This window comes from Veillonella sp. (genome assembly GCF_041333735.1).
Lineage (GTDB): Bacteria > Bacillota > Negativicutes > Veillonellales > Veillonellaceae > Veillonella.
This window is the reverse complement of the sequence record NZ_JBGKFB010000001.1, coordinates 173,015-288,357: the sequence shown is the minus strand read 5'-3', so window position 1 is coordinate 288,357 and position 115,343 is coordinate 173,015. Positions and strand designations below refer to the sequence as shown.

General features: G+C 39.8%; 75 protein-coding genes, 6 tRNA genes, 3 rRNA genes and 1 riboswitch (2 of these 85 running past the window's edge). Of the genes, 71 read left to right on the top strand and 13 right to left on the bottom strand.

The features are described 5' to 3' along the window. From ACDF53_RS01230 to ACDF53_RS01220, 3 genes are all read left to right on the top strand, one after another. Window positions 1-6,472: the 3' portion of an ESPR-type extended signal peptide-containing protein gene (locus tag ACDF53_RS01230; RefSeq protein ID WP_370815240.1), read on the top strand. The gene continues 3,455 nt to the left of window position 1, outside the view; 6,472 of the gene's 9,927 nt are visible here — the last part of the coding sequence; its start codon lies beyond the left edge, outside the window; the stop codon is at window positions 6,470-6,472. A 553-nt stretch (window positions 6,473-7,025) separates the two neighbouring features. After that, a complete protein-coding gene (locus ACDF53_RS01225; RefSeq protein WP_370815239.1) occupies window positions 7,026-27,482 on the top strand; it encodes an ESPR-type extended signal peptide-containing protein in 20,457 nt (6,818 codons plus the stop codon). A 336-nt stretch (window positions 27,483-27,818) separates the two neighbouring features. Further along, complete coding sequence (locus ACDF53_RS01220; protein WP_227721539.1) at window positions 27,819-29,228, top strand: MATE family efflux transporter; 1,410 nt, start codon at window positions 27,819-27,821, stop codon at window positions 29,226-29,228. A gap of 230 nt (window positions 29,229-29,458) precedes the next feature. Here ACDF53_RS01220 and ACDF53_RS01215 read toward each other — a convergent pair whose 3' ends face one another. Then, window positions 29,459-30,166 carry a glutamine amidotransferase gene (locus ACDF53_RS01215; RefSeq protein WP_227721538.1) on the bottom strand — a complete coding sequence of 236 codons (708 nt, stop codon included), beginning with the start codon at window positions 30,164-30,166 and terminating at the stop codon, window positions 29,459-29,461. 261 nt (window positions 30,167-30,427) lie between these two features. On the opposite strand from ACDF53_RS01215, the gene ACDF53_RS01210 reads away from it, so the two are divergent. From ACDF53_RS01210 to ACDF53_RS01195, 4 genes are all read left to right on the top strand, one after another. Beyond that, window positions 30,428-31,123 (top strand): aquaporin, encoded by a 696-nt coding sequence (locus tag ACDF53_RS01210; RefSeq protein WP_370815238.1) that lies wholly within the window; start codon window positions 30,428-30,430, stop codon window positions 31,121-31,123. A 197-nt stretch (window positions 31,124-31,320) separates the two neighbouring features. Next, window positions 31,321-32,340 carry an OmpA family protein gene (locus ACDF53_RS01205; protein ID WP_227721536.1) on the top strand — a complete coding sequence of 340 codons (1,020 nt, stop codon included), beginning with the start codon at window positions 31,321-31,323 and terminating at the stop codon, window positions 32,338-32,340. A 191-nt stretch (window positions 32,341-32,531) separates the two neighbouring features. Continuing rightward, on the top strand, window positions 32,532-33,653 hold the full coding sequence (locus ACDF53_RS01200) for an AI-2E family transporter (RefSeq protein ID WP_316120583.1): 1,122 nt from the start codon (window positions 32,532-32,534) through the stop codon (window positions 33,651-33,653). A 134-nt stretch (window positions 33,654-33,787) separates the two neighbouring features. Further along, entirely contained in the window at window positions 33,788-34,444 is a 657-nt protein-coding gene (locus tag ACDF53_RS01195; RefSeq protein WP_370815237.1) for a peptidase, read from the top strand. Between the two features lie 200 nt (window positions 34,445-34,644). Here the strand turns inward: ACDF53_RS01195 and ACDF53_RS01190 are convergent, their stop codons facing one another. Both ACDF53_RS01190 and sstT read right to left on the bottom strand, forming a co-directional pair. Continuing rightward, window positions 34,645-36,162, bottom strand: coding sequence for an NAD(P)/FAD-dependent oxidoreductase (locus ACDF53_RS01190; protein WP_370815236.1), 1,518 nt, complete (start codon window positions 36,160-36,162; stop codon window positions 34,645-34,647). 250 nt (window positions 36,163-36,412) lie between these two features. Beyond that, window positions 36,413-37,633 carry a serine/threonine transporter SstT gene (gene sstT / locus ACDF53_RS01185; RefSeq protein ID WP_370815235.1) on the bottom strand — a complete coding sequence of 407 codons (1,221 nt, stop codon included), beginning with the start codon at window positions 37,631-37,633 and terminating at the stop codon, window positions 36,413-36,415. A 343-nt stretch (window positions 37,634-37,976) separates the two neighbouring features. On the opposite strand from sstT, the gene ACDF53_RS01180 reads away from it, so the two are divergent. After that, window positions 37,977-38,723 (top strand): ubiquinone/menaquinone biosynthesis methyltransferase, encoded by a 747-nt coding sequence (locus ACDF53_RS01180; RefSeq protein ID WP_005388035.1) that lies wholly within the window; start codon window positions 37,977-37,979, stop codon window positions 38,721-38,723. On the opposite strand, the gene ACDF53_RS01175 is transcribed toward ACDF53_RS01180, so the two are convergent. Further along, the gene (locus ACDF53_RS01175) at window positions 38,704-39,435 is read right to left on the bottom strand and encodes an SIMPL domain-containing protein (RefSeq protein ID WP_370815234.1); all 732 of its coding nucleotides are present in this window, start codon (window positions 39,433-39,435) and stop codon (window positions 38,704-38,706) included. The two genes, ACDF53_RS01180 and ACDF53_RS01175, sit on opposite strands and share 20 nt — an antisense overlap. A gap of 562 nt (window positions 39,436-39,997) precedes the next feature. Here ACDF53_RS01175 and ACDF53_RS01170 point away from each other — a divergent pair. The 7 genes from ACDF53_RS01170 to ACDF53_RS01140 all read left to right on the top strand — a co-directional run bounded on the left by ACDF53_RS01170 (window position 39,998) and on the right by ACDF53_RS01140 (window position 47,223). After that, window positions 39,998-41,560 (top strand): 16S ribosomal RNA (locus ACDF53_RS01170). Between the two features lie 113 nt (window positions 41,561-41,673). Then, a tRNA-Ile gene (locus tag ACDF53_RS01165) sits at window positions 41,674-41,750 on the top strand. A 129-nt stretch (window positions 41,751-41,879) separates the two neighbouring features. Then, window positions 41,880-41,955, top strand: a tRNA-Ala gene (locus ACDF53_RS01160). Between the two features lie 396 nt (window positions 41,956-42,351). After that, window positions 42,352-45,286, top strand: a 23S ribosomal RNA gene (locus ACDF53_RS01155). 76 nt (window positions 45,287-45,362) lie between these two features. Beyond that, window positions 45,363-45,479 (top strand): 5S ribosomal RNA (gene rrf, locus ACDF53_RS01150). The 16S, 23S and 5S rRNA genes sit together here with 2 tRNA genes alongside, the layout of an rRNA operon. A gap of 1,479 nt (window positions 45,480-46,958) precedes the next feature. Continuing rightward, window positions 46,959-47,034: transfer RNA gene (locus ACDF53_RS01145), tRNA-Trp, on the top strand. Window positions 47,035-47,146: 112 nt separating this feature from the next. Next, a tRNA-Arg gene (locus ACDF53_RS01140) sits at window positions 47,147-47,223 on the top strand. Between the two features lie 141 nt (window positions 47,224-47,364). Here ACDF53_RS01140 and ACDF53_RS01135 read toward each other — a convergent pair. Next, on the bottom strand, window positions 47,365-47,808 hold the full coding sequence (locus ACDF53_RS01135; protein WP_005385689.1) for a hypothetical protein: 444 nt from the start codon (window positions 47,806-47,808) through the stop codon (window positions 47,365-47,367). A 12-nt stretch (window positions 47,809-47,820) separates the two neighbouring features. Then, complete coding sequence (locus tag ACDF53_RS01130) at window positions 47,821-48,096, bottom strand: helix-turn-helix domain-containing protein (RefSeq protein WP_370815233.1); 276 nt, start codon at window positions 48,094-48,096, stop codon at window positions 47,821-47,823. A 141-nt stretch (window positions 48,097-48,237) separates the two neighbouring features. Continuing rightward, window positions 48,238-48,410: riboswitch (cobalamin riboswitch) on the top strand. Between the two features lie 377 nt (window positions 48,411-48,787). Here ACDF53_RS01130 and ACDF53_RS01125 point away from each other — a divergent pair. The 6 genes from ACDF53_RS01125 to ACDF53_RS01100 all read left to right on the top strand — a co-directional run bounded on the left by ACDF53_RS01125 (window position 48,788) and on the right by ACDF53_RS01100 (window position 56,233). Then, window positions 48,788-48,872, top strand: a tRNA-Leu gene (locus ACDF53_RS01125). A 106-nt stretch (window positions 48,873-48,978) separates the two neighbouring features. Further along, window positions 48,979-52,275, top strand: a complete 3,297-nt coding sequence (mfd, locus tag ACDF53_RS01120) for a transcription-repair coupling factor (protein ID WP_370815232.1) — start codon at window positions 48,979-48,981, stop codon at window positions 52,273-52,275. Continuing rightward, window positions 52,272-53,879, top strand: coding sequence for a polysaccharide biosynthesis C-terminal domain-containing protein (locus ACDF53_RS01115; RefSeq protein ID WP_370815231.1), 1,608 nt, complete (start codon window positions 52,272-52,274; stop codon window positions 53,877-53,879). The genes mfd and ACDF53_RS01115 overlap by 4 nt, the downstream gene beginning before the upstream one ends. Further along, window positions 53,863-54,645, top strand: a complete 783-nt coding sequence (mazG, locus tag ACDF53_RS01110; RefSeq protein ID WP_295868163.1) for a nucleoside triphosphate pyrophosphohydrolase — start codon at window positions 53,863-53,865, stop codon at window positions 54,643-54,645. Before ACDF53_RS01115 ends, mazG begins: the two co-directional genes overlap by 17 nt. 51 nt (window positions 54,646-54,696) lie before the next feature. Beyond that, window positions 54,697-54,996 (top strand): HU family DNA-binding protein, encoded by a 300-nt coding sequence (locus ACDF53_RS01105; RefSeq protein ID WP_005385694.1) that lies wholly within the window; start codon window positions 54,697-54,699, stop codon window positions 54,994-54,996. A gap of 82 nt (window positions 54,997-55,078) precedes the next feature. Beyond that, window positions 55,079-56,233, top strand: coding sequence for a glycosyltransferase (locus ACDF53_RS01100; protein WP_303931833.1), 1,155 nt, complete (start codon window positions 55,079-55,081; stop codon window positions 56,231-56,233). Window positions 56,234-56,394: 161 nt separating this feature from the next. On the opposite strand, the gene ACDF53_RS01095 is transcribed toward ACDF53_RS01100, so the two are convergent. Further along, window positions 56,395-56,715, bottom strand: coding sequence for a hypothetical protein (locus ACDF53_RS01095; protein ID WP_296005796.1), 321 nt, complete (start codon window positions 56,713-56,715; stop codon window positions 56,395-56,397). Between the two features lie 112 nt (window positions 56,716-56,827). Here ACDF53_RS01095 and ACDF53_RS01090 point away from each other — a divergent pair, with 112 nt between their 5' ends. From ACDF53_RS01090 to ACDF53_RS01070, 5 genes are all read left to right on the top strand, one after another. Further along, entirely contained in the window at window positions 56,828-58,834 is a 2,007-nt protein-coding gene (locus ACDF53_RS01090) for an ABC-F family ATP-binding cassette domain-containing protein (RefSeq protein WP_370815230.1), read from the top strand. Between the two features lie 132 nt (window positions 58,835-58,966). After that, a complete protein-coding gene (locus tag ACDF53_RS01085; RefSeq protein WP_295793843.1) occupies window positions 58,967-60,436 on the top strand; it encodes a [FeFe] hydrogenase, group A in 1,470 nt (489 codons plus the stop codon). 335 nt (window positions 60,437-60,771) lie between these two features. Then, the gene (locus ACDF53_RS01080) at window positions 60,772-61,401 is read left to right on the top strand and encodes a DUF47 domain-containing protein (protein ID WP_105089528.1); all 630 of its coding nucleotides are present in this window, start codon (window positions 60,772-60,774) and stop codon (window positions 61,399-61,401) included. Next, window positions 61,394-62,392, top strand: a complete 999-nt coding sequence (locus ACDF53_RS01075; RefSeq protein ID WP_370815229.1) for an anion permease — start codon at window positions 61,394-61,396, stop codon at window positions 62,390-62,392. Before ACDF53_RS01080 ends, ACDF53_RS01075 begins: the two co-directional genes overlap by 8 nt. A gap of 432 nt (window positions 62,393-62,824) precedes the next feature. Further along, on the top strand, window positions 62,825-62,998 hold the full coding sequence (locus tag ACDF53_RS01070) for a hypothetical protein (protein WP_199176261.1): 174 nt from the start codon (window positions 62,825-62,827) through the stop codon (window positions 62,996-62,998). A gap of 192 nt (window positions 62,999-63,190) precedes the next feature. Here the strand turns inward: ACDF53_RS01070 and ACDF53_RS01065 are convergent, their stop codons facing one another. The 3 genes from ACDF53_RS01065 to ACDF53_RS01055 are packed head-to-tail and all read right to left on the bottom strand — an operon-like array spanning window position 63,191 to window position 65,996. Next, complete coding sequence (locus tag ACDF53_RS01065; protein ID WP_370815228.1) at window positions 63,191-64,195, bottom strand: ABC transporter substrate-binding protein; 1,005 nt, start codon at window positions 64,193-64,195, stop codon at window positions 63,191-63,193. Between the two features lie 20 nt (window positions 64,196-64,215). Further along, window positions 64,216-64,962: an ABC transporter ATP-binding protein gene (locus ACDF53_RS01060; RefSeq protein WP_370815227.1), complete on the bottom strand. Its 747-nt coding sequence runs from the start codon at window positions 64,960-64,962 to the stop codon at window positions 64,216-64,218. A 26-nt stretch (window positions 64,963-64,988) separates the two neighbouring features. Further along, window positions 64,989-65,996, bottom strand: coding sequence for a FecCD family ABC transporter permease (locus ACDF53_RS01055; RefSeq protein WP_370815226.1), 1,008 nt, complete (start codon window positions 65,994-65,996; stop codon window positions 64,989-64,991). Window positions 65,997-66,193: 197 nt separating this feature from the next. Between ACDF53_RS01055 and ACDF53_RS01050 the strand changes: the two genes are divergently transcribed. The 17 genes from ACDF53_RS01050 (at window position 66,194) to ACDF53_RS00970 (ending at window position 86,336) form a co-directional block, all read left to right on the top strand. Continuing rightward, complete coding sequence (locus ACDF53_RS01050; RefSeq protein ID WP_295780459.1) at window positions 66,194-66,658, top strand: PTS sugar transporter subunit IIA; 465 nt, start codon at window positions 66,194-66,196, stop codon at window positions 66,656-66,658. Between the two features lie 12 nt (window positions 66,659-66,670). Beyond that, window positions 66,671-66,946: a PTS sugar transporter subunit IIB gene (locus ACDF53_RS01045; RefSeq protein ID WP_005385725.1), complete on the top strand. Its 276-nt coding sequence runs from the start codon at window positions 66,671-66,673 to the stop codon at window positions 66,944-66,946. A 31-nt stretch (window positions 66,947-66,977) separates the two neighbouring features. Then, window positions 66,978-68,345: a PTS ascorbate transporter subunit IIC gene (locus ACDF53_RS01040; protein ID WP_105089523.1), complete on the top strand. Its 1,368-nt coding sequence runs from the start codon at window positions 66,978-66,980 to the stop codon at window positions 68,343-68,345. Continuing rightward, complete coding sequence (locus tag ACDF53_RS01035) at window positions 68,345-68,740, top strand: YbaN family protein (protein WP_370815225.1); 396 nt, start codon at window positions 68,345-68,347, stop codon at window positions 68,738-68,740. The genes ACDF53_RS01040 and ACDF53_RS01035 overlap by 1 nt, the downstream gene beginning before the upstream one ends. A gap of 191 nt (window positions 68,741-68,931) precedes the next feature. Next, window positions 68,932-69,822: a helix-turn-helix domain-containing protein gene (locus ACDF53_RS01030; RefSeq protein WP_370815224.1), complete on the top strand. Its 891-nt coding sequence runs from the start codon at window positions 68,932-68,934 to the stop codon at window positions 69,820-69,822. Between the two features lie 181 nt (window positions 69,823-70,003). Next, window positions 70,004-75,088 (top strand): TonB-dependent receptor domain-containing protein, encoded by a 5,085-nt coding sequence (locus ACDF53_RS01025; protein WP_370815223.1) that lies wholly within the window; start codon window positions 70,004-70,006, stop codon window positions 75,086-75,088. Window positions 75,089-75,123: 35 nt separating this feature from the next. Next, window positions 75,124-75,741, top strand: a complete 618-nt coding sequence (locus tag ACDF53_RS01020) for a MotA/TolQ/ExbB proton channel family protein (protein WP_295780467.1) — start codon at window positions 75,124-75,126, stop codon at window positions 75,739-75,741. Between the two features lie 2 nt (window positions 75,742-75,743). Then, window positions 75,744-76,151 carry an ExbD/TolR family protein gene (locus tag ACDF53_RS01015; RefSeq protein WP_370815222.1) on the top strand — a complete coding sequence of 136 codons (408 nt, stop codon included), beginning with the start codon at window positions 75,744-75,746 and terminating at the stop codon, window positions 76,149-76,151. A gap of 2 nt (window positions 76,152-76,153) precedes the next feature. Continuing rightward, a complete protein-coding gene (locus ACDF53_RS01010; protein WP_370815221.1) occupies window positions 76,154-76,948 on the top strand; it encodes an energy transducer TonB in 795 nt (264 codons plus the stop codon). 45 nt (window positions 76,949-76,993) lie between these two features. Continuing rightward, on the top strand, window positions 76,994-77,512 hold the full coding sequence (locus tag ACDF53_RS01005; protein ID WP_370815220.1) for a flavodoxin family protein: 519 nt from the start codon (window positions 76,994-76,996) through the stop codon (window positions 77,510-77,512). Window positions 77,513-77,532: 20 nt separating this feature from the next. Beyond that, complete coding sequence (gene hutW / locus ACDF53_RS01000) at window positions 77,533-79,173, top strand: heme anaerobic degradation radical SAM methyltransferase ChuW/HutW (RefSeq protein ID WP_370815219.1); 1,641 nt, start codon at window positions 77,533-77,535, stop codon at window positions 79,171-79,173. 282 nt (window positions 79,174-79,455) lie between these two features. Beyond that, the gene (locus tag ACDF53_RS00995) at window positions 79,456-80,478 is read left to right on the top strand and encodes a carbohydrate kinase family protein (RefSeq protein WP_370815218.1); all 1,023 of its coding nucleotides are present in this window, start codon (window positions 79,456-79,458) and stop codon (window positions 80,476-80,478) included. Window positions 80,479-80,484: 6 nt separating this feature from the next. Next, the gene (locus tag ACDF53_RS00990; protein WP_370815217.1) at window positions 80,485-81,846 is read left to right on the top strand and encodes a TrkH family potassium uptake protein; all 1,362 of its coding nucleotides are present in this window, start codon (window positions 80,485-80,487) and stop codon (window positions 81,844-81,846) included. A gap of 33 nt (window positions 81,847-81,879) precedes the next feature. Then, the gene (locus tag ACDF53_RS00985; RefSeq protein ID WP_296008802.1) at window positions 81,880-82,530 is read left to right on the top strand and encodes a TrkA family potassium uptake protein; all 651 of its coding nucleotides are present in this window, start codon (window positions 81,880-81,882) and stop codon (window positions 82,528-82,530) included. A 113-nt stretch (window positions 82,531-82,643) separates the two neighbouring features. Then, window positions 82,644-83,450, top strand: a complete 807-nt coding sequence (locus ACDF53_RS00980) for a DUF4116 domain-containing protein (protein WP_370815216.1) — start codon at window positions 82,644-82,646, stop codon at window positions 83,448-83,450. A gap of 12 nt (window positions 83,451-83,462) precedes the next feature. Further along, window positions 83,463-84,563 carry an AAA family ATPase gene (locus ACDF53_RS00975; RefSeq protein WP_346661158.1) on the top strand — a complete coding sequence of 367 codons (1,101 nt, stop codon included), beginning with the start codon at window positions 83,463-83,465 and terminating at the stop codon, window positions 84,561-84,563. Window positions 84,564-84,692: 129 nt separating this feature from the next. Further along, window positions 84,693-86,336: a VWA-like domain-containing protein gene (locus ACDF53_RS00970; RefSeq protein WP_370816180.1), complete on the top strand. Its 1,644-nt coding sequence runs from the start codon at window positions 84,693-84,695 to the stop codon at window positions 86,334-86,336. A 124-nt stretch (window positions 86,337-86,460) separates the two neighbouring features. Here ACDF53_RS00970 and ACDF53_RS00965 read toward each other — a convergent pair whose 3' ends face one another. Next, window positions 86,461-87,138, bottom strand: a complete 678-nt coding sequence (locus tag ACDF53_RS00965; protein WP_105094049.1) for a metal-dependent hydrolase — start codon at window positions 87,136-87,138, stop codon at window positions 86,461-86,463. 108 nt (window positions 87,139-87,246) lie between these two features. Here ACDF53_RS00965 and moaC point away from each other — a divergent pair, with 108 nt between their 5' ends. The 10 genes from moaC to ACDF53_RS00915 all read left to right on the top strand — a co-directional run bounded on the left by moaC (window position 87,247) and on the right by ACDF53_RS00915 (window position 96,614). Beyond that, a complete protein-coding gene (moaC, locus tag ACDF53_RS00960; RefSeq protein ID WP_370815215.1) occupies window positions 87,247-87,759 on the top strand; it encodes a cyclic pyranopterin monophosphate synthase MoaC in 513 nt (170 codons plus the stop codon). A gap of 28 nt (window positions 87,760-87,787) precedes the next feature. After that, on the top strand, window positions 87,788-88,273 hold the full coding sequence (gene trmL / locus ACDF53_RS00955) for a tRNA (uridine(34)/cytosine(34)/5-carboxymethylaminomethyluridine(34)-2'-O)-methyltransferase TrmL (protein WP_005385766.1): 486 nt from the start codon (window positions 87,788-87,790) through the stop codon (window positions 88,271-88,273). A gap of 104 nt (window positions 88,274-88,377) precedes the next feature. Then, window positions 88,378-88,746, top strand: a complete 369-nt coding sequence (locus ACDF53_RS00950; protein WP_105089509.1) for a YlbF family regulator — start codon at window positions 88,378-88,380, stop codon at window positions 88,744-88,746. Next, a complete protein-coding gene (murB, locus tag ACDF53_RS00945) occupies window positions 88,718-89,650 on the top strand; it encodes a UDP-N-acetylmuramate dehydrogenase (protein WP_370815214.1) in 933 nt (310 codons plus the stop codon). Before ACDF53_RS00950 ends, murB begins: the two co-directional genes overlap by 29 nt. 247 nt (window positions 89,651-89,897) lie before the next feature. Then, window positions 89,898-91,709: a translational GTPase TypA gene (gene typA / locus ACDF53_RS00940; RefSeq protein ID WP_370815213.1), complete on the top strand. Its 1,812-nt coding sequence runs from the start codon at window positions 89,898-89,900 to the stop codon at window positions 91,707-91,709. A gap of 261 nt (window positions 91,710-91,970) precedes the next feature. Then, entirely contained in the window at window positions 91,971-92,690 is a 720-nt protein-coding gene (locus tag ACDF53_RS00935) for a DUF4198 domain-containing protein (protein ID WP_370815212.1), read from the top strand. A gap of 130 nt (window positions 92,691-92,820) precedes the next feature. Beyond that, window positions 92,821-95,067: an autotransporter outer membrane beta-barrel domain-containing protein gene (locus ACDF53_RS00930; protein WP_370815211.1), complete on the top strand. Its 2,247-nt coding sequence runs from the start codon at window positions 92,821-92,823 to the stop codon at window positions 95,065-95,067. A gap of 213 nt (window positions 95,068-95,280) precedes the next feature. After that, window positions 95,281-95,916, top strand: coding sequence for a flavodoxin family protein (locus tag ACDF53_RS00925; RefSeq protein WP_370815210.1), 636 nt, complete (start codon window positions 95,281-95,283; stop codon window positions 95,914-95,916). Between the two features lie 36 nt (window positions 95,917-95,952). Further along, entirely contained in the window at window positions 95,953-96,411 is a 459-nt protein-coding gene (locus tag ACDF53_RS00920) for a low molecular weight protein-tyrosine-phosphatase (protein ID WP_370816179.1), read from the top strand. A 128-nt stretch (window positions 96,412-96,539) separates the two neighbouring features. Continuing rightward, window positions 96,540-96,614: transfer RNA gene (locus ACDF53_RS00915), tRNA-Arg, on the top strand. A gap of 40 nt (window positions 96,615-96,654) precedes the next feature. On the opposite strand, the gene ACDF53_RS00910 is transcribed toward ACDF53_RS00915, so the two are convergent. Continuing rightward, window positions 96,655-97,068: a hypothetical protein gene (locus ACDF53_RS00910; protein WP_370815209.1), complete on the bottom strand. Its 414-nt coding sequence runs from the start codon at window positions 97,066-97,068 to the stop codon at window positions 96,655-96,657. A gap of 109 nt (window positions 97,069-97,177) precedes the next feature. Between ACDF53_RS00910 and ACDF53_RS00905 the strand changes: the two genes are divergently transcribed. The 5 genes from ACDF53_RS00905 (at window position 97,178) to tnpA (ending at window position 101,096) form a co-directional block, all read left to right on the top strand. Next, a complete protein-coding gene (locus tag ACDF53_RS00905) occupies window positions 97,178-98,029 on the top strand; it encodes a hypothetical protein (protein ID WP_370815208.1) in 852 nt (283 codons plus the stop codon). 107 nt (window positions 98,030-98,136) lie between these two features. Continuing rightward, on the top strand, window positions 98,137-98,922 hold the full coding sequence (locus tag ACDF53_RS00900; RefSeq protein ID WP_370815207.1) for a LemA family protein: 786 nt from the start codon (window positions 98,137-98,139) through the stop codon (window positions 98,920-98,922). Window positions 98,923-99,305: 383 nt separating this feature from the next. Then, window positions 99,306-100,121, top strand: a complete 816-nt coding sequence (locus tag ACDF53_RS00895) for a class I SAM-dependent methyltransferase (protein ID WP_370815206.1) — start codon at window positions 99,306-99,308, stop codon at window positions 100,119-100,121. A gap of 9 nt (window positions 100,122-100,130) precedes the next feature. Further along, the gene (locus ACDF53_RS00890) at window positions 100,131-100,460 is read left to right on the top strand and encodes a nitrous oxide-stimulated promoter family protein (protein ID WP_296008883.1); all 330 of its coding nucleotides are present in this window, start codon (window positions 100,131-100,133) and stop codon (window positions 100,458-100,460) included. A 174-nt stretch (window positions 100,461-100,634) separates the two neighbouring features. Next, window positions 100,635-101,096: an IS200/IS605 family transposase gene (tnpA, locus tag ACDF53_RS00885; protein WP_005380067.1), complete on the top strand. Its 462-nt coding sequence runs from the start codon at window positions 100,635-100,637 to the stop codon at window positions 101,094-101,096. 170 nt (window positions 101,097-101,266) lie between these two features. Here the strand turns inward: tnpA and ACDF53_RS00880 are convergent, their stop codons facing one another. Further along, window positions 101,267-101,545: a glutaredoxin gene (locus tag ACDF53_RS00880; protein ID WP_295780646.1), complete on the bottom strand. Its 279-nt coding sequence runs from the start codon at window positions 101,543-101,545 to the stop codon at window positions 101,267-101,269. 193 nt (window positions 101,546-101,738) lie between these two features. Here ACDF53_RS00880 and ilvB point away from each other — a divergent pair, with 193 nt between their 5' ends. From ilvB to dcuC, 13 genes are all read left to right on the top strand, one after another. Beyond that, the gene (gene ilvB, locus ACDF53_RS00875) at window positions 101,739-103,466 is read left to right on the top strand and encodes a biosynthetic-type acetolactate synthase large subunit (RefSeq protein ID WP_370815205.1); all 1,728 of its coding nucleotides are present in this window, start codon (window positions 101,739-101,741) and stop codon (window positions 103,464-103,466) included. A gap of 8 nt (window positions 103,467-103,474) precedes the next feature. Beyond that, the gene (ilvN, locus tag ACDF53_RS00870) at window positions 103,475-103,987 is read left to right on the top strand and encodes an acetolactate synthase small subunit (RefSeq protein WP_060924047.1); all 513 of its coding nucleotides are present in this window, start codon (window positions 103,475-103,477) and stop codon (window positions 103,985-103,987) included. Between the two features lie 163 nt (window positions 103,988-104,150). Continuing rightward, window positions 104,151-104,738 carry a carbonic anhydrase gene (locus ACDF53_RS00865; RefSeq protein ID WP_295826067.1) on the top strand — a complete coding sequence of 196 codons (588 nt, stop codon included), beginning with the start codon at window positions 104,151-104,153 and terminating at the stop codon, window positions 104,736-104,738. A 31-nt stretch (window positions 104,739-104,769) separates the two neighbouring features. After that, complete coding sequence (locus ACDF53_RS00860; RefSeq protein ID WP_370815204.1) at window positions 104,770-105,234, top strand: hypothetical protein; 465 nt, start codon at window positions 104,770-104,772, stop codon at window positions 105,232-105,234. Window positions 105,235-105,320: 86 nt separating this feature from the next. Continuing rightward, a complete protein-coding gene (locus tag ACDF53_RS00855) occupies window positions 105,321-106,643 on the top strand; it encodes a fibronectin type III domain-containing protein (RefSeq protein ID WP_370815203.1) in 1,323 nt (440 codons plus the stop codon). A gap of 369 nt (window positions 106,644-107,012) precedes the next feature. After that, window positions 107,013-108,209: a M20 family metallopeptidase gene (locus ACDF53_RS00850; RefSeq protein WP_370815202.1), complete on the top strand. Its 1,197-nt coding sequence runs from the start codon at window positions 107,013-107,015 to the stop codon at window positions 108,207-108,209. 9 nt (window positions 108,210-108,218) lie between these two features. Continuing rightward, window positions 108,219-109,229, top strand: a complete 1,011-nt coding sequence (gene argF, locus ACDF53_RS00845; RefSeq protein ID WP_370815201.1) for an ornithine carbamoyltransferase — start codon at window positions 108,219-108,221, stop codon at window positions 109,227-109,229. Between the two features lie 110 nt (window positions 109,230-109,339). Beyond that, on the top strand, window positions 109,340-110,290 hold the full coding sequence (argC, locus tag ACDF53_RS00840; protein WP_370815200.1) for an N-acetyl-gamma-glutamyl-phosphate reductase: 951 nt from the start codon (window positions 109,340-109,342) through the stop codon (window positions 110,288-110,290). A gap of 10 nt (window positions 110,291-110,300) precedes the next feature. Next, window positions 110,301-111,158 carry an acetylglutamate kinase gene (gene argB, locus ACDF53_RS00835; protein WP_303884757.1) on the top strand — a complete coding sequence of 286 codons (858 nt, stop codon included), beginning with the start codon at window positions 110,301-110,303 and terminating at the stop codon, window positions 111,156-111,158. A 90-nt stretch (window positions 111,159-111,248) separates the two neighbouring features. Then, window positions 111,249-112,436, top strand: coding sequence for an aspartate aminotransferase family protein (locus tag ACDF53_RS00830; protein WP_295825365.1), 1,188 nt, complete (start codon window positions 111,249-111,251; stop codon window positions 112,434-112,436). A gap of 138 nt (window positions 112,437-112,574) precedes the next feature. Further along, window positions 112,575-112,757 (top strand): hypothetical protein, encoded by a 183-nt coding sequence (locus tag ACDF53_RS00825; protein ID WP_005385822.1) that lies wholly within the window; start codon window positions 112,575-112,577, stop codon window positions 112,755-112,757. 95 nt (window positions 112,758-112,852) lie between these two features. Next, the gene (locus ACDF53_RS00820; RefSeq protein WP_370815199.1) at window positions 112,853-114,031 is read left to right on the top strand and encodes a M20 family metallopeptidase; all 1,179 of its coding nucleotides are present in this window, start codon (window positions 112,853-112,855) and stop codon (window positions 114,029-114,031) included. A gap of 214 nt (window positions 114,032-114,245) precedes the next feature. After that, window positions 114,246-115,343: the 5' portion of a C4-dicarboxylate transporter DcuC gene (gene dcuC / locus ACDF53_RS00815; RefSeq protein WP_370815198.1), read on the top strand. Its footprint extends 258 nt past the window's final position; 1,098 of the gene's 1,356 nt are visible here — the first part of the coding sequence; its start codon is at window positions 114,246-114,248; its stop codon lies off the right edge, out of view.

The window sequence follows — 115,343 nt, the reverse complement described above, 5'->3', positions numbered from 1 at the left end:
AACGCAAGGTTCTTTGTCTACTGATGGCAATGGTAATATTACAAATACGGCAGGTGTAGCTACAACAGATGATGTAAAAACTGCAGTTAATACAGCTATTACAAAAGCTGTAGATAATGCTACTGGTACTCAAAAACTTGATATTTCTGCAGGTGGTACAGATAGCTCCGTTAACCTTAAAACTCAAAAATTAACGGTAGCAGGTACAGGTGCTGCGACAGCGTCTTTGAATGGTCAAACGATTACTGTTGATGTAGCACAAGGTACATTTACTAATAAGTCTGATGGTACAACCAGTGCTACAGCTGGTGTGGCTAAAGCTGCGGATGTAGCATCAGCAATTAATAATGCTAATACAGCATTAAGTCAAAAAATTACTGATGCAACTACCTCGTTGGGCACATTAGGTAATAATACATTTACATTAAAAGCAGATTCTACAGATACAACAGCGCAAGCACTCAATAAATCTGGTAGCTTAGCGTTCAAAGTAGCGGGTGATGGCGATTTAGTATCTACTAGCGCTACTACAGATACTGTAAAAGTAACTGTCAAAAAAGGTGAATTAAGTAATGCTGCAGATGGCTCTCTAAATGTAACTGATAGCGGTGTAGTAACTGCAGATAACATGAAAACTGTTGTGAATGATGCTATCACTAAAGCTGTCACATCTGCTAAAGATGGATCTGCATGGAACATTTCTACTAATGGTGGTACAGCTACAAAAGTGTCTGGTGGTAATACGGTTGATCTCATTAATGGTGACAACATCGAGATTACACAAGATGGTACAGATGGTAAGAAGATTACGGTTAAGACGAAAAAAGACCTTACTGTAGACTCTGTGACTGCAGGCAATACTGTAATTAATACATCTGGATTAACTAATGGTACAACTGCTATTACTGGAACTGGTATTACAACAGATAAGGTAACAGTAGGTGGCTTATCTATTGACAAAACTGCAGGTATTAATGCTGGTAATAAGGCGATTACTAATGTAGGCACAGGTATCGTGGCGAATAGCAATGCAGATAATAGTAATGTTGCTAACATTGGCGATGTTAAGACTATTGCTAATGATGCTGTAGCTAATTTATCTACAAATCTTGGTGTTACAGATGGCACGAATAATGGTACTGTTAACTTAAAGACTGAAAAATTAAAAGTTGTTGGCACAGGTGCTGCCAAAGCAACTGTGAATGGTCAAACGATTACCGTTGATGTAGCCAAAGGTACATTAGCAGCTAATGCGGCAACTGGGGCCTTAACAGGTACTGCTGGTGTGGTTGATGCTAATGATATGGCAACTGCTGTTAACACAGCGATTACTAAAGCAGTAGATAATGCGACAGGTACCCAAGCTCTTAAAATTGGTGGTGACACTACAGCTACTGGTTCTGTTAACCTTAAGAGTGATACATTATCTGTAAAAGGTGATAATAAATTTATTACAACAGCAGCGTCTGGCAATGACATTACCTTAACGGTTAACGAACAAGCAATCAAAACAGCAGCAAAAGATGCGGCAAGTTTCAAAGTAAAAGCTAATAGCGAAGCTGAACAAGAAGTAAAGGGTGGCGAAACTGTTGTATTTAACGATGGTGACAATATCGAGATTACCCAAACTGGTAAGACCTTTAAAATTGCTACATCTAAAAATGTAACATTTGATACGGCAACTATCGGTGGAAATACAACTATTGGATCCACTGGTATTACAACAAATAAAGTAACAGTAGGTGGTATCTCTATTGATGGCACTAACGGCATTAATGCAGGTAGTAAACAAATCACTAACGTAGCAAGTGGTGGTACTACAGCTACGAATGCTGCGAATATTGGTGATATCAATGCGGCTATTTCTAGTTTGACTACTAACCTAGGTAAAAATACGACAATTGCTTATAAAGCAAATAATGCGGGCGGTCAAACAGTATCCTTGGCAGATGGATTTAATTTCACTAATGGTACATTAACAACTGCAGAAGTAGGCGCTAGTGGCGTTGTGAAGTTTAATGTAACGCAAGGGGCATTATCTACGGATACCAATGGTACTGTATCTGCTGGTACAGCCGGTGTAGCAACAACTGCTGATGTAGCAAGTGCTGTGAATAGTGCGGTTAGCACAGCGGTGAATAATGCAACAGGCAATCAAAAACTTGATATTTCCACAGGTGGCACAGATAGTTCCGTTAACCTTAAAACTCAAAAATTAACAGTAGCAGGTACAGGTGCTGCGACAGCAACTGTGAATGGTCAAACGATTACTGTTGATGTAGCACAAGGTACATTTACTAATAAGTCTGATGGTACAACCAGTGCTACAGCTGGTGTGGCTAAAGCTGCGGATGTAGCATCAGCAATTAATAATGCTAATACAGCATTAAGTCAAAAAATTACTGATGCAACTACCTCGTTGGGCACATTAGGTAATAATACATTTACATTAAAAGCAGATTCTACAGATACAACAGCGCAAGCACTCAATAAATCTGGTGGCTTAGCGTTCAAAGTAGCGGGTGATGGCGATTTAGTATCTACTAGCGCTACTACAGATACTGTAAAAGTAACTGTCAAAAAAGGTGAATTAAGTAATGCTGCAGATGGCTCTCTAAATGTAACTGATAGCGGTGTAGTAACTGCAGATAACATGAAAACTGTTGTGAATGATGCTATCACTAAAGCTGTCACATCTGCTAAAGATGGATCTGCCTGGAACATTTCTACTAATGGTGGTACCGCTACAAAAGTATCTGGTGGTAATACGGTTGATCTCATTAATGGTGACAACATCGAGATTACACAAGATGGTACAGATGGTAAAAAAATCACTGTTAAAACGAAAAAAGATCTTACATTAGATTCTGTAACTGCAGCTAATACTGTAAAAGTAGGCTCTGGTACTAACCTTATTACCTTAGATGGTACAACTGGCGCAGTAAGTGGTAATACATTTACAGCTGGTAATGCCTCTATGAATACAACTGGATTCCGTGTAACAGGGGGCCCATCTGTTACTACTGCTGGTATTGATGCAGGCGGTAAACAAATTACTAATATGATAAGCGGTGGCACAGTTGCTACTAATGCCGCTACTATTGGTGATGTGAATACTAAGGTTACAACTGCTATTAATGATTTAACAACTAATTTAACTAAGAATACCAATATTGCTTACACAGCAAATACTGCTACTCCTGGTCAAACTGTGTCCTTAAAAGATGGATTTAACTTTACTAATGGTACATTAACAACTGCAGAAGTAGCAGCTAATGGTATTGTGAAGTTCAATGTAACGCAAGGTTCTTTGTCTACTGATAGCAATGGTAATATCACAAATACCGCAGGTGTAGCTACAACCGACGATGTAAAAAATGCAGTTAATACAGCTATTACAAAAGCGGTAGATAATGCTACTGGTACTCAAAAACTTGATATTTCTGCAGGTGGTACAGATAGCTCCGTTAACCTTAAAACTCAAAAATTAACAGTAGCAGGTACAGGTGCTGCGACTGCGTCTTTGAATGGTCAAACGATTACTGTTGATGTAGCACAAGGTACATTTACTAATAAGTCCGATGGTACAACTAGTGCTACAGCTGGTGTAGCTAAGGCGAGCGATGTAGCGGCTGCTATTAATAATGCAAACACCGTATTAAATCAAAAAATTAGTGATGCAACTACCTCGTTGGGCACATTAGGTAATAATACATTTACATTAAAAGCAGATTCTACAGATACAACAGCACAAGCACTCAATAAATCTGGTGGTTTAGCGTTCAAAGTAGCGGGTGATGGCGATTTAGTATCTACTAGCGCTACTACAGATACTGTAAAAGTAACTGTCAAAAAAGGTGAATTAAGTAATGCTGCAGATGGCTCTCTAAATGTAACTGATAGCGGTGTAGTAACTGCAGATAACATGAAAACTGTTGTGAATGATGCGATTACTAAAGCTGTGACATCTGCTAAAGATGGTTCTGCATGGAATATTTCTACTAATGGTGGTACAGCTACAAAAGTATCTGGTGGTAATACGGTTGATCTCATTAATGGTGACAACATCGAGATTACACAAGATGGTACAGATGGTAAGAAGATTACGGTTAAGACGAAAAAAGATCTTACATTAGATTCTGTAACTGCAGCCAATACTGTAAAAGTAGGCTCTGGTACTAACCTTATTACCTTAGATGGTGCAACAGGTGGAGTGAGTGGTAATACATTCACAGCGGGGAATGCATCTATGAATACGACTGGATTCCGTTTAACAGGTGGTCCATCTATGACTACAACAGGTATTGATGCAGGTAATAAAGTAATTACCAATGTTGCAAGTGGCGGTACTACAGCTACGAATGCTGCGAATATTGGCGATGTAGATAATAAAGTTACTAGTGCGATTAATGATTTGACTACTAACTTGACTAAGAATACAAGTATTAGTTACACAGCAAACAACGATACTCCAGTTAAAACTGTATCCTTAAAAGACGGTTTTAAATTCACTGATGGTACATTAACAACTGCAGAAGTAGCAGCTAATGGCGTTGTGAAGTTTAATGTAACACGAGGGTCTTTGTCTACTGATGGCAATGGTAATATTACAAATACAGCAGGTGTAGCTACAACAGATGATGTAAAAAATGCTGTTAATACTGCGATTAATACGGCTGTTACTAAAGCGACAGGTGCTCAAGTACTTAATATTACAGATGGCAATAATAATGGTTCTATTAATCTTAAAAATGACGCGTTGAAGGTTGTAGGTACAGATGGTGTTACTACTGAAGTGAGTGGTAAAACTATTACTGTGGGTCTAGATACAGCCACAAAGGATAAGATTAATAATGCTAGTGTAGCAACGAATAAAAATATTTCTCTTGCTGCAGATACAGGCACTGCGTCTAGCCAATCCTTGAAAAATGGTGATGTATCCTTTGCTGTGAAAGGTGCTACTGGGGATTACATCTCTACCAACATGAATGGTAGTACTGTAGAGATTTCCACTAAACGTGCAACCATCAATAGTAATGCCGCTACAGGTGAAGCTTCCGTAACTGGAAATGATGGCCTTGCAACTGCAAAAAATGTAGCCGATGCTATTAATGCGGCGACTGCAAAAGCAGTATCTCAATCTGCATGGAAGCTTGCTGCAGATGGTACGACCGGTACAGAAACGATTTCCGGTGGTGACACTGTTAACTTCAAAGCTGGATCCAATATGGAAGTATCTCGTACTGGCAAGGATATTACCTATAAGACAAAAGACAATGTTGCTTTCACAACGGTAACAGCTGGTACAGGCGCTAATGAGGTTAAATTAGACGGCAATACTGGCACGGTAACTGCTAAGGATATCACTGCTACGGGCGATGTAACTGCTAAAAATGTAACTACATCTGGTAATGTGACTGCAGCAGGTACTGTGAAAGGTGACACTGTTCAAGGTAATACTGTGAAAGCTGGTAATATAACAATTACAGGTGGTACAACAAATACCATTACTGGTCTATCCAATACAACATGGACTCCAGCAGGTGGTATTCAAGCTGATCGTGCAGCTACTGAAGGTCAATTGCAACAAGCAATTAATCAAGTAAATAATACTGTTGGTAATACAGCGTTAACTTTCAAAGGGGATACGAATCCTGCACAATCTATGACGTTGCAAAGTAATACATTTGCTATCACTGGCGATACGATGATTAAGACTACAACAAATACTAATGGTATTGGTTTAGCTCTCGATACATCAAAAGTTAATATTGCCTATGCTGCTAATGGTGTAAATGGTCAAACAACAAGCCTTACAAGTGGATTTAATTTCACTGATGGTAATCATACAAAAGCAACTGTAGGAGCTAGTGGAGTGGTGAAATACGATGCTAAAACATCGACTATTTCCGTCGCAAATGGTCATGCTACAGCTAGTGGTAATGATCTTGCAACTGCAGACAATGTTGCTGATGCTATCAATCAAATGACTCAAAATAATGCGGGTAATACAACGCAACTTCGTCAAGAAATTAGCAAGGTTGCTACGGAAACGCAACGTGTAGGTGCTCATGCGGCTGCGATGGCAGCGTTAAAACCAATTCAATATGATCCATTAGAGCCAACTCAAGTTATGGCGGGTGTAGGCAATTATCATGGGGAAACGGCAGCGGCTCTTGGCCTAGCTCATTATACTAATGAAAATACTATGTTTAATGTAGGTGTTTCTCTTGGTGGTAACCATAATATGGTAAATGCTGGTGTGACTCATAAATTTGGTTCTAGCCCAGAAAAGAAAAATATTCCTGATCGTTATAAAGCAGGCCCTATTAGTTCCATTTATGTAATGCAAGATGAAATGACTCAATTGCGTACAGAAAATGAATCTTACAAGGCTAAGCTTGATCAACAACAATCTGAAATTGATGCATTAAAAGCTGCGGTTGATAAATTATTAGCTGCAAAAGCATAATTTTAGATGTATATATCGTTACATATTTGTATATATTCATGTATGAATATGTATATGGTGAAAGCCACCACTCTTTATGAGTGGTGGCTTTTTTATTACTAAGTTTATCTAAAAGTTAAAAGTTATATAATTTTCATAAAAATAATGATTTTAATTGCGTGAAATATAAAATTATATTTACATAAGTTTGTATGAGATAAAAAATACACATACTAAAATTAAATCATTTTACTTTCATAAATTTCTTGAGATAATGTTTATACATTAATATTAATAAAAAATGTGTATTTATTAGCTTGAAATGCATTAGATGAAGATGGCAACCCATATATTACCTATACTTATACATTCTTCGAAAAAGATTGATTAGCTATTAAATATTCTGATTTTTAATGCGATTTCTTGAATGGAAATAGTAAACTGTGATAAAATTATGAAATATAGTCGAAAATAATAATTGAAATAAATTCGACAAAATACGATTATTGTAACTTAGTATTTGTGATAGATAATATATAGTTTTTTGAGAGTTAATTGGTAAAAAGGAAAGACAATGAATAAGATTTTTAAAGTAATTTGGTCTAAGTCGAAACAGTGCTACATCGTAGTATCTGAAATCGCAAAGAACAAAACTGGGAAAAAGAAAATTGTAGTGGCCGGGATATTTGCGGCTTTGGCGATGGTTAATGGTGGACAAGCAACATTTGCAGCATGGCCAGCAGGTGGCGAAGGAGCTCAAAGTGCATTTTGGATGGGGCGTTCATCCAGTGCAACAGGTCAAAATGCTCAAGCTATAGGTGTGGCTGCTAATGCTTCTAGTGCTAAATCCGTTGCTATAGGTTCTGATAGTTTTGCACAAGGTGTTCCAAGTGGTGGCGAAGCTAATGCAGCAACAGCAGTTGGTGCACATTCTAATGCTACAGGACCGGGTGCATCTGCTTTTGGTTTTAAAGCTATAGCTAATGCTGGAAATGCTACCGCAATTGGTACTGATGCTAATGTTTCTGGTCAGTATAGTGTAGGGGTTGGCTGGAAAAGTAAAGTCACTGTTGATAACTCTATTGCGATTGGTGAACAAGCCAAGGCACTCAAAGAGGGATCTTCGGTAATGGGCCCAGATGCACGTGGCTATGGTAATGGTTCTTTGTCTCTTGGCTACCAAGCACTGGCTGGTGCGAACACTTATACTGGAGCTGTTAATAATGGGGCCCCATTTGATGATAAGGCGGCTACGATTAATGCGTATAATAAATGGGGCGATGCCGCTATAGGTTTACGTGCTGTAGCAACTGGTGGTAATGCGACCGCACTCGGGCGTAGTGCATCTGCAACAGCTGCAAATGCAATTGCTATTGGTGGTGGTAATGGTGATTCTGCTATCGATAACACTGAAAAAACAGAGGCTACTGGTGAGAAATCAACTGCGATTGGGTATAATGCAAAAGCAAAAAATACCAATGATATAGCTATTGGTATGACAGCTAATGCGTCTGATGGAAATGCTATTGCTATCGGTAGAAATGTGACATCTGCTGGTGGGGCTAGTACATCAATAGGTTATTACTCTAGTGTTACAGGTAATCAATCCATTGGCATCGGCTCTCAGATTTCTAACTCTGCACAAAAAGCTACAGCTATTGGTTATAAAGTTACAGCGAGTGGTTCGGGGGCTATTGGTATTGGCTCAGGTACAGATGGCGGTAGTAATGTAATAGCATCTGGATCAGATGCTATTGCTTTAGGTACATCAACACTTGCAGATTCTGAAAAAGCTATTGCCATTGGTGCAAATTCAAAAGGTACTGCTATTGGTGCCACTGCATTAGGTCGTTCTTCGGCGGCAACTGGTGCATCGGCTACAGCATTGGGGTCTCTAGCCAGTGCTACAGGTACAACAGCTACTGCTGTGGGTATGCAAGCATCTGCATCTGGAAATGAGTCTCTAGCTATTGGTACAACCGCAAGTGCAACTAGTGGCAGAGCGTTAGCTGTTGGTACGAATGCCAAAGCTACAGGTGAAAATTCCGTAGCTGTTGGTAGTGGTGCGGGAAACTCTGGGCCACGAGGATTTGCAAGTAGCATAAATTCATCGAGGTCCGTTGTTAATACGCTTAAGACTATTAATTATGCCACTACTGCAGAGGGGGATAATGCAGTTGCCTTAGGTTTTTATGCAAATGCTAAGAATAGTGGGGTCGCTGTAGGTCAGAATGCCTTAGCTGCAACTGGTGGTGTAGCAATTGGTAAAGGTGTTTTTGAAGATACAAATAATAATCTTGCAGGTGGGGTTGTAATAGGCCAAGATTCTGCATCAACAGGTATTTACTCATTAGCTATGGGACGAAATGCTTTTGCTACTGGATCTACTTCTATGGCTATGGGCTATGAGGCAAGTGCAAACGGTAACTTTGCTGTTGCGATGGGCCGAAATGTAACTGCTACGGGGACATCTACCGCCATTGGTCATCATGCGACTGCATCTAATGGTGGTTTGGCTATCGGCAGTCAAGAAAATGATGCATCTAACGATAAAACGACTGCCTCTGCAAAAGGTGCTGTAGCTATTGGTAAGAATACTACGGCTAGTTCTGAAGATACCGTGGCTATTGGTACTAATGCCCAGTCAGATAAGAAAGGTGCTGTTGCGTTAGGTAGTGGTTCTACGACTGCAACATCGGCTACAAATATACCTTCTGCTACAATAAATGGTATTACCTATAATTTTGCTGGCGCTACAAACAATCCTAATATGCAAGTTTCTGTAGGCAACGCTAGTGCAACACGACAAATTAAAAATGTCGCAGCTGGTGAAGTATCTGCTACAAGTACAGATGCAATTAATGGCTCCCAATTATATGCTGTAGCCAGCGCGATTAAGCCTATAAAGTATGTATCTATTAATTCTACAGCAACAGGTGCTGGTAGTAATGTTGATAATGATGGAGCACAAGGGGGCAATTCTATTGCCATAGGTCCATCTAGCACAGTTACAAAACAAAATGGTATTGCTATCGGTAGTGGTGCTCAATCCTTAAGTGAAGATAGCGTTGTTATTGGTAGAAATGCAAAAGCAGAAACTAAGACTGGTGCGGGCTTAACAACTACAAGTCGTGCAATTGTTATAGGATCAAATTCTCGTGTAGCAGCCGATATAACACAAGGGGTTGCCATTGGTAGTGGTCTTTCTCCAGATGAAGGTGCTGTTGTTACAGGTGATCAATCCATTGCTATTGGTGGCAATGTAAAGGTTGATGGCCATTCTGCGATTGCCATTGGTGGCGATGATGCCAGAAAAGCTGCAAATCAGCTAGTCTCCTATACTAATAAGAATGATGCTGAGGTTACTGGTACCTTACAAACTGCAATTCAAGATCTAACAGGCTATAATTTGACAGACTATAAAGGCACCACAGCAGCTCATGCTGGTGTCGCCTATGGTACAAGTGCTCTTGCCGGTAATGCAGGTGTTGCAATTGGTACTGCAGCTAACAGTATGGCTCGTATGAATGATAAAGGCCAAGTTGTTAATAATAACCCTGTTACTAATGCTGTGGCCATTGGTACTGCGGCTCGTGCTAACTTTGATAACTCTGTAGCTATCGGTGGTGGTTCTAATACGGACCATTATGCAACAAAACAAGTGAATGCAATTATTGATGGTGTAGAAGTTAAATGGTCTGGCGGTGAAAACATTTCTCCTGGTGACGTTGTTTCCTTTGGTGCTAAAGGTTTCGAACGTCAGCTTAAAAATGTGGCGCCAGGTGAGGTTTCTCAAACAAGTACAGATGCAGTTAATGGTTCTCAAATCTACTCCTTGGCACGTAAAGTAACTAATATTATGAACGGTGGTTCTGGTTCTGTGGTTAATGTAAATGCTACAGGGGAACCGCTTTCAAAAGTATCAACGATTGAGAATGGTACTAAGGTTGAAAAATACTACCGTACAGTAGATGTCAAAGATGACGGTACATTAGTAACTGGTGCTGTTGCACAGACCCCAGCATCATTAGCACTGGTGAATGTTGCTCAAACTGATACGAATAAGCAAACACAAACTCCTCGAATATTAGGAAATGTGGCTAATGGTGTGAAGGATAATGATGCAGTTAATGTATCTCAATTAAATGCAGCAAAGGTAAAATACTTCTCTGTAAATTCTTCTGATGCAGGCAATATAAATAATGATGGTGCTACAGGTACAGATGCTATAGCAATTGGACCTAGTGCAGTATCTAATGCTGTTGGATCGGTGGCTCTTGGTAAAGATGCTAAAGCCAATGGTGACTTTACTGTTGCTCTTGGTGGTGGTAATTGGCAATTTAAGGGCGCTCAGGCTAATGGTGTTGGGACTACCGCCTTGGGCTCTAGTACAAAGACTAAAGTGGGTACAAATTATCAAACAGCCATAGGTTTTGGTGCTTCAACGGAAGCTGAAAGTGCTCTTGCCATTGGGTATAATGCAGCTGCGTCAGCACAAAATGCTATCGCATTAGGTAGAAGTGCATCTACAGCTGGACAAGATGCAGTTGCTTTAGGAAGTTCGTCACAGGCTAAGGGCGATTCAGGCCTAGCAATAGGTAATGGGGCACAGGCTAATAGTAATAGTGTAATATCTTTGGGGTACCAAGCAAATAATGGTGCTTCAAATAATGCTAATGGTGTTGCCATTGGCTGGGCTGCCGGAATGCAGTCCAATGGTCTTAATAATGTTGGTGTTGGTACAAATGCAGGGCGACAAGTAATTGGTAATAATAATACTAGCTTAGGCAATGGTGCTGGTAATATTGCTAATACTAAAATCTATACTAGTGAGTCTATTATGCTTGGTACTGGTGCCAAAGTTGTCGGCAGCAGTGCTACTAAATCGATTGATAATGTTATTGCTATTGGTAAAAATACTAACGGTAGTGCCTCATCTGCTATCGCAGTGGGGATTAATGCAGGTTCCTCTGCTGAGAATGGTGTAGCAATAGGTCCTAATTCCAATACTTCTGCGTACAATGGTATTGCATTAGGTTCCTTCTCTGAAGCTAGTACTGCAGCTGGTGTACAAGGATACAATGTTAATACAAATCGCACAGATAAATATGCCGGATTAACTGATATTGCTTTAACAAGTAAACTTGGTGCAGTATCCGTAGGCAATAGTACGATGACGCGTCAGATAACCGGTGTTGCAGCTGGCACTAATGACACAGATGCCGTTAACATTGCTCAATTAAAAAGCGTTAACTTAGCTTTTACAGGCAATACTGGCAGTGGAGATGTCAATCTTGCTAATAGCAAATTGTCCATTAATGGCGATAATACTTATATCAAGACAGCTGCAAATGGTAAGCAATTAACTATTTCTCCTAATGTACAAAACATAACTTTAAATAATGGTAGAGCCTCTGCTTCAACTGGATTAGCTGATGCTAGTAATGTAGCCCAAGCAATTAATAACGTTGTTTCTGGAGTTCAGTTGGATATCATTGCCAATAAAGGAACTAAAACGGGCTCAGTAAATCTTAGTAACCAAAAGCTTACCGTAACAGGTGGAAATGGTATTCGCACAGATATCTATTCGAATACGAGTGGACAAAATCTTGTAATAGGCCTTGAACCAGAGCTTGTTAATGCGACAACTAAAGGTATTGGTTTAACTGGAGATACGGGATCCACAGGCCTCAAGTATCTAAAAGACGGCGATGCAACTTTTAAAGTGGCTGGTGATGGTAATCTAGTTACTACTGTAGGCTCTGTCGCTGGAGTAAAAGTATCTGTTGATTCCACTAAAGTAAAAGATTTAGCTGTAGAAGCAGTAACCGTAAGTAAAGCTAATACTGTAGATAATCCTATCACTGTAACTTCAACGACAGGAAATAATTCTAAAGATTATGCAATTGGCATCGATACTACAAAACTTGCAGCTAAAACGAATTTAGCCTATACAGCCAATGGTGCTACAGCAAAAACTGTGTCTTTAGCTAAAGGTCTTAATTTTGTTAATGGTACTAATACTGTGGCAACAGTAGATTCTGATGGCAAGGTATCTTTTGATTTAAATCAAGCTACAAAAGATTCTATTAATAAATCTGCTACAGCAGTAGGCCGTACTATTACGCTTAACGCAGATAGTGGTACAGGTTCTAGTCAGTCTTTAAGCAATGGTAATGTGTCCTTTGCGGTGAGTGGTGCCACTGGTGACTATATCTCTACTACAATGGATGGTAGTGCTGTAAAAGTATCTACAAAACGTGCCACAATTGATAGTGATGCCAATACTGGTGCTGCTTTCGTAACAGGTGCTGATGGTTTAGCTACTGCTAAGAATGTAGCTAGTGCTATTAACTCTGCTGTTAATGGCTTGTCTCAAAACTTAAACATCAGCGATGGCACAAATAATAGTTCTGTAGCTCTTAAAAATCAAAAATTAACAGTAACAGGTACAGGTGCAGCGAAAGCCACTGTTAGTGGGCAAACGATTACTATTGACGTAGCAGAAGGTACATTAACACCTAATACAACGAATGGTACTGTAACGGGTACTACCGGTGTAGCTAAAGCCACAGAGGTTGCTGCTGCAATTAACAATACAAATACTGTATTAGGTAATAAGATTACAAAAAATACACAAGATATTGCTACGAATACGTCGAATATCACTGCAAACAAAAATCAAATTACTACTAACACAACAAATATTGCAACAAATACAGCAAACATTGCTCATACTATTGCGTTAGCCGATGATAAAGGCACATCTACGACTGCTAAGTCCTTAAAGGATGGTAATGTATCTTTCAACATCAAAGGGGATAACAAGTTTATCTCGACAGCTGCATCTGGCAATGATGTAACCTTGACTGTTAATGAACAAGCTATTAAGGATGCTGCTAAGGATGCTTCTTCTTTCAAAGTAAAAGCGAATGCTCATGCTGAAGAAGCGGTAAAAGGTGGCGATACAATTGCCTTTAATAATGGAGATAACATTGAAATCAGCCAAACTGGTAAGGCTTTCACCATCGGAACGGCTAAGAATATAACTGTTGATTCCGTAACTGCAGGTAATACTGTTATCAATACGTCTGGTTTAACAAATGGTACAACTGCTATTACAGGCACAGGTATTACAACAGATAAAGTAACTGTAGGTGGTATCTCTATTGATAAAACTGCTGGTATTAATGCTGGTGGTAAGGTTATTTCTAATGTAGCTAGCGGTACGGTAAATAATAATGCTACCGATGATTCTAATGCAGCCAATATTGGGGATGTGAAACAAGCGGTTGCTAACTTGTCTCAAAATCTCAATATTACTGATGGTACAAATAACGGCACTGTGGACCTTAAAAACCAAAAACTTAACGTGGCTGGTGCTAACGGTGTAACAGCAACTGTAAATAATCAAACGATTACGGTTGGTTTAGATGCTGACACTGTCAACGCTACAACGAAGGGTATTGGCCTCACTGCTGATACTGGTTCTACAGGTAATAAATACCTTAAAGACGGTGATGTATCCTTTGCAGTAACGGGCGATGGTAACCTTGTAAGCACGTCTGCTACGGCAGCAGGTGTGAAAGTTGCTGTTGATACCGCTAAGGTGAAGGATTTAGCTGTTTCTGCTGTAACAGTAAGTAAGGATACGCAAGCTGACAATCCGATTACGGTAACCCCAACAGCGGGTACTAATTCTAAGGATTATGCAATAGGTATCGATACCACAAAACTCGCTGCTAAAACTGATTTAACATATCGTGCTAATAGTGCGGCAGATGCTAATGCAAAGAAAGTATCTTTATCTAAAGGTCTTGATTTTGTAGATGGTGGCTCTACTGTTGCTACAGTTGATAATGATGGTAAAGTATCCTTTGATCTTAATACAGCAACCAAGACTCAAATCAATACTAATACTGCAGATATAGCAACAAATAAAGGCAATATTGTAACGAATACGGCAGACATTGCTACGAATAAAGGTAATATCACCAAAAATACAGCAGCTATTGCAACTAATGCAACAGCGATTGCTAGAAATATTACCTTGGGTGCCGATACTGGCACTGCGTCTAGCCAATCTTTAAGCAAGGCTGATGTGGCGTTTAATGTGAAAGGCGCTACAGGTGACTTTGTATCTACGAATATGAATGGTAATACTGTAGAGATTTCCACTACTCGTGCTACGATTAATAGTAATGCTACAACAGGTGAAGCTTCTGTAACTGGTGCAGATGGCTTGGCAACAGCTAAGAATGTATCTGATGCTATTAATAAAGCTGCTGAGGCTGCTAAAGCAGGTGCAGCTTGGAGTATTACAACTAATTCCAGCACAACTGATAAAACAGCAGTAAAAGGTGGCGACACTGTGGATCTTGTTAATGGCGATAATATCGAGATTACACAAGATGGTACAGATAAAAAGAAAATCACTGTTGCCACTAAGAAGGATATTACCGTTGACTCTGTAACAGCTAATAATAAAGTAACTGTAGGATCTGGTGCTAATGCAATTACATTAAATGGTGCAGATGGTTCTGTAACTGGTAAAGCATTCACAGGCACTACTTTCACTGGTACATCTTTCATAGCAGGCAATACGGTTATCAATACAAATGGTTTAACAAATGGTACAACAGCCATTACAGGTACTGGTGTTACAACAGATACACTTACTGTTGGTGGTATTTCTATTGATAAAACAGATGGTATCAATGCTGGTGGCAAGGTTATTTCTAACGTTGCTAGTGGTGGTACTACTGTGACTAATGCAGCTAATATTGGTGATATCCAAACGGCTGTGGGCAATCAAAACTTGAAATTTGCAGGTAATACTAACACTGCCGCTGGCGTGGTGAACATTAAAGATGATACGTTCAATATCATTGGTGATGGTAAATATGTATCTACTGATGCGAATGGCAAGAATTTGACTGTGAAAGTATCTGAGGCAGAGGTTAAAAAATCGGCTGTAGCTGCTGTAACGGTAAGTACAGATACAACTGATGCTAATAACCCATTGACGGTAACACCGACAACTAGTGCGGATGGTACAACTAAGGATTACAAGGTAACTATCGATGGTACTAAGATTGCGAACAAGACAAACTTGTCCTATAAAGCAAATGATGGTACAGCAAAACAAGTTTCCTTGGCAGATGGCTTGAACTTCAAGAATGGTACATTAACAACTGCTTCTATTGATGATGCAGGCATTGTAAAATACGACGTGAATACAGCTGCTATCACTGCTGGCACAGATGGTACTGTAACAGGTCCAACTACAGATGGGGTTGCAACAGCACAAAACGTAGCTGATGCGATTAACGCAGCTAAAAAAGCATCTAAAACTGAAATTACAGCTAATACAGGTGAAGCAGCTAACGCAACAACAGGTAATGTAACCCTTACATCTACTACAGCAGCTGATGGTCATACAATCTATGACGTAAAACTCAATGACAAAGTGACCCTTGGTACAGGCGCTAATGCAGTAACAATCGACGGTACAGCGGGGAAAGCCACTATTGGTTCCTCTGTTGTAGATGGTGTAAATAACACAATTACAACTGGTGGTACAAACTCTATTAAGGTAGATGGTGCAACTGGTACAGTGACTGGTTTGACTAATAAAGATTGGACTCCTGGCGTAACTAAAGCCGTAACAGGTCGTGCTGCTACAGAAGATCAATTACAAAAGGTAGCAGATGCTGCATCTAGCCAAACTTGGAACATTACAGCAGATAAAGCAGGTACAACTGGCGCACAAACAGGCACTAAGAAAAATGCTACTGTTGGTAAGGATGAGACTGTTGAATTAGTTGCAGGTGATAACCTTACAATCAACCAAGATGAACGTAAGTTTACCTATTCTTTGAATAAAGCCCTTGCTGGTTTAACAAGCGTATCTGTTGGTGATGGTACAACTGAAACAATCAAACTCGATGGTGCTACAGGTAAAGTGACTGCTAAGAATGCGGTTATTGGTGGCGTAACTGTTGATGGTGATAACAGCCATGTAACTGGTTTATCTAACACAACATGGAATGGTACGGCTACAACTGGTCGTGCAGCTACTGAAGATCAATTGAAAGCTGTTGCGGATACTGCTAAAGCCACAACTGATGCAGTTAACTTGAAATTCTCTGGCGATACTAATACATCTGCTGGTGTAGTCAATCTTAAAGATGATACATTCAACATCGTTGGCGATGGTAAATATGTAACTACCGATGCAAATGGTAAAGATTTAACTGTAAAAGTATCTGAAGCAGAGGTTAAAAAATCTGCTGTAGCAGCTGTAACAGTAAGCACTGATACTACTGATGCTAATAATCCTATTTCCGTAACACCGACAACTAGTGCGGATGGTACGACTAAGGATTATAAGGTAACGATTGATGGTACTAAGATTGCAAATAAGACAAACTTGTCCTATAAAGCAAACGATGGTACAGCAAAACAAGTTTCCTTGGCAGATGGTTTAAACTTCAAGAATGGTACATTAACAACTGCTTCTATCGATGATGCAGGCGTTGTAAAATACGACGTGAATACAGCTGCTATCACAGTTGGCACAGATGGTACTGTAACAGGTCCAACTACAGATGGGGTTGTAACAGCACAAAACGTAGCTGATGCGATTAACGCAGCTAAAAAAGCAGCTAAAACTGAAATTACTGCTAATACAAGTGAAGCAGCTAATGCTACAACAGGTAATGTAACTCTTACATCTACCACTGCTGCTGATGGTCATACAATCTATGACGTAAAACTCAATGATAAAGTGACACTTGGTTCTGGTGCTAATGCAGTGACTATCGATGGTACAGCTGGTAAAGCCACTGTTGGTACTGCTGTTGTAGATGGTGTAAATAACACCATCACTACAGGTGGTGCAAACACTATTACAGTAGATGGTGCTGCAGGTACTGTTACTGGTTTGACTAATAAAGATTGGACTCCTGGTGTAACTAAAGCCGTAACAGGCCGTGCTGCTACAGAAGATCAATTACAAAAGGTAGCAGATGCTGCATCTAGCCAAACTTGGAACATTACAGCAGATAAAGCTGGTACAACTGGTGCACAAACAGGCACTAAGAAAAATGCTACTGTTGGTAAGGATCAAACTGTTGAATTAGTTGCAGGTGATAACTTTACAATCAACCAAGATGAACGTAAGTTTACATATTCCTTGAATAAAGACCTTGCTGGTTTGACAAGCGTATCTGTTGGTGATGGTACAACTGAAACTATCAAACTCGATGGCGCTACAGGTAAAGTGACTGCTAAGAATGCGGTTATTGGTGGCGTAACTGTTGATGGAGATAACAGCCATGTAACAGGTTTATCCAATACAACATGGAATGGTACTGCTACAACTGGTCGTGCAGCAACAGAAGATCAACTGAAAGCTGTAGCAGATACTGCTAAAGCGACAACTGATGCAGTTAACTTGAAATTCTCTGGCGATACTAATACATCTGCTGGCGTAGTAAATCTTAAAGACGATACGTTCAATATCGTTGGCGATGGTAAATATGTAACTACTGACGCAAACGGTAAAGATTTAACTGTAAAAGTATCTGAAGCAGAGGTTAAAAAATCTGCTGTAGCGGCTGTAACAGTAAGCACAGATATAACTGATGCTAACAATCCAATTTCTGTAACACCGACAACAAGTGCGGATGGTACGACTAAGGATTACAAGGTAACAATCGATGGTACTAAGATTGCGAATAAGACAAACTTGTCTTACAAAGCAAATGATGGTACCGCAAAACAAGTTTCCTTGGCAGATGGCTTGAACTTCAAGAATGGTACATTAACAACTGCCTCTATCGATGATGCAGGGGTTGTGAAATACGACATAAATACAGCTGCTATCACAGCTGGTGCAGATGGTACTGTAACTGGTCCAACTACAGATGGTGTAGCGACAGCACAAAACGTAGCTGATGCGATTAACGTAGCTAAAAAAGCATCTAAAACTGAAATTACTGCCAATACTGGTGAAGCAGCTAACGCAACAACAGGTAATGTAACCCTTACATCTACTACAGCTGCTGATGGTCATACAATCTATGATGTAAAACTCAATGACAAAGTGACCCTTGGTACTGGTAATAACGCTGTAACAATTGATGGTACAGCAGGTAAAGCTACAATTGGTTCCTCCGTTGTGGATGGTGTGAATAACACAATTACAACTGGTGGTGCTAATGCCGTTGCCTTAGATGGTGCTGCAGGCACTGTAAAAACTGGTACTGTAACCGTAACTGGTGGTACTACAAACGATATTACAGGCTTGTCTAATACAACTGTAAATAGTGTAGACTTTGCAACAAAAGGGCGTGCCGCTACTGAAGAACAATTAAAAGCAGTAGGGGAACAAACATGGCAAATCACTGCTGACAAAGAAGCTACAACTTCTGGTAACCAAACAGGTACTAAGAAAGATGCTAAGGTTGGTAAAGACGACAAAGTTCAATTGATTGCTGGTGAAAACCTCACAGTGAACCAAAACGAACGAGACTTCACATACTCCTTGAATAAAGACCTAGTGAAGATGAACTCTGCAACCTTCGAAGCAACAGGTGGTAAAACAACTGTTATTACAGGCGATAGCATTGCGCAAACTGATGGTACTAAGACAAATAGATCCACAGCCGCTGGTAATACAGTAGCTGATGGTGGTAAATCTACAGCAACTACAGCTGATGGTACGACTGTAACTAATGGTGCTGACTCCACTGCAACAACTGCAGCAGGTACAACAGTAACCAATGCTAACGGTAATACTAATTACGCAGCTGATGGTGTACGTATCAATACAACAGGTAAGAATCCTGTATCCCTGACTGATGCTGGTTTAGATAATGGAAATAATGTTATTAAAAATGTAGCAAGTGGTCATGTAAATAATGATGATACAGATAACACAAATGCAGCTAATATTGCAGATGTAAAAAAAGCAACTACTACAGTAACGGCTAACAATGGTGAAGCAGCGAATGCTACAACAGGTAATGTAACCCTTACATCTACTACGGCTGCTGATGGTCATACAATCTATGATGTAAAACTCAATGACAAAGTGACCCTTGGTACTGGTACTAATGCTGTAACAATTGATGGTACAACTGGTAAAGCTACAATTGGTTCCTCCGTTGTGGATGGTGTGAATAACACAATTACAACTGGTGGTGTTAATGCAGTTGCCTTAGATGGTGCAGCTGGCACTGTAAAAACTGGTACAGTAACCGTAACTGGTGGTACTACAAACGATATTACTGGGTTGTCTAACACAACTGTAAATAGTGCAGACTTTGCAACAAAAGGCCGTGCCGCTACTGAAGAACAATTGAAACAAGTAGGGGAACAAACATGGCAAATTACTGCAGACAAAGATGCTACTACATCTGGTAACCAAACAGGTACTAAGAAGGATGCTAAGGTTGGTAAAGACGACAAAGTTCAATTGATCGCAGGTGAAAACCTCACAGTGAACCAAAACGAACGAGACTTCACATACTCCTTGAATAAAGACCTTATGAAGATGAACTCTGCAACCTTTGAAGCAACAGGTGGTAAAACAACTGTTATTACAGGCGATAGTATCGTTCAAACAGCTGGTACACAAACGAATACATCTACAGCAGTTGGCAACACTGTAGCAGATGGTACTAAGTCCACAGAAACGACTGCAGCGGGTCAAGTGATTAAAGATGGTGCTAAAACTAATACATCTACTGTTGATGAAAATACATTAGTTGATGGTGCTAAATCTAATAAAATTACTGTAGATAGCAATGTAATCAATGATGGCAATGGTAATGCAAACACATCCAATGCTACATCTAATACAATTACTGATGGTACTAATACAAGTACAGTTACTGCTGGTAAGGCACAAATTGGTACAGTTGGTATCGATGGTGTAGCAAGCAAGCTTACTACAGGTGGTGCTAATGCTGTTGTGATTAATGGTGCAGATGGTACTGTTAAGACGGGTACAGTAACACTAACTGGTGGCACTACTAACGATATCACTGGATTGTCTAACACAGCTGTAAATAGTGCAGACTTTGCAACAAAAGGCCGTGCCGCTACTGAAGAACAATTGAAACAAGTAGGGGAACAAACATGGCAAATTACTGCAGACAAAGATGCTACTACATCTGGTAATCAAACAGGTACTAAGAAGGATGCTAAGGTTGGTAAAGACGACAAAGTTCAATTGATCGCAGGTGAAAACCTCACAGTGAACCAAAACGAACGAGACTTCACATTCTCCTTGAATAAAGACCTTGTGAAGCTGAACTCTGCAACCTTTGAAGTCACAGGCGGTAAAACAACTGTTATTACAGGCGATAGCATTACTCAAACAGATGGTACTAAGACAAATACATCTACAGCCGCTAGTAACACAGTAGCTGATGGTGGTAAATCTACAGCAACTACAGCTGATGGTACGACTGTAACTAACGCTAACGGTAATACTAAATATGCCGCTGATGGTGTACGTATTAATACAACAGGTAAAAATCCTGTATCCTTGACTGATGCTGGTTTAGATAATGGCAATAATGTCATCAAAAATGTAGCAAGTGGTCATGTAAATAATGATGATACAGATAACACAAATGCAGCTAATATTGCAGATGTTAAAAAGGCTACTACTACAGTAACTGCTAACAATGGTGAAGCAGCGAATGCTACAACAGGTAATGTAACCCTTACATCTACTACGGCTACTGACGGTCATACAATCTATGACGTAAAACTCAACGACAAAGTGACTCTTGGTACTGGTGCTAATGCAGTAACAATTGATGGTACAGCAGGTAAAGCTACAATTGGTTCCTCCGTTGTAGATGGTGTGAATAACACAATTACAACTGGTGGTGCTAATGCAGTTGTCTTAGATGGTGCAGCAGGTACTGTAAAAACTGGTACTGTAACCGTAACTGGTGGTACTACAAACGATATTACAGGCTTGTCCAACACAACTGTAACTAGTGCAGACTTTGCAACAAAAGGCCGTGCCGCTACTGAAGAACAATTAAAAGCAGTAGGGGAACAAACATGGCAAATCACTGCAGATAAAGATGCTACTACATCTGGTAACCAAATAGGTACTAAGAAAGATGCTAAGGTTGGTAAAGACGACAAAGTTCAATTGATCGCTGGTGAAAACCTCACAGTAAACCAAAACGAACGAGACTTTACATACTCCTTGAATAAAGACCTTGTGAAGATGAACTCTGCAACCTTCGAAGCAACAGGTGGTAAAACAACTGTTATTACAGGCAATAGCATCTCTCAAACAGATGGTACTAAGACGAATACATCTACAGCGGCTGGTAATACAGTAGCTGATGGTACTAAGTCCACAGAAACAACTGCAGCTGGGCAAGTGATTAAAGACGGTGCTAAATCCAATAAATCGACGGTAGATAGTAATGTAATTGATGATGGCAATGGCAATGTAAATACATCCAATGCGACATCTAATACAATTACCGATGGTACAAATACAAGTGCAATCACTGCTGGCAAAGCTATAATTGGCTCTTCTGTTGTAGATGGTGTAAATAATACAATTACTACAGGTGGTGCTAATGCTGTTGCCTTAGATGGTGTAGCAGGTACTGTAAAAACTGGTACTGTAACCGTAACTGGTGGTACTACAAATGATATTACAGGCTTGTCTAATACAACTGTAAATAGTGCAGACTTTGCAACAAAAGGCCGTGCCGCTACGGAAGAACAATTGAAAGCAGTAGGGGAACAAACATGGCAAATTACTGCAGACAAAGATGCTACTACATCTGGTAACCAAACAGGTACTAAGAAGGATGCTAAGGTTGGTAAAGACGACAAAGTTCAATTGATCGCTGGTGAAAACCTCACAGTGAACCAAAACGAACGAGATTTCACATACTCCTTGAATAAAGATCTTGTGAAGATGAACTCTGCAACCTTCGAAGCTACAGGCGGTAAAACAACTGTTATTAAAGGCGATAGCATCGTTCAAACAGATGGTACTAAGACAAATATATCTACAGCGGCTGGTAATACAGTAGCTGATGGTACTAAGTCCACAGAAACAACTGCAGCTGGTTACGTAATTAAAGATGGTGCTAAATCCAATAAATCAACGGTAGATAGTAATGTAATTGATGATGGCAATGGCAATGTAAATACATCCAATGCTACATCTAATACTATTGCTAATGGTACTGATTCCACTGCAACAACTGCAGCAGGTACAACAGTAACTAATGCTAACGGTAATACTAAATATGCTGCTGATGGTGTACGTATCAATACAACAGGTAAAAACCCTGTATCCTTAACAGATGCTGGTTTGGATAATGGCAATAATGTCATCAAAAATGTAGCAAGTGGTCATGTAAATAATGATGATACAGACAACACAAATGCAGCTAATATTGCAGATGTTAAAAAGGCTACTACTACAGTAACTGCTAACAATGGTGAAGCAGCTAATGCTACAACAGGTAATGTAACCCTTACATCTACTACGGCTACTGACGGTCATATAATCTATGACGTAAAACTCAACGACAAAGTGACTCTTGGTACTGGTGCTAATGCAGTAACAATTGATGGTACAGCAGGTAAAGCTACTATTGGTTCCTCCGTTGTAGATGGTGTGAACAACACAATTACAACTGGTGGTGCTAATGCAGTTGTCTTAGATGGTGCAGCTGGCAGTGTGAAAACTGGCACAGTAACCGTAACTGGTGGTACAACCAATGACATTACAGGCTTGTCTAACACAACTGTAACTAGTGCAGACTTTGCAACAAAAGGCCGTGCCGCTACTGAAGAACAATTAAAAGCAGTAGGGGAACAAACATGGCAAATTACTGCAGATAAAGATGCTACTACATCTGGTAACCAAACAGGTACTAAGAAAGATGCTAAGGTTGGTAAAGACGACAAAGTTCAATTGATCGCTGGTGAAAACCTTACAGTGAACCAAAACGAACGAGATTTCACATACTCCTTGAATAAAGATCTTGTGAAGATGAACTCTGCAACCTTCGAAGCAACAGGCGGTAAAACGACTGTTATTACAGGCGATAGCATTGCACAAACTGATGGTACTAAGACTAATACATCTACAGCGGCTGGTAATACAGTAGCTGATGGTGGTAAATCTACAGCAACTACAGCTGATGGTACAACAGTAACCAATGCTAATGGTAATACTAATTACGCAGCTGATGGTGTACGTATCAATACAACAGGTAAAAACCCTGTATCCCTGACTGATGCTGGTTTGGATAATGGCAATAATGTCATTAAAAATGTAGCAAGTGGCCATGTAAATAATGATGATACAGATAACACAAATGCAGCTAACATCGCAGATGTTAAAAAGGCTACTACTACAGTAACTGCTAACAATGGTGAAGCAGCAAATGCTACAACAGGTAATGTAACCCTTACATCTACAACGGCAGCTGATGGTCATACTATCTATGACGTAAAACTCAACGATACAGTGACCCTTGGTACTGGTGCTAACGCTGTAACAATTGATGGTACAGCAGGTAAAGCTACTATTGGTTCCTCCGTTGTAGATGGTGTGAACAACACAATTACAACTGGTGGTGCTAATGCAGTTGTCTTAGATGGTGCAGCTGGTACTGTAAAAACTGGTACTGTAACGGTAACTGGTGGTACTACAAACGATATTACTGGCTTGTCTAACACAACTGTAACTAGTGCAGACTTTGCAACAAAAGGCCGTGCCGCTACGGAAGAACAATTGAAACAAGTAGGGGAACAAACATGGCAAATCACTGCTGACAAAGATGCTACAACTTCTGGTAACCAAACAGGTACTAAGAAGGATGCTAAGGTTGGTAAAGACGACAAAGTTCAATTGATTGCAGGTGAAAACCTCACAGTGAACCAAAACGAACGAGACTTCACATACTCCTTGAATAAAGACCTTGTGAAGATGAACTCTGCAACCTTCGAAGCAACAGGTGGTAAAACGACTGTTATTACAGGCAGTAGCATTGCTCAAACAGATGGCACTAAGACTAATACATCTACAGCGGCTGGTAATACAGTAGCTGATGGTACTAAGTCCACAGAAACAACTGCAGCTGGTCAAGTGATTAAAGATGGTGCTAAGACTAATACATCTACAGTTGATGAAAACACATTAGTTGATGGTGCAAAATCTAATAAGACTACTGTAGATAGTAATGTAATTGATGATGGCAATGGCAATGTAAATACATCTAATGCGACATCCAATACAATTACCGATGGTACAAACACTACCGAAGCGACTGCTAGCACTGTAACTGTTAAAGATAATGCTGGTAACAGCACAGTTATCACTAAAGATACGCTTACAACAGGTACTGGCGCTAATAAGGTGACTGTTGATGGTACTGCTGGTAAGGTAACAGCAGGTTCTGCAGTGGTAGATGGTGTGAATAACACAATCACTACAGGTGGTGCTAACACTGTTAAATTAGATGGTGCTGCTGGTACTGTTACTGGTTTAACAAATACAGCATGGACACCAGGTGTTACAAAAGCTATGTCTGGTCGAGCTGCAACAGAAGATCAATTACAACAAGTATCTGATGCAGTAGGTGCTGGTTGGAATATAAACTCTGGTACAGTGGCTGGTTCCACTGGTGAAGCTAATGGCTCAGCTAAGACTAAGATCTCTAGTGGTGAAGAGGTTCAATTACAAGCTGGCAATAACCTCATTATTGACCAAAATGGTAAAACATTATCATATTCCTTGAATAAAAATCTTAAAGATATGGAATCTGCTATATTCAATGCCACTGGTGGAAAAACAACTGTTATCAAAGGCGATAGTATCGTTCAAACTGATGGTGGTAAAACGAATACATCTAACGCGGCTGGTAACACTGTTGTAGATGGTACAAAATCCACAGCCACTACGGCAGCGGGTACTACAATCACTGATGGTGCTAAAACGAATACAAGCACAGCAGATAAAAATGTGATTAATGATGGTGCAGGCAATACAAACACATCGAATGCAACATCTAATACGATTGCAGATCCAAATGGTAATACGAATACTGCAACAGCAACTAATAACACATTGGCAGATAATGCGGGTAACTCTAATGTGTCTAATGCTACAAGCAATAGCTTGACAGATAATGCAGGTAATTCTAATGTATCTAATGCGACTAGCAATACATTGAAAAATGCGGCTGGTGATGAAACTAAGGTAGACGCTAAAGGTGCAACTGTTAAAGATGCAGCAGGTAATACAACAAATGTTGCTGCTACTGGTGCAACTGTAACAAATGCAGCAGGCGATACTACTAAGGTTGAAGCGACTGGTACAACTGTGGCGGATGCTGCTGGCAACAAGGCTACTTTCACTAAGGATGGTGTAACAATTACAAAACCTGGTAAAGATACAGTGTCCTTAACGGGTAATGGTCTTGATAATGGCAATAATAAGATTGTTAATGTAGCTGATGGTACAAATGATACAGATGCTGTTAATGTACGCCAATTAGATGCTAAGACTAAGGCGGCAACGACTGAGTTGACTGCTAATGGTGGTGAAAGCGCCGATAATACGACAGGTAATATTGTGTTGACTAAAACCACTGCTCCAGATGGACATATCATTTACGATAACAAGTTGAATGATAAGATTACCTTAGGTGCAGCTGATCCAACAAAAGCGATTACTGTAGATGGTACAAATGGCACGATCAAAGCCGGTAAAGATGGTAATGCTGTAGCTATTAATGGTACAGATGGCACAATTAAAGCTGGTGATGGTACAAATGCTGTTGCTATTGATGGCGTTAATGGTTCTGTGAAAGTAGCAGATAAAATTGCCCTTAATGGTAAGGATGGTAAGGCCGCTATTGGTACAGTAGGTATTGATGGCAAAGATGGCATCATTACTACAGGTGGTAATAATCCTGTTGCTGTAAATGGTAAAGATGGTGTTGTAACAGGTTTAACCAATAAAACATGGGATCCGAATAACATTACTTCTGGCCGTGCAGCCACTGAAGATCAAGTACAATCTGCTGTAGCTAATGCAGGCTGGGATGCTACTGTTGGTACAGAAGGTTCTGGTGTAAATAGCACACCAAGTGCAATACCAGAAAAAATTAGACCAAATGAAACGCTTACTTTCAAAGCAGGCAATAATATGATGGTTAGCCATGCAGGTAAAACAATTAGCTATGCTGTAAATCCAGATCTGACAGATATGAAATCTGCTACATTTAAAGATGCAGCTGGTAACACAACTGTAATAAATGGTAATGGCATAACAATTACACCTGGTAGTGCAAATCCGAATAACCCTAATGCAGGTCCTGTATCCTTGACTAAGGATGGCCTCAATAATGGTAATAATCAAATTAAAGGTGTAGCACCTGGTTCTGATGATACAGATGCTGTGAATATTGGTCAGTTGAAAGCATCCAATGCAAAAATGGGTGATGCCATTGGTCAAGTCGCAGGTGAAGTACAACGTGTAGGTGCGCATGCAGCAGCGATGGCAGCGTTGAAACCAATTCAATATGATCCATTAGAGCCAACTCAAATTATGGCAGGCGTAGGCAACTACCGTGGTGAAACTGCAGCAGCACTTGGTCTTGCGCATTACACTAACGAAGATACTATGTTCAACGTAGGTGTTTCTGTTGGTGGCAACCATAATATGGTGAATGCTGGCGTAACCCATAAATTTGGTTCTAGCCCAGAAAAGAAAAACATTCCTGACCGTTACAAAGCAGGCCCTATTAGCTCTGTATATGTAATGCAAGATGAGGTATCTAGCCTCAAGAAGGAAAATGCTGAACAAAAATATGTTATTGCTGATCAAGCAGCTCGTCTAAATACATTGGAAGCCGAAAATGAACGTCAACGTCAAGAATTGGCTGAAACAAAACAAGGTTTAGATGATTTGCGCGCAGCAGTGGACAAATTGTTAGCAGCTAAAGGTTAATCAGTATAGAGTAAGATAATCGATACTGAGTAATCTAACACTCTAGTCTTTAAAGCTTTATTTGAAATACCTCCTTTGTTTTAGTGAGATACAATTTCAATATCTGTTGTTTTGAAGAACTGGAGTTGTAAAAAGAAACCCCTTACTTATCACGTTTATACCCTGATGGGTATAAGTGGATAGGTAAGGGGTTCTTTTGCTATTTTGATATAGATTATTAAATAAAAACATAATATATGAATGACTTTTCATGTATTGTTGTGATATAATACAGAAGATATTAGGAGATAAGAATTTTGCTCCACCTTGTACGATCTTGCATGAATAGGAGTTACTATGTTAGACCGCATACAACGATGGCTTTCTGTTGATACTATGCTGCCTGCTACAGAACGATTGGGGCCTATAGGAACCACTAAGCAGCTGTATGGTCGTTATTTAAAAATAGCTTGGCCCGCTACATTACAAGGCTTGATGTTACAGTTTATGACTGCCATAGACTTAGCGATGGTTGGTGCTTTAGGGGCATCCGCACTTGCTTCAGTAGGTATCATGGGACAGCCAGAGATGGTAATGCTCATATTCTGTCGAGCCTTATCCATTGCAGTCACAGCGATTATAGCTCGACGGCATGGCGAGGGTGAAGTGGATGGTATGAATGCTGTTCTTAAGCAGTCCATCCTGTTGAACTTCTTGATTTATGCACCTTTATTGGCCATATGTTTCTTTAATTTAGAGCATATTTTACGCTTTACCGGTGCTGAAGATGGCTATATTGAGACCGCTGTTTGGTATGGACGTTTTATTGTTATTAGTCTTATATTCCAGTCCTTTAGTCAGATTGTAGGGGCTGCTCTTATTGGGTATGGCAATACAAAGGTCATTTTTAAATCGAATGTGGTAGGGAATATTCTAAACACCATCATGAATTTTTTCCTAATTTATGGCATAGGGTTCTTCCCTGAGCTTGGCGTCATGGGCGCTGGTGTATCTACAATGATTAGTAGTGCTGTCATTGCTCTATTATTACTGCGTACGATTTCTCAACATACGACTACAGGTTTAACCTTGCGCCATCCTTCAAAATGGAAGTTCGAACGATCCGTGTTACATACTATGTTCCACGTAGGTGGTAGTTCACTAGGGGAACAATTCTTTGAACGGTTTGGTATGTATACTTACACTATGATTGTCGCATCGTTAGGGGCGGTTCCACTAGCTGCTCATTATGTATGTATGAATTTGATGGATATATTCTACTACTTCGCTATGGGTCTTGGCTTTGCTGGTGCGTCCCATACGGGTCAGAGTTTAGGTCATAAACGGCCGGATATTGCAAAAACCTATGGGAAAATTGGTGCCCGTATAGGTCTCGTTGTAGGCCTTGTCAGTGCATTGATTTTTATTGGCCCTGGGGATCTCTTAGTACAATTGTATACACGTGAAAGTGAAGTAGTTATGTTAGCGGGGGCTTTAATGGGCATTATGGCTATTGCTGCATTCCCACAAGCGCTGCAACAAGTATACTCTGGTGTACTAAAAGGGGCAGGGGACACCTATTACATTATGAAATACTCCCTTGTTAGTGTAGCCATAATACGACCTATAATTACTTACCTATTGTGTATCACCTTTGGTTTAGGATTATTAGGGGCATGGTTATCTTTATGTTTTGACCAGTCACTTCGTTTATGTTGTTCTTACGTACGATTTATTCGTGGGGCGTGGCAGCATAAAATTGTTTAAAATATCAATATTTGTATATGAGTATCATTCTTATATTGAAAAAATTAAAATAATTTATGAAAGGTTTATGAAAAAACTTCTTGCCTATTCAATTTGTTTAATGTACAATACCAAATGTGGAAAAAATGACACATTGGGGAATGTGTTATATGACCAGAACATCTTATGTAAGGGATATATATAAGAACGAAATAAGAACCGCCTTAGTATTACTAAGGCGGTTCTTATTTTTATAAATGATTTTGTTCAAGCCAAGCGATACAAGCGGCTTTACCGGCAGCAGGCAACTCTTGACGGAGACGTTTTGCATCTTCTCTTAGTTTAGGAATGTCGATACCTGCATTAGAAAGCTCTGCACAATGGCCTACAAGCCAACTTTCAATTACAGCAGGATCAGCCTCCATATGGAATTGAAGTGCTAGGATATGAGTGTCTACGGAGAATGCTTGATTTGGACATAGCTCTGTTTTAGCAAGACGCACTGCACCTTTAGGAATTTCGAATTCATCACCATGCCAGTGAAGGACAGGTACATTACCAAGCAATGCTAGAGGGGAGGAAGCCCCTTCAGGTGTATATTCTAGTGGTCCAAAGCCAATTTCTTTTTTGCCATGTTTCATAGGCCCTACGTGACCGCCCATAATACGGGATATGAGTTGGGCACCTAAACAGATGCCTAGTAATGGTTTTTGGCTATTTATACGATCTGTAATAAATTTGATTTCATCTGTTAAGAAAGGATAGAGCTCTTCATCGTACGCGCCAATAGGGGCACCGCAAACGATGATTAAATCAGCCTCTGTCGCATCATAGTGTTCGAAATTGGCAAGGGGGGCCTCAATGTATGTTAGTTCAAACCCTCGATCAATAAGGACTGACTCTAAAATACCGGCATTTTCAAAGTTAATATGACGTACAATATAAGCTGTTTTACTCATGGTTTCTCCTATATAAGTACTATTTACAATAGAAATCTCTACAAAATATGCATCACTAGTATAACACATTCTATAGAATTTATTGTGTGATGAAAATCATGATATTAACATCTCATTATAGAAAAACATTTTGTAAAATTATATCGAAAAAAGTCGTTGACATAATTTATAAAATGTTTATACTAATGAGAGTAACATGAATAACCCTAAGAGAGGGATCATGCCTTTTTAGTTCATAAAGGTATTGTAAGGAGAAAGAACATGAACAAGTATATTGCTGAATTTATTGGCACAATGATTTTGGTATTCTTTGGTACTGGCACTGCTGTTGTAACAGGCGGTTTTACTGGTGGTCTAGGTTTAGGTTACTTGGGCGTTGTAGCCATTGCATTGGCTTTCGGTTTGACAATCGTTGCTGGCGCATATGCAATCGGTTACGTATCTGGTTGCCATGTAAACCCTGCAGTATCCATTGGTGTATGGCTTTCTGGCCGTATGTCCGTTAAGGATTTTGCTGGTTATGTAGTAGCTCAAGTTATTGGTGCTTTTGCAGGTACAGGTTTATTGAGTGTAGTCGTAAATGGTTCTGAAACACTTTCTGGTTTTGGTGCTGATGGCTATGGTACATTGAGTGCTGTGGGCCTTTCTATGGGCGGTGCATTTGTAGTGGAAACATTCCTTACATTTGTATTTGTACTTGTAATTCTTGGTGTAACAGCTAGTGAAAAAACATCTGCTCTTGCAGGTCTTGTAATTGGTGCTACATTGACAATGGTTCACTTGATCGGTATTCCATTGACTGGTACATCCGTAAACCCAGCTCGTGCATTAGCTCCAGCTGTATTCACAGGTGGTGAAGCATTGGCTCAAGTATGGCTCTTCATCGTTGCTCCTTTAGTAGGTGGTGCGATTGCAGCTGTATTCCATCGTGCATGGTTCTCTGTGAAAGATAATTAATTTAAATATAACGCCTACGAGTGTAGGCGTTTTCTTTTTTGAATATAAAACATATAACATCCGCATATAGATAAAATTCGAATTTTTCATAATAAATTCATAAAAATATTGAAATTTATCGAAAAATTATGTAAAATGAAAATATATTATTGCCAAAGGCCTGTGTATTGTTTAGGCTGTTATTGGAGGGAATTATAATGAACAAAAAATTATTAGCTTTATTGGCAGTTGCTGCTGTAGGCGTATCCGTAGCTGGCGCAACTCCACAAACTCAATTTAACAAAGGTGAATTCCAAGTTGATCTTGGTGCAGCTAGTGTTGAAGCAAAAATGGATAGTGGCAAAGATGCTCACAAATGGAACTTCGATGGTGGTTTGACTTATGGTTGGTCTAACAAAACTGGCATTCAATATGGTTACCATGGCTTGAATTCTAAACATCATGATACTGATATGCATGAATTGAACTTAGTTCGTTCTTTGAACAAAAATGTTGCAGTATATGGTGGTTATGCTCGTATTCATAATCATGATGCTGGTGGTACTAACAACATTGCGCAAGCAGGTGTGATTGGTAAAGCTAACCTTGGCTCTAAAGTAGAAGTTTATGGTAAAGCTGGTTTAGGTACTAAGAAAACTACAGTTTTAGAGGCTGGCTTAGGCTATAAAGTAAGAGAAAACTTAGATATCAATGCTGGTTACCGTTATATCAACACTCAAGCAACTGAAGACAAAAATATCTCTTTCCAAGGTCCAGTAGTTGGCTTGTCCTACCGTTTCGGTGGTCAAAAATCCGAAGCTCCTGTATACACTCCAGCTCCGGCTCCTGTATACACTCCAACTCCTGTAGTAGAAGCTCCTGTATACAAAACTCCTAAATTGGATTACTATGTAGAATCCATCTACTTCGATTCCGACCAAGATGTAGCTCGTGCAGACCAATATCCAAACTTAACAGCTGCTGTAAATGCTGCTAACCAATACTCTCAAGACCAAGTTAAATTGTTGGGTAATGCTGATACTGACGCAACTCCTCAATACAACGTTGGCTTGTCTGAACGCCGCGTACAATATGTAGCTCAATACTTAGTAAACAACGGCGTATCTGCTGATCGTTTAATCGGTATTGCTAATGGCGACACTAAACCAGTTGCAACTAACTCCACTGCAGCAGGTAAAGCTGAAAACCGTCGTGTAGACGTTTACATTCATCGCTAATCTTCAATCTAATTTAGATTAGACATACAATATAGTCCACCTTCTATCATGCTCTCGTGTTCATCGGGGGACCGAGCATGTGATAAGGTGGACTTTTGTGTTATACTAAGCTTGCATACGATCGTAGGTCATACAATGTTCATTAAGTTTTGGTAATGTATGCGTTGTGAGTATAGTAAAGTAGGTTATATATGAAAAGATTTAAGTATTATAAACCGCTCATAGGGGCCATAATATTGGCGGGTGTTATGATTATGATGGCACTGCGTATCAGCGATATTGCTAATGCTATTGATGCCGTCGTTACAGCTTTTGTTCCGCTTATAGTAGGTGCTTGTATCGCATTTGTGCTAGATATTCTAGTGGTGCGTTATGAACGCTGGCTGTGGCCCAAGAGTAAAACAGGTTGGAAAAATAAAATTAGACGACCTTTAAGCCTCATTTTATCCTTTGTCACAATCAGTGCTATCGTTTATTTTATTGCTCGCATGGCGATTCCACAATTGATTCACTCCATGTCGATCATCGTGGCTTCTTCACCGCAGTTGTATACAGACTTCCAATCTTGGATGCAACACCTTACATCAACTATTCCGATGGCATCCAATCAAACACTTATGGATACCTTGAGTGGTGAAAGTGTTGTGAAGTATACGCGCGAGTGGGGCACAAAGGGTGGTACATACCTTGTGAATGCGATGGGAACAGCCTTATCTTGGACTTTAAATATAGGACTTGGTTTGATTTTTGCCATCTATATGTTGCTCGATAAAGAGCGCCTTATGATGCAAGGCAAACGTATTTTAAGAGCCTATGCATCTGATGAGTGGGTTAACCGTGTTAGTTATGTCACACGTGTTGCTGTTCAAACGTTCAGTAACTTCTTTGTAGGCCAGTTCATAGATGCCTTGATTTTAGGTATTATGGTTGGTATTTCATTATGGGCATTCAATATTGAATATGCCACTACAATTGCTTGTGTTATCGGCCTTACTGCATTAATTCCATTGCTAGGCATTTATGTGGGTGGCGTGATAGGTGCAGTTATCTTACTCACTGTAAGCCCTATGGATGCGTTGATCTATGTGATTATCTTAGAAGTGCTTCATCAAATTGAAAGTAACTTTATTTATCCTAAGATTGTAGGTAATTCCGTTGGCTTACCTGGTTTGTGGGTGTTTGCAGCAGTTATCGTTGGCGGTAGTTTAATGGGCGTTACTGGCATGTTGATTGGCGTACCTTTAGTGGCTACATGCTACAAATTGCTCATGACTGATGTAGACGATCGACTTGCATCAAATGAAGGTTTATAGTATATTGTCTAAATAATATATCTATTTATGTATGTTTTGTGTGCTGTTGTATATAGCACGAACTTATAGTAATTCTAGTATACGGATGACTTTTACTATTGGTGAAAGCATTGTATATAGTAGGAGGATATGTAATGAATAAAAAGTTAATTTCTATGGCATTAACAGGTGTATTGGCGGTTGGCGTATTGTCCGTTGCTACACCAAGTGTAGCTGATGCGCGTAAAACAAAACCAGAAACAAGTACTGATATTTCTGTACAACGTGCACCAGGCGAATCCATGGTTATGACTATGAGTAAAATTGGTACTATTTTCCAAAATCGTTATCCTAATGCAGCACTTCATTCTGTAGAGCTTAACTCTAATGATTTGAATTATGGTTACAAAGTAGTAGGCTATAGTAAATATCGTCAATACAAAATGAAAATCGACGTAATCACTGGTAATACTTCCGATATGGAAGAAGGCGGCAAACCCAAAAAAGTTATCGGTGAAATCTTCAATAAAGATAAAGTCATTGAAGCGTCTCAAGCTGAGCGCGTTGCAAAACAACAACTTGGTGCTGATGCAGTTGTAAAAGGTTGGAAAATCGAAGCTCATGAAGGTAAGATTCTATACTATATGACAATGCATCAAGACGGCAAAAAGACTGTAGTTACTGTAGATGCTGAAACAGGTGCTTATGTAGGTCAAACTAAATCTAGTAAATTACCTCCTGAACCAGATCAAGGCTTCGATGGTCGCAGAACAAATATTATTTGGGATAATACAATTGATATGGGTCGTTAATCTATTTATAGACAATCTAAAAAGAGCTGAAGATAAAATCTTCAGCTCTTTATTATTTATATTATAGCTATATATAATGAACGAGTATCTATATAGGTATTGTGCTTTTCCTATATTCGACATGATAAAAGGACTGTGTTTATACACAGTCCTTTTTGTCGTTATTACATTGTTATTACGTAGTTATTATGTAGTTAGTATTACCAGCGGTGTTCGTAGTATACTTGTGTCCACATAATTACCTCTACAAGAGAAGGGTGTGGACTCATAGTTTCACCTACAGTGATAACGGATTTAGGATCCATATCACGAGTAATACCTTTTTCACGTAATCGTTTTGTACGTTCAGAAGCGATTTCTTCATTGATAGCTGTCAATGGTGTTACACCGCTATTCATAAGGTTTACGTAAGGTTGGAATAAGATAGAGGCTTGGGGGCCTGTTACGTGCATACCAAGGATATGATTTGTATCTTTGTCGACTACGATTTTTACAAAGCCATCATTTACATCACCAGGATTAATACCCATTGCATAGCCTTTAGCTGTGGAGGAGTAGTAGTTTTTACCTACGCCTACATTGTAACCAGCTTTAATAGCTTCTGCTTCAGTAAGACCTACGCTACCGATTTCAGGGTAGGAGAAGGTAACCTTTGGCAATGTATCATAGCGTGCCCAACGGAAATCTTCTTCGTTTTTGGCAAAATATAGATTATGGGCGATAATATCTGCTTCATAGTTTGCGCGATGACGGAATGCGGGCTCGCCGTTTACATCACCTAATGCATAGATACCATCTACAGATGTTTCAAGGAATTCATTTGTTTTGATCCAGCCTTTTGGTAATGTTTCAATACCTGTATTTTCGAGGTGTAATTCTTCAACAGCAGGACGGATGCCGGCAGCTACGAGAATTTCTTCAACCTTTGTTTCTGTAATTTCACCTGTAGTACGATCTTTTGTGACTACTACCTTGAGGCCATCTTCTTGACGGATTTCAACAGTGTCTTGGTTCAATATAACATTGATGCCACGAGCACGATAGTTTTGGAGAAGATGTTCAGACATCTCTTCGTCTTCCTTAGGTACAAGACGTACATTATGTTGGATGATGGTAACTTCAGTACCAGCAGCATCAAAAACGTGACCGAATTCTACACCGATAGGGCCAGCACCGAGTACTGCAAGGGATTTATACGGTTGTTTAGGGAATTTATCGCCAAAGAGGCTTTCACTAGAAAGGTAGCCCGCCTCTTGAAGACCTGGTACATTCGGAATATTACTATAACCGCCCGTGCCAAGAACAATAGTAGGGGCCGTAATTTCTACAGTACCAGAACCATCGTTAAGATGGATATTCATAACCTTATCGGATACAAAGCTAGCTGCGCCGCGATATACGTCTACGTTATCGAAAGCGTTGTAATAATCGTAGATGCCTGCGGATTCGTCAATCTTAAACCATGTACGTTTAGAAACAGTGTCCCAGTCCATTGTAGCATCGCTAACATTAATACCGATTTTTTTGAATTCTTCTACTTCTTGGATCGCATTAGCTGCTGTAACCATAACCTTTGTAGGAATACAACCGCGAGTTAAGCAGGTGCCACCAAATTTACCTTTTTCTATGATAGCTACTTTTTTACCCGCTTTGATAGCAGCATCAGCTACGATGGTTGCACCACCTGTGCCAACTACAATAATATCGTATTGTTTCATGTTGATTCCTTTCTATTTATATCTATTAATAGTTATTATCATTAACTCTATTATAACATTATATTGAAGAAAATCAATATAGATGATTGTGTTCAATATAAACAATTATGATTAATATAAATATCTATATTGTTTGTTAGAGCATGTTCTTTATATTATACACTGAGTAGTACTGAAAGTAGTATAGTAAGGCTGATTTTTTATCTATTGAACACAAAAAAAGACGGTCCCGAAGGACCGCCTATAGGTGTTAATCCCAGTTTTCGTGATAGCCACGTTTTGCATAATCTGCAGTAGCTGTGAAGAGAATATCTGTACTGGAGTTAAGTGCTGTTTCAGTGGAGTCTTGTAAAACACCGATGATGAAACCTACACCTACAACTTGCATTGCAATATCATTGGAGATACCGAATAGAGAACAAGCTAGAGGAATTAGAAGTAGGGACCCACCAGCAACGCCAGAAGCGCCACAAGCACCGATTGTAGCAATGATAGATAAAAGGATTGCTGTAGGGACATCTACAACGATACCAAGTGTATGTGCAGCAGCTAATGTCATGATTGTAATTGTGATCGCTGCACCACCCATGTTGATAGTAGCACCCAATGGAATGGATACGGAATACATATCAGGGTTAAGTTTTAAACGTTTTGCTAAATCAAGGTTAACAGGAATGTTTGCTGCAGAGCTACGAGTAAAGAACGCATAGATAGCAGATTCACGCAAACATTTAAATACCAATGGATATGGATTGCGACGAAGGTATACAAAAGATAGAAGTGGATTTACTACTAATGCTACGAAAATCATAGAACCAAGTAGTAATACGAGTAATTGGAAGTAGCCGATTAAAGCTTCAATACCATTAGTAGCGATAGAGTCAGCTACGAGACCCATAATACCTAGAGGAGCAAAGCGGATAATCCAACCTACTACAGTTGTAATAGCTTGAGCGATAGACTCCATTACTTCCTTAGTATTCATTGGGGCATGGCGTAAAGCACCGCCAATGATAAGTGCCCAACCTAAAATGCCGATATAGTTAGCGGTCATTAAGGCTTTCACAGGGTTATCAACAATATTTTTTAAAAGTGTTTTCATTACCTCTACGATACCTTGTGGTGGAGCTGCATCGGCTGCACTAGCTGCAAGGTGTAATGTAGTAGGGAACATAAAACTTACGACTACAGCAAGTGCTGCAGAAAGGAATGTACCTAATAAATATAATGTGATTACAGAGCCCATCCCTGTTTTTTGGCCAGAACGGTGTTTACTGATGGCTGCAATTACAAGAAAGAATACGAGGATTGGTGCAATCCCTTTTAAAGCACCAACAAAGAGAACGCCTAATAAAGCAAGTTCATTTGCCACATCTGGCACGTATAGAGCTGTCAAAATACCAATAATCAAACCTATGATAATTTGTTGGATTAGACTGACTCTATTGATTGTTTTTACAAATCGATTCATAGTACACTCCAATACTTAATAAAAACTAATAAAAGACCATGGAAAAGATATCTTTTCGTCATGGACATATGTCATTATACAACGAACACAGGATGGTGGCAATAGATAATATCATAGTCATTTATATATAGTTAAATTAGATCTACTGTGATTGATAACGATGTTTATTTTGTAATATACTAATTTTAACAGTAGTGAATATATGGTTTTAACTAAATATGTGCTTATTACATAATTACTATATATAGTATATATAATAGGATTCTTTTGATAGGGGGCATAGTATGATATACTATGCGAGTAAAGAGTTTGAATATAGTTCTTGATTAGTGAAAGGACCATAATGAATACTAAAGAATTTAAAACGTATGCCGATAAAGAGCAATTTGTACAAGGTGTTTTTTCTAATATTGCAAAAAACTATGATTTAATGAATACAGTCTTAAGCTTTGGACAAGATTATTTTTGGCGCAAATTCTCTGTAAAAGCAATGAATATTGGTCCTCACCAACGTGTGCTTGATGTAGCATGTGGTACCTGTGTGTTTACAAAGGAAGCGTTACGTCAAGAACCAACATTAAAAGTAGAGGCTTTGGACTTTAATAGTGAGATGCTTGATCAAGGTCGTGTACGCATTGAAGATGCTGGTTTAATAGATCAAGTTAATCTTGTTCAAGGTGATGCGATGGCATTACCATATGCAGATAACACATTTGATGCTGCTATGAGCGGATTTGCAATGCGTAATGTGCCAGATATTAAACAAGTGTTATCTGAAATGCAACGTGTTGTAAAGCCAGGTGGAAAAGTAGTTGTGTTAGAACTCGCAAAGCCAAGCATGTTTGGTTTTAAACAGTTATATAATTTCTACTTCTCCTATATATTACCTATTATAGGTAAGTTAAGTAAGGATAATTCCTCTTATGCATGGTTGCCAGAATCCTTACGCAGATATCCTCATCAAAGCGAGATTCTTGAAATCTGGAAATCTTTAGGATATGAAAATGCCACCTATCATGAATTGACAGGCGGCATTGTAGCGGTCCACGAAGGTGTGGTACCAGAAAATTCTATTGTAAATAATAAGTAATATTAGCGTCTTGAGAAACTACTAATGATCCTTTTTCAACAGGAGTAGCAGTTTCGAGAGACGCTTTTAACATTACGGCGTTACGATAGTAACCAGAGTCCATAGAGCTTGTTTGAGGTGTACTGATAGAAACTGTTTTTACAGGTCCTAATGTACGGCCAAGGGCTGCAGCGATAACCTCAGCTTTATGACGACCGTCTTGAATTGCTTCTGTAGTTAATGAATCAGATAGTTGTTGAGATACATCATTTTGGAAAGAAAGGTTGTTGATATCATTAGCCCCAGCGCTAACAGCAGCATCAACGGCTTTTCCTACATTATCAAGATTATTGATTTTTACAGTTACACGATTAGACACATTATAACCTGTATTGATTCGTTTGCCTTCTTGGTAATCACTAGTAGGGTTAATAGAAATATTAGAGGTATAAATATCTTTTTTATCGATACCTAATTGACCTAACTTACTGATTAAATCACTCATAATGCGATCATTGTTAGATTTTGCAGCATTGATGTTTGTGTTTTCGCTAGTAATACCAAGTGTTAAGATCGCATAGTTAGGTGCTACTGAACGAGAGGCTTGTCCTGTAATTTGAATTTCAGAAGAATCAAAAGTACCTTGTGGTGCAGCAAAAGCTGCAGTAGCCATAGTTGCACATACAGCAACAATAGCAACTGTTTTAGATAATAAACGTTTGGATAATTTCATACTCAATCTCCTTACACTATTATAGTATTATTTATAAATACTATAATATAGAACTACTTCGTAATATAGAATCACATCAGAATATAGAAGTGAATAAGCGGAAAAGTCTATATTACAGCTACATTATACATAATTGGTTGTATAAAATCAATCTTTTGATTTTGGAATGTAAAATGAAGCTGTAATGAAAGTTGTGTGAAATTGAGAATTAGGGGTTGCCATTATATTTTGGTTATACTATAATATGCATACAGTCGTTCGAGCGACTGTTTCTTAATGAGTGTAGTAATGCACTTAGAGGTTCAAAAGAACTTCAAAAAAGATTATAAAATGTGTTGACATGAAAATGTTCACATGTTATTATAATCAAGTCGTCAGATGGCGCTTCACTGAAGCATGAAACTGATAACAGATCTTTGAAAACTGAACAATGATAGGTAATCAATCATATGATTGAACATATGCCAGAGTGCGGGTTTTGACAAAGTCAAAACCAACCATAATTCAAAGTTACTTAAATGTAACGACAACAAATAATGAGCTATTCAAATAGCTTCAAGATATCTTGGAGAGTTTGATCCTGGCTCAGGACGAACGCTGGCGGCGTGCTTAACACATGCAAGTCGAACGAAGAGCGATGGAAGCTTGCTTCTATCAATCTTAGTGGCGAACGGGTGAGTAACGCGTAATCAACCTGCCCTTCAGAGGGGGACAACAGTTGGAAACGACTGCTAATACCGCATACGATCCAATCTCGGCATCGAGGATGGATGAAAGGTGGCCTCTATTTATAAGCTATCACTGAAGGAGGGGATTGCGTCTGATTAGCTAGTTGGAGGGGTAACGGCCCACCAAGGCGATGATCAGTAGCCGGTCTGAGAGGATGAACGGCCACATTGGGACTGAGACACGGCCCAGACTCCTACGGGAGGCAGCAGTGGGGAATCTTCCGCAATGGACGAAAGTCTGACGGAGCAACGCCGCGTGAGTGATGACGGCCTTCGGGTTGTAAAGCTCTGTTAATCGGGACGAAAGGCCTTCTTGCGAATAGTTAGGAGGATTGACGGTACCGGAATAGAAAGCCACGGCTAACTACGTGCCAGCAGCCGCGGTAATACGTAGGTGGCAAGCGTTGTCCGGAATTATTGGGCGTAAAGCGCGCGCAGGCGGATTGGTCAGTCTGTCTTAAAAGTTCGGGGCTTAACCCCGTGATGGGATGGAAACTGCCAATCTAGAGTATCGGAGAGGAAAGTGGAATTCCTAGTGTAGCGGTGAAATGCGTAGATATTAGGAAGAACACCAGTGGCGAAGGCGACTTTCTGGACGAAAACTGACGCTGAGGCGCGAAAGCCAGGGGAGCGAACGGGATTAGATACCCCGGTAGTCCTGGCCGTAAACGATGGGTACTAGGTGTAGGAGGTATCGACCCCTTCTGTGCCGGAGTTAACGCAATAAGTACCCCGCCTGGGGAGTACGACCGCAAGGTTGAAACTCAAAGGAATTGACGGGGGCCCGCACAAGCGGTGGAGTATGTGGTTTAATTCGACGCAACGCGAAGAACCTTACCAGGTCTTGACATTGATGGACAGAACTAGAGATAGTTCCTCTTCTTCGGAAGCCAGAAAACAGGTGGTGCACGGTTGTCGTCAGCTCGTGTCGTGAGATGTTGGGTTAAGTCCCGCAACGAGCGCAACCCCTATCTTATGTTGCCAGCACTTCGGGTGGGAACTCATGAGAGACTGCCGCAGACAATGCGGAGGAAGGCGGGGATGACGTCAAATCATCATGCCCCTTATGACCTGGGCTACACACGTACTACAATGGGAGTTAATAGACGGAAGCAATACCGCGAGGTGGAGCAAACCCGAGAAACACTCTCTCAGTTCGGATCGTAGGCTGCAACTCGCCTACGTGAAGTCGGAATCGCTAGTAATCGCAGGTCAGCATACTGCGGTGAATACGTTCCCGGGCCTTGTACACACCGCCCGTCACACCACGAAAGTCGGAAGTGCCCAAAGCCGGTGGGGTAACCTTCGGGAGCCAGCCGTCTAAGGTAAAGTCGATGATTGGGGTGAAGTCGTAACAAGGTAGCCGTATCGGAAGGTGCGGCTGGATCACCTCCTTTCTAGGGAGACATACACCGAGCCAAGAGCTTGGATGTCACTTAGGTCGACACTTTGGCACCTAACATTGTTCGGTTTTGAGAGATCTGTAAAAAGACTCTCAATCTACAGATATGGGCCTATAGCTCAGCTGGTTAGAGCGCACGCCTGATAAGCGTGAGGTCGGTGGTTCGAGTCCACCTAGGCCCACCAGTTGGCTCATATAACTTGAAATACACTTTGTGTAGAGTACAGACACTAAGAGCTAATTTAATAGGTAATACTTATAAAAGATAACGGATTCTTCGGAATGGATTATCGAGACGTAAGTTGACCGATTATGGGGGCGTAGCTCAGTTGGGAGAGCACCTGCCTTGCAAGCAGGGGGTCAGGAGTTCGAATCTCCTCGTCTCCACCATTTAGTATTTGACAGCTAGTCTGTTATGTACTAAAATAACAAAGCTATCAATGATAGCAACATATGACGTATGAATCGTAAGATTTATGTCAGATTATTGTTCTTTGAAAACTGCATAGAAGATAATTATTATATTTGTAAGGTCATCTCTTAGAATTTCTAAGTAGGTTGACCCGAGCACATAGGAAATAATTCTCTGACTTAATGGTGACGTACATGAAAATGTACGGCTACAAAAAACGACAATGTATCTAATGCATGTCAATAAAATCTCAAATCAATAGATTTTGATGATTATCAAGGAATGCCAGTGAAGCGAAGTCGCCGCGTATTTGTATACGCAAGACGAGCTGAACGCAGTATGACGAAGATAAGCGCAAAATATATTAGATTTTAAGTAAAGATTTTAAGGGCGTACGGTGGATGCCTTGGCGATATCAGCCGAAGAAGGACGTGGTAAGCTGCGATAAGCTACGGAGAGGTGCAAGCAACCTTTGACCCGTAGATTTCCGAATGGGGGAACCCGGCAGTGGTTATGCACTGTCACCCATAGCTTAGACTATGAGGAGGGCACCCGGGGAACTGAAACATCTAATTACCCGGAGGAAAAGTAATCAAACGAGATTTTCTTAGTAGCGGCGAGCGAACGGGAAAGAGGCCAAACCGGAGCGGGCAACCGCACCGGGGTTGAGGACAGTCATCAAGTGTAAATGAGGTAGAAGAATCGAGTTGGAAAGCTCAGCCGCAGAAGGTGAAAGCCCTGTAATCGAAACCTTGCATACACGGGACTGTATCCAGAGTACCACGAGACACGTGAAACCTTGTGGGAAGCAGGGGGGACCACCCTCCAAGCCAAAATACTGATATCGACCGATAGCGCATAGTACCGTGAGGGAAAGGTGAAAAGAACCCCTGGCGGGGAGTGAAAGAGAACCTGAAACCGTATGTCTACAAACAGTCGAAGTCTGTATATATATCAGGACGACGGCGTGCCTATTGAAGAATGAACCGACGAGTTACTGTTGCTAGCGAGGTTAAGTGGAAAACACGGAGCCGCAGCGAAAGCGAGTCTGAACAGGGCGTTTAGTTAGTAATAGTAGACCCGAAACCGTAGTGATCTATCCATGGCCAGGTTGAAGCACAGGTAAAATTGTGTGGAGGACCGAACTCGTGAGCGTTGAAAAGCTTTGGGATGAGTTGTGGATAGGGGTGAAATGCCAATCGAACACGGAGATAGCTGGTTCTCCCCGAAATAGCTTTAGGGCTAGCCTCGAGGTTGAGAGTATAGGCGGTAGAGCACTGATCGGGCTAGGGGCCATACCGGTTACCGAACCTAGTCAAACTACGAATGGCTATACTTATACTCGGGAGTCAGACAGTGAATGATAAGGTCCATTGTCAAGAGGGAAACAGCCCAGAACACCGACTAAGGTCCCAAATGTTACACTAAGTGGCGAAGGATGTGGAATTTCCAAAACAACCAGGATGTTGGCTTAGAAGCAGCCACCATTTAAAGAGTGCGTAATAGCTCACTGGTCGAGAGACTCTGCGCCGAAAATGTCCGGGGCTAAAGTGTAAAACCGAAGTCGTGTCATATGCAGCAATGTATATGGGTAGGGGAGCGTTCTCATTGGGTTGAAGCAGTACCGTAAGGAGTTGTGGACTGATGAGAAGTGAGAATGTCGGTATGAGTAGCGAAAAGAATGGTGAGAATCCATTCCACCGAAAGCCTAAGGGTTCCTGAGCAACGATCGTCGTCTCAGGGTAAGTCGGGACCTAAGCCGAGGCGGAAAAGCGTAGGCGATGGACAACAGGTTGAAATTCCTGTACCGGTGTGAATCGTTTGATCGATGGAGTGACACAGTAAGGTAGGTCAGCACGCGATTGGAAGTGCGTGTTTAAGCATGTAGGTTGAGCTATAGGCAAATCCGTAGCTCTAAAAGCTGAGATGTGATGACGAGTTACTAGCGATAGTAACGAAGTGATTGATCCTACACTGTCGAGAAAAGCTTCTAGGTAGAGACACATCGCCCGTACCAAAACCGACACAGGTAGGCGGGGAGAGAATCCTAAGGTGCGCGGGAAAACCCTCGTTAAGGAACTCGGCAAAATGCCTCCGTAACTTCGGGAAAAGGAGGACTCATGTAGTGTGAAGAGCAGCAACGCTTGGAGCATGAATGAGTGGCACAAGAGAGGCGCAAGCGACTGTTTACCACAAACACAGGTGCCTGCTAAAGCGAAAGCTGATGTATAGGTGCTGACACCTGCCCGGTGCTGGAAGGTTAAGAGGAGGGGTTAGACTTCGGTCGAAGCTCTGAATTGAAGCCCCAGTAAACGGCGGCCGTAACTATAACGGTCCTAAGGTAGCGAAATTCCTTGTCGGGTAAGTTCCGACCCGCACGAAAGGTGTAACGACTTGCGCACTGTCTCAACGAGGGACCCGGTGAAATTGAAGTACCTGTGAAGATGCAGGTTACCCGCGACTGGACAGAAAGACCCCATGGAGCTTTACTGCAACCTAAGATTGAACTTAGTTAATGAATGTACAGGATAGGTGGGAGACTTAGAATCTAGGACGCCAGTTTTAGAGGAGTCGTTGTTGGGATACCACCCTTTCATTAATTGATTTCTAACGGGCCGAGTAACGACCGGCCGGACAGTCTTAGGCGGGCAGTTTGACTGGGGCGGTCGCCTCCTAAAGAGTAACGGAGGCGCCCAAAGGTTCCCTCAGAGCGGACGGAAATCGCTCGAAGAGTGTAAAGGCAGAAGGGAGCTTGACTGCGAGACGGACAGGTCGAGCAGGGACGAAAGTCGGGCTTAGTGATCCGGTGGTGCCGAGTGGAAGGGCCATCGCTCAACGGATAAAAGCTACCCTGGGGATAACAGGCTAATCTCTCCCAAGAGTCCATATCGACGGGGAGGTTTGGCACCTCGATGTCGGCTCATCACATCCTGGGGCTGAAGTAGGTCCCAAGGGTTCGGCTGTTCGCCGATTAAAGTGGTACGTGAGCTGGGTTCAGAACGTCGTGAGACAGTTCGGTCCCTATCCATCGCGGGCGCAAGAAACTTGAAGGGGGCTGCTCCTAGTACGAGAGGACCGGAGTGGACGAACCGCTGGTGTACCAATTATCCTGCCAAGGGTACAGTTGGGTAGCTACGTTCGGGACGGATAAACGCTGAAAGCATCTAAGCGTGAAACCAGCCTTGAGATGAGGTTTCTCATAGCATAAGCTAGTAAGATCCCATGTAGACGACATGGTTGATAGGCCAGGTGTGGAAGAGCCGTGAGGTTTGGAGCTGACTGGTACTAATAGATCGAGGGCTTTACTTAAACAAAACATTAAGCAGAAATGTGCAACAAATATATATAACTTCTATGTGGTTTTCAGAGTACAAACTCTGACAGATTCAGTGGCGATGGCTATGAGGATCCACCTGTTCCCATCTCGAACACAGTAGTTAAGCTCATAAACGCCGAAAGTACTTGGCTGGAGACGGCCTGGGAGGATAGGAAGCCGCTGATTAACGAAAAGAAAAAGGTCTACCTAAAGGTAGGCCTTTTTCTTTTTGCTAGTCTTCGACTAGCTAACCCTACTAGAGCCGCCTCCAGCCAAGGTTGTAGAGGTTGTATCTATGTACGTGTCCGTGTAAGACGGCATTGGGAAGGGTAGGGTGTGAGGCCACAGAGGAGTAAAACGACGCATGGGGCCCACACATCACCTTCTTCCGAACGTAAGATTTACCGAGCTGCGAAGCAGAGAAGGGAAATACACAGTGAGGAAGCAAGTAGGGCCACCGAAGAGGACTTAGAGCTAAGCGACGCAGATAACCATATGAGTGCTTCCGAACGTAAGATGTACCGAATTGCGGAGCAGCGCAGGGAAATCCACAGTGAGGATTGATAGGAAGCCGCGGCTGGTGGTAGGAGGTAAACTCTATCTATACGGTAACGCGGCACAACGTGCCAATGTTACCGAACCGTAAAGCAGTTGAGTAGCTCCAAATTTATGTAAATAAACTACCTCTAATCGATACTGCGGTACTTAGCACCAATAATATCGAACAGTAAAGAAGTTTAGTAACTTCAAATATATGTAAATCAATAGCATTATGTAGATACAACGTGCCAATGTTACCTAACCTTAAACCAGTTAAGTCCCTTCAAATACATGTAAAGTTCATCCCAATTTATGTAACATATACATTATTCATTCACATCTATCTTTTAATATTTATCCTCAAATAACCACTATATTATTCAATGGACATTTACTCCTCTATGATCGAATATCCACCATATAGCCCTAATTTTACTCTTTTTACTGCTATATCTATACATAGTACTTTATATTTAACTTCTTTAATAGATCATTATACAAGTTATTCTTTAATCAAATTTCCTAATTAATCATCTTTATGTAATTAATATTACTTTAATTTTAAATTCTAATAATTACTATCTACTACATATTCTATTCATGCATAGGTTTATCTGAAATTCACATATAAGCCTATAAATATAGATAAATACTGGGTTTATACCTGCATTACTGTTGCCTGAATATGTACCAAAATTTACTCGTTTCATTTATATCTCATATAACTTTCACTATGTTTTCACATATAATCTTTATACTAGCAATAGTTGATTGAGATCAACTAAGGAAATGGAGGTCTACTGCAAATAACTTTTACCTGTCCCTTTTACAAATAATACAAACAACACAACACAAAACAATACAACACATAAAACAACACTTAAATACACAACAATACTCTCCCTGTGTATAAACAAAACAATACATATACAAAACTCTCTAATTATATATACCATCTCCCGTATATATAAAGGTAAAAGTTAGGTAGACATAAGAGCCCTTGAGAAAGGGCTCTTTTTCCTTTTAAATTCACTATTATTTCATTATTTTAAAGGGCTTTGTTTCTTGACATGGGACTTAATTTTTGTTAAACTAATCAAGTATCAAGCACAGCTTGATGAACATAGGGGTATAGCTCAATTGGTAGAGTAGCGGTCTCCAAAACCGTTGGTTGTGGGTTCAAGTCCTACTGCCCCTGCCAAATTTGGATTGCGGTCTTCGGACCGCATGTCCATAAAATTACTCAAAAAATATTAAAAAAATGCTTGCACAGAACTAAGCATTATGTTAATATAAGTGAGTACCAAGTACATGACTCAGTAGCTCAGCTGGATAGAGCGTTTGACTACGAATCAAAAGGCCAGGGGTTCGAATCCCTTCTGGGTCACCAAATGAAAGCATCACAGCAATGTGGTGCTTTTTTATTTTTGTAAAACCATTTATCTATTAAAAAGACTCTACACATAATTGTGTAGAGTCTTTTAGTTTCCATGCTTTAAATCTAATTAGATTATGGCTTAAGTGTTTTACCTTATTTTAGCTGTCCTGCAGCCACAGCAAGATCTCTCCAGTAGATAGCTTGCATATAACCATACGTATCTGGTTTTAAGGTAATTAATTTAGCTTTAGGTCGTTTTTCTTCACGTAATACTCTGCCTGTACGGGCATCGATGATATTACGTTGTTCTTGAACCCATTGAATCGTATCGGCATCTTGGTCAAAGTAATAATGGTTTATATACTCTGTCATATAATATTGAGCACCTTGATGGCTATATGTACGGGCTACAATTTCAAATTTATTACCTTCTCCTGCGATGACCTTAACGCGTTGTTCTGCGTAATAATTTTGGCCATTCATACGATATAAGTAGGCATAACCTCTGGCATTCTCTAAATCAGCAATATTAACTGCTTGAGAGGGGAGGATACCTAAGATTGTAAAAGCCGCTGCAATTAATAAACTACGCTTCATGTATTCTCCTTATTACTTCGCATGTGGCTGATCAGATTCAGCAACCACATGTACAACTAATTCTTGATCAGAAGGAATCTGAGCCATGACTACAGGCATTGGCACATTCATAGCTGCAGCAATACCTTTGATTTGGCGCATTGCAACAGGTACTACAGTACCATCTTCTTGTACGTTTTTTTCTAATACTTCAATTTCTGTAACTGTTAAGCCTGCTTTTGTGGCAAAGTCTTCAACGGATACACCATTAGCTTCGCGATATTCTTTAATGAAATCTCCGATATACATAGATTCCTCCTATTTTTAGATACCTTTATATTGTAATTAAAAATATCATATATGGCAATAGATGAATAAAAGATGAATTAATAAAATTACAAAAATAAATTGACTTAATACGATAGTGGTGTTACTATTAACTCATAGAAAACATCATATTTGGGAATAGGTGCTGAAAAGCATAATAGAGAAGCTGGTTAAATGCCAGCACGGTCCCGCCACTGTATGGTCGAGCGAGTCTAAATTAAGTCACTGGGAAACTGGGAAGGCTAGATGAGCGATGACGCCGAGTCAGGAGAACTGCCTATTCAACATTCACCATTTGACCTACGAGAGATAGGGAGGAGAAGTTAGTAGCTCCTTTTTACGTACCCGTAAAAAGGATTTTTTAGTTCTATACGATTTTATCAAAGATGATTTAAATTGTATTCGAAAGACCTTAATGTCGATGGCATGGTCATGGTGAATAATACCTTCTTGGTATTACCAGCATGACATGTGTTATGACTGTTAATATATTTTATGGTAAATGTAGGGCATGCATTTATTCATCATCATCCTAAAAAAGAGGCTGACCCAGGATTCTAGTAGTTCGGATTCTGGGTCAGTCTCTTTTTATGAGATACATGAAATTTAAGTTAATTCTAAAAAAATGATTGACGATGAATTATATACATGATATTATTATTTCAGTTGAGACGCGGGAGTGGCGGAATTGGCAGACGCACCAGACTTAGGATCTGGCGCCTTACGGCGTGGGGGTTCAAGTCCCTTCTCCCGCACCAACTTTATTGCACCTTTTGAGGTGCTATTTTTTTTGCCCAAAAATGTTATAATAAATGGGTTAGAACTATTAATTTAAATAATCATAGTAATACTATATGGTGCAGTATGGATAATACATTAACACAGCTGCTTTCACAGAACCCATCCTTTGTGGATGGGCTAAACGCATTTCAGCGGAAAGGAAAGTCAGTCATATATGGTCTTAGTGGATCTCAAAAGAGTTTCCTCTTAAACCAAGCTTTTTCTACGGGCCTTACAAAGCCTGTAGTTATAGTAGTCCATGATAAGGACCATAAAGAGATGTGGGAACGAGATTTAGCCTTTTTCTGGCCTAATATTCCAGTCCTATCATTTCCTATAACAGATCATGTGGACTTTACAACGATTGCTCGTAGCCTTGAGGACCAAGGGGCACAAATGCGTGCCTTAGCATTGCTTGCATGGCAAGAACCAGCTGTAGTCATAGCGAATGCTGAAGAGGTTACACAGTATGTGGTATCTCCTCAAAATTTAAAAGGACAGTCGTTACATTTCTCTTTGAATGATACGATTGAACGGGATACAGCTCTTGAACAGCTCGTTACAATTGGATATGAACGTGTAGACCAGGTGGAACAACGTGGTCATTTTGCCGTGCGCGGGGATATTTTAGACATATATCCTGTTAATAGTGAACATCCCATACGTATAGAGTTCTTTGGCGATGAAATTGATACGTTACGGTTCTTCTCTGTGGAGAACCAACGTTCCATTGAACAAATTGATTCTTATACGGTAACGCCGTTCTTCCTTGGTAAAAGTGATGCAGATTGCACCTTATTATCATATGTGAAAGAAGGCACCCTCATTTACGATGAGCCTGGCCGTATTCAGGAAGCATTAAAGAAATTCCTTAAGGAAGACCCAACACATCGTAAAAATCATTGTGACTGGAGTGAGTTGCAACGTACTGTAGAAGCAACGAATCAAGTAGCTTTTACATTTATGCAACAACGTTCTATTGGCTTAGCTGGATTTACCCCAATTGGTATTCAAGGTAAGACGATGACGAGCTTTGAGCGTCAAATTCCTTTATTAACCGATGAAATTAAACAATGGCATCGCTTAAACCATCAAGTTGTATTGGTATTAAATAATCAGCAACGAAGAGAAGGCATTGAACGTGCCCTTGAAGGGGAAGGTATTGCTTTTATTCATAGTGCGGAGTGGATTGCAAAGCCTAATACGGTTGTAATCTTACAAGGCTTATTGACCGATGGCTTTGAATTACCAAATAGCCATTTAGTAGTTGTCGTAGAAGGTAATATTTACGGACAACAAAAGCGGAAGCTACGCAACAAGCCTAAAAAAGGCCAAGAAATTAATTACTTTACGGATTTAACGCCTGGTGACTATGTTGTACATAGTATGCACGGTATTGGTAAGTATATTGGCCTTAAAACGATCGAAACAGAGGGGATTCATCGGGATTATATTGAAATTGACTATGCAGGATCAGATAAATTATTCTTACCTGCCAACAACTTAGATCAATTACAAAAGTATATTGGTAATGAAGGTGATGTGCCGCGCATCAATAAAATGGGTGGCCGTGACTGGGCTAAGGTTGTTACAAAGGCAAAGAAATCTATTGATGATTTAGCAGATAAGCTTGTAGAGCTCTATGCACAGCGTGAAATAACGCAAGGCTTTGCATTCTTGCCTGACCAACCATGGCAACAGGAATTTGAAGATGCATTCCCTTATGAGGAAACGGAAGACCAATTACAAGCTACAGCAGAAATTAAGGAATCCATGGAAAAACCAGTTCCTATGGACCGTTTGCTTGCTGGCGATGTAGGGTTTGGTAAAACAGAAGTGGCCATGCGTGCCATATTTAAGGCTGTTATGAGTGGCAAACAAGTAGCGGTACTTGTTCCAACCACTGTTTTGGCACAGCAACATTTCCAAACCTTCTGGAACCGATTTGCTCCATTTGGTGTCAAGGTAGATGTACTCAATCGTTTCCGCAGTACAGCGGAGAAAAAACAAGTTCTAAAAGGCGTTGAAGATGGATCCATTGATGTTCTTATCGGCACACATTCCTTGCTCAACAAAAAGGTTGTCTTCAAAGATTTAGGGATGCTCGTTGTAGATGAAGAGCAACGTTTCGGGGTAGCTCAAAAGGAAAAATGGAAAGAGTGGGCCAACAATATTGATGTACTCACCTTGAGTGCGACCCCAATTCCTCGGACATTACATATGTCCCTCGTTGGTGTTCGTGAGATGTCCGTTATCAATACGCCACCAGAAGAACGCTTGCCTGTTCAAACCTATGTAGTGGAATATGATATGAACCTCGTGGCCGATGCGATCAAGCGCGAATTAGCGCGTGGTGGGCAGGTTTACTTTGTATATAACCGCGTAGCATCCATTAATCACATGGGTGAGTTATTAGAAGAGGCCTTGCCTGGTTTACGTTACGCTATTGCTCATGGTCAAATGACAGGTCGTCAAATTGAGGAAATCATGACTGATTTCTATGAAGGCCATTATGATGTATTATTGTCTACCAGTATTATCGAAACTGGTCTAGATATACCAAATGCCAATACGATCATCATTTATGATGCGGACCGCTTAGGCTTATCTCAGCTATATCAAATGCGTGGCCGCGTAGGTCGTTCTCGTAGACGGGCCTATGCTTACTTTATGTATCGACCTGATAAAATGCTTTCAGAGGCTGCCGAAAAGCGCTTAAAAGCTATTGAAGAGTTCACAGAACTCGGTGCTGGTTTTAAATTGGCTATGCGCGATTTAGAAATTCGCGGTGCTGGTAACCTCTTAGGTTCACAGCAACATGGCAATATCGCATCCGTCGGCTTTGGTATGTACGTAAGTATGTTAGAAGAAGCCATTGCGAAGGCTCAAAATAAAGAGGTTGAACGGGAAGTATCCATTGACCCAGCAATCGATTTAGAGGTAGATGCCTTTATTGATGATGCGTATATCAAGGATAGCGCTCGTAAGATCTCCGTATATCAACGTTTGTTACATATAAAATCCAAAGAACAGCTTGATGATATGACTGATGAACTCATCGATCGCTTCGGTACTCCGACAGATCCGGTAGACCGTTTGTTGCGCATTGCTCAAATTAAAGAACAAGCGCGTTTACTAGGCATTAAAAGTATCGTCCGTAGAGATCAACAGCTTACCATTCATTGGCATGACGATTCCAAGATGGCCGACTGGGATATGGGGGCTGTACGGGAAGATCTCTGGAAGAAGATGAAATTTGCAGATACTAAGCCGGCTACATTATATGTGAGCCTCAATGGTATGAAAGGTTCTATTTTGACCATTACGGAAGCGGTGATGAAGGCTTTGAGCCAAAAATCATCGTCTAAGGAGGGCCTATGAATCGATTTTTAAAGGGCGCTATGATTTTAACCTTAGCTGGGATTATCGTTAAGGTTATTGGTGCTTTCAGCAAAGTCCTTATTGCACGCGTTCTCGGTGGTGAAGGGATTGGCCTATATATGATGGCCTATCCGATTTATCAAATTATCGTTAGTGTTTCCGCTGCAGGCATTCCTGTTGCTATATCTATTATGATTGCGGAAAAGCTGGCTAATGATGATATGCGGGGCGTACAACAGGTGTTTTCCGTATCGTTAAAGGTGTTAACACTATTAGGTCTTGTATTTAGTATAGCTTTATACGGTAGTGCACAGTGGCTCATAGATACCCATATTATTACAGATCCTCGTGCACTCTTAGCGATTCAGCTATTATCGCCAGCTATCTTCATCGTTACGATTTTGAGCTGTTTCAGAGGTTATTTCCAAGGCTTCCAATACATGGTACCTACGGGAACTAGCCAAGTCTTTGAACAAATCTTCCGCGTATCCTCTATGGTGGGCTTAGCTTATTATTTCATTGATAGAGGTCTACACTTGGCGGCAGGTGGTGCAACGTTCGCTACATTCCCCGGTGTATTAGCTGGGTTGATTGTATTGATTTACTTTTACTATCGTCAGCGTCGTGTACGGGCGCAAATGTTGGCGCAGCAGAATCCAAATGCTATTGGTGAAAGCAATAGCTCTGTAGTCAAACGACTATTTAGCTTGGCTATACCAGTTTCAATGGCCAATATTATGTTGCCCATGGTATCTCTTATCGATACATTTATCGTACCAAAGCGATTGATGGATATTGGGTATTACCTCAATGAAGCGACAACACAATTTGGTTATCTCACAGGGATGGCTACATCGTTGATAGGTTTGCCTATCATTTTGACTACATCCTTAGCGGCTAGCCTTGTACCAGCTGTATCTGAGGCACATGCGCAAGGTGATGTGCACCGTATTGTACAGCGCGCCGGCATAGCCATTAAGATTGCCAATATGTTCACTATACCGGCCTGCATTGGGCTCTGTGTATTGGCGACACCTATATCTAAATTGATATACGCAACGCCTCATGCTGGTCCTGTTATTGCTGTTATTAGCTTGAGTATTATATTCTTAGGTTGGCAACAGATTACAGCAGGCATTTTGCAGGGATTAGGTAGAACTGTTATTCCTATGGTAGCCATTTTTATCGGTCTATTGGCTAAGACATTCTTGGACTATCAATTGACAGGTACTATTGAACTTGGTATTAATGGTGCCGCATGGGCAACGAATTTAAACTTTGCCATTGCTGCACTCATAAACTATATATTTGTTAAAAAATATGTAGGCTCCGTACTGAATAAATTAGAGCTATTAAAAATTGTAGTATCTGCCATGGCTATGGGCGGTGCTACACAGGTGGTGTATGTGACGACTGTAGAACTGTTCGGTAATGGTGGTGCGGTAGCAGCAGCTATTATTGTGGCGGTATTTGTGTATGGTTTATCTCTATGGTTAACAAAGGCCGTTGTAAAAGCTGATATGTATCATTTCCCAGTTATAGGCAAGCGCTTACAAGCTCGCCGAGATAAGGAGGAGGCTAAGCTATATGAAGAACAATACTGATAAGCCAGTATCGGTACAACCATTAGTAGATGTGGTAAAAGCTTTGCGTGCTCCGAATGGTTGTCCTTGGGATCAAAAGCAAACTCATGAGTCGTTGCGTCGATATTTCATCGAAGAAACCTATGAGGTAGTAGATGCTATTGATAATAAAGATATGCCAAATCTTCGTGAAGAACTAGGTGATGTATTATTACAAGTTGTCTTTCACAGTCAATTAGCTGAGGAAGCCGGTCAATTTACATTAGAAGATGTAATTCACGATGTGACAGAAAAGATGATTCGTCGTCATCCCCATGTTTTTGACCCTGAAAATAATGAAAAATCATACAGTTGGGATGAATTAAAGGCACAAGAAAAGAAAAATATACAAAAATCTGTATTAGATGGTGTGTCCAAAGGTTTACCTGCATTAGTGGCGGCTTACAAACTACAAGAAAAGGCTGCGAAGCTAGGTTTTGACTGGGATGAGCTCGATCCGGTTTGGGCGAAAGTTTCCGAAGAAATGGGTGAATTTAAGGAGGCTATTGCCCAAGAAGATAGAGAAAATATGGAAAAAGAAGCGGGAGATGTGCTTTTTTCCTTGATTAATCTATTAAGATGGTATAAAATAAGCGGTGAAAATGCACTAAATCGCACAAACACAAAGTTCCGACAGCGTTTTTTACATGTAGAAGCTTGTGTTAACCAAAGCGATCGCTCATGGGAAGACTTTTCATTAGCTGAGCTGGATGCTTTTTGGGAGGAGGCTAAAGTGCAGGAAAAGTAGCCTAGAGGTTTGCATGCTTCTTAGGTATAGTATTTTTAAGGAGGTTCTGTCATGAACAAAACAGAATTAATCGCAAGTGTTGCACAAAAAACTGAATTAACTAAAAAAGACGCTGAAAAAGCGGTAAAAGCTGTATTTGACACAGTTGCTGAAGAATTAGCTGCTGGCGGTAAAGTACAAGTTATCGGCTTCGGTACATTCGAAGTTCGTGAACGCGCAGCTCGTGAAGGCCGTAACCCACAAAACGGTAAAACTATTACTATCGCAGCTTCCAAATCCCCTGCATTCAAAGCTGGTAAAGGTTTGAAAGAACAAGTTAACGCTGCAAAAGCTAAAAAACGCAAAAAATAATCCCTAATGGATTGGAAAGAGACCTTTCGAGGTCTCTTTTTTTCGTCTATTTATGGTATAATGCACAGAGAAAGGGTGTACTATGAATAACGAAAGATCACGGAAGGTTCTCATCGTGTCCGCTTCTATTGGGACGGGACATATGCAGGCCGCCAGAGCCATAGAAGAATATTGGAAAGAGAAAGAACCACAAGCATCGATAACTCATGTGGACTTTCTTGATACAGAAACCATGTCTGTAGAGCATTTGATCAAGGGCACATACATCAAGATGATTGACGTATTCCCGATGCTATATGATATGATTTACCGCGTATCAAAAGGGGAAAAACGAGGTACGATTATGCAAACTGCATTATCATACCTATTGAAAAGCCGCATGCTCAAATTGGTACAACAAGAAGAGCCAGATGTAATGGTATTTACGCATCCATTCCCATGTGGTGCAGCGTCTATCTTAAAACGCCAAGGACATATCGATGTACCATTAGTGGCTATCATGACGGACTTTAGTAGTCATCAATTTTGGCTATACCCACAAATTGATACATACTATGTAGCTACTGAATCGATGGTAGATGAAATGGTAGCAGCGGGTATTGATGAATCACGTATCCATGTATCAGGTATACCTGTGCGGCGCTCCTTCTTCCGTGATGCTATTGAAGAATATAGCTTAGAGAAACCGGTAAAAGTACTCGTTATGGGTGGGGGACTAGGTTTAGGCTCTTTAGAAACGGCATTAAAACATTTAGATGAAGTAAACGGTATTGATGAAATTACTGTCGTAGCTGGTCAAAATACATCTCTTTATGAATCCTTAGTTACCCTTAGTGAATCTATGCGAACTAAGACCATTGTATACGGATATACTACGAATATTTCGGAACTTATGAAGTCGTCTTCCTTGCTAGTTACAAAGCCTGGTGCGTTAACATGTATGGAGGCCGTTACTATTGGTTTGCCTATGGTATTCTTTAATGCCATTCCAGGGCAAGAAGAGGCTAATGCAGAGTTGTTAGAACAACGAGGTTGTGCTCGTTGGGCTCGTGATATTCATAACTTAGAAGACGTTGTGACCGCACTTCTTATTAACTCTCCGAGACTTCAACAAATGTCTGAGCGCGCTCGTGAATGGCATGTGGATGGTGCGGCTAATATCGTAAATAGTCTTATAGCCATATTAGATGCTGAGACGCCGGTAGAATTAGTGAAAGCAGAGCAATCTATCAGTTAATAGTCTAGTATTTACATAATCATAGTGATTGTAAAAGATATATAATGCTATATGTTTCATTAACGATGTTGGTTCAATAAACGTTATATGCTACATCAACGTTATATGTTCTATCATAAAATTATAAAAGCGATGACCTTATACAGGTCATCGCTTTTGTTTTATTGGTATTGTTCAATATGTTCTTGTCGAATTTTTTGAAGTGTTTCCAAGAATGCATTTGTGCTTTCAGCACTGTCCAACAAGTCTTTTAGTTGGTAAGAATCATCGAGGGTCACACTCCATTGGAAGGAGTCATTGTCGTCGTATACATTGAATACGATTGGCGTTTCTAAATCCTCTGGCAAATGACCGTCATCATCGGACACAGTTGCATAGGTGCCATCTTCCAAGAGCTCTGTAAATAATGTGTCATACCCATCGATATCGATAAGTTCAAAATTGATAGTTTCATAAAAGTCTAAAACGATATCTGCTGCCATGTGGACCTCCTCATGAATATATACGTTACGTTTATTCTACTGAGGGGGCCTGTTACTGTCAATGGTAATGTGTAGTATAATAAATATCAGAATGACATAATAGGAGCATACGATGAACGTTATTAGTTTACAAAACATAGAAAAATCATATGGCACACGACTGCTGTTTAAGGAGGTAAATATTACTTTCACCACCGAAAAACGTCTAGGTCTCGTGGGTATTAATGGGACAGGTAAGTCTACCTTCTTAAAAATCTTGGCAGGACAAATGGAGCCTGATAAGGGGACCATTGAGCGAAACGGTAAGGCTAGTATACACTATTTAGCACAAATACCTGAGTTTGACCCAGATTCAACATTACTAGAAGCCGTTCTTGATGGTGATCATCCTCGTTTGCGAATGGTGCAATCCTTTGAGCGCATTAGTCGTGAATATCGTGAAATGCAAGAGGCTGGTGGCGAGGATGATAAAGTATCACGGAACTATATGAATGCCTTGGAGCAGATGGACCAACAAGATGGCTGGCAAGTGGAGCAAGAGGCTCGTATTATTTTATCTAAGTTAGGTTTTCCTGATGTAAATCAAAAGGTGGCTATGTTATCTGGTGGTCAAAAGCGTCGCCTTGCGTTAGGCCAAGCATTATTATATCCTTGTGATCTATTATTGTTAGATGAACCGACAAACCATTTAGATGAAGATAGCATCGATTGGTTAGAGTCTTATTTAAGTGCTCGCCAAGGGGGCTTATTAATCAGTACCCATGATAGATATTTCCTTGACTCAGTATGTAATGGTATTTTGGAATTATCTAATCGACGTATGTACCAATACGATGGTAACTACGAAGAGTTTATTGCCTTAAAGTCTGATCGAGAGGCTCGTGAAGCTGCTACAGAAGAGAAGCGCCGTCAGTTCTTAAAACGAGAAATCGAATGGGTACGCCGTGGTGCGTTGGCGAGAACGACAAAGCAAAAGGCTCGTTTAGATCGCTATGAAAAACTTAAGAATATGGAGAAAACTAGACGTCCCGATCAAATGGATCCTATTGCTTTAAAAACGCGTTTAGGGAAAACCATCTTTGATATTGAACATTTACAGTTCTATTTTGGTGAGCGTCCTATGATTAAGGATTTTACCTATCACGTAGTGCGTCATGATCGCATTGGTATCGTTGGCCCTAATGGGGTTGGCAAGTCTACCTTTATGAACATTCTTGATGGAACCTATGAACCTACAAGTGGTACGATTGGTAAAGGCGAGACAGTTCGCATTGCACATTTCAAACAAGAACTGCCTGAGTTTGATGAAGATATGCGCGTTCTCGATTATATTCGAGAGGACCATTCCTATATGGTTCTGGGCGATGGCTCTACGTTGAGTGCAGGTCAGATTCTTGAACGCTTCCTATTTACACCTGAGCTACATGGTGTACCAATCCGTAAACTTTCAGGTGGTGAACGACGTCGGTTGTATCTATTGAAATTGCTTATGAGCGCTCCTAATGTTTTGTTGCTCGATGAACCGACCAATGATCTTGATATTCCTACATTAGAGGTACTAGAGGATTTCCTCGATTCCTTTAGTGGTGTCATTATCACCGTATGCCATGATCGTTACTTCTTAGACCGCGTGGTGGACAAACTTTTTGTGTTCAGTGGTGATGGTCATATTGAGATTGTTCATGGCTCCTATTCTGATTACAAGGATTCTTTAGATGAAAGTAGCGGTGGAAAGCGCCCATTCTATATGGCTAATACAGGTACATCTGTTACTTCTAAAGATGAAAAAGCGGACGGGGTTGCACCTAGTACTACCAGTGATGATTCATCATTAGGCAACTCAGCAGATGGTAGTGATAGTAGCATTACAACTTCTGGAGGAGATACTTTCAAAGAGGTACCAAAGAAGGGGTTAAATAAAGCGGAAGAAGCGGAGTATGCCAACATCATGGAGGAATTGCCTAAATTAGAGCATTTAGTTAAGGGCCTCGATGTCATGATTAGTCAAGTTGCTACTGATTATGAGAAGATGCAATCCTTGATGGCTGAGCGAGAAGAGACTCAGTCCCAAATAGATGCGCTTACAGAACGGTGGATGGAATTGGAAGAACGCCTATAATTCCTTATAGCATGCGATTTTTTAATATCTGTTATGCAAAGGAATTACATGTAAATTTATTGATAAAAGTCACAAATTATAGTATAATTTCATCGATTAACGATAACAACGTTACCTAAGTAGGAGGAACTCATGAGTAAGTACCAATTTTTAGACCGTCGCGTACCAATCGAAGACGGCAATATTGCTTTAGTTCAAGATTTATCCAAATGTAAAAACTGCTCCTTATGTCGTAAAGCTTGTGCTGTAGACATGGGCGTATTTGATTATTATGATTTAACAACAAATGGGGATCATCCAATTTGTATTCATTGCGGTCAATGTGCATCTATTTGTCCATTTGATTCCATCAATGAACGCTCTGAAATTGATGAAGTAAAAGCAGCTATTGCTGACCCTAATAAAATCGTTGTATTCCAAACTGCACCTGCTGTACGTGTTGGCTTAGGTGAAGAGTTTGGCCTTGATGCAGGTACATTCGTAGAAGGTAAAATGGTAGCTGCTCTTCGTAAATTAGGTGGCGACTATATTCTCGATACAAACTTTGGTGCTGACATGACAATCATGGAGGAAGCATCTGAATTGTTGGAACGCGTCATCAATAGTGATTCCGTATTGCCTCAATTCACATCTTGTTGCCCTGCTTGGGTTAAGTTTGCTGAAACATTCTATCCAGAATTCTTGCCAAACTTGTCTACTGCTAAGAGTCCAATTGCAATGCAAGCGCCTACACAAAAAACATATTTTGCTGAAAAAATGGGCCTTGATGCAAAACAAATCGTTGCTGTTGCAGTAACACCTTGTACAGCTAAGAAATTCGAAATTCGTCGTGACGAAATGAACTCCTCTGCTGAATACTGGGATGTACCAGAAATGCGCGATACAGACTACTGTATTACTACACGTGAACTTGCAAAATGGTTACGTGCAGAAGAAATCAACTTTGATGAATTAGAAGATTCTGCATTTGATCCATTGATGGGTGAAGCATCTGGTGGTGGTATCATCTTCGGTAATACTGGTGGCGTTATGGAAGCGGCTATGCGTGCAGCTTACAAATTAGCAACTGGTGAAGATGCACCTCAAACATTGATCCCATTCGAAGCAATTCGTGGTATGGACGGTGCTCGTGAAGCAGACGTAGTCATTGGGGACAAAACATTACATGTAGCGGCTGTTCATGGTACAGGCAACTTGCGTAAATTCATCGAACGCATGCGTGCAGAAAATATCCATTATGACTTCATTGAAGTAATGGCGTGCCGTGGCGGTTGTATCGGTGGTGGTGGCCAACCACGCGTTAAATTACCGATGGCTGATAAAGCTCGCGAAGCTCGTATTGCTTCCTTGTACACTCGTGATGCGGAAGTAACAGTAAAAGCGGCTTGCGATAATCCAGATATCCAAAAATTATATGCTGAGTTCTTCGATGGCAAACCTATGAGCCATAAAGCGCATCACATGTTACATACAACATTTGTGAACCGCTCTGAAGATTTGGGTCCTAATGGTGCTTGCACACCAGCTACATGCCCAACATCTGTGCCTAACTTGAAAAAGGCCGCAGAAGCAGCTAAAGCAGCAGCGGAAGCTAATAACTAATAGCTAAAAAATAGTTAACCGTAACAATTAGCAGTAAATGTAATAGTTAACTATATTAGGTGATACATACTATAAAAGCATATATATGGCTTAATATAAAAGGCAGATAGTTGATATTTCAATCAGCTATCTGCTTTTTTATTTAAACTATTTTGGGGACTACCTGTATCATATCTAAATATTGTTGATGCTTTCACGGTGATGAATAGTATATATGCCATATACGCATAGGGGTTAGAATATAGAGATTGGTAAATTGTTTAGGAATTATGGTTAGTGTGCTATAATTAAATTATATTTATAGAAGCAATCAATACTGTTTCAGGAGGATCTTCATGGCTTTTAAATTAAAAGGAAAAGAAGAAAAATTTTTCAGTATTTTAGAAAATCATGCTGCTCTTACATATGAAAGTGCAGAAATGATGGAGCGTGTGTTTAAAGGCGAAATCTCTAAAGAAGAGGCTTTTCTTGAAATTGATACAAAGGAAAAAGCTGCCGATGAATTAGTAACCGAAACTGTAGAACGTTTGCGTAAAACATTCATTACCCCAATGGATCGCGAAGATATTCAGCTTCTAATCGACCAATTGGATACTACATTAGATAATATTAAAGAAATCATGGATAAAATGGTTATGTACCACGTTGGTAATCCAAGTGATGGTGCTATCCGTATGAGTGAAATCGTTGTAAAATGCGTTAAGCATATTAACAAATCTATTGGTTATATGGGCAGCCTTAAAAAGGACCATGTAAAGGTAGAAGGCCGCGTACACCAAGTATTGAAACTTGAGTCTGAAGCGGATAATATTTACCACGAAGAAATGGCTAAACTCTTCACTGAGTGTACAGATCCTATTGAAATTATCAAATGGAAGGAAATCCTTAGCGCCATGGAGGATGTAATCGATGGATGCGAAGATTTGGTTGGTACATTCCGCCGGGTAGTATTGAAATATGCTTGATGCTCATTATTTAGTATGGCTAGTAGTATTTTTAGCATTAGCCTTCGACTATATCAATGGCTTCCACGATACGGCGAATGCCATTGCCACATCTGTATCAACCCGTGCTATTGAGCCTAAAAAAGCTATTATGATGACAGCAGCACTCAATTTCTTGGGGGCCATGGTTAGTACAGGCGTTGCAAAGACAATCGGTGGCGACATCGTAATGTCTGCATCTCTTATCAATAGTGGAATCATTTCAGCAGCTCTTATCGGTGCCATCACATGGAACTTGCTCACATGGTATTGGGGGATTCCGAGCTCCTCATCTCATGCGCTTATCGGTGGTATCATTGGTGCTGTAGGCTGGTCTGTAGGCTTTGATGCTTTAAATGAGGCAGGGATCTTAAAGATTTTCTTATCCCTTATTTTATCTCCAGTTGTAGCCATGATTGGTGGCTATATTGTGATGAAAGTATTGTTGCTTATCTTTGGTAGATTTTCTCCAATTACGTTGAATGATAGATTTAGATCCATGCAAGTTGTATCTGCCATCATGATGGCCTTCTCACATGGCTCTAATGATGCGCAAAAGGCGATGGGGATTATTACCTTAACCTTGCTTAGTGGTGGCTTTATTGATACATTGGATGTGCCATTATGGGTTAAACTTTGTTGTGCTACGGCTATGGCCATGGGTACAGCAGTGGGTGGTTGGAAAATCATCTCTACCATGGGGACTAAGATTTTCAAACTAGAAACAATTAATGGTTTTGCTGCTGACTTAAACTCTGCTATCACTATTTTTACAGCTACATTCTTACATTTACCTGTAAGTACGACACACGTTGTAAGTGGTTCCTTGTTAGGTGTAGGTTCTTCTAAACGTCTTAAAGCTGTTAACTGGGGCGTAGCAAGATCGATGGTGTTGGCTTGGTTTGTAACAATTCCATTATCTGGTATTGTAGCGGCTATTGCTTATGAAATCGGTCATTTACTATTTGGTTAATATAATAGCTATATAAAACAAAAAAAGACTGCGAAAGCAGTCTTTTTTTGTTCTGTAGTTTTAAGTTCTGTAGTTTTCGGTTTGGATTGATTAAGATATTCGGTTTATTAGTTGTGGTTAAGCTTTTTTGAAGCGTTTTCTTATAAAATTGTCACCAAAGAATATAGGTATACACTAGGTTTTAAATACTATATTCTATAAAAGCGATTTATCTATATTTGGCAACGTTAATGTTAAAAATCAAGTTGAATATAGGAAAATGCTTATAAATATGTGCTTTTCTTGATTATGCATTTTATTAATAAATACAGTTTATTACTTGTTTAAAGACTGTTTTGAGACTATTTATAATGAATGGATATTGCATACTTATGTATGAGCAGTTATACTATCGGTAGAAGGAGTTATTCAAGTGAAAAGTGAGGTATGTATATGGCATGGGGTGGAACTAGACGCGGTGCCGGGCGCCCACGTAATCCGATTAAACGTATTGGTAGAACCATTCGACTTAGTGATGAAGAGTTTCTTTCACTCAAACCATTGATTATGGCCATCAAGGCAAATAATGATAAACGCTATAGGCAACAATGTACTAGAAATGCATAAATAAGGCATTGTCACAGCATATACAACATAATAAACTTTTAATCTATTTTACAATAACCCATTATTTAAATCTTTCAACTACAACACATCTCTACTCTCTAACAATATGCTGTGTGCAATACAAAGCAGTACGAAGAAGGTCCCAATTCAATGAATTGGGACCTTTTCCGTTAGTATCATTTGATTATAGAGTTAGTCGATTTTTACACCGTGAATTTCTTCAGCCAAACGTTTTAGAGCATCCACAGTACGAACACCAGGTGTGATCTCAGAAAGTTTTACACGAATGAAATGACCTTCTTTAACAGCAGTAATATCTTGAAGTTGAGGGTTGGATTTGATTTTCTCAATTTTTTGTTGGAAATCATCATCGTTGCGGATAGATGTACCATAGTCAGCGATAATGATATAATCAGGATTTTGAGCGATTACAGTTTCCCAAGACCCTTTAGCCCATGTTTTATCAACGCCTAAGCCACTCATTACGTTATCAGCACCGATAAGTTTCAAGATGTTTGTAGTGTAACCTTCGAAGGCTGTGAATGGTTGACCATCTTCAGAGTCATAAATGAAGACCCGTTTACGAGGTAAGTCTTTTAATTTAGCTTGGATAGCTTCTAACGTTTTACGTTGGCTTGCAACCCATTCTTCAGCTTTAGGTTTAACGCCGAAGATTTCGCCTAATTTAATCATGTCATTAAAGTTAGTTTCTAAATCTGCTTTTGTAGACAACATGGATTCAGGAAGCCAAATGTTTACCTTTTGAGCAATCATTTTATCTGCAGGAATAGCGCGTTTGCTGAAGGAGTCAGGCCAGCCTGTTGCAAAGTCAGGTTTTACAGACATGAATACTTCGTAGGACGGCCATTTGTCGGATAATACTTTTACCTTGTCATAGGCTGCTTGTAAGGGTGGATAGATTTCTTCTTCTTTGAAAGCTGTACCAGCCATCTTATCTTCAAGACCCAGTTGGAGCATCATTTCTGTAGTTGCTTGGGACATGGATACTGCATGGGTAGGAGAGGATTTTACAGCAAAGTCAGTTTTGGTACCGTCAAATGTTTCACTCCATGTTACTGCGTTGCTATTATCAGCTGTGTTCTTCGTTGTGTCAGAGCCACAACCAGCAATAGCAAAGGTTGCGCATGCCATAGCGACTAACAACAATTTCTTTGATTTTCGTAATTTTTGGAACATAATAAGCCCTTTCTTTTGAATTAATAATATAAATGATAGCGCCCTTCATCCCAAGAGGTTTTGAAAGGAACTTCAAAGATGGGTTCAAGAATTTCAGGTGTTAATACCTCGGTAGGGGAGCCTTCCTTTAGGATGGTTCCCTCGTTCATAACAACGACATGATCACAATATTGAGCGGCTAAATTTAAGTCATGTAAGACTACGATGGTTGTGCCTTTAAACGCTCGCAATTGTTTCATCAGTGCTATTTTATATTTCATATCTAGATGGTTTGTAGGTTCATCTAAGAGTAGGATTTGAGGTTCTTGAGTCAATGCTTTGGCAATGAATACACGTTGCTTTTCGCCACCTGATAAATGATGAATTTCTTCATCCCCTAAATGAGTAATACCTACTTCATGCATATAATGCTCTGCGATTTTTATATCCTCTGAGCTATATGTGCCAAAATGTTGTTTGTAAGGATAACGGCCCATAAGAACAATGTCTTTTACGAGAAAATCATCGATCATAGCATCTCTAGATTGTGTTAGAACGGCGACTAATTGAGCAAATTCACGACCTTTATAAGACTCTAAAGGCCTTTGATTCAAGATGATTTTATCTTTTGATGGGAGTAGTCGGTAGAGATGACTCAGTAATGTGGATTTACCACATCCATTGGGACCAATAATGGCCGTAATTTTATTACTCGGAAATGTGACAGAAATATTCTTTAACACTTCTTTCTTCTCGTAAGAGAAGGACAACTGATTAATTTGATACATAGTATCTCCTATAGATATGATATACACTAACCATTGTGTTTATAACGATTCATAATAATCCAAATGAAGAGTGGAGCACCTAACAAAGAAGTGAGCACACCGATTGGAATCTCTTCAGGACTATAGAGTGCTCTAGATAGTACATCGGACCAAATCATCACAATACTGCCGATTAGTGTACTGAATAGTAAGGTATGTTTGTGTTTTGGACCGCCTATAATTCTTGCTAAATGAGGAATAATAAGACCGATAAATCCAACTACACCAACCTTGGATACCAAAGTGGCAATAACAATTGAGGATATGATGACAATGCTCAACTGTAACTGTTTTACAGATAAGCCCATTTGCGCAGCTTCATGATTACCTAGAAGAAGAACGTCTAAATCTTGGTTAAACATATAGATGTACAACATAAACAAGGTTACAATAATGGCAGTTAATGGTAAGTCGCCCCATTGGATACCGGCAAAGCTACCTAATAGCCAGAACATGGCACTTCGTACTTGTGCTTCGTGTTTGGCCCCATAGATAATCATCATGGTTAAGGCCGAGAATATACCAGTCATGCCCATACCTATGAGGATGAGCTTCACAGGACTATTGCTTTTACCAACACAGAGCAATACCAAGATAATAGAGAGGGCCGCACCTAGGGCTGCGAAAACAGGTGTGTTATAGGCACCTAATAGGGGTAGACCACCCATGATAATAGCAAATACAGCACCTGTACTAGCACCTGATGAAACACCTAGTACATAGGGGTCAGCAAGCGCATTTCGGGTAACCGTTTGCATTAGTAAACCAACGAGGGATAAGCCGATACCGGTTAAGACTGAGTAGATGAGCCGCGGTAATCGTATATCCGTGATAATTGTATCTGTCATTGTGGCTTTTGTATTGGGATCAGCCATAGACATAAGAGCCTGAATGATTTGATCTAAAGGAATAAACGTAGATCCGAATTGCAACGCCGTTACTAATGAAATACATAGTATTACACATAGTATTAATGCTTTTATTGAAGTGTGCATACAATCTCCTTATTCTATTGTAGAGGTAATATAACCTTATCTAAGTATAGAGAGTTTTCTATATATCTACAATATACATACGCGTATGGGTATTTTTTATTCCTTTTTATAGTTGTATGCTTATTTTGTTATATGAAAAAACTCACAGAATGGATATAATAAAAATATGTACGTAAGTAAATTCAGGAGGTGTTAGCTTGTTACAAGATTTACTATCTGAGGATAATGTATCCTTTCATTATCCTGCAGAAACGTGGGAAGAAGTAATTCGTCACGGTGGTCAACTCATGGTTGATGCGGGTTTTACTGATCCATCTTATACGGAGGCTATGGTTGAGGTAGTACGTGAAATGGGGCCATATATTGTGTTGGCACCAGGTCTTGCTATGCCACATGCTCGTCCGGAAAATGGGGCAAAACGTGTAGGTACCGCATTGGTAACCTTAGAAAAACCATTGAATTTTGGTAGCCCTGACAATGATCCCGTTTCTGTAGCGCTATTCTTATGTGCACCGAATAAGGATGAACATATTCAGTTGTTGACGGATATTGCTACATTATTTGAGGATGATGAGTTTTTAGATGCGGCCGCTGATTTTGAAAGTATTGAAGATGTACAAGAGTTCTTGGCAACGCATTTAGAAGATCAAGAATACGTTTAGTAGGAGGAAAGTATGATTTCTGTATTAACTGTATGCGGTAATGGCATTGGTTCTAGCTTGATGCTAAAAATGAAAATTGAAGAAATCTGTGCTGAAAATGGTATTGATGCACAAGTTGAATCTATTGATTTTAATGCCGCACAAGGCCGTAAAGCGGACCTTATTGTAACTGTAAAAGAGTTAGCTGAGCAATTTGAAGACAAGAATGTGGCTATTGTTCGTAGCTATATTAATAAAAAGAAAATCACAGAAGATATTCTTGATGCATTAAAACAAGCAGCTCAATAATATGTAACAACTATATATAGGAGGTAGTGCCATGGAAATGGTATTAGAGTTCTTACGTGATGTGCTGTCTCAACCAGCACTTTTGATTGGTATTATGTCATGTATTGGCTTGATTGCCTTGAAACGCCCGTTTCATAAGGTAATGACTGGTACATTGAAACCTATTCTTGGCTACTTAATGCTCGCAGCTGGCGCAGGTGTTATCGTTAACAACCTTGATCCACTAGGTAAGATGATTGAGCATGGATTCCACATTACTGGTGTAGTACCAAATAACGAAGCTATCGTGGCTGTAGCACAAAAGGTACTTGGCGTTGAAACGATGTCTATTCTCGTAGTAGGCTTATTGATGAACTTATGCATTGCTCGTTTCACCAAGTTCAAATATGTGTTCTTAACAGGTCACCATAGCTTATTTATGGCTTGTCTTATGTCTGCCGTACTCGGTACAGCAGGTTTGTCCGGTATGGAACTCATCCTTGTAGGTGGTTTCTTGATGGGCGCTTGGTCTGCTATTTCTCCAGCAATTGGTCAAAGCTATACATCTAAGGTTACAGAAGGCGATGAAATTGCCATCGGTCACTTTGGTAGCTTAGGTTACTATTTATCCGCTTGGGTTGCTAAATATGTAGGTAAAGCAGACGATAGTACAGAAGACATTGAAATTCCAGAAAAATGGGGTTTCTTGCGTGACTCTACGTTATCTACAGCATTGACTATGATCGTATTCTACTTGATTGCAGCCTTTGCGGCTGGTTCTGAGTTTGTAGCTACTTTATCTGGGGATATGAGTCCTTACTTATATGCTGTTATGAGCGCTATGAACTTTGCTGTAGGTGTAACAATCGTATACTCCGGTGTACGTATGATCTTAGGTGATTTAATCCCTGCATTCCAAGGTATTGCAACAAAAATTATCCCTAATGCAATCCCAGCAGTAGACTGTGCCGTATTCTTTACATATGCTCCAACAGCAGTAGTATTGGGCTTCATTAGCTCCTTTATCGGCGGTATCATCGGTATGCTCATCCTTGGTGCTGTAGGTGGCGTATTAATCATTCCTGGCCTTGTACCTCATTTCTTCTGCGGTGCAACAGCAGGTATCTATGGTAATGCTACAGGCGGCCGTCGTGGTGCTGCAGTAGGCGCATTCCTTAATGGTTTGGCTATTACCTTCTTGCCAGCATTGGCATTGCCAGTTCTTGGTCAATTAGGTTTCCAAAATACAACATTTGGTGATGCAGACTTTGCCGTAATGGGTCTTGTACTTGGTCATGCATTCGAATGGATTGGTATGGCTGGTATCTATGGTATCGTAGCGATTGCAGCTCTTGTACTTATTATTCCAAACTTTATTAAAACAAAAGGTAAAGTTATTAACTACGTAGAAGAGGAGTAATGAAAACAACTGAGCAACATAGTAATGTTGTAATACGATATATATTCCTTACTATAGGTGCTACTAGCTTTGCTCTTGGTACAGCGGGTATCGTATTACCACTATTGCCAACAGTACCTTTTTATATGCTTACCTTGTTTTGTTTAGCTAGAGGATCTGAACGTTTTCATAACATGTTCTTAGAATCTAGTTTATATCAAAAGACTGTTGGTGCTTATGAACGCGATAAAGCGTTGACGTTGCGGGCTAAGTTGTCCATTCTTCTTTCAGTTAGTACAATCATGGCTATCGGTGCTTATTTCAGTCAAAATATGCCTGTAGCACTCATGGTCATGGGAATCGTATGGGTTGCCCATGTGATAGCATTAGTTTTTATTGTAAAAACAAAAAAATAATTCTAAATATAGCCTCGTAAACTACATTGGTTTAGTTTACGAGGCTATTTTTTGTGTAAATTTATATTTTTAAAGAAAAAATGAATTATTACTAATTTTAATTTGACAATGGATATCAATAAGTATACTATGATACATGTGTATATAGTAAATTTATAGTATTTTTATAGTATTTGTGTATTGGTGATAGTATGAATCCACATAATCATGCAAGATCACACACAGGGACATCTATGTCGAGGTATAAGGTATTTGAAGGCATTGATTTAATGTTCCTTGATGTGAAGCAAGAAACGATTCAATTTTATGCTAAATCACATACCAAGACATTTGCCATAAATCATTGTGAAGAGGGGCGCATCGAGTGTAAGTTTACATCTGGGGAATATTTATATATGGGGCCAGGAGATATGTCATTAGGATGGCATACTCATGCTGACTACCAACATAAAAATTATTTCCCTACAAAACTTTTTAAGGGGATTGTATTATTAGTAGATGTAGAAAAAGCGCAACCAGTATTGGATTCGCTTGTTACTGAGTCACGTATTAATTTAACAAGCCTAGCTGAACGATTTTGTGAGCATTCCGAGTACGGTATGATGATGGAAGAAACTGAATCGGTTAGACAGATTTTTTCTAGCTTATATAAAGTGCCTGACCAAATCAAAGGGCACTATTTTAAATTAAAGGTTATTGAGATCTTTTTGTTATTATCTGTAATTTCTACGAGCAATAATGAAAAGAGAACAACCTATCGGAAACAGCAGGTTGATATTGTGAAAGCTGTTAACGAATATGTATCTACTCAGTTTATGAAGCGTATTACAATTGAGACATTATCTGAACATTTTGATGTACCTACGTCTACATTAAAACGATGTTTTAAGGGCGTATATGGTACGACGATACATCAATACTTAAAAGAATGTCGTATTAATGCGGCTAAGAGGTTACTTCATGAAACAGATCAATCGATTCTAGAAATTGCTAATGCCGTAGGGTATGAGAATGGCAGTAAGTTTACTAGTGCCTTTAAAGAGGCTACTGGTGTAACTCCAAGTGCTTATCGTAAGGTATAACAATTTAATATTGTCCGAAACGTATATTTTTGGTCTTTTCGGAGTAGATATGCAAGATACACTTTGCTAACATTAAAATGTAAATGATATTTATTGTCAGTTATATGTTAGTAGAGTGTATCTTTTTTTTGAGAGTGAAAGATACAAAACGTATAATTAGTTAAAATTTGAGGAGGGCACAATGGACCGGTGGGGACATACAAAGCGCGCCATAATTCTTTCTAGTGCAGTTGCCTTGTGGCTTAGCGCACCTCTTGTAGTATGGGCTGAGAATGCAACCGTTACTACAGATGTTGTTCATGTTAAAGGAACATGGGCAGAAGAAGAAGCAAAATTGAACTCACAGCAAGTGCAAATTATTACCAAGAAAGATATTGAGAAGAAGCAGGCGAAGTCCGTCGAAGACATTATTTTTACACAAACAGGCGTATCTAGAACTGTAGACGCTATGGGACGTGTAGGCGTATCTATTCGTGGTGCAGAAGCGCGCCACACACTTATTTTAGTAGATGGTCAACCAGTACTAGGCGATTTTGATAAGTACTCCGGTGCAGCAGATGAGGTTCAACGGTTAGGTACAGAAAATGTTGAACGCATTGAGGTTATCCAAGGGGCCGCCAGTGCAAAATACGGTTCCGATGCTATTGGTGGTGTTGTTAACATCATCACAAAAAAAGCACAAAAGAAACCGACCTTACAATTGAACGCAGAAGGCATGCGTCGAAAGAGTGATGGTGATACATTCCCATTCCAAAACTTCTTTATTCGTGCCGACTCTGGTCAAATGGGTAAGTTAAAGGTTGGTTTGTCAGGCAGTAAACGTGATCTTATGCCTGTTTTAGCATCCGTTAAACGTCGAGATTCTGGCATGGCCTTTGATTATGCAAAACATAATTTCAAGCCAAATGTGCTTCGTTATTATGGTGATGCGGCTGATATCGGTCTTGTAGCAACCTACGAAGCTAATGATAAGAATAAATTTGAAATGCGGCTTAATCGCTACACAGAAGACCTTGTACGCGATGTTAAGCACTCCGACTCTGACTTAGAACCTCAACAACATTTCAAACGTACTGCGGACCGTAATACGGCAAACTTACAATGGTCCTCTCGCGCCGGTAAAAGCGATTGGACAGTTGAAACTAACTACTCCCGCATCAAAGAAAATGACGTAGCCCTCATTAGTTATACAGGGCGCTCCGCCTATGAAGGCTCCAATGAGTTGCGTTATATCGATAACATCGATCATCGTCAATTGGATATTCGAGCTAATGCGAATACACAGCTCAATAAAAATCATTTGCTTAGCTACGGCGTAAGCTATGCTCGTGAAGAAGGCTCTGGTAGCCGATTGAAGAGCTCCCCTCATACAAGCACCATGTACATTGATCCATGGGAGTACGATAAGAGCTTACTAGTTGATAAACTTGACCGCCTTGTACGTCGTAAAGGCGATAATAGCATCAAGGTTTACTCTCATATCCACGACTATAAATTCATTAATTCCGGTGGCGGCATGCCGCAATGGGATATGGATTATGAATACTACGGTGCAGAAACAGATGCTCAAAAACCAGGTATAACTTACGATGACTATATAAACTATGGTTTGTCTGAAAGTAGATTAAGTGATTGGTCTAGTACATCTCCTAATAATCAACCTGTAACAGATGAGTTTAAAGCTCGTTATAAGGCTTTAGAAGACCGTTTAAAAGCTGAAAATCCTGTATTATCTGCAACACGTGCCAATATTGTAGGGGATTACTTTAAATACGGCGAGTCCAATGATCCGGAAATGCGTAAAAAAGCACCTAAGCTAAATGGTAAAGCCTTCTTAGAAGAATATCGTAGCCGTGATCAACGCTTAACAACTGGTAGCGGTACGATTCGTAAGTTAAATGCTTATGTTTCTGATACATGGCAGGTAAATAAGAACTTAACATTATCCCCAATTCTTCGCTTTGATAACAGCAGCTTATTTGGTTCTAATTTATCTGCGTCCTTAGGCATGACCTATAACGTTAAAGGTAATACTCATCGTAGATTTAAAGCCAATGTAGGGACGGGCTATACAGAACCAGGTATGGGCGAATTGTGGTACAACTGGGAAATGTATGCTTCTAATCCTGTTGGGATTGGGGTTGCAAAACTTGGTTGGTACTGGGCTGGCAATCCTAATTTGAAACCTGAGAAATCGGTTAACTTTGACATGAGCTTAGAAGGTGAAAATAAGAATACTTATGCTCGTGTAGGCGTATTCCATAACCGCATCAAGAATTACATGTCTGTATACTTCACAGGGGATTTCATGGACTTTGCACCATACCTTAAAGGTGATGCGAAGTACCAACGTGCACCAGACATGATTTATAGCTTTAAAAATATTGGTAAAGCTGAAATTACGGGCCTTCAAGCAGAAGTACAACAAAAATTTGGTAAGTATTGGTCCGGCAAGCTCGGGTATACATACTTGCATGCTATTAATAAGAGTGATCCAACAATGCCTCGTCAATTGCTGGATAAACCAATGCATAAGGTTGATATTGGTATTACCTATGACAACCCTAAATCTGGTTGGAATGGTTCCATTTGGGGTGATTACTATATCAATATGCTTGATAGTAATACGCTTAATAATGGTGGCAACTACTGGCCAGATATCTTATCTGGTGATGCCGGCGTATATAAGAAGCAAACCTATGAAAAGAAAACCTTTGGCATTTGGAACGTAATGGTTCAAAAACGATTCAATAAAAATGCCATGATGTACTTTGGCATCAATAATATCTTTAACCATCGCGATGATGACCGCGCTACGCAAGAACGCGTGTATCGTGTAGGGGTTAACCTTAAATTTGGTGGTGGAGACAGCAGTAAGACGACAGCTATCGGTAAGACTAAGAATGGTGCAAAAGGTAGCGTAACAGGTACAAATGTAGCGGGCACTAATGGGGAAGTTACAAATGCTGAATCCGGTGTACAAAACGTATCTGATGTGGTTCGCTTAACTGACTTTATTCGTTCTGATTTCGACACTACTAAAGAACGTGGTGTTACATTAGTTGGCGACTACAGAGCACGTTGGATGGCACATGATGGCTCTAATAGACCACAATCTCCATTTAGAGCAAATTCCGCTATTGGTTCTGCAAAAGCTAATATGTACGATGCTAATCGTCATAGCTTTGAACAACGCTTGCGCCTAGGATTCGATGCTCGCCTCAATGAGTTCACCAATCTTAAAGTTATCGGTAGTGCAACTGGTATGAGCGGTGTTGATACAAGCTGGACACAATCCGATTCTAAAGGTTTTAACCATCAACGAATCGATACAGTTGATTTCACAAGACGCGTTAAAAAATGGGATGTATCTGTAGGTCGCTTAACAGAACCTATGGGTGCTAGTGGCTACTGGTTTGGTCAATCTTATGATGGCGTTCGCGCTGTATGGAATGGTCATGACTCACAAGTTCGTATAGGTGTTGGCACATTCAAACATAGTACTGGTATTACAGATTCTGCTTATACACATGCAGTCCATGAAGTTATTTACAGACCTCCAACAGCGGCTGAATTGATTGGTATTAACCGTGATGAGTTCCCATACGATATCAACAGTGCTACAAAAACTGGCTCTGATGGTGAGAAAAAATCAACTGAAGATGCAGCAGCACCAGATAGTCCTAATGGTATCTATGATTCTACTTACAAAGGTAAGACAGATAGCATCTACTTCTATCAACAGCTTAAAGGCTTACAAGATGAATATGAAGCTTATAAGGAGTCATTAGATCTTAGCTGGAGCAATCCAAACCGGGATCAAGAAATGGCAAAAGCTGATGCTAAGCTAAGAGAGACTCAACAAAAACAAGCTCAAATCATGGGCCATTTACAAGATATTCTTACAAAAGCATATCCTACAGATATGGCTGGGAAGAAATTCTCCCTCGATATTCCATCTGGTGGTTATGCAATGTATGAAATCACTAATAAGCATACAGGAGAGAAACTTTATAAGACAGGGGACATTATGTATAATGTGAACTCCTCCTTATACCCTGAATACTTAAAAGAAAAAGCGAAAGGTCTTATCGTATCTACAGATAATAAAGATGCGTTAGTAAATCCTAAGGCCTATGTTGAAAAACATGGTGATGAGATCAATCAATCCGTAGCAGAAATAGCTAAATATAATGCTACAGATAACTGGAGTAATTATAACAATAGTGAGCTCGATGTTGTTTGGGTTAAACAGCCAGACGGCACTTACAAACAATCCTATGATTACTATGGACAACCATCTAGTGATTATGAGCTCACCGGATATTTAGGTGCTAAAACGTATAAATACGATAGTGGTAGCTATGTATTTAGCGATTATGATGCTAAAGATGCGATTTATAAAAAGAACTTTACAATGGCCTCTAACGACTGGGGTGAAGGTAGTTCTGATTATGGTTGGGGCATGACACCAGCAATGTACAACTATTTATATAATCTTGAAAAAGTTGTACATGATGCAGAATCTGAAAATAAATTACCTCGTGAAGCAATAGGCAAGATCATCGGTAATTTGATTCGTACAGAAGGTGTAGTCCTTGAAAAAGATACTGTACCGGCTATTGATAAAGCGGCCTTTGTTCAATACAAGAAACAAATAGGCTCTCGTCTTGGGTTACAAGCATGGTACTTACGTTCCTTTGGTGGTAAAACACATACCTATTTAAATGCAAATGGTAACGGCAATGATGAATATAACTTCTCAAATGTAGCTCAAGTATTCGGTATTGGCGCTAAATATCAATTAGGTGCTAATGCTTCTGTTACCGTTGATTACGGTCAAAACCGTTCTAACCTAGGGCGTTACTTAAATGGTAATACGGTATATCAACATGAACGGGGTACCGCGGACTTTGCTCTTAAAGGTCATCAAATGGGTGGTACACCTCACTTCTGGATGGCCCGCTTAGACATTGGTCGTGCGAATCTAGATGTTCCAAAATCTTGGAATGCATTTATCGACTATAAATACTTTGAACATGGTTCATTCTTTGGCGGTAATGGTACTGGTGCTGTATCAGATCGTTATCTCGATGGTATTCGTAGCTTTACATTTGGTGCGGGCTATGTACCACGCAAGGATTTACTCCTTGAAGCATTCTATACATTTGATGCGAAGGGCACTAATAAACGAGATACTTTATATGGTAGTGAAAGCTTTAAGTTAGGCGATTATACAAGAATTCAAGGGACCTACAGGTTCTAATGTTCAGTCTGTAAACAGGCAGAAAGGTTATTAAAATGGAAAATTTAAATTATGTCATTCACTTGTTTCATAGTGGCGGGTATGTAATGTATCCATTGTTACTCTTGTCTTTCATGGTTATCGCTATCGCTGTAGAACGGGCTTTCTTTTATCATAAGTATGCAGGTAAGACATTCGTTGTTACTCATGCTGTAAATGAGCTAGCAAAATTACAAAAGTGGGACGAAATTGATAAGGTCCTTAAAGAAAATCCATCTATCGCAAGCCGTATTGCGGAAGCTGGTCTCCATAATGCATCTAGCGAAGAAGCTATGAAGACTGCTTTTTCAGATCAAATGGGGGTTGATGCGGTTGGTTTCCGTAAATATATGGATTACCTAAGCGCTACTGTTACAATCTCTCCACTATTAGGCTTGCTTGGTACTGTTACAGGTATGATTGGTTCCTTTAGTATTCTCGATGCTGGTGCTGGTGCATCCGCTATTACTGGTGGCGTTGGTGAAGCCCTTATTGCCACAGCATCTGGTTTGTGTGTAGCCATCATGGCATTTATTGTGTACACATTCTTTAGCCATCGTTTAGATTCCATTATTAATCAAATCGAAGGTATGTGTGTGAACATCGTTAGTGCTAAGCGAGAAGGGTGGAATTAATTATGAACCTACAAAGCTTTCGTATGAAAACAAAGCCTGAATTCATGATTATCCCAATGATTGATATTATCTTCTTCTTGTTGGTATTCTTCATGATGAACAGCTTGCAAACAGTTGCTCAAAAGGCGTTATCTGTGCAATTACCACAAGCTACAAGTGCCTCTGCACCGGCTCAATTACCTGTAGTACTTACATTAGATGCAGAAGGACATATTACAATTGATAATAAGCCAATGAGCATTGATGATGCTGAAGCCATGGTTAAACAGCGCGTTCAAGAAAATCCAAATGCTAGCGTTATTTTACAAGCTGACAAACGCGCTGCTCATGGTCAAGTTGTAGCGATTATGGATATGTTAAAACAATCTGGCGTTAAACGCTTGGCTATTGCAGCTGAACAGAAAGGATAACTATGGGACTAGGCATATCATGGAAAAAAGCAGCCATTATATCCGCCATAGTTCATCTCATTGCTCTCTTTGTTGCCGTAATCTTTTTCGTAGTAGTTCCAGCAATTCAAGATATGGAAACGTATGAAGTCGATCTCACACAAAGTGTACTCGATGATGGCGGCAGCGGTCATGCTGGTGGAGGTGGCGGAAACAGATCTGACCTATTTCCAAAACCATTGTCAGCAGATGAAGTGGCGGCAAGAACAAAGGCTGTTGTAGCGAATATAGATCCGTCTACAGCGACAGATATTCCTGATGCAGTAGATGTAGCCAAAAAAGGTGGCGAACATAAAGGTCATAACTCTGGCGACAATTCCGCAGGTGGTACAGGAAATGGCACTGGTGGCGGATCCGGCGGTGGTAACGGTACAGGTGTTGGCACTGGTAATGGCGATGGTCAAGGCCATGGCAATGGTAACGGTGATGGCAATGGTAACGGTGACGGTCATGGTACAGTGAGAGCTGCCTTTGATAAGGAGGGTTTCCGTGCGAGAGTGCAAAATAATGCACAAATGCCTTCCATGGCTTTAAAAAGAAAGTTACAAGGTGATGTAACTGTACAAGTTACATTAGATACAAATGGTAACCTTATTGGTCAAAGTATTGTATCGTCTACAAATGAAATCTTTAATGATGCGGCTATGTCTGCTGTAGTAGCTGCAACACCGTATAAAAATCCAACGGGTGAAGATATTGATGTCAAGGTACCAGTTGAGTTTAGAGGTCATGAATCATCTGATGAAGAAGAAGAATAGACTTATGTAAGTCATAAACCTATCTAAGAATTAAAGGAGATACTTATGAAATCCATTATTTTATACTCTTCCCTCACGGGAAATACAAAAAGCGTAGCAGAAGCAATGGCTTCTGTAATGCCTGAAGGTACACCGTGCGTTCCTGTTAAAGAGGCGCCTGAGAATTTGGCAGATTATGATACAGTTTTTGTTGGCTTTTGGGTAGACCGAGGCACAGCGAATAAAGAGGCTGCTAAATTGATTGAAACCTTGAAAAATCCTAATATTGTGTTCTTTGCTACACTTGGCATGTATGCAGATTCTGATCATGCTCGTGAAAGTATCGAAAAAGCATCTGAACTTTTACAAAACAAGGAATCTCTTGTAGATGGCTTTGTATGCCAAGGCAAAATCGATCCAAAAGTCATCGAAATGATGTATAAAATGTTCCCACCTGGATCTGCTCATGGTCAAAGCCCTGAACGGGATGCGTTGCATAAAGCGGCTGAAACACATCCAGATGAACAAGACTTTGCAAATGCAAAAGAATTCGCTAAATCTGTATTGGCAAAGTTGCAAGGGTAACGCTGAAAGGGGATTGGAGTATGAGTTTAGCAAGTTTCTTTGAATCCATTCCGGAGAAACAACGCAATCTACAACTAGGTTTAGAATGCGATAATCCGATGAGTGGTGCATTCCCTCATAAACGGGTTGTTCATGCAGGACTAAATGGCACGCTTGTTTCTCCAAAGGAAACACAAGCCGTTTGGGATAATTTAATGAATGGCGCACCTAAAAAGGGTGAAATGCAATGCGCCTATATTCACATTCCGTTTTGTAAGACTAAATGTACATATTGTGGCTTCTTCCAAAATGGTACGAGTCAAAATGTAGAAGATCAATATATCGATGGTCTTATTAGTGAATTACAGCTCGCTAGTGAGCGCCCTAGATTAAAAGATGGTTTGATTCATGCTGTGTTTATTGGCGGTGGCACGCCAACATCGTTATCTCCAGTGAACTCTGAAAGATTGTTGAAAGCCATTAAAGAGTATTTGCCACTAGCTAACGATTATGAGCTTACCTTAGAAGGTCGTATTCACGACTTGATTCCTGAAAATCTCGATGTGTGGATGGCAAATGGTGTAAATCGTATGTCCATTGGTGTACAATCTTTCAACACAGAAGTACGTCAAATGGTGGGCCGTTTAGATACAAAAGAAACCGTATTGGAACGTTTAGCCGCGTTAAAAGCTTACGGTCAATGTTCCGTTGTTATCGACTTAATTTACGGTTTGCCTGGTCAAACTATGGAGGTTTGGGAACAAGATTTAACTGATTTGGTAAGCTCTGGTGTAGATGGTGCTGACCTTTACCAATTAAATGTATTTGATGGTAGTGATCTTAATAAGGATATTGCTAAAGGCAAGGTGCCCGCAGCAGCCACAACAGCTATGCAAGGGGATATGTTCGAGTTTGGCCGCAAATACTTAGACGAGCGTTCTTATCGTCGATTGAGTGCAGCTCACTGGAGTGCCAATAACCGTGAACGTAGCTTGTATAATATTTTAGCTAAAGCGGGCGTACCGATGTTCCCATTCGGCAGTGGTGCTGGTGGTAACGTTGATGGTTATGGCATGATGTTACATCGTGCATTAAAACCGTATGAAGATATGGTTAGTCGCGGTGAAAAACCATTTATGGCTCTCATGAAGCAAAGTGACTTACAACCTATCGTAAATCAGGTGGTAAGCCAGCTTGAACAAGGTTTCCTCAATATTAAGAGCTTAACTGAATTAGATGCAAAACTAGATGAATTAAACTGGCTTTATAAATTATGGAAAAAACGTGGTCTTGTAGCTTACAATGGTTTGCTTTATAAGTTGACTGCAGCTGGTGAATTCTGGACAGTAAATCTTACACAAAGTACATTAGAAGCCGTTGAGTATATTATGACTGGTAAAAACTCCTTTGCTATGGAGGCAGTAGCTGCTCAAGATACTAAAACAACGTCTAAAGATAATCCTAATCAAGAGGTACGTGGTATTGGCCAAGGTAAAGCTAATATTTCGGTACCAACTGATGAGGATTCAGAAGCGCAACGGAAGGAAGCTCTCATTGCAAAAGCAAAGGCAGAAATCGCTAAAAGCGGTGCTTCTGGTGAGTCAGCAAATCGAATGGTGCAAGCTATGTACAATTTGAGTGCTGACGAAATTGAATATATGATGGAACGTATGATGTCTTAAATTTATATTACACCTTGAATCTAACAACCCTTTCCAATAACAACATATACTAAACGAGACATAGTACGTGACATATAGTACTCTTTGTAGTACAGAAAAACCCCAGACAATAGTCTGGGGTTTACTTTTTATACGACGAAATGTATTCTGTAATTATATGGATTCATAAAACGTTTAATCTATAAACGTTATACTGCATAGAACGGGGTCACTATATTCGTATAAGAGTAACTATAGTTATAGCATGGGTTATGGTGACCGTTAAAGAAATAGGAGGTTAGTATGACTACATTTCCTCAAAAATATATAGATATCGTAGGCATTGGGGCTAGTACATTAGATCGATTTATCGTAGTAGATCATTATCCAACGGGCCGAGAGGTACAGCAAGTTGTTTCATCTACAACAGATGGTGGTGGCCCTGTAGCAACAGCGTTAGCAGTAGCCGGTAAATATGGTGCCCGTACTGCTATGATTGATAGCATCGGCGATGATATGGTAGGCCGTCATATTTTAGATGATTTTGAAAAATACAATGTAAATACGGAGGCCATCCAGGTTGAACGAGGGGCTAACAGTGGCGTTGCTACCATTCTCGTAAAACATAGCACCGGTGAGCGCGCAGTATTCTTTGAACGTTCTACAGCAAGAGAACCAGCATTCTTAGATTCTCATAAACAGTTAATTGATAATTCTTTTATATTGCATATTAATGGACGTCATAGAACACTCATGCGCGCTGCTATGGATGTAGCAAAGAAAGTGGGTACCATTATTTCCCTCGACGGCGGTGCACAGCGCTACGACGAAGAGATGAAGCCAATCACGGAAGATAGTCATATTGTTATCGTGGCTCGTGATTATGCTGAGAAATATACGGGCACCACTAATCTAGAAGAGGCATGTCGTATCATTCACGACCGAGGGGCTCTCATTGCTGGTGTTACGGATGGAGCGAATGGTAGTTATTTTGTGTGGCCTGATGGCACCGCTTATCGTTGTAAACCGTTTCCTCAAGACTCTGTCGTTGATACAACAGGGGCGGGGGATAGTTTCCATGGTGCCTTTTTAGCTAAACTTTCTAATATTTTACATAGTGAGAGTGCTAAAGTAAGTTCGACGAATGCGGTTCAGGGTGATACCTCTTTATGTGCTGTTGAGTTACTTAAAGGTTGTGCCCATAGTGACTTGGAAAAAGCAGCTATCTTTGCATCAGCTGTAGCTGCTTTAAATACACAAGGCATTGGAGGACGCAGTCCTTTACCGATCCTAGAACAAGTTCATAAACTAATGGGATTGGAGTAATGTAGCATGTGGCATGATATTTCACATTCTAATGTACAACGATACATGCAGCAAAATCCCTATCGATTATTAGCGCTTAGCTTTTTAGGGGTTATGATTATAGGAACAATATTGCTTATGCTTCCTATTTCAAGTGCTCATGGGCAAACAACTGCACTTGTAGACGCAGCCTTTACGGCGGTATCTTGTGTTTCCGTAACGGGGCTAGCTACAGTAGATACGTATTACCATTGGTCGTTGTTTGGGAAAATTGTTATGGTTATCCTCATCCAATTAGGAGGACTAGGGATTGTTTCTTTTACAACCATAATTGCTTTATTATTAGGAAAACGGGTTGGCCTAAAAAATCGAGTGCTCTTATCAGAAGATGTGGGGCAAGAGGGCATGACAGGACTTTTACATATTACTAAAAAATTGACCCTCTATACCTTTGCCATTGAGATCATAGGTGGCATAATTTATACGATACAGCTATATCCTTATATTGGCGATGCTGCATTGTATACGGGTATTATGCAAGCCATTTCGACCTTCTGCAATGCAGGCTTTGTATTTTTTGATAACGATCTACCATATGCCATGGTAGGGGATGTATTATTTAATATAAATACAGCGGCTCTCATTGTGATTGGTGGCTTTGGGTATCTGGCAGCCTTTGATATCTGGTCACATCGCAAGGTACGACGCTTTGTGGATTTAAAATTACATACTAAAATCATGTTGGTTGGTACTGTATTCCTCATTTTGTTAGGGGCCATCATTTTCCTAGGTGTTGAATGGTCTAATCCAAAAACCTTTGGACCTCTACCGATATGGAATAAAATCATGGCTTCTTTATTCCAATCCATTACACCTCGTACAGCAGGTATTGCGACGGTTGATTATAATGCATTGCATCCCATTACCCTGTTTGTTACCATCATTCTTATGTTTATCGGGGCGGGGCCAAACTCTACTGGTGGGGGTGTAAAAATCAGTACGGTAGCAGTAGCTATCCTTTCATCATGTACATTGTTTAATAACCGTCCAGACACAGAGATTTTTGAACGGCGCATTTCGTTAGTAACTGTGCTGAAAGCAAATGGAATCATCTTTTTATCCATTCTTCTCGTATTACTAGCCACATGTTACCTCGCTTGGGATGAACCTTACGATTTTATTCGTCTGCTGTTCGAGGTTACATCTGCCTTTGGCACCGTAGGACTTACAACGGGGATTACGCCTAACCTATCTGAAAGTAGTAAATGGGTTTTAATGCTCGTCATGTTTACCGGTCGTGTAGGTGTTATGACTGTTATCGGTACATGGGCGCTCAGAACTGCACCGACTAAGCCAATTGGTTATGCAGAAGAGAATGTATTGTTATAATTGCATAATGATTAATATATCAGGAGATATAGTATGAAATATAAAACAATTGCGGTCATTGGCCTCGGCCAATTTGGGACGACCATCGCCAAGATGTTAGCCTCTATGAATCATGAAGTATTAGGTGTAGATATTAATCCAGAAATCGTTCAAAAGATTTCCCCCTATGTAACACATGCCATTGTGGCTGATACGACTGATGAAGAGGCAATCAAAGCATTGGCGTTGAGTCAATTTGATATAGTCATCGTTGCCATTGGTGACAATATACAGTCTAACCTCATGACCTCTATGTTATTGAAAGAAATGAACATGCCTTATGTGGTATCTAAAGCTGAAAATGCCCTACAAGGTAAGATGCTCAAGAAGATGGGCGTAGATCTAGTTATCTATCCAGAATATGATGTGGCAGAACGGTTGGCACAATCATTAACTAGAGAACATGTGATGGATTATTTACAATTATCCAAAAGTATTAGCCTCATCGAAGTAGATATGCCCGCATTCTTGGTGGGCACATGCTTAAAGGATTCTAATTTGCGTGAGAAATACAATTTGAATGCTGTAGGAATCAGAAGAGGAGAGGAATTAGAGGTTCCGCCAAACCCAACTACCATTCTTTCGGCATCGGATAAATTATTAGTAATTGGGAATAATTCTGATTTAGATGCGTTAACGGTGTAGTAAGTATACGAAAGAGATATAACTATATCGAAAATATGTGATACAATAAAAATAGAATTCAGTATAGGTCATACGTATTCGTATGGCCTTTTTAAATAGAAATGAAGGTTAGTATGACAGAAGAACAATATATAACGGCGCTGACCAATAATCCACATGGAATTAGGAATATTCCTAATCCTACAGAAGCAATGCAACTTACCTGCGTAGCTCAAAATGGCATGTTGTTGCAATATATTAAAGAACCTACTAGAAAGGTTATTGAAACGGCGCTTTCACAATCACCACGAGCCATACAATTCGTGGAAAATCCTACAGAAGATTTATTACAGACACTGGTAGAAAAGGACTGGGCTGTTTTAGAATATATCGATAATCCATCGGATACGATTGTTAAGCAAGCACTCGCTCAATCTGGATGGGCTATACGCTATATCTCAAATCCATTAGAAGAACTACAGCTGGAAGCTGTAAAGGCCAACTATGATGCGTTGCAATACATTAAGGATCCCAGCGAATCCGTACAATTACAAGCAGTTAAAGAAAATTACTTGGCCTTGCGTTATATTGATGAGCCTAGCGTAGCAGTTCTAGAAGCAGCAGTAAAACAAGATCCGCAGGCAATGCGACAAATCACAAAGCTTACTAAAGAATTGGCGTTGCACCTATTTAGTGTAAGTGCTGCCACACTAGGGTATATACCCAATAATTTAGGCGTCACTGTGGACGAAATTAAATCTATCATCATTAGCGCTATCTCTAGTGATACAGTTGATGCAGACTATATTCGTGAATTAATCAACAATAAAGCTATCGGAGGTCGTCAATCTAAATGGCCTATCGATCTATTGTCACTTATAGATGCTTATGGAACTAGGGCTGTTAAGAAGATTGCAGTTAGTGAATATTTGAAATATTAGAACGGAGATATAATGAACTTTATAGATACAATGGCAAGTGTAGAATTAGTGCTTGCTGCTAATCAAGTGCCTTTGCTCGTTGGTGAAACGGGCATTGGTAAAACATCTCTTGCGGCACGCGTAGCTACTGTGCATGATTGGGAATTGGTAACCATTGATGGAAATCTTTTAAAAGAAGGTGAAATTGGTGGTTTACCAACTGTAGAATCTGTCACACATACAGATGGTCGTGGTAACACACATTCTGTAAAGACTACAGTGTATGCTGTACATCATACGTTGGAGCATGTGGCTCAAGCTGTGGATAAAGGTCGTCAAGTGTTGCTATTTATCGACGAAATTAACCGTGCTGAACATGCAGTGCAACAGGAGTTAATGAATCTTATCTTGAATCGTGAAATCAATGGCTTTTCTTTAAGTGATCAAGTGCGTATCATCGCCGCTATGAACCCTGAGGATTCTTTTGACTACCAAACTATCGACATGGACCCGGCCCAACAAAACCGTTTTGTATGGCTCTATATGAATGCGGATTATATGCAATGGATTGACTGGGCTATCGGTGCAGGCATTGAAGAAAAGGTTATCGAATTTATTTCTTCCTATCCTGAGTATTTAAATCAACGCCATGAAGACGATATTGATGCTACACCTCGTTCCTTTGAACGCGTGTCTGGTCTATATACGATTTATAAAAACCAAGAAGGTAATGCTTATAGTCGCGATGTATTTTTGAATGTTATCCGTGGTAACGTTGGTAAACTCATTGCGGAGGCCTTCGTAAACTTTATCGAGTCTGATCAAGACCCGCTCATTACCTTTGATGACGTATTGGCAGCAGTTCAAAAACCAGGTGCTATCATGTCTATGGCTGAACAGGTTAAAAGTGAAAGTCCAACTCGTCTATATGTAGCGGCTAAAAATATGTTGCATCGTTTAAACCACAATAGCAATGCCGAAGAAGTTCATCACTTCATTGAATTCCTTACATTATATCCTGGTGATTTACGCATAGCAGTTATGAAAGACTTACGTAATACGTATGAGCGTGTTTACTCTTATGCGATCGAAGATGATTTATTTGTAGATACTTTTTTTGAAGCACAGAAATAGTTCTATATGAATAGTTACTATAATCGAAGTAGCTATTTATGGACAAATGATTATAGTGCGTTATTAGTTGTGATACTGACTAATATAATATAAATTAAATTTGTTTTTCAAAGAAAAGGAGGTGGAATGATGCAACGAAATTTAGACAAGGACGATATCCGCGACGCCTCTGACTTGCTTACCCATATAGATGGGTGGGAGAAAACAGGGGCCTACGATGAAAAGTCCATTGAGGCTCTTGACCGATGGCATGCAAAGCGGGAGCGCATTCATCGTGAAGCAGAGGCTTTATATACGCAAATATATGCAACCTATGAGGCCTATGTAGATAGCTATGAAGAGCAACATCATAGTATGGCACCTGAACGTATCGCAGCGGATTTGATGAATCATAATATGTCGGATAGTCATATTGGCACTATTGGTCGAGCTCTTGAAGATATAGAAGTAGAAGGCACGAATCTTGCCGTTATGCAGCAAGCCATTATGACACCTGCCTTTGAGCAACGACTATGGAATATTTTGCATGATGTAAATAGTTTACTCCTTGAAGAGGACCAATTCTTTGGTTACTTCTATTTACAAATGGCTCATCGCATTCGCTTTGATATGACCAATGCTTTTGGTATTAACCTAAAGCAGGGAGGCTATGTACTGTATGTAAATCCATTTATCTTGTTACGCCAACCGCCAGATGTTATGAAGGATGGCATTAAGCGTGAAATTCTTCATATTATTTCTGCACATTTGATGCGCGTAAAAACATTGAGTCAAAGCTTTAATAAAACGGCCGTACATATGGCGATGGATATGGTTGTAAATGACTACTTAGAACATGTTGATCGTGATGCGGTTACTGTAGCCAATGTAAATGAACGTTTTGGATTGATGCTCAAACGATTCCGTACCATTGAGTATTACGCCAAGGCCATCGATAAGGCGATGAAGGAAAAGCCTGAACTCTTTGTACCCATAGATAATTCTGATACGGCTGTGGCTATGGAGTTTGACCCTCAAACTAGCCATGACATTTGGGATGAATCTGACTCCATTGATACGGACACGATGGACCAAATTACGGAGCGCTATATCAACGAAGCCTCAAAAGGTGATATGGAAGGGTATGTGAAGAGTCTCATCGATACCTTCCAAAAGACACGTCGTGCTCTCCCCTGGTATTTCTACCTTAAAAAGCTCATGGGTAAGGTAGCAAGTGGGTACAAAAAAACGACGATGCGTCGCAATCGTCGTCAACCTGAGCGCTTGGAGTTGTCGGGTACCTTGCGCCAACATAAAGCTAATGTATGGGTTGCTCTCGATATGAGTGGCAGTATTACCGATGCAGAGTTTACGAACGCGCTAGAACAAGTACTACAAATTGTGCATGCCTATAATCATCGCATCACCGTTGTAGAATGTGATAATGAGGTGCGCCGTACTTATACGATGGAATCAGTAAAAGATGTAAAGCCTCGCCTTGATGTGCGCGGTGCAACAGCTTTCTCGCCAGTATTTTCTTTAGCAAATCAAAACCGTGTGGATTTATTGGTTTACTTCACGGATGGCAAAGGCGAGGAACGAATACGAGAGGCTCCGAAAGGGTATAAGGTTTTATGGGTTCTTACAGGAGAAAATCCTCAACTATCTCTTCATAATCCGTATGGCATGGTTCGTGAACTAGGTTATGTGGGTGTAGATGAAACACAAGATATAGATGAATTTGTACGTATGTCTAGTCGTAGTGGCTTTTCTATGGCTAACCAAGAGGTTTAGGCTGCTTTATAAAGGTGAGCACTGATATATCTTGGTTTAACCTAGAGAAGCGTTTATAAAAGCATATAAAAATGACGCAATTCGTTGGAATTGCGTCATTTCTACATAATCATTATTTTTTATATTAGCTGTTGAGCTCGATAGAGGAACCTGGATCGATGATAAGCGCTGTTTGGTTGTATTTACCTTCTACTAAGCTTGTAAATACACCTGGTTCACGGTCGATAACAGGCCATGTTTTGTAGTGAATTGGAATAGAGATACGCGCTTTTACATAGGAAGCTGCAAGTGCTGCATCTTCAACGCCCATCGTGAAGTTATCGCCGATAGGAAGTAAAGCGTAGTCAATATCGCCAAAGCGGTTCAACAATTTCATATCGCTAAAGAGCGCTGTATCGCCTGCAAAGTATACGATATCACCGTAAAAGTCTACGATACAACCTGCTGCATGGCCACCAGGCACACCAGCACCATGGAAGGCAGGTACTATGCGAACAGAACCGAATTCAAAGTCAAATTTACCACCTAAATGCATTGCATGAGTACGACAACCAGCAGCTGCTGCTTTACCAGCTACCTCTGCAGTAGAGATAACGAGTGCATCATTTGCTTTAGCAATGAAATCTGTATCGCCATAGTGGTCATCGTGACCATGGCTGACAAAGATATATTGGCATTTGATATCTTCTTTTTTTGCGATATCCCATGTATTACCCGTTAAGAATGGGTCGAAAATCATGGACACATCACCGCGTGTTAGCATAAAGCAAGCATGACCGAAATAAGTTAGTTTTGTTTTCATAGGAACACTTCCTTCCTTATACATATAAATCTTAATTCTATTGTATAATATAACTAATGAAAATAAAACTATTGATGATAATTTATGCATAATTAGTAAGGATATAGTATGAATTTAACACATTTTGACCAAGATGGTAATGCTTGGATGGTAGACGTATCCGATAAGGATATCACATCCCGCACAGCCATCGCAGAAGGATTCATAGCAATCAATGATGCCATTTATGAGCGCATTGCTGCAGGTACTATAAAAAAGGGCGATGTCCTTAGTGTTGCGCAACTAGCTGCTATTATGGGGGCTAAGCAAACGAGCAATCTCATTCCTCTTTGTCATCCATTAGCGCTCACAAAGGTTGAGGTTCACTGCTCTTTAGTAGATGGTGAAAGCCCTGCTTGCACTGATGAAAATCATAACAAGGCCGTCAAGGTACGTGCCATCGTTAAGACTACTGGAAAAACGGGCGTTGAAATGGAGGCCCTTACAGCTGTACAAGTGGGATTGCTCACCGTATACGATATGTGTAAGGCCATCGATAAAGGCATGATTATGGGCCCTACATACCTCGTAGAAAAAGAAGGCGGGAAAAGTGGACATTTTGTGCGTTCCTTTGTAGAATAATATAGATATAAAGAATAGGGGAACGAAAATGGAAATAGTACTTTATGAGCCAGAAATCCCTGGCAATACAGGAAATATAGCGCGTTTATGCGCAGCTAATCATATGACTTTGCACCTTATCAAACCACTTGGCTTTTCCATCGACGATAAGCACGTGAAACGAGCTGGTCTCGATTATTGGCATTTGGTAGATGTACAGGTACATGAAAATATTCAAGAGTTGTATGCGAAATATCCTGATCGCAGATATTTCTACGCTACTACAAAAGCAAAGCATACCCACTCTGAGGTAAAGTATGAAATCGGAGATATGCTCGTATTTGGCCCTGAATCAAGAGGCTTGCCTGAAAGCTTATTAGAAGGTGTTGAAGAAACATGCATTCGCATACCAATGGTAGATGAGGCGCGTTCTTTAAACTTATCTAACGCAGTAGCCATTATTGCGTATGAAGCTATGCGCCAACTTGATTATCCAGATCTTAAAGCCGAAGGCAACTGGATTCAACCTAAATAAATATACTTTCACCATTGAGATATATACAATAAATATGTGTTAGAAATCCTACCCAATCTACATGAGAGGTAGTATTTTGACAGGTGTTGTTAGAGGAGGATATTATGAACTACGATAAAGCTCATGATTTAGCTCACGCTATGCGTGAATCCGAAGAGTACAAAGAATTAATGGCAGCTCAAGAAGCTTTGAAAGCTGACGCAGTAGCAGCGGCGTTGGTACGCACATTTATGGCACAACAAATGCAATGGGAATACGCTAAGTTGTCTGGTGCACCAGAAGCTGATGAATTGCAAAAGAAACAAGAGGAAATGATGCCTCAAATTCAAGAAAATGCTGCAGCGGCTGCTTATTTACAAGCACAAATGCGTTGGAGCCAAATCTCTAATGATATTTATAAAATCATTAGCGAACCAATCACTGAGGGGATGAAAGTGTTAGATCATGGCGAACAACAACAACCAAAACATTAAGGCCTTAAAAGAAGCCTTATTAGAGAAATTACCTAGTACACGTGTACGAGAACAGGAACTGCTTTGTCATCATACGACATTTAAAATTGGTGGTCCTGCTGATTTATTTATTGAACCTACGACGATGGATGAGTTGAGCTTTACGCTACGCACTATTCACGAATTACAAGTGCCTGTAACTATTATTGGTTGCGGCTCCAATATTTTGGTGAAAGACGGTGGCATTCGCGGTGCTGTTGTATCGGTTCGTCATATGACCCAAATCATGGATTGCAATGATAATGTGTTATGCATTGGTTCTGGGTATATGTTAAAAGATGCGTCTGAATTTGCCTGGGAAAATGGTCTCTCTGGTCTTGAGTTTGCCATTGGTATTCCAGGAACATTGGGCGGTGCTGTATTTATGAATGCAGGGGCTTATGACGGGGAAATGAGCCATGTAGTCACATCAGTATTAGCTGTAGATTTCGAAGGTAATATCAAGGAATATGATGCATCTCATTTAGATTTTGCCTATCGTCATAGTGTATTCCACGATAACCATGAGGTTATTGGTGAAGTTATTATGACCCTTAAACCAGGCGACAAGGATGCTATCAAAGCGCGTATGGATGAGTTAACAGAAAAACGCGAATCCAAACAACCTTTAGAATTTGCTAGTGCAGGCTCTACCTTTAAGCGTCCACCAGGTTATTTTGCAGGTACATTGATTGAACAAACAGGCCTAAAGGGTTTGTCTGTAGGTGATGCACAAGTATCTCATAAGCATGCTGGCTTTGTTATCAATACAGGCAGTGCTAGTGCAAAGGATGTACTTGACCTCATTGCAGAGGTACAACGTCGCGTATATGACCAACATGGGGTTCACCTTGAACCAGAAGTACGCATGATTGGTGAAGACTAACAAAAAGATAGTTACATAGTAATCAAAGATTTCTTATGCTTTTTCTTATGATGTAAGTGTTTGAGTATTTTTACTCAACCTTTTATAAGAATGGGGTATAAGAAATCTTTTTTTACAGTATTTTTGACTTTTTTCTATAGTCTACGTTATAATTAACTGTTGCCAATTTTGGGAATATACCTACATAGTGACTTTCACAAGTCCTATGTGATATAGAATATACTGAAAGAATTAAAGGGAGGATCTTATGATTCGCGAAAATCTTCGTAATGTAGCGATTATCGCCCACGTTGACCATGGTAAAACTACTTTGGTGGACGCGTTATTAAAACAAAGCCATGTGTTCCGTGAAAATGAAAAAGTAGCAGAACGCGTAATGGACTCCAACGACTTGGAACGTGAACGCGGTATTACTATTTTGTCCAAAAACACTGCTGTAATGCATGATGGTATCAAAATCAACATCGTTGATACTCCAGGCCATGCTGACTTCGGCGGCGAAGTAGAACGTGTACTTAACATGGTTGATGGCGTATTGCTTCTCGTAGATGCTTACGAAGGTCCAATGCCTCAAACTAAATACGTTTTGCGTAAAGCATTAGAACAAAAATTGAAACCAATCGTAGTTATCAATAAAATCGACCGTCCTGACCAACGTGTTAAAGAGGTTGAAGATGAAGTTCTTGAATTGTTCATGGAACTTGAAGCTGATGACGATCAACTTGACTTCCCTGTAGTATATGCATCCGCTCGTGCTGGTGTATCCAAAACTAACTGGGATGACGAAGCAGTAAACATGGAACCATTGTTCAAAACATTGATCGAAGAAATTCCTGCACCACAAGGCGACATGGAAGGTCCTCTTCAATTCATGGTTACTACACTTGATTACGATAACTTCATCGGTAAAATCGCTGTAGGTCGTATCGTTCGCGGTAAAATGAGACCTAACCAACAAGTGGCTATCATGAATGGTGAAAGCACACGTAAAGCGAAAATCGGTCGCGTATACACATACAATGGCTTGAATCGTGTTGAAACTGACGAAGCACAAATGGGTGATATCATTGCATTCGCTGGTATCGACGATATCAACATCGGCGAAACTGTAGCTGATGCTGAAAATCCTGAAGCATTACCATCTATCTCCATCGACGAACCAACATTGTCCATGGTATTCTCTGTAAACAACTCTCCATTCGCAGGTCGCGAAGGTGAATTTGTTACATCCCGTCACTTGCGTGATCGTTTGTTCCGCGAAGTAGAAACTAACGTTTCTATGAAAGTTGAAGAAACTGATTCTGCAGATGCCTTCAAAGTATCTGGCCGTGGTGAATTGCACTTGGCTGTATTGATTGAAACTATGCGTCGTGAAGGCTACGAATTACAAGTAGGTAAACCTCGCGTAATCTTCAAAACTATTAACGACCAATTATGTGAACCTTTGGAAGCATTGACTATCGACGTACCTCAAGAATTCATGGGTACAGTAATGGAAAATCTTGGTCAACGTAAAGCTGAATTGACTAACATGGTTGAATTAGCTGGTTACCTTCGTATGGAATTCGTAATTCCTGCTCGTGGTTTGATTGGTTTCCGTGCACAATTCTTAACAGCTACAAAAGGTAATGGTATCATGAACCATGTATTCCATGGTTATGCACCATACAAAGGTGAAATTCCTTCCCGTACACGCGGTGCTTTGGTAGCATTCGAAAATGGCGAAACTACTCCATATGGTTTGAACTCTGTTCAAGACCGTGGTACATTGTTCGTTGGTCCTAACCAAGATGTGTACGCAGGTCAAGTTATCGGTGAAAACACTCGTGAACTTGATATGGATGTTAACCCATGTAAGAAAAAACACGTTACTAACATGCGTTCTAGCTCCTCTGACGAAGCAGTACGCTTGACTCCACCTCGTATCTTCTCCTTGGAACAAGCTCTTGAGTGGATCAACGATGACGAACTCGTTGAAGTAACACCTGAAAGCATTCGTATGCGTAAAACAATCCTTGATCGTAACGCACGTGCGAAAGCAGCTAAAAACAAAAAATAATATCCTTAGTGATATAAGACGACGCTCCTTTGGGGCGTCGTTTTTTTGTACACATAACAAAGAAGATATTCCTATTTATTATATTCATATGAAAAATAGATGATAATTTTATCATTTATGATTAATTGCTATATAGAAGCTTGTATATATTGAGTTTGCATAATGCCTTGCTGATACAGGTATCGGTATATACGGAATATCTATGTCGATGTATAATAATAGCAAGTTTGTTGAAACTAGTTATTGATTATGGAGGTTCTTATGAATAAGAAAATCTTAGCTTCTTTGTTCGCAGTAGGTTTAGCAGCGGGTTGTGTGTGCTCTTCCGTTGATGCTCATGGCGTATTCTTCGCTAACCGTTTAGACGAAAAAGCTTTAGTACTTGGCGAAGGCCCTGTAGATGATGCATATAGCCCAGACATGGTTAAAGGTATCGTTGGTTATGATAACAATGGTGCAGTTATCCCTGTAGAAGTTATTAAACATGAAAAAAATATAGCTATCGTTCCACCAGCTAATTTAGGTGTTACAGTAACTAACTTTGACTATGGCTACTGGACAAAAGACAAAGACGGTAAAACTGTACATAAACCAATTACAGAAGTTCCTGGTGCTCAAAAAAGTACACATGCCATTAAATATGATGTTCACTACTGGAATGCAGAAGCAAAACCTTTCAACAATAAAGATGCTTTCATCCAAATCATTCCATCCGTTAACCCATTAACACTTAAAAAAGGTGATACATATGAAATCCAAGTCTTGAAAGACGGCAAACCATATGCAAATGCACCTCTTATCAAAGACGTAATTAATGATCTTACTAATGAAAGCCAAGCTGATGCTAACGGTAAAGCAACAGTTACTGTAAGCGCTAATGGCCTTAACGTAGTAGGTGTTGAAGTGGGCTTCCCAACTCAAATTAAAGGGGAACAAAATAAATACTTCAGCGCATTGTCCTTCATCATCAATCCTGAATAATAGTGTGTACTATTTAATGAGTGTGTAGTTATAAAAGACCTCCTAAGTTGGACTTAGGGGGTCTTTTTACGTTTTTATGTATACGTTTGTGAGAGTATCTAGATTTTGCTAGGTAAAAGGAGAGATTATTATGAAATTGCATCGTCATCTATCGGCTGTGATGGCTGCGTTAGTTTTGACAGGTATATCTTATTCTGCGATGGCTACAGAAATTACTGCAACGAGCGATAAAGCAGAGGAATTGCTCGGTTTAACAATGGGGTCACCGGTACAAACACAACCTGAGGTTAAGCAGATAGAGGATACATTAACTGTTAATGTGCATGGTAAAAGCTTAACAGAGGCTGGTAAAAGTAAGAATGTAACTGGTATCTATAATGGATTTGGATCCCAATTAACAGTAGATAAAGATCTTATTGTACGACTAAAGAATGATGCACCAGCATCTAAAAGAGAGCTTGGTCATTACTATATGAGCGCTGTATATGCTGGGTACGGTGGCAAAGTGCCAAGACTTAGTAAGGATAATCCTGATAGAGATTATGGAGATACGAATATACATGTGAAAGGTAATGTAGATATTGATGCTATCGGTGTAGGCTTACAAGCTAATCAACGTGGCCATATTATCGTTGATGGTGGCGGTCGCATCATTACTCATCCGTTAGAAACATCTGATATCTATTCTGTAGTAGCCGAAGAGGGTGATGTCTATGTAAATGCAGGTTCTGATGGTAAACATCCTGGCACCAAAGACTTAGTTGCTGTTGGTAATGTAGGCTTAATCGACAAGGATTATGGTCGCGATCCAAACCATAACGAAGAACCTACGAATGTCGGTTTAGCTTTCACAACACCAAACTCTAGCCTCACAGGTGCTGTATTAAATGAATATGCAGAAAGTAATAAAAATCCTCATAATTCTGGTGCCGATATTTACCTTCAAAATGGGGCCACTTGGAATAATGAATGGATTGGTGCGGACAGACCAACACCAAAGAAAGAGCGTAAATCTGGCGACAATGCGGCATACCTATATAAGGGCAGTAAGGTTCGTAATCTCGTAGGTGGTACGAGTCCAACGGCAGCAGGCAATATTCATCCTATCGATGCACGCCCTATAACAATTCAAAACTATAGTGGTTATGTGAATGCCATTTATAAATCTGGCGTACCAGCAAGTGAACCTGAAAAGGGTCAAATCATCGTTGAACATGCAGCAGATAATAGTCATATTACAATGCAAGGGGATCATTCTGGTAATACCATCGATGATGCAAGTTATAAAAAGGAAATACAAGTATTAGCCAATAAATTACAATATACCGGTAATGATAAGAAATTAAGCACAACGGTTCAAATTAATGAAGGTATTACGAGTCCAAGTGCTATTGCAGAACTTGGGACCGATCATTTCGACGCACAAGGAAATCTAGTTGTAGACGATACAACAAAGATTACTCGTGGCAGTGAATCATCATTAGTGAGTGGCACTAAATCTGCCCTTACATCGACCGCTATGGCATGGAAGAATAACACTAATGATTTACAACGCCGTTTAGGAGATCTTCGTCTAGCTAATACAAACCAAGGTGTATGGGCAAAATACATTGGCGGTAAATCTAAGATTACAGATGGTGCAGATGCGCATATGACCTATAATGGGGTACAAGTTGGTTACGACCATAAAGCATCCAATGGTTGGATTTTTGGCGGAGCTATTGATTACAGTACATCTAGTAATTCTTACGCTAACGGCAGTGGTGATGGTAAACTTGGTGGCATCGCCGTATATGGTACAAAACAACATGATGATGGACGTTATTTAGATATTATTGCGCGTGGTAATAGATTGTCCAATGACTACAAACTCTACTCCATAGGCGGACAACGATTGAATGGTAATTATCATACTTATGGTACATCCTTGAGTGCTGAGTATGGCAAACGGATTAAAAAGCAAAATGGCTTCTACATCGACCCTAGTGTAGAATTTATTGTAGGCCGTTTACAAGGTGTATCCTATGATGCAGCTATAGCAGGTGGTGGCTCTATGCATGTGAAATCTGACGCTGTTAACTCTGCTGTAGGCAGACTCGGTATTGGTATTGGGAAAGAAACAGAAAAATCTAATATCTTTGCCAAATTAGCGTTAGCTCATGAATTCTCTGGTAAGGTAAATACTACATATTCTGCACCAGGTAATCCAACAGTACAAACAACAGTAGACTTGAAGGATACTTGGGTTGATGCTGAAATTGGCGGATCCTGGAGCGTACGACCTAGCACATATCTATATGGTACATTCACTAAAAACTTTGGTGCTACTATAGATAATACATGGCGTATCGATGCAGGGGTACGACATAACTTTTAATTGAATAAATGAAAACTCTGTAGTTGCCTGTGGGGAAGGTGCTACAGAGTTTTTTATGTAAAAGTGTCTATATGAATTATTCTATAGCGGCAAATAGGCAAATATTAATTGGCTTACTGTGATGGTCATACTTTAATAATTTGGTATATCTATGTTAGTATATAAAGGCTAGTTAATATGTAACTTCTTAAGTAAGAATTAGGAGGATATGATATGAAAGTTCTAATCGTAAATGGCAGTAGCCATGTAAATGGTACAACAATGCAAGCTATACAAGAGGTACAAAAGGTTTTCGGTGAAGCCAATGTGGAAACAGAGGTAATCCAACTCGGTAATAAACCTATTCGTGATTGTATCCAATGTGGTTATTGTTTTGAACATGGTGAATGTGTATTTAAAGATGATGATGTAAATGCTTTCGTAGAAAAAGCGAAGGATGCAGATGGCTTTATCTTTGCAACCCCTGTATACTACGCTCATCCTAGTGGACGTATTTTATCCTTTTTAGATCGCGTATTCTTCAGTGCCGAAAGCATAAAGCCAAATCCATTTGCCTTTAAACCAGGTGCATCTATCGCTGTAGCTCGTCGTGGTGGTACAACGGCTTCCTTTGATGTACTTAATAAGTACTTTGGTATTTCTCAAATGCCAGTTGCAGGCTCTACCTACTGGAATATTAGTCATGGTTTAGTAGCAGAAGATGCTAAGCAAGATGAAGAAGGTATGCAAACCATGCGCAACTTGGCTAGAAATATGATTTGGATGATGCGTAGCTTTGCTGTAGCTAAAGAACAAGGAGTGCCATATCCAGATACAGAGAAAAATGTATCTACGAACTTTGTCCGTTAATATCTCAGCGATTGGTGCGTTACGAGAGAAGTTATGATGGTTAAGGTTTTATTCATTTGTCATGGTAATATCTGTCGTTCTACAATGGCGGAGTTTTACATGAAGCAGATCGTTGAGCAGGCTGGTCTAAGTGATTCTATCTATGTTGAGTCTGCTGCCACATCTCGTGAGGAGATAGGGAACGACACCCATTATGGGACTAAACAAAAATTAGATGAAATGGGAATCCCTTATACACGTCGCAAGGCTCGTCAAGTGACGGTTGATGACTATCATAACTTTGATTATCTTATTATCATGGATGAAAATAATGCACGGAATTTACACAGTATCATCGGTGATGATATAGACTCAAAGGTATATAAGGCTATGTCCTTTGTTGGTGAAAGCCGTGATGTAAAGGATCCTTGGTATACGGGGAACTTTGACGAAACCTATGACGATGTTAGTCGTAGCTGTGATGCTCTACTAGAATTGCTTAAAACAAAAATATAATGGAAATAGCCCCTATAGTTAGCTAGTAAATGCTTGACTATAGGGGCCTTTCTGTATAAACCTAGTGTCTGTATATACTTTATACTATCGAACCATAGCGTAATATGGTATAATTTTTAGGTATTCATGCGCCTATAGCTCAGGGGAGAGAGCGCCGGTCTCCGGAACCGGGTGCGCAGGTTCGAATCCTGCTAGGCGCACCAATTAAAAGGCTTCTCGAATTTCGAGAAGCCTTTTTGTTTACTATCTATATTTATTACACTGAATGCCTCTAGATTTAAATTCCTTCATGAGTATGGCTGTAGCTTTATCAATACTTTCTTCGTTACTTGCTAATACAAACTTTTGGTAATAGACCGTTCCATCAAAATTTATCCAACGGCTTGTCTTACCATTTAATAGGCAAACTTTCATTTTGCCGGCCCACCCAGGCGAACGAAATGGTTTGTATTTAGAAAAGCGTACTTCGCGAATATCTTTTAACTTAAAGGTTTGTTTCATTAATCCAATGCCTATAGAGACTTGGTCATCGTTAAAGTAAAGAAGTTTATAACGTTCTTCAGGAGGCATGGATCTAATTGTAGATAAGTTATAGGTCGCAAAGGCTACAGCAATACCGACTAATACAAACATTAGAATTATCATATAGATTCCCATACTTTCAAGGCCTCCTTTTCTCTATTATAATAAATATAAGTACTGTACGAAATAATTTTTATAGTCAAATTTCAATTGGTATATGTAGTTGTTTAGGGGAGAGAAATAAATGACCATACATGAACGAACTGCTAAATGGAGTAAAGATATACCTGAGATGGATGTACTATCCTTTGCTGAGAAGGAAATCGTTTGTAGTACGGTAGCTAAGCAATTATTCGTTATCTGTGTTACTATAGTTACTTTAATACTGATTGCTATTATAGTTGGTATGTTTGAAAGTCCATGGCTTCTAGATTATATGACGAATACGGCAGATACAGTCAATCAAAATTCAAGAACCGTGCACGCTCAAGCTAGGCAATCTGGTGGGACTATGGCTAGTTTGTCCCATATGATACCAGTATTAGCGACTATGTTGATACCTACAATGGCGGTGTTCTACATTATTAAAAGACCTTTGCTTAAAAGGGAAACAAAAAAATTAGTAGACAAGAAATTAACGGCGACTCCTAGTACTGATGATGTACTGACATCGGTGTATTGGGCCTTTTCTAATGAAGAATATGAAGATAATACTGCTTTCACTAAAGATATTATGAGCTATATAGAGGATAATGGAGCCAATTGGAATCCGAATGGTATTGCCGTTAATACTCATAAGGTATGCATCGTTTATGAAGCTTTTATTACTGGCTCTGAACAGCTACGAAGTAATGAGCATATTGTTGATATAACTGATTTAGATGAAGAGAACCGAATTGATGGTGTATTTCAAACCGACATTAAAGTTGAGTTTAGCGCAGATAATAGAAGATATTTTACTAATGTAGAACTATTAAGGAAAATTCATAATCAACTGGCTAATAAAGTGGCAGAAGGACTGGATTCTTTTGAAGGATTAGAATACGTAGAAACTGTAGATACAGTTCCTATATATCGTGTTATGATTGGAGATTAATAAATTTACTGTATTTCATGAATGAAATTTCATATTGCTTATATCTTTCATATGTATAATATTCTCAAAATTGCATGGTTATTTGTAATCGAAATGGAGAGAGTTCTATGTTTTCAACACTAATATTTTTTATAATTCTGTTTTTGATTTTCTTCTTTATTAAGCAATACAATTTACTGCAAAAGTTGACAGTAGAGATTAAAGAGGCCCGTGCCAATATTATCGTTGCATACGAGAAAAAGGTGGCTATCGTAAATCAGTTTACTAGTATTGTTAATGAGTATGATGATTATGAAAAATTAATCCAGTTGAAAGTGTCCGACAACTTTGTTGATATGGCTCGGGAAACATCTAAAGCAGTGAGAAATATTACGGCGCTCGCTAATCAGTTCCCAGATTTGAAAGCTAATACTCAATATGGTAAATTCTTGGAAGCTATTAATGAAAATGAAGCATTTATCTCTAATAAGCGTGAGTCTTATAACTTCCAAGTAAAAGAATATAATAGTGAAATTGCTCAAATTCCAATGGTATTTGTAGCGTCCTTACTAGGTTTCAAACAGGCTCCATTCTTTGATCCAAATAATGAAGAGGCTTTAGCTGAATTTAGTGGTGCTGATCCAGAAGCAATCAAAGATCTTGCTATGAAGGGCACAGATAAGCTGAAGGATACAACAGATAAAATTAGAGAATCCTTTGAAAAACGTGAACAAGAAGCACAAGCTAAGAGAGAAGAACGCCTTAAACAAGAGCGTGATGCTGCTTCTAATAATGAGAGTGTAAAGACTGAAGAGAAAGCTGACGCAGAGACACCTAATGCTGATGCACCTACGGCGGAGGCATCTAAAACAGAGGATGTTTCCAGTCCTGTAGAGAAAAAAGAAGATAAATAATTTTATATGTCTAACATAGCTATAGAGAGAAAAAATCTATAGCATAGTCATAGCGAAAACCTCCACTTTTATGAGTGGAGGTTTTTTATATCAAGATAAATGATATGAGATGTGTTGTGAATACAATCTGGGGATAGAATATTATATTTGATATTATCCAAATTGTATAAATGTGATTTGGGTAACACAAATTATTTTGAGAATGATGTACAATAAGAATGACCTTATGTAAATCTGAACATCCTAGGTGGAACACTAGGCATATAGGACATATTTAATGGAATATAAATGTATTGTTTTTATTAATACACTAATATATATCCCTTATTTTACATATGTATCCTTTATTTTACGTATGTATGAAGGGATATAGAGGAGATAGAATGACAAATAAAATACAAGAGCTTACCGTCAACGAAGTGTGGCGTGATGAGCAAGATGCATGGAATCACCGTTCCGATTATTTTGTAGAAATGCATAATCGAGAAGATCGTAAAGCACAAGTTACAGATTTTCTTACATTCTTGAAGGATGAAAATTTATTACCTAAAGAGGGGGGACATACCCTCGATATCGGATGTGGTGTTTGTGACTATGCATTGGGATTGGCTCGTGAAGGCTATAAAGCGACAGGCATTGATTTGTCTGATGGCATGATTCGAGGGGCTAAACAGTTGGCAGAGGCGGAAGGTTTAGATCTAAGCTTATATATTGCGCCTTGGTCCGAGGATACTCGCCGTGAGCTAAGCTGGGATAAAAGCTTCGACTTGGTGTACAGTATTTTCTGTCCTATTATGTTTGATGTAGAAAATATTCGTGCCATGCATGAAGCAAGTAAGGACAAATGCTTGTGGATTGCTTTTAGTGAACGTAGCGATGAGACGGTAGATATGCTGTCTGAACACTTCTTTGGTCGTGATTCCTTCCCTTGGGATGGTAAGATGAAAGAGTGTTTAGATGCTATTCATGAAATAGGGCATAATGTAAAAGTGACGTATAAAACGGTTCCTGAAACAGAGGTTATGAGCCTTGATAAAGCTGTGAATTACTTTACAATGCGACTACACAACAATACATGGGGCGATATGGAAGATATGAAAGAGGAAATCAGAAATCTCATTGAACCTTTAGCTATTAATGGAGAGATTCATAATAAGACGGTTGATAAAGTGGCCTGGGTGTCCTGGTCTGTAAAATAGGGGAGTACTATGACAGTTGATGAAAAACGTAAGTTAGAATTAAAAACCATGTACCAAATTATTGGCATCTATTGTCATAATAAGCACCATACGCCTAAGGGGCAACTTTGCAAAGATTGTGAACAGGTTTGGGAATATGCAGAGCATCGCATTGATGCATGCCCTCATATGGAAACGAAAACCTTCTGTAGTGTTTGTAAAACTCATTGTTATGCGCCTACATATCGTGAAAAGATTCGGGAAATTATGCGCTATGGGGGCCCTAGAATGTTATTGGTATCACCAATCCAAGTCATTAGACATATGTACCTTGAATGGAAAGACAAAAAAAGAGGCTAGCATTGCTAGCCTCTTTCTTAATTATTGTCTTTAGACTGGTTCGCGATGTAGTCGCGAATCATTAAACCACCCGCTATGCGGGTGCGGCAACGAAAGTTATACAAAAAAATCACCTTGCTTAAGTATAATGTAGGTGTTCAAGCCGCATTATATGCAAAAGAAAGGTGATTTTATATGGCAACAAAGACACAGAGCCTTGCGCACACAAAATGGTTATGCAAATACCACATAGTATTTACACCTAAGTATAGACGTAAAGTTATATATAATCAATACAGAAATAGTTTACGTGAAATATTGAGACGTTTATGTGAATATAAGGGCGTCAAGATTATCGAGGGGGAGCTTATGGCTGATCATGTGCATATGCTAGTATTAATCCCACCTAAAATATCAGTATCATCTTTTATGGGATACTTAAAAGGGAAAAGTGCACTAATGATGTTCGATAAACACGCAAACTTAAAGTATAAATTTGGAAATCGACACTTTTGGTCCGAGGGTTATTATGTTAGTACAGTAGGTTTAAATGAGGCTACAGTAAAGAAATATATACGTGAGCAAGAGTTACATGACCAAATGAAAGATAAGCTTAGTGTAAAAGAATATGAGGACCCTTTTAAGGGTAGCAAGTAATACACATCCCCTTTAAGGGGAACGTTACGAGTCAATGGCTATGCGGCTTGAACGTAGTGAAAGCCAGCGCCTTTAGACGCTGGCCTAGTACTACGGGCTTATAGCCCGTGAGCAAACCACCCGTTTTACGGGTGGTTCTGATTGTGTTATCACATTTTTGTGTAATAATCTTACGCGAGCGCTTTGTCCAATACAGCTTTGATTAAAGCTTTTGTTTGGTCATAGCTTTCACCAGGTTGAGCCTCGTATTGTTTGTCGAGGTCGAACCACAAGTTTGGATAGTATTCATAAGGATGAGTTTTGAAGAGTTCATGTGCATCTTGATCTTCAACCCAGTTGATATGAATATCCGCATAGGCAGGATTTTCTGCAACAAGTTCATCGATAGCACGGAATGCGTTTGCACAATAAGGGCAACCGTTTAAGTGGAAACCTAAGATTTCTTTCATGGTTTTACAGTCCTTTCCAGACATAATTAACATATATTTCTATAATTTGAGATTTAATACATACTCATGTACCACAACATGTGGTACACTACTGAGTATAACACATCTATATAAGATATTCAATTTTTTAGATATACCAAATGAGAATATTGAGAACGCAATATGCATGTTTTACATAGATAAGGAGGCACCTATGATTTCAGGCGCAGCATATGTGGTAAAAGCCCTTCAAGAGGAGCAGGTAGATATCCTATTCAACTATCCTGGGGCGGCCACTATCGATATCATGGATGAATTATATAAGCAGGACAAGGTAAAAGTAATTTTGCCACGTCATGAGCAAGCATTGGCTCATGCAGCAGACGGTTATGCTCGTAGTACAGGTAAAGTAGGGGTATGTATGGTAACCTCTGGACCGGGTGCTACCAATCTTGTAACAGGCATTGCTACAGCTTATTCTGACAGTGTTCCTCTCGTATGTATTACAGGCCAAGTTGATTTGGGGCTTATGGGGAATGATGCATTCCAAGAGGTAGATACTGTTGGTATTGTTCGCAATATTTGTAAATATGCTGTTACTGTTCGTGATCGTAAAGAGCTGGGACGCATTTTAAAGGAAGCCTTTTATATTGCCCGTACTGGTCGCCCTGGTCCTGTGCTAGTGGATATTCCTAAAAATATTCAAAAGGCTATGGGCTCTGATGAGTATCCAACAGAGGTTAATATTCGTGGCTATAAACCAAATACAACAGTCCACGTAGGCCAAGTTAAAAAGGCGTGCTCCATTATCAGTAAGGCTAAACGACCTCTGTTCCTATTAGGTGGCGGCGTTAGCATTAGTGGTGCTAACGATCTTATGATGCAGTTAGTAGAAAAAACAGGAATTCCTGTTGTAACTACATTGATGGGGAAAGGTGCCATCGATAGTCGTCATCCTTTATACCTTGGCAATATTGGTATTCATGGTGGCTATGCTCCGAATGTGGCTCTTACGGATTGCGATGTTATGATTTCCATTGGTACCCGCTTTAACGACCGCATTACAGGCAAGTTAAGTACCTTTGCACAAAATTGTAAGATTATCCATATCGATGTAGATGCAGCATCTATTTCTAAAAATATAAAGGTAGATATTCCAATCGTAGCAGATGCTAAATTGGCCATTGAAAAACTATTGGAATATATTGAACCTCATGATCTTGGTGAGTGGCCTGAGCAATTACAACAGCTTAAGGCGGAACGTCCTGTTACACAAGCGGATGAGGTAGGCTTAACACCTCAAACAGTTATTGATTACATCAATAACCACTATGCACGTCCTATTGTTGCTACTGATGTAGGTCAAAATCAATTATGGACCACACAATTCCTTGAACTTAAAGGACAACATCAAATGTTGACCTCTGGAGGCCTTGGCACGATGGGGTATGGTTTCCCAGCTGCCTTAGGTGCTCAAATCGGCAACCCTGATAAACGTGTATTTGCTATCTGTGGTGACGGTGGTGTACAAATGAATATCCAAGAATTTGCTACGGCTATGCACTATCGTTTACCTGTAACACTTATTATTTTGAATAATGGCTTCCTTGGTAATGTACGCCAATGGCAACAATTATTCTACGATAAACGATATGCGTGTACGAATTTATTGATGGATGAAAGCTCCATTGTGACACGTGAGATGATTGATAATGATGAATTCGAATACGTACCGGACTTTGTAAAATTGGCAGAAGCTTATGGTGCAAAGGCAATGCGCATTACTAAGGTAGAGGACATCGAAAAAGGATTCCAATTGGCGGATACTTTCAAAAATGGACCAACCTTACTTGAATTTATCATTCCTACAGAGCTTAATGTATTGCCAATGGTACCAGCAGGTAAGTCCTTAAGTGATATGTTATTAAAGGATAAAAAATAGGAGGGGCTATGGAATTACATATGGAAAAGCGCTGTATTTCAGCGTATGTAGAAAACCAAATCGGCGTATTGGCTAAAATTTCAGGCCTCTTCGCAGGTAAAAATTATAATCTTGATACATTGACTGTAGGTGAAACTGAAGATCCTACCATGTCTCGTATGACCATTGAACTCACTTGCGATGATTTGACGTACGAACAAATTATAAAACAGTTAAATCGCAGTGTAGAGGTTATTAAGGTTATCGACTTTACAGATATGCCGATTACGAAAAAGGAATTGCTGTTCATCAAGGTCAATAGCTGTAAAGAAGCGGATAAGCAAGAAATCTTCCGCATTGCCCAAACCTTTGATCTATTAGTTGTGGATTATAATCGTAAATCTGTTCTCGTACAATGTGTTAAAACAGTATCTAAAAATAACGACATGATTGCACTATTTAAAGATATGTTCGTCAACCGCATTGAAGTCGTGCGCGGTGGTAGCGTTGCTATTGAAGCATTATCTACACCAGATAGATAAGGCGTAGCTACGGCTATTATAAAACTATTTTAGAGAATAATAGCGTTAAGATAGCTAGTGATTTAGAACGTGTACAACTCGATATGATATAATATTTATATCGACCATTATTAATATAGAGACCTTGGTTGTATACCAAGGTCTTTTTTATATAGGAGGTACTATGAGTTTATTAGAAGACATTTTAGCCCATAATCGTGAATATGTAGAAGATCAAAATACGGGTTACGTAGAAACAGATACAAAGTGTAGTAAAATGCCAAGTCGTGAAATGGCCATTGTTACGTGTATGGATACGCGCCTTGTAAACTTCTTAGAAGATTCTATGGATATTGGCCGTGGTGAAGCGAAAATCGTAAAAACTGCTGGTAACTGTATTACTGGTCCTTTTGATGGCATTGTACGTAGCTTACTCGTTTGTATCTATGAACTAGGCGTTAACGAAATCTTTATCATTGGTCACCATGAATGTGGTATGGCTAAAACTACAGCGAAAGATTTAACAGAAAAAATGTTAGCTCGCGGCATTGCGCCTGAAGCAATCCACATGGTACGAAAAGAAATGGAACGCTGGGCTGATGGTTTTACACATCCTGCAGAAAATGTAGAAGAAACAGTAGACGAATTGCGCATGAACCCATTGATTCCTAAAGATGTGCCTGTTCATGGACTTATCTTCCATCCTAGAACTGGTGAAATCGAAGTCATCGTTAACGGCTATACACAAATGAAACAATACTACGAAAAATAATAGGTAAATAATTTAATAGAGGTATTGTGAATTGAGCAATATAGATAGACTAGATACATTTGAGGTAGCGTGTAAACATTTTCTCGGAGACTTTTCAAAATTTAAAGATCTTATTTCCACCCAAGTTCAATCATTAGATGGGCTAGAATGGTCTTTTGATAAAGGTTCTACTAAGGTTTGTAGTGCTGATGAAAAGGGCTTAAAAAAACGCTGCAAAGTTGGCATAAAATATAGTTTACTAGTTGAGTTATCTCAAGCTGATGCAGAATCTATTTGGACGGAATTTAGTCGATTTTGGGGTGCCACTACTTTAAATCAGCTTGAAAGAGTATGCAGCAATGAAGAATTAGGGCGCTATCAATTTATAGCTAATAACTCTATAGGCGATGAGCTTACTTGTGATATCTATTTACGTAATGAATGGAACATACCGCAATTAAATATGTTGGGATGTATTTCAGCTAGATATAGAAACGTAGATGTTCAAGACATATAGAAAAATCTTATTTGACTTAAAGTTAAGTTTAAGTTTTATAATGTGTTCATATTAGTACTTAATAGATATTTACATAAAGGAACTATATGAATAAAAGTAAACTATTAAAAACAATTGTAGCTATTGTAGCTTTGGTTATATTAGTCGTAGGTGGTTATGTATATAAAGATGCTATACAGAGTCGTATAGCTAGAACAGTTGCTGTTGTAAGTGGTCAAGATATTAAACCGCTCCTTGACTCTGAAGGCCGTTATATTCGGCAGATTGTCGCTAAAGATAATAGCACAAGCCGTACCATTATGTGGCAATCGGATAGTAGTGAAGCTGATGCGGTCATAGAGTTTCGTGTAGACGGGTCTGAAAATATTCAAAGTATAGGCGCTACAGATAAAGTTTTTACCGATGACGGTAGTACCACCTATATCCATGAGGGTACTTTGACAGGTCTAACACCTAGTACCAAATACGAATATCGCGTTGGTTATGGCAATGATCGACGTAGTGATTGGTACTCATTAGAAACTGCTGGTGCTAGTGTATATGATGTTCTTATCTATCCAGATTCTCAGTCTGGAGATTATTCCGGATGGGAACAGCTGGTTAAAGATTCCGCACATCGCAATCCAAGGACGGCCCTGTATATTAGCATGGGGGACCTTGTAGATAACGGGGAACAAGATTATCAGTGGCGCACTTGGTTAAATTCCATCAGACCATTGAGTGCTAATGTGCCGTTAGCACCGACCTTAGGCAATCATGAGATGTATACATTAGATTGGAAAATGCGTGAGCCTCGTGCGTATCTCAATTATTTTGATGTACCACCTAATGGGAACGAAACCTTTAATGGCCGTTATTACTCCTATGATTTCGGCGATGTCCATTACGTTGTATTAGATACGATGTTATATGAAAGCAATCATGAGGATAATCACGATACGCATCATCCTGATCTATACGATGTAGAGGTTCAATGGCTACGACAAGATTTGGCAGCTAATACGAAAAAATGGACTGTCGTTCTCATGCATCGTGATCCATTCCAATATGCCTTTGACCGACCAGGTGCAAGCCGTGCTGTAGGCTTCGATGAAGAGGGTATATTGTTTATGCCAATCTTTGATGAGTTTAATGTAGATTTAGTGTTGTCAGCTCATTTACACTCCTATCGCAATAGAGGTCATGTGCGCAACTTTGAGCGGGATGCATCAGGACCACTATATATTCTTACTGGTATAGCCGGAGATGCTCGCCGTCCTAAATGGAAAGAGCATCCTTTAGATGTATATGTGGCACCAGACCGAGAAAAAAATAACTATATGACGATGACTGTTACACTAAATAAATTGATTGTAAAAGCTTTCTTACCTGATGGTACACAGCTCGATGAGTCGGTGATAGAGAAATAAAAGCACAAGAGTACAAAAGTATAAGAATATAAGAATATAAGAATATAAAAGTAAAAGACACCTTCTTTGGGAGGTGTCTTTTTTTGTGTGTTTATACAAATTGTTTTCTAAAATGTATCCATAAAATAGGTTAACATATAAAAGATAATTATATATTTATTAGGTATTTTATATGCTAAATAAAGTTCATGTAAATTACAGTTTTAAGGACTATGATAAAAATTAATCCATAGAATGACAAATAAAAATACAATAATTATGTATAAAACTTGAATAATACGAGCAATAGTATTATAATACGTACATGAGTTATAAAAATACACAAAATATGTATAAAATATGCATACAGTGTATAAAGGAGATAGAGTAATGAGCACATTACAAGATTTGATTAAGAAATATGCCGCACAATATAAAGAACAAGTTGTGGAATGGCGTCGACATATTCATAGCCATCCAGAATTATCTGGTGAAGAAAAAAATACATCCTTATTTATTCAAAAGGTTCTTGGCGAATTAGGGATTCCCTTTGTAAATGATGTTTCCGATTATGCTGTTATCGGTAAAATCGAAGGAGCTCAACCTGGGCCAGTAATCGCATTGCGTGCTGATATAGATGCATTGCCAATTCATGAAACTACAGGCTTGCCATTCGCATCAGAAAATGACGGCGTTATGCATGCATGTGGTCATGATAGCCATATAGCAATTTTGCTTGGTGCCGCAGCGATTTTACAATCTATTAAGGATCAATTGCACGGTACTGTAAAGCTTGTGTTCCAACCTTCTGAAGAGGAAGCGCTATTCCCAGGTGCACAAGGCATTGTAGATAGCGGTATCCTTGATGACGTAGATGAAATATATGGTCTTCATGTATGGCCTCAACTTCCAGTAGGTACTGTAGGTCTTAAAAAAGGTAACTTAATGGCTGCATCGGATCACTTCCTTGTGCATATTAAAGGGAAATCGACTCATGGTGCGGAGCCTCATAATGGGGTGGATGCCATCGTAGCCGCTGCTAACTGGATTGTAAATGTGGAATCCATGGTAGCTCGTGAAACAAACCCAATGGAAAACCTCGTGTGCACCATTGGTGTGATTAATGGTGGTGATCGCTATAATGTAGGCTGTGGCGATGTATATCTAGAGGGTACATGCCGTACCTATGCACCTGAAAAACGGGATTATATTGAACGACGTTTAGGTGAAAGTTTACAAGCACTCGACATGTTATTAAAAACAAAGAGTACCTTAGATTATAAACGTGGTCATGGTGCTACTATCAACAATCCAGACGCCATCGATTATGCTACGTCTATTGTAGAGAAATATCTCGGTAAAGAAGCAGTGGTACATCCTGAGTTTCCTTCGATGGCAGCGGAAGATTTCTCCGCGTATCTTCATAAAATCAAAGGTGCCTTCCTTTGGTTAGGTACAGGATTTGATGGTAATCCAGCGTTACATAATGAGGCTTTCACCATTGATGAAAGTATTCTAGAACCTGGTATAACAATGATGGCTGCTATTGCCGCCGAATTTTTACAAGAAAAAAGTAGTTTGAAATAAGAGGTTATCATGAAAAGTTTACAACATACATCATTTAAAACAATGCTTCAATATACACCAGAAGAAATTAAATACTTCTTAGAGCTAGCAGCAAAATTAAAAGCTGATAAAAAAGCAGGTAAAGAAATCAAAACATTAGTAGGTAAAAACTTTGCATTAATTTTTGAAAAGGATTCTACACGGACACGTTGTGCCTTTGAAGTCGGTGCTGCGGACCAAGGTGCTCATACAACATATCTTGGCCCTACAGGTTCCCAAATGAATAAAAAAGAATCCTTAAAGGACACAGCTCGTGTTTTAGGATCTATGTATGATGCTATCGAGTTTAGAGGTTTCGATCAAGCCGATGTAGATACATTAGCTGACTATTCTGGCGTCCCTGTTTGGAATGGTCTTACTGATATGGATCATCCTACTCAAACATTAGCGAATTTCTTGACACTTCAAGAAAATATCGACAAACCATTAAATGAAATTTCCTATGCTTATGTGGGTCACGGTCAATCTAATATGTGTAATGCCTTAATGAGTGGTGCCGTTAAAATGGGCATGGATTTCAGACTCATCGGTCCTAAACAATACTGGCCAGAAGGTCCATTCTATGAAGAATGCTTGAAAGTTGCAAAAGAAACAGGTGCTACTATTACATGTACAGATAATGTAGCCGAAGGTGTTAAAGGTTTAGATGTTATTTACACAGGTGTATGGGTAACCATGGGTGATACCTATGATATGTGGGAAGAACGTATCAATACGTTTAAACCATTCCAAGTTAATGCTGAAATGATGGCATTAACAGGTAATCCAAATACTAAATTCTGTCACTGCTTGCCAGCATTCCACAATACGGAAACTCAAGTAGGTAAGGATATCTTTGAACGGTTCGGCATGAATGGTATTGAAGTAACTGAAGAGGTATTTGAAGGACCAAACTCCTTAGCTTTCCAAGAAGCAGAAAATCGTCTTCATACCATTAAGGCGGTTATGGTTGCTACATTTAGTGACTATCCATTGAAGTAATTTCATCTCCCTAGAAGGTGATGTATGGTATAGTTTGTTTCCTATTTATAATAGCTGAGGGGCTGTATAAATAGGTGTGAGTCACCAATAGGTGAGAATTGAGGTTTACTATGGCACCCTATAAAGTATTTATTGTCGGTCACGAAGGTACGACAGGTTTAAGAATTCATGAACGGTTATCTGATAGAAAAGATATAGAATTATTGGCTACTGCTGATGAGGATCGTAAAAATGTAGAGGCTATTAAAGCGGTGGCTAAAGAGGCAGATATTGTATTTCTCTGCTTGCCTGATGCAGCATCTAAAGAAATCATAGCGGCCATCGGTGAGCTGCCTTGTAAGGTAATTGATACATCCACTGCATTTAGAACTGCTGATGATTGGGCCTATGGTTTCCCAGAACTTGGCGCTGATTACAAAACGGCTATTGCTACTGAAAAGCATATTGCCAACCCAGGCTGTCATGCGAGCGGCATGATTGCGTGTATTGCGCCTCTTGTAAAAGCCGGTCTCGTGCCAACAGATTATCCTTTCACCATTACATCCTTAACAGGCTATAGTGGGGGCGGTAAAAAGATGATTGGTCAATATGAAAGTAATCCAAAGGATTATTTTCTTTATGCACCGCGTCAATATGGTTTAAGTCAACAACATAAGCATTTGCCAGAGGTTCAACATGTTTGTGGACTTAGTGAAGCACCTATTTTTATCCCTATCGTTGACGATTATTACTCCGGTATGGAAGTTACCGTAGGTATCCATAGTCGTCTATGTCAAAAGACAGTTAGCATCGATAAAGTGCAACAGGCATTGGAAGACTTTTACAAAGATAGCACAGTCGTTACTGTTGTACCATTTACTGAGAATAGCAATACTGGTATGTTAAATGCTAATCAAATGAGCAATACAGATAGCATGAAAATCTATGTAACTGGTAATGATGAACGCATCATGGTTAATGCCATTTTCGATAATTTAGGTAAAGGTGCCTCTGGTGCTGCCGTTCAATGTATGAACATCGCGTTAGGCTTACCAGAGGATACAGGCCTAGTATTAGGTTAGAGAGGGAACTATGAAGGACGTAACAAATGCAATGCGGGCGCATATCTTAACTGCGGCCGTCCCATATATTAAACAATATACCGATCAATACGTAGTCGTTAAATATGGCGGCAATGCCATGATTGATGAAGAATTAAAAAAATCTGTTATGAAGGATTTACTATTACTCCAATTAGTAGGTGTAAAAGTTGTCCTCGTTCATGGCGGCGGTCCAGCTATTAATAGTACATTGGATGCAATGCAGATTGAATCACATTTTGCAAATGGCTTGCGTGTCACTGATGAAGCGACAATGGATGTGGTACAAATGGTATTAGCCGGTAAGGTTAATAAAGGTCTCGTAGCAGATTTAACAGATCTCGGTGGTAAAGCTGTGGGCCTTTGTGGCGTTGATGGTAATATGATTCAAGTTCATAAACAAAATGATGAGCTTGGGTACGTAGGCTCTATCGATACTATCGATACAAGCATTATCGACGATGTTATTAGTCGAGGATATATTCCTGTTATTTCCTCCATTGGTATGGGGGCTGATGGCAAGACATACAATATCAATGCCGATACGGTGGCAGCGAAAATTGCAGGTGCTTTAAAGGCAGAAACAATGGTGGCAATGACCAATATTGATGGTGTGTTACGAGATGTACATGATCCTGAATCTCTCATCTCTAAAATTACCATGGTAGAGGCAGATCAATTAAAGGCAGATGGTATTATTGCAGGCGGTATGATTCCTAAAGTAGATTGCTGCTTAGAGGCTATTAAATCAGGTGCCCAAAAGGTATTTATCATCAATGGTGAGATTCCACATGCCATTCTTATTGAGCTATTGACCGATGAAGGTCTTGGCACAATGTTTGTAAAGTAATATAGTAGGTATGGCGATGGTAATCATTTATTACCATCGTTACCTTTCATATAGATAGACGACGGCACGACCGTACGTTTGGAGGATGTAATGAGTAATACAATCGATTTTGAACAACAAGATAAAGAATATATAGCCAATACGTATGGCCGGTTTAATGTATGTTTTGAAAAAGGTAAAGGTTCTCTTTTATGGGATGTAGATGGTAAAGAATACATCGATCTTGGCTCGGGTATTGGTGTAACAGCATTTGGTGTAGATGACGATGAATGGACAGAGGCGGTAACAAAGCAATGTCATGCGTTGAATCATATCTCTAATTTATACTATTCTTTACCACAAATTGAATTGGCAAAACAACTATGTGCCAAAACAGGAATGAAGAAGGTATTCTTCTCCAACTCTGGTGCAGAATCTAATGAATGTGCCATCAAGGCAGCTCGTAAATATAGTCATGACAAATATGGTGACGGTCGTCATGTCATCGTTACGTTAGTAAACAGTTTCCACGGTCGTACTATTACTACCTTGTCTGCTACAGGCCAAGATGTATTCCATCAACATTTCTTCCCATTTACAGAAGGCTTTATTCATACACCAGCTAATGATATTGATGCGGCATTAAAAGCGCTTGATAATCCTGCTGTTTGCGCCATCATGATGGAACCTATTCAAGGTGAAGGTGGTGTTATGCCACTAGATAAAGAGTTCGTACAAGCGGTAACAAAATATGCTCATGAACATGATCAACTTGTGTTAATCGATGAAGTACAAACTGGTAATGGCCGTACTGGTAGTTTATATGCATACCAACAATTCGGTATTGAACCAGATGTAGTATCTACTGCAAAAGGTTTAGCGGGTGGTCTCCCTATGGGCGCTACCTTATTCAATGAAAAGATGCAATATGTGTTAAATGCAGGTGCACATGCTACAACCTTTGGTGGTAATCCAATCTGTGCGGCCGCAGGTAACACGATTATTAGTCGTTTAACACCAGAATTCTTAGATTCTGTGAAAGCAAAAGGGGACTATGTAAAAGCTGCTTTAGCTGGTAAACCTGGTATCCTTGGTGTAAGCGGTATGGGCCTCATGCTTGGTATTGAAACTACAGTAGATCCAAAAGCAGTTATCGCAAAATGTCTTGAAAAGGGCGTTGTATGTTTATCTGCGAAAAATAAAGTACGTCTTTTACCAGCTCTTAATATCCCTCAAGAACAATTGGAGAAAGCGATTACTATTGTAGCTGAAGCGATTGAAGAGTTAGCTGCAAAATAATATTACGCATAACTTTCATAAAGATTATTTAAAATAGTTGCGTAACCGTATTACTATTGAAATAAATCGATGAATATATAGACTTTAATTCTTATTCGTGTTACCCTAGAAGAAATAGTCTATATTGGAGGAGTAAATATGAATACAGAATCCTTACGTAACGAAGTATTGGTTCCTGCAGTAGCAAAAACATTAGATATTGCTACAAAAGCAAAACCTACAAAAGAAGAACTTTTCACAACAGCAAAAATTACAGCTGCTGTGGCAGTTGCAACAGCTGTTGTATCCTTAGCGGTACAAGCAGTATTACGCAACCGATAAGCAATTAAGAAAACGACATGGCGTGGCCTGTCGTTTTCTTTTACTTTTACCCCGTTATTCCCCTTTATTAAGGGATTTTGCAAGGAGGCGATACCATGCATAGTCGCGATTTAATTGAACAATATAAAGGCTACGTTCAAGATTGGCGTAGATATTTCCATAAACATCCAGAGCTGAGCAATGAAGAGTTTGAAACAACAAAGACGCTCGCTAAAGAATTAGAATCTATGGGCGTAGAGGTTCATGTAGATACTGAGCGTGGCATCGGCTTAGTTGGTATTATCCATGGCGATAAACCTGGTAAGGCTATCGCATTGCGTGCTGATATTGATGCTTTACCTGTTCATGAACATAATACAGTAGACTACAAATCTGAAACTGAAGGCAAAATGCACGCTTGTGGTCATGATGGTCATATGGCTATCTTGCTAGGCGCTGCTAAGATGTTAATGTCTATGAAAGACCGCATCGAAGGCGATGTGTATTTAGCATTCCAACCTGCCGAAGAAACGGGTGCAGGGGCGCCAGATTTCGTTAAATTTGGTGATTGGTATGATAAAATCGATGCTATCTTTGGTGGCCATGTGTGGATTGACTTACCAGCAGGCCTCATCTCCGTAGAGGAAGGCCCTCGTATGGCTGCAAGTAGCCAGATTACTATTAATGTAAAAGGTAAACAAGGCCATGGGGCACAGCCACATCAGGCGATTGATGCCATTGTAGTGGCTAGTGCTATCGTTATGAACTTGCAAACCGTAGTGTCTCGTAATGTGAGTGCCTTAGATTCTCTTGTGCTCACTATTGGTAATATTCACTCTGGATCTGAATGGAATGTTATCCCTGGCGAAGCTAAAATGGGGGGCACCATTCGATTCTTTGATCCAGACCAAGAAGAGTATTATGTAGAATCTATACGCCGCGTAGTAGAACATACAGCTGAAGCCTATGGGGCAACTGCTACATTAGAATATGTAAAAAAAGTACCACCTACTATTAATGATCCTGAATCTAGCGAATTGGCTGAACGTGTCGTTATTGATACATTAGGTAAAGATAAGCTTTCTAAAATGCGTAAAGTAATGCCAGGGGAAGATTTTGCATGGTATTTACAAGATAAACCAGGATGCTTTGCTTTTATTGGTATTCAAAATCCTGAAATAGAGGCTACCTACGATCATCATAATAATAGATTTAATATGGATGATACCGTACTGTCTGCTGCATCAGCGGTATATGCTGAATATGCTATTGCATGGTTGAAAGAACATAAATAAAAGAATATAAGTAATAAACAGCACCGTTATTTTGAAAGTAACGGTGCTGTTTCATTGTATTTTTATTTATATTTTGCGTATAGTATAGGTATAATATAGGTATATGCTAAATGTGATACAAGTATAATTCAAGTGTAATTCAAGTGTAATTCAAGTGCAGTACTTGTGATATAAATCCGCTGTCAGTCTAATATATTCTCTATGAGAGGTACTTATGAATATAGTTATATGTCTCATCATTATTGCTGTTACCGGCATATTATTGATGAAGCGATATCAACCACAGCCTATTTTGATTGGCTTGGGAATTCTTATGATGTTTATCGCTTATGAGGGGAACTGGATTGATGCCATATTAGTTGGTGACCAATCTACAGGGGTTCTCATATTTGATGCCATGGATATCGTAAGAATAACGACATCAAATAACATAGTTAATCTGGGGCTTATGATTATGACCTGCGCAGGGTATGCAAAGTATATGGAATATATTGGGGCAGGGACGAGATTGGCACACACATTTATCCGTCCTTTATATCGTCTAAATCGTCCGTATATTGTGTTAGCTCTTATGTTTTTACTCAATATGGGCCTATCCATTTGTGTACCTAATCCGTTGAGCCTTGCTCTTCTTATGATGGTTACCATGTATCCGGTTTTACTACGTCTTGGCGTGAGCCCAGTAGGGGCAGCAGCCGTTATAGCTACAGGGCACCTTATGGATGTGGGGCCTGGGGCCGTATCTACCTTATTGATTGCCAAGGTATTAAATATGCCTGTACCAAACTACTTTGTAGGTTACCAACTACGGATTTATTTCTTAGTTGCCATTGTGACGGCAATAGCGCACTTTTGGTGGCAGCGATACCGAGATCGAATTGATGGTCCTATGGATGTAAATGATCTTGAAAGTATTCCTGAAGCTCCTATTGGACCCAAGCTATATATGATATTCCCATTATTACCATTGTGTTTTATCTTAGGTTTTAGTCAATATGGTTTTCCCGGTGTGAAGATGAATGTTACTTTGGCCATGATGCTTGCCTTTGATATAGCTCTATTAGCTGAACTAATTCGTCATCGTAATTTTCGTACAGTTCTTAAAAGTACAACTATTTTCTTTGAAGGTATGGGGAATCAGTTTTCTTATGCAGTGACACTTATTATAGGGGGACAAATCTTCGCCCAAGGTTTGGTGAGTTTAGGTCTTATTGAATCCTTACTTGGGGCACTTCAGACATTATCTCTTAACTCCATAGGACTTACCTCTGTGTTAGGCGGCGGTATGTTAGGCCTTAGCATGGTGACAGGT

Bases quoted from the DNA above. Each gene is read 5' to 3' on its own strand.
- hutW (WP_370815219.1), top strand. From the start codon at position 77,533: ATGAGTTTAGCAAGTTTCTTTGAATCCATTCCGGAGAAACAACGCAAT.
- ACDF53_RS00895 (WP_370815206.1), top strand. From the start codon at position 99,306: ATGACAAATAAAATACAAGAGCTTACCGTCAACGAAGTGTGGCGTGAT.
- ACDF53_RS01190 (WP_370815236.1), bottom strand. From the start codon at position 36,162: ATGAAACAATACGATATTATTGTAGTTGGCACAGGTGGTGCAACCATC.
- argC (WP_370815200.1), top strand. From the start codon at position 109,340: ATGGCACCCTATAAAGTATTTATTGTCGGTCACGAAGGTACGACAGGT.
- ACDF53_RS00980 (WP_370815216.1), top strand. From the start codon at position 82,644: ATGACAGAAGAACAATATATAACGGCGCTGACCAATAATCCACATGGA.
- ACDF53_RS00850 (WP_370815202.1), top strand. From the start codon at position 107,013: ATGAGCACATTACAAGATTTGATTAAGAAATATGCCGCACAATATAAA.
- ACDF53_RS00950 (WP_105089509.1), top strand. From the start codon at position 88,378: ATGAACTACGATAAAGCTCATGATTTAGCTCACGCTATGCGTGAATCC.
- ACDF53_RS01040 (WP_105089523.1), top strand. From the start codon at position 66,978: ATGGAAATGGTATTAGAGTTCTTACGTGATGTGCTGTCTCAACCAGCA.
- ACDF53_RS00995 (WP_370815218.1), top strand. From the start codon at position 79,456: ATGACTACATTTCCTCAAAAATATATAGATATCGTAGGCATTGGGGCT.
- ACDF53_RS01035 (WP_370815225.1), top strand. From the start codon at position 68,345: ATGAAAACAACTGAGCAACATAGTAATGTTGTAATACGATATATATTC.
- ACDF53_RS01025 (WP_370815223.1), top strand. From the start codon at position 70,004: ATGGACCGGTGGGGACATACAAAGCGCGCCATAATTCTTTCTAGTGCA.
- ACDF53_RS00975 (WP_346661158.1), top strand. From the start codon at position 83,463: ATGAACTTTATAGATACAATGGCAAGTGTAGAATTAGTGCTTGCTGCT.
- ACDF53_RS01195 (WP_370815237.1), top strand. From the start codon at position 33,788: ATGAATAAAAAGTTAATTTCTATGGCATTAACAGGTGTATTGGCGGTT.
- ACDF53_RS01080 (WP_105089528.1), top strand. From the start codon at position 60,772: ATGGCTTTTAAATTAAAAGGAAAAGAAGAAAAATTTTTCAGTATTTTA.
- sstT (WP_370815235.1), bottom strand. From the start codon at position 37,633: ATGAATCGATTTGTAAAAACAATCAATAGAGTCAGTCTAATCCAACAA.
- ACDF53_RS01005 (WP_370815220.1), top strand. From the start codon at position 76,994: ATGAAATCCATTATTTTATACTCTTCCCTCACGGGAAATACAAAAAGC.
- ACDF53_RS01020 (WP_295780467.1), top strand. From the start codon at position 75,124: ATGGAAAATTTAAATTATGTCATTCACTTGTTTCATAGTGGCGGGTAT.
- ACDF53_RS00965 (WP_105094049.1), bottom strand. From the start codon at position 87,138: ATGAAAACAAAACTAACTTATTTCGGTCATGCTTGCTTTATGCTAACA.
- mazG (WP_295868163.1), top strand. From the start codon at position 53,863: ATGAAGAACAATACTGATAAGCCAGTATCGGTACAACCATTAGTAGAT.
- typA (WP_370815213.1), top strand. From the start codon at position 89,898: ATGATTCGCGAAAATCTTCGTAATGTAGCGATTATCGCCCACGTTGAC.
- argB (WP_303884757.1), top strand. From the start codon at position 110,301: ATGAAGGACGTAACAAATGCAATGCGGGCGCATATCTTAACTGCGGCC.
- ACDF53_RS01135 (WP_005385689.1), bottom strand. From the start codon at position 47,808: ATGAAGCGTAGTTTATTAATTGCAGCGGCTTTTACAATCTTAGGTATC.
- ACDF53_RS01045 (WP_005385725.1), top strand. From the start codon at position 66,671: ATGATTTCTGTATTAACTGTATGCGGTAATGGCATTGGTTCTAGCTTG.
- ACDF53_RS00985 (WP_296008802.1), top strand. From the start codon at position 81,880: ATGAAATATAAAACAATTGCGGTCATTGGCCTCGGCCAATTTGGGACG.
- ACDF53_RS00825 (WP_005385822.1), top strand. From the start codon at position 112,575: ATGAATACAGAATCCTTACGTAACGAAGTATTGGTTCCTGCAGTAGCA.
- ACDF53_RS01095 (WP_296005796.1), bottom strand. From the start codon at position 56,715: ATGGCAGCAGATATCGTTTTAGACTTTTATGAAACTATCAATTTTGAA.
- ACDF53_RS00970 (WP_370816180.1), top strand. From the start codon at position 84,693: ATGCAACGAAATTTAGACAAGGACGATATCCGCGACGCCTCTGACTTG.
- ACDF53_RS01030 (WP_370815224.1), top strand. From the start codon at position 68,932: ATGAATCCACATAATCATGCAAGATCACACACAGGGACATCTATGTCG.
- ACDF53_RS01100 (WP_303931833.1), top strand. From the start codon at position 55,079: ATGAATAACGAAAGATCACGGAAGGTTCTCATCGTGTCCGCTTCTATT.
- ilvN (WP_060924047.1), top strand. From the start codon at position 103,475: ATGGAATTACATATGGAAAAGCGCTGTATTTCAGCGTATGTAGAAAAC.
- ACDF53_RS01065 (WP_370815228.1), bottom strand. From the start codon at position 64,195: ATGTTCCAAAAATTACGAAAATCAAAGAAATTGTTGTTAGTCGCTATG.
- trmL (WP_005385766.1), top strand. From the start codon at position 87,788: ATGGAAATAGTACTTTATGAGCCAGAAATCCCTGGCAATACAGGAAAT.
- ACDF53_RS01175 (WP_370815234.1), bottom strand. From the start codon at position 39,435: ATGAAATTATCCAAACGTTTATTATCTAAAACAGTTGCTATTGTTGCT.
- ACDF53_RS00990 (WP_370815217.1), top strand. From the start codon at position 80,485: ATGTGGCATGATATTTCACATTCTAATGTACAACGATACATGCAGCAA.
- tnpA (WP_005380067.1), top strand. From the start codon at position 100,635: ATGGCAACAAAGACACAGAGCCTTGCGCACACAAAATGGTTATGCAAA.
- ACDF53_RS01060 (WP_370815227.1), bottom strand. From the start codon at position 64,962: ATGTATCAAATTAATCAGTTGTCCTTCTCTTACGAGAAGAAAGAAGTG.
- mfd (WP_370815232.1), top strand. From the start codon at position 48,979: ATGGATAATACATTAACACAGCTGCTTTCACAGAACCCATCCTTTGTG.
- ACDF53_RS00905 (WP_370815208.1), top strand. From the start codon at position 97,178: ATGACCATACATGAACGAACTGCTAAATGGAGTAAAGATATACCTGAG.
- ACDF53_RS00890 (WP_296008883.1), top strand. From the start codon at position 100,131: ATGACAGTTGATGAAAAACGTAAGTTAGAATTAAAAACCATGTACCAA.
- ACDF53_RS01070 (WP_199176261.1), top strand. From the start codon at position 62,825: ATGGCATGGGGTGGAACTAGACGCGGTGCCGGGCGCCCACGTAATCCG.
- ACDF53_RS00830 (WP_295825365.1), top strand. From the start codon at position 111,249: ATGAGTAATACAATCGATTTTGAACAACAAGATAAAGAATATATAGCC.
- ACDF53_RS01085 (WP_295793843.1), top strand. From the start codon at position 58,967: ATGAGTAAGTACCAATTTTTAGACCGTCGCGTACCAATCGAAGACGGC.
- argF (WP_370815201.1), top strand. From the start codon at position 108,219: ATGAAAAGTTTACAACATACATCATTTAAAACAATGCTTCAATATACA.
- ACDF53_RS00930 (WP_370815211.1), top strand. From the start codon at position 92,821: ATGAAATTGCATCGTCATCTATCGGCTGTGATGGCTGCGTTAGTTTTG.
- ACDF53_RS00920 (WP_370816179.1), top strand. From the start codon at position 95,953: ATGGTTAAGGTTTTATTCATTTGTCATGGTAATATCTGTCGTTCTACA.
- ACDF53_RS00880 (WP_295780646.1), bottom strand. From the start codon at position 101,545: ATGAAAGAAATCTTAGGTTTCCACTTAAACGGTTGCCCTTATTGTGCA.
- ACDF53_RS00910 (WP_370815209.1), bottom strand. From the start codon at position 97,068: ATGGGAATCTATATGATAATTCTAATGTTTGTATTAGTCGGTATTGCT.
- ACDF53_RS01015 (WP_370815222.1), top strand. From the start codon at position 75,744: ATGAACCTACAAAGCTTTCGTATGAAAACAAAGCCTGAATTCATGATT.
- ACDF53_RS01055 (WP_370815226.1), bottom strand. From the start codon at position 65,996: ATGCACACTTCAATAAAAGCATTAATACTATGTGTAATACTATGTATT.
- ACDF53_RS01115 (WP_370815231.1), top strand. From the start codon at position 52,272: ATGAATCGATTTTTAAAGGGCGCTATGATTTTAACCTTAGCTGGGATT.
- ACDF53_RS00935 (WP_370815212.1), top strand. From the start codon at position 91,971: ATGAATAAGAAAATCTTAGCTTCTTTGTTCGCAGTAGGTTTAGCAGCG.
- ACDF53_RS01220 (WP_227721539.1), top strand. From the start codon at position 27,819: ATGTTAGACCGCATACAACGATGGCTTTCTGTTGATACTATGCTGCCT.
- ACDF53_RS01205 (WP_227721536.1), top strand. From the start codon at position 31,321: ATGAACAAAAAATTATTAGCTTTATTGGCAGTTGCTGCTGTAGGCGTA.
- ACDF53_RS01075 (WP_370815229.1), top strand. From the start codon at position 61,394: ATGCTTGATGCTCATTATTTAGTATGGCTAGTAGTATTTTTAGCATTA.
- ACDF53_RS01225 (WP_370815239.1), top strand. From the start codon at position 7,026: ATGAATAAGATTTTTAAAGTAATTTGGTCTAAGTCGAAACAGTGCTAC.
- murB (WP_370815214.1), top strand. From the start codon at position 88,718: ATGGCGAACAACAACAACCAAAACATTAAGGCCTTAAAAGAAGCCTTA.
- ACDF53_RS00925 (WP_370815210.1), top strand. From the start codon at position 95,281: ATGAAAGTTCTAATCGTAAATGGCAGTAGCCATGTAAATGGTACAACA.
- ilvB (WP_370815205.1), top strand. From the start codon at position 101,739: ATGATTTCAGGCGCAGCATATGTGGTAAAAGCCCTTCAAGAGGAGCAG.
- ACDF53_RS01210 (WP_370815238.1), top strand. From the start codon at position 30,428: ATGAACAAGTATATTGCTGAATTTATTGGCACAATGATTTTGGTATTC.
- ACDF53_RS01180 (WP_005388035.1), top strand. From the start codon at position 37,977: ATGAATACTAAAGAATTTAAAACGTATGCCGATAAAGAGCAATTTGTA.
- ACDF53_RS00900 (WP_370815207.1), top strand. From the start codon at position 98,137: ATGTTTTCAACACTAATATTTTTTATAATTCTGTTTTTGATTTTCTTC.
- ACDF53_RS00855 (WP_370815203.1), top strand. From the start codon at position 105,321: ATGAATAAAAGTAAACTATTAAAAACAATTGTAGCTATTGTAGCTTTG.
- ACDF53_RS01215 (WP_227721538.1), bottom strand. From the start codon at position 30,166: ATGAGTAAAACAGCTTATATTGTACGTCATATTAACTTTGAAAATGCC.
- ACDF53_RS01010 (WP_370815221.1), top strand. From the start codon at position 76,154: ATGGGACTAGGCATATCATGGAAAAAAGCAGCCATTATATCCGCCATA.
- ACDF53_RS01200 (WP_316120583.1), top strand. From the start codon at position 32,532: ATGAAAAGATTTAAGTATTATAAACCGCTCATAGGGGCCATAATATTG.
- moaC (WP_370815215.1), top strand. From the start codon at position 87,247: ATGAATTTAACACATTTTGACCAAGATGGTAATGCTTGGATGGTAGAC.
- ACDF53_RS00865 (WP_295826067.1), top strand. From the start codon at position 104,151: ATGAGTTTATTAGAAGACATTTTAGCCCATAATCGTGAATATGTAGAA.
- ACDF53_RS01105 (WP_005385694.1), top strand. From the start codon at position 54,697: ATGAACAAAACAGAATTAATCGCAAGTGTTGCACAAAAAACTGAATTA.
- ACDF53_RS01130 (WP_370815233.1), bottom strand. From the start codon at position 48,096: ATGTATATCGGAGATTTCATTAAAGAATATCGCGAAGCTAATGGTGTA.
- ACDF53_RS01090 (WP_370815230.1), top strand. From the start codon at position 56,828: ATGAACGTTATTAGTTTACAAAACATAGAAAAATCATATGGCACACGA.
- ACDF53_RS00820 (WP_370815199.1), top strand. From the start codon at position 112,853: ATGCATAGTCGCGATTTAATTGAACAATATAAAGGCTACGTTCAAGAT.